Source organism: Mesorhizobium sp. WSM3626 (assembly GCF_000513935.1).
Taxonomy (GTDB): domain Bacteria; phylum Pseudomonadota; class Alphaproteobacteria; order Rhizobiales; family Rhizobiaceae; genus Mesorhizobium; species Mesorhizobium salmacidum.
In genome coordinates, this window is record NZ_AZUY01000023.1 from 1 (window position 1) to 84,385 (window position 84,385).

Sequence of the window (84,385 nt, forward strand, 5' to 3'; positions counted from 1 at the left end):
GACCGCGTCGATGACGCCCTCAACGCGACCCGCGCGGCCGTGGAAGAAGGCATCGTTGCCGGCGGTGGCGTTGCCCTGCTGCGCGCTTCGGCCAACATCAAGGTGACCGGCGTCAACGCCGACCAGGCCGCCGGCATCAACATCGTTCGTCGTGCACTGCAGGCTCCGGCCCGCCAGATCGCGGCCAACGCCGGTGCGGAAGCATCGATCGTCGCCGGCAAGATCCTCGAGAACAAAGGCGCGACCTTCGGCTACAACGCCCAGACCGGCGAATATGGCGACATGATCGTCATGGGTATCGTCGATCCGGTCAAGGTCGTGCGCNCGGCCCTCCAGGACGCGGCCTCGGTCGCCGGCCTGCTCGTCACCACCGAAGCCATGATCGCCGAAGCTCCGAAGAAGGACTCGGCTGGCGGCGGCATGCCTGGCGGCATGGGCGGCGGCGGCATGGGCGGCATGGGCGGCATGGATTTCTAATCCAGCCATCCTCGCAAAATTATCGAAGGGCGGCCGAGAGGTCGCCCTTTTCTTTGCTGTTGAGGCTGGTGCTCCACCGCAGTTGGTTGGAACCAGCGTCAGACAGCAACAGTCTCCGCCTGCCGTGCCACCCTGCCGGCGAGCACCGCTTGCTCGATCAGGGCCCCGACCTCGTCAGCCACTGCCAGCAGCGGGGCGCGGTCGCGGGTGGCGCGGGCAATCACCATCAGGCCTTCCAGCGAAGATTCGACCAGCAGCGCCAGCGCCTGCGCGCGACGCTCCGGGATCCCTGCCCTGATGAAGGCATCCCGCAGCAAGCCTATCCACTGCTCGAAAGCTGAACGGCAGATCTCTTCGAGGTCGGGCACGTCGTTCGGCGCATCGAGCACGACGGGCGCGATCGGGCAGCCGAGCGAAAACTCGTTGTCCTCCAGCATGCGAGCGACGGACTGGTAAATGTGGTGGACGGCGACCGCCGGATCGCTTTCCGCCGCCAGTTGGGCACCCAGCCGCTCGGTCACGTCGGCCACGCTGGCGCGCGTCACCTCGATGACCAGTTGGTCCTTGCCACCTGGGAAATGGAAATAGAGCGAGCCACGCGGCGCCGCGCTGGCACTCAAAATGTCGCTCAGCGAAGTGCCGTGATAGCCGCGCCGCCGCAAAAGCAGTGCCGTCGTCTCGATCATCCGCGTGCGTGTGTCTGTAGCCATGTCAACCTCTGTCAGGAGTGCGCATTATAGGGCTTGCGCGGAATATGACAATCGGTCTACATAATATGTAAATCGGTCTACATATTTCGGAGACAGTAATGCAAAAGTATCGGCTGGAAGGACAGGACGGCGGCCTCGACAGGCTGGTGATGCGCGAGGAAGCGGTCCTCCAGCCGGGTCCGCATCACATCCTGATGCGGGTGCGCGCCACCTCCCTCAATCGCCGTGACACGATGATCCTCAGCGGCGCCTATCCGCTGGCGCCGCGGGCCGGCGTCGTGCCGCTGAGCGACGGCGCCGGCGAAGTGGTGGCCATCGGCGATGGTGTCACCCGCCTTGCCGTCGGCGACCGCGTCACCGGCAGCTATTTCGCGCGCTGGATCGACGGTCGTATCAACGCCGGGCTCATCGACCAGCTCGGCTGCACGCTGGACGGCATGCTCGGTGAATATGCCTTGCTCGACGAGCAATGGGCGGTGCAGCTGCCTGAGCATCTCGACTGGCATGAAGCCGCGACATTCAGCTGCGCGGGGCTGACGGCCTGGAGCGCGCTGACGGGCGCCGACGTCCCAAAACCGGGGCAATGGGTCCTGGTTATCGGCTCGGGCGGCGTCGCGCTGTTTGCGCTGCAGTTTGCCAAGCTGATGGGCTGCCGCGTGGCGGCTGTCACCTCACGCGTCGAAAAATCCGACCGGTTGCGCGCGCTCGGCGCCGACCTCGTCATCGCAACGGCCGAGACTCCGGATTGGGGCACCAAGCTGCGCGAGGCGACGGGTGGCATCGATCTGACCGTCGAGACCGGCGGGCCGGCGACCTTTACGCAATCGCTGATCGCAAGCTCCCTCTACGGACGCATCGTACTGCTGACGGTCCAGGACCAGGAGGGCAGATCGGTCGAGATCCCAGCCGCCGTCTACCAGCGCAGTCTTGTCACCATCGGCCGCGTCTTCGTCGGCAGCCGCAACGGCCTGGAGGCAATGCTCGCCGCCGTCGCGGCGCATCGCTTGAAGCCCGCCATCGACAAGGTCTTCCCGTTTACCGAAGCGCGCGAGGCATATCGGCATTTCATGCAGGGCGACGTGTTCGGCAAGGTCGTTATCGACGGCGCGTGAGCCCCCATTCATCAACCAAAGGAGAGAGCAATGACAATTCGCGACGCATCGGCCGAATGGCACGGCACGCTCAAGGAAGGATCCGGCCGGCTCAGGCTGGGCAGCGGCGTTTTCGAAGGCGCCTACTCGTTTCCGTCCCGCTTCGAGAACGGCCCCGGAACCAATCCGGAGGAACTGATCGCGGCCGCCCACGCCGGCTGCTTCTCGATGGCGCTCACCGCCATTCTCGGCAGCGAAGGTCATATCGCAAGCGATATCCACACGATCGCAAAGGTGCATCTGGGCGCCACCGCGGCCGGGCCGACGATTACCCGCATCGAGCTTGAGACGGAGGCGAACGTCGCCGGTCTCGCCGCCGCCGACTTCGAGCGGCTGGCGCAGTCGGCCAAGGCGGGATGCCTCGTCTCGCGGGCGCTGGCCGGCGTCGCCGCGATCGCGCTGAAAGCGAACCTCATAACTCACTAAGAACCGAAGGAGAAAATCCGATGACCCAGGAATCGATCATCGACATCACCGCGGCCAACCGATCCGGCCAAACGGCTGAAATCATGCGGCGCTATAACGACGTGTTCCAGCGTCACGACCCCTCGGCTCTCGACGAGCTGGTGGCGCAGGACTGCGTGATCGAGAACACCACGCCGGCGCCGGATGGCGCGCGCCGCGCCGGCAAGGCAGCCTGTGTCGAGCTGTGGTCGGCGATCGCCACCGCACCGGGTACGCGCTTCGACCTCGAAGAGACTTTCGTGGCCGGCGACCGCGCCACGATCCGCTGGCGATACTGGATGGCCGACGGCAATTCGCTACGCGGCGTCAACCTGATGCGCGTCGCGGACGGACGGATCGTCGAGGCCATGGGTTACGTCAAGGGCTAACGCATGTCGCCCGGAAGCGTCCTCGGTTCCGGGACAACGACATGCATAAAATGAGAAGCTTGCAGCAGGTCGGGCGAACCCTATTCGCCGCGACAGGCTGTAAGCCGCGCGATCACCTGTCCGCCAGTGCCAGCTTGGCGCCGAGCATGACGAAGGCGCCGGCAAACGTCCGGCGCATCCAGATCAGCACCATCGGCCGCGACACGACATGGCTGCGGATCGACGCCGCGAAGATGCCGTAGCCGACGAAGACCACGAAGGTCAAAAGCATGAAGACCGAGCTGAGCTCCAGCATCTTCGACAGCGCGTTGGGCTCGGTGGTGCTGACGAATTGCGGCAGGAAGGCGAAGAAGAAGATCGACAGTTTCGGATTGAGCACATTGACGAGGATGCCGGTGGCGATCACCTTGCCGGCCGAGCGTGGCGCGACATTGTCCTCGACGCTCAGGCCGCCCTTCTCCTTCAGCGTGTTCCAGGCCATGTAGAGCAGATAGGCGACACCGAGATATTTCAGCGTCTCGAAAGCAACTGCACTGGTGTGCAGCAGCGCCGCCAGACCGGTGATGGCAGCGGCCATATGTGGGATGATGCCGAGCGTGCAGCCGAAGGCGGCAATGATCGAGGCCCGCGCACCGCGCGAAAGTCCGGCGCTCAGCGTGTAGAGAACGCCGGTGCCGGGCGAAGCCACGACGATCAGCGACGTCAATAGAAATTCGATGCTCACGATGATCTCCTCCAGCGCCCTGCCCTGACGCAGCCTAGCCAGCAAGTGGGGTGCGCACAAGCCACGGGCGCCGCCGCCAGGAGGGCGCGCTAAACGGTGGAAAATCCGAGCGCCTGGCGCGCCATCAGGCACTCGTCATCGCCAGGCATGCAGGCGCGGCAGACATCCGGTCGCATTTCGTAGATGGTGCAAGCGGTCGACTTGCCGACTTCGCCGGACAGGGCCGAACAGCGCACGCCGTCACAGCGCATACCCGACAGGTCGGCCGCCACGTACTGTTCCGGGATGCGGTCGAGCTGGGCATCATCCTCTGTGGAGAAGCGCGGCCATTCGGCCGAATAGGAACAGCACGCGCCGCAGCTCTGGCAATCGAACACGGGAGCGATGCCCGGTTGAGACGAAGGCAGGGTGGTCGCGGCTGCCACGGCAAACGGTTTCGAAGCGGCAAGATTGCGATCGGCGTCCCCAGGCAAGGCGCTACTTCTTCTTGCCGGTCTTGCCCTTCGGTGCGTCCGCCGGCGACTTGAACAGATCGGTCGCTGCCTCGGCCGCCTTTGGCGCGGCAACCGGCTTGGCCGGCTTTGCGGCGGGAGCCGGCGCTGCCGGCAGGTCCTTGGCGGAGAATTTTATGGCCATGTCAGTCCTCGTCGGCGAAGCGCGATGATGGTGCGCGCGGATTGCGCAGGCGGCCGATCAGCGCCGACACCGCCGTGATGTTCATTTCCTCGGGCGACCAGTTCCTGGCTTCCGCGATGTGATGCACCGCCAGCTCACGATGCGTGCTGCCGCTATAGGCGGCATCCTGATAGGTCACCCGCTCATGGGTCTTGGCGTCTTCGCGGACATATTCGATGAGGTAGTTCGGGCACTCGGCACGGCCGCGCACGCCAATGCGCACCTGGGCATCGCCATGGGCGCGCTTGCAGCGTTCGAGTTTCTCCAGCACGCGACGGACATATTCGACCGGCTTGTCGAGGGTTTCGACCATGTCGGCGATGGTCGCATCGGCGGCGATCGGCGTTGACGGTACGCGCTTGGTGGCCATCAGCGTTTTCCGGTTCGTTTCGGCAGCAACGCGAGTGCTGCGGCGGCCGCCATCTCGTCGGCCTCTTTCTCCAGCCGCAACTCGCGCAAGCGCGCGGTCTTGGCTTCCCGCGCCTGGCTGACGGCATCGCGCTCGGAATTGATGCGATTGAGCGACATCGACTGGGTTTGCGTCTTGCTGAACAGCGACACGGCCGTATCGACGGCTGTCTTCGAATGAGCGGTCAAAGTCTTTCTCCTGTCAGGAGCCTGGTGCCGATAGGGCGAGACCGGGTCTTCGGTCGGGACCATGCACAAAGCAATGCGGCAGCGGATTCAAATTGCTGGAGCGTCCCTTAGCACGTTCAGCCCAATGCGCAGCGCATTTTCAGCGGCAACAAGCGTAAAATGAAAAAGGCCAGGCACCGCCTGACCTTCCCTGGGAGCGCCGCGCATCCAACTGGATGCACAAGGCTAGCTCCTGACGGGCAGCACAAACCTTGGAAACTCAGGTCCCCATGGCCATGCGCCCGAATTCGCCATTCACCGTGCCAGTACATCCGTGGTCACAGGGACAGCTGAATTCTTTCTTCAGGCCGCCTTCAACTGGTCGGCGGACATCTTGCCCGACTTGTTGTCGCGGACCATCTCGTAGCCGAGCTTCTGGCCCTCGACGATGTCGCGCATGCCGGCGCGTTCCACGGCCGAGATGTGGACAAAAACGTCGGCGGAGCCGTCGTCAGGTTGAATAAAACCAAAACCCTTGGTGGCGTTGAACCACTTAACTGTGCCGGTGCTCATGACGAACCCTTTCCATGGCAAATATTCGTTCGCCGTCATGCGGATGCACAACGTCGTTTGTCTCGATTTTTGATGTGGGAAGTTCGTCAAAGGCGCGCTCGAAAGCGCGGATAACAAAAGTCAGTCAAACAAATATCGACAGATTTCTTCTACCCGTGTTTCAGCCGCCTGTCAAATATTGCGCTATCGGCCCGAAATCCGTCAGTTGAAAGCACCTCACGCGCCCGTCCCGATCCCTGGGTAAGACCGCTTCACGGACAGCCCTATTCGTCGGGACCCGGCTCCGGCCATGTCTCCTCGGCGGCTTCGGCATACCATTGGCGCATGGCCGGTGTTGCCAGAACCGCGTCCACATAGGCCCTGGTGTCGGGCGCCAGCTCCCCGCCATAGGTGTCGAAACGGGTGACGACAGGCGCATACATGGCATCGGCCGCGGTGAAATGACCGAACAGAAACGGGCCGCCCTTGCCGTGTTTCTCACGGCACTCGCGCCACAGCGCCTCGATGCGGGCACGTTGGGCCTCGCCCTCGGCATCGAGCGGCTTGTGCCCCTTTGGCCGGCGCAAATTCATCGGCCAGCCATAGCGGACTTCGCGAAAACCGGAATGCATCTCGGTCGCCGCCGAACGCGCCAGCGCCCGGGCGCCGATATCGGCCGGCCAGAGCTTTTTCCCAGGAAAAAGGTCGGCGAGATATTCGAGGATGGCAAGGGTTTCCCAGACGATCCTGCCATCGTGATTCAAGGGCTTGTGAACCAGGACGGGCACCTGACCGGTCGGCGAAACTTTCGCCAGATTGGCAAAGGTCTCGGGCGTGCGCAGCCGCACGAATCCTTCTTCGAACGGTATCTCCAGGTACCGCATCGCCACCCAGGGCCTGAGCGACCAGGACGAAAAGCATTTGTTGCCGATATAGAGCGTGAATTCCGACATCTGTCCCCCCTTGGCGGTGTTGCTCCTTGCGGACTGCGCCGGCCGGCACCCTAGCCTGCCGGCCCAGCCGCCGAAAGGCACTGTTTGCCGACACAGGGAGCGGCTGCTGGAACCGAATCCGTGCCGGCTCGTTTGCTCAAGCGAACAAGATCCGGGAGATGCGGAAATGGTGAACAAGGATCAGGTCGCCGGCGTGGCCAAGCAGGTGAAAGGCTCGGCCAAGCAAGCCGCCGGCAAGGCGACCAGCGACAGGCGGACGCAGGCCGAAGGCGTGGCCGACAAGGCCACAGGCAAGGTGCAGAAGGCCTATGGCGACGTGAAGGACAAGGTCAAGAAATCTGTTTGATCGCTGTGGAAGGGCCGTATCGAGCGGCCCTTTTCACGTCTTCAGCGATTTGCTGAAGGCGTTGGTGAAAATCACGTCGCCATGATCGTCGCTGGCTTGCCCCAACACGACGTCCAGGCTGTCGTCGGTGACACGTGCCAGAGCGAAGCCGCCCATGTAGGCCGCTTTCGGCTTGAAGAGATCGAGGCCGTCGCGTTGATAGATCATCGGCACCTCGTGCTGATGACCATGGAAGACGGCAACGACGTTGTAGCCCTTCAGGGCCGCCAGCAATGCCTGGCGGTCCGCATCGCTCCACCAATGCGGCGCTCCCTTGCCGCCGTCGTCGAACACTCTCTTGACGGTATCCCACCGCTCCATCGAAAAACTGTCCCAGCCATAATGCTGGAACAGGATGACCGGGCGGCCGTCCGCCGCATAGGTCGCCAGATCCTGCTTGAGCCAAGGCAGGCTGTTGTCGGCGCCGTGGCCGGTGTCGCCGGCGAAACGATGGGTCTGCACCAGATGCAGGCCACCCCAGTCCCATGAATAGCAGTCGGTGTCGACGTCGTAGCTGGTGGCCGGCACCGGCGGCTTGAAGAACACGCCGGCGCGGTGATTGACCTCGACATAATCGCGCATTTCGCGCCGGTACCAGTCGACATGATGTGGCGGACCGTTCTGATCGAGGTCATGATTGCCGAGGCCGACATAAACTGGAACATGCACGCGGTCGGGCCCCATGCCTTGCTGATAGCGCTGGCTGAACTGCAGGAGTTGGGTGCCTTCGCTGGGCTCGGTGATCTGGCCGCCGCCATCGTCGGTGATGTCACCGCCGACGGCAAGTCCGAGCGGCGTGCCGATGCGGCTGCCGGCCGACCGCAAGCCCGTGGCGACGCCGTTGATCTCGACCGGCCACTTCTTGTCACCGATGGCGTTCAACGCCGCGACGTTGCGCAACAGCGCCGCGTCCGTCTTGCCTTCCTGCTGACAATTGGGGCTCAAACCGCTCGCCATGCGGCAGGCATGGACATCGGCGACGAACAGGAAGGTGGCGTCGACGGGCTGGATGCGCTGCCCGGTCTGACCGAGCGCCGGGCGCGGAAGCGCACTGGCAGCGGCAAGACCGGCGGCCTGCACCAGAAAACCACGCCGCGACAGCAAAAGGGACGAAGGGCGATTCATCATCGGGGAATTTCAGCATGGAGAGCGGGCGGCAGTAAAGTTCAGCGGTTACGAGACGATCAAGCCATTGGCCGAGTAGCAACCGGCTTTCCACGCTCGTCGCGGCATCGGCGGCAAAGCTCGGCTGTAGCTTGCCCTCAAGTGCCGCCGAACCGCCGCAGCACTCTGCGACGTCGCCTCGCCCCCGGATCGCCCTGCGATGATTGCGCTTGCGCGGCGCTCCGCTCGAACGCCGCAAGGCAATCGCGCAAAGGGCCGGCGTGCTGCTCCGTCTTGGCCATCGACATGGCGCCGGAATAGGCAGCGACGGCAACCAGCGCAAAATGCTCGGGATCCGTGCCTTGCTCCCTGCCCTCCTGCTGGTCGGCCCTGATCTTGTCGGCGATCGCCTGGCGCCATGCCGCAAAAATACCGGCAAGGGCAATCCGGAATTCGGGATCGGCAAGCGAGAGTTCATGCGCCAGGTTATTCAGCGGGCAGCCGCGTACGAAACCTTGCCGTTCCAGTTCGGCCGCCACGGCTTCGAACACCTGACGCACGCCTTCGCGCGCCGAAGCCGCCTGCCGCACCGGCGCTATCCACGTCTCCTTGATCGCTGCCGCCACGCGCTCGTCGATGACCGCCAGCGCCAATGCCTTCTTGGTCGGGAAATGATGATGCAGCGCGCCACCGCTGACGCCTGCCGCCGTCATCAGGTCGCCGAGGCTGGAAGCATGGTAGCCGCGTGCCTGAAACGCGACTTCCGCGACATCGAGCACTTTCCGGCGCATGCCTTCGGGATCGTTGATGCGTTTGCCTCGGGCTCGCCTTGGCCGGACGTTTATCTCTGCTGACATTGCCGAAGGATAGCATGTTGACAAAACAGGGCAACCGGTCTGTTTATAAACAGGATGATCAACCTGTTTTGGAGAACACCGGATGAAGCCGACCCCGAATGCCATGCCGAAGCCCGCTGCACTCGCCTCGCCGATCATCGAATTGCGCCAGTACACATTGAAACCCGGCCGGCGCGAAACGTTGATCGAGATCTTCGACACGGAGTTCATCGAAAGCCAGGAAGATGCGGGGATGACGATCATCGGCCAATTCCGCGACCTCGATCGCCCCGACATGTTCGTTTGGATGCGCGGCTTCGAGAGCATGGATGCCCGAAAGGATGCTCTCGGCGCATTCTATGACGGCCCTGTATGGGCGGCGCACCGTGATGCCGCCAATGCGACGATGATCGATTCCGACGATGTGTTGCTGCTGCGACCGGCCTGGCCGGACGCCGGCTTCGATCTGTCAGGACCGCGCCGGCCAATTGCGGCCAAAAGCACAGGCGATCGGAATCGGTTGTCTGGTCTGGTTGAGATTTCGATTCATCATTTGCCGCCGGGCACCGGCGCCGACTTCGCCGGGCGTTTCCGGGCGGAGATGGTTGCGCGGCTTGCCCAGAACGGCGCGCGTCTGCTCGGCGCCTTCCTGACGGAGCCGGCCGCAAACACGTTCCCTCGACTTCCCGTGCGCGCCGGAGAAAACGTCTTCATCGCCGTTACCGGCTTCCACAACGCCGATGCCAGCCATCGCCTCGCCGTTTCGCCGGCGTGGCGGGCGCTCGGCCAGAGCATGCAAGCCGTCAGCGCGAAGCCGGCCGAGACGTTGCGGCTGGTGCCCACGGCCCGATCGCTGTTGAGGTGATCAGCGGCCGGACAACATCCCCGAGATCGCGAAGGCGACAAAGGCCGGATCCTCCCAATGCGGATTGTGACCGCAATTTGGCGCCCAGACGAGACGGGATCCGGTCAGCGCCTCGGCCAAAGCCTGCTGGTGCGCTTCGCCGAAAAGCGGGTCGCAGGCGCCGGCGATGATCAGCGCCCTGGCCCGCACGGTCCGCGCCTCGGCTACCAGGTCCGTGATGCGGACTTCCTCCAGAATGGCGCGCCAGCGGGCCACCGGCATGGCGGAAGCTTCCTTCGCCAGGCCAGCGAGAAACGGCCGCGGCACCGAGGACCGGCAGGCATGCCACCAGTCGTAGAACGGGTCGGCCGGCGATAGCGGGTCGCGCAAATCCTGAATGCCGACCGGCAGCGGATGGTCCGGCGTGAAACCGGGCTTCAGCGTGCTGGCCAGCACGACCAGGCCACCGATGAGGTCCGGCTGCCGCGCGGCCAATGCAATCGCCACCATGCCGCCCAGGGAATGACCGACGACGACAGGCTGGTCCAACCGCAAGTGCCGGATCAACCCTGCAATATCCTCGGCGAAATCCGCGACGCGGCAGCCGTCGCCCGCCTGCGAGGCACCATGGCCGCGCAGATCGGGCATGATCAGCCGGCGTCCGGCCAGATGCGGCGCCAGCAGCGAAAAGCTGCGGCTGGTGTCCGTGAAACCATGAACCAGCAACAGCGGCGGCCCGGCGCCGGCGATCTCGACATAGGCTATGTCGAGATCGCCGGCATTGATCCATTGCTTGCGGCCAGCCCAGGCGTCCTGTTCCACTCCGGCAATGGGCAAGGCGTCCGGTGGTCTCACAGGCCGAGCTTTTCCTTGACGGCGGCGAGACCAGGTTTGCCATCGAAAGTCGTGACACCGGCGAGCCAGGCATCAAGGCGGTTCTTGTTCAGCGTGATCGCCTTCAGCGCCCCATCCTCCGGCTTCATGCCGTCATTGATGAGGTAGCCCATGCCGACATTCTCGAAGTCGATATCGAAGGCTAGGTTCCTGAGGAACTGCGCCACGTTCGGACATTCCTGCAGGTAGCCCTTGCGCACCTGCGTCGTCACCGTCGCGGCGCCGAAATTCGGGCCGAAGAACTTGTCGCCGCCGGTCAGGTACTTGAAGTCGTACATGGTGTTCATCGGATGTGGCGCCCAGCCCTGGAAGACGATGAACTGCTTCTCCTTGATCTCGTAACCGACCTCCGACAGCATGCCGGCTTCGCTGGACTCGACCACGTGCCAGCCATCGAGGCCGAAGGCCGGATCGGCGATGGCATCCATCATCAGTTGGTTGGAGCCGGGCTCGATGCCATACATCTTCTTGCCGAACTTGTCGGCGAACTTGTGCAGGTCGGAGACGTCCTTGACCCCCGCCTCCCAGACATAGGTCGGCACGGCGAAGGTGTATTTGGCGCCGACGAGATTGACACGCACATTCTCGATCGAGCCGTCCTTCTTGTAGGGCTCGTAATAAGTGACCATCGCCGGGTCCCAGTAACCCAGGAACAGGTCGAGATCCCGGTTCTTCATGCCTTCGTAGATGACGTTGATGCCGAGCACCTCGCTCTGTGGCTGATAGCCGAGCGCTTGCAGGAGCACGTTGCCCACCCCCGTGGTGAAAGCGAGATCGTTCCAGCCGGGCTCGGCCATGCGGACCGCCCGGCATTGCTCGGGGTCCGCCGCCTGGGCCGCCTGCGAGGCCGAGACCAGCGCGGCAAGACAGGCACCACTTGCAAGGATGCGCAACATTCCGTTCTCCTCATTGCTCAAATTGACCAATCGGTCTTTTTATTGTCCCATCGGTCAATGATTGATCTCGCGGGACGAAAATGTCAACGTGGATTCGTGATGCATGGAACAATCTCGTGAAACTGAAGCGGCTTGGCGACATACGCCGCAAGGAATTGCGGCAAGCGGCCTTCGCGGTTCTGGAGCGCGAAGGCATAACGGGGGCCACGCTGGAAAAGGTCGCTGCCCATGCCGGCGCCTCCAAAGGCATCGTGCTGCACTATTTCCGCAACAAGCAGGAATTGTTCGAGCACGCGATGCGCGAGGCCAACGCGGTCCTGCGCAATGCGGTGGTCGCAAGGCTTCGCCAGGCACGGACGTCGATGGAACGCCTGGATGCGGTGATCGAGGGCAATTTCGAGGAGCATCTCTTCCTGCCGCCTCTTTGCCATGCCTGGCTTTCGCTCTGTGCCGAGGTGCCGCGCGATGAAAAGCTGGCGCGCATCCAGAAGGTGATCCACGGGCGCATGCGCTCGAACCTCTTATCCGGCCTGCGCGGCCTCGCCTCACCCGGCGAGGCCGACGACATCGCGCTTGGCGTCACGGCCTTGATCGACGGACTTTGGCTTCGCCTTGGCCTGCAGCCGGGCAGCGTCTCGCGCGAACAGGCGATCCGGCAGGTCAAGGGCTATGTCGCCGCGCGGCTCGCAACCCAAAAGCGCTCGACCACCCACGGGTGATTTTTGCGGTGGATGGCGGATACACGGCTGGATGAAGCCTAGGTCCGGGAACCGGTCGTTTCATCGCCGTCGAGATCCCTGAAGCCGAGCGCCTCGACAGCTTCGAGGATCTGATTGCGAATCCAGCGGTGCGGCGGGTCATCGTCATGGCGGGCGTGCCAGTACATCCTGACTTCCGGCACCGCAATCGCGAACGGCGGTTGGTAGATCACGACCGGCAAGCTCTTGACCGCTGCTACCGCGAACTGCCTGGGAACGGCGGCAAGGTGGTTTCCGCTGGCTACCGCCAATGCAACGGCCTGAAAATGCGGCAAGGCGAGGCTCACCCGGCGCTTCAGCCCGATCTTGTCCAGCGCCGCGTCGGTAGAGCCCGACATCGAACCGTCGATGGAGCGAAGAACATGCGGCAATTCGCAGAAAAGCTCTATCGGCAAAGGCTCGCCGTCCGCGATCCCGGCTTGCTTGATCGCGGTATTGTCCCTCGCGGCAATGATTGCGAATGGCGAATGGAACAGTGGCGTGCTGGAGACCCAGTCGGGAACCTCCAGCGGGCGTTCGAGGGCAGCGTCGATTTCATCGTCCTGGAGCAACCTCGAAACGTCGCCGCGCGCGCTGTCCAGAAAGCGAAACGACACGCCGGGCGCCATCGCCGCGATGCGCGCCGCCAGCGGCGGCATCAGCAGCATGGAGAAGAAATCCGCGCCCATGAAGGTGAAGGTTCGCTCCAACCCGGCAGGATCGAAGTCCTTGCCAGTCTGGAAAACGCGTTCGATCTCGCGCAGTGCCGCGCGCACCGGCTCCGTCAGGCTTTCGGCGCGCGGGGTCGGCACCATGTCGTTGCCGCGCCGCACAAACAGCTGGTCGTTGAGGAGATGACGCAGGCGATTGAGCGCCGCGCTCACGGCGGGCTGGCTCAGCCCGATCTGCTCGCCGGCGCGCGTCACGCTTCGTTCACGCAAAAGCGCATCGAGCACCCTGACGAGATTGAGGTCGAGCGCATTTAAATCCATGGCATCAATCCGCCCCATACGATCATTCGATTTCCATCGCCCGCCAATCCTTGGTCATGTAGCCGCAGACGCCGCTCAGTCGGCACCGCAAGCACAAGGGAGAGCCGTCATGACAATGATCAACAGCACGATCGCAGGCAAGGAACTCCTCTGGTTCAACAACACACTGGTTGCCATTCGGCTCTCCTCGGCGGAGGGCGAGGACGGCATCTGTGTCGTCGAGCACCGCATGCCCCATGGCGATTCTCCGCCGCTGCATGTGCATCGGCACGAGGACGAGGTGTTTCATGTCCTGGAGGGACAGCTGCGCTTTCGGATCGACGGCCACGACCAGATCGCCGGTCCTGGCGAAATCATCATCGCGCCGAAAGGCCTGCCGCACACATACAGGGTCGAATCCCAGGACGGCGCGCGCACCTTGACCATCACGCGCGGCTCCGATTTCGAGACGATGCTGCGTCAGACCAGCCGTCCCGCCCAACAGCCGCAATTGCCGCCGCTGTCGGAGCCGACGCCGCAGATGATCGAGGCTCTGGTGCGGATCTGCGCGGAAAATGGCATCGACATTGTCGGTCCGCCCTTGAGTTGAGAACGCGAAGGCTGCCGATCTCCCCTGCAAGGGCTTCCAGTGGGGAGATCGGAAGCATCTTCAACCGATTTGCATCTCAGTCGCACACATTCTCCGCTTGAAGCCCGTTGTGCAACGCGATACGCCGTTGCCGGCTTCGACAGGAGAGACCCAGTGAGCGCTGAAAAAACCAGAACCGAAACCGATACGTTCGGCCCCATCGAGGTTGCCGCCGACCGGTATTGGGGCGCTCAGGCGCAGCGTTCCCTGGGCAATTTCAAGATCGGCTGGGAAAAGCAGCCGGCTTCGATCGTGCGCGCGCTGGGTATCGTCAAGCGGGCGGCGGCGGAAGCCAATATGGAGCTCAAGCGGCTCGATCCGGCCATCGGCAAGGCAATCATCGAGGCCGCGCAAGAGGTCATCGACGGCAAGCTCAACGACCACTTCCCGCTGGTGGTCTGGCAGACCGGTTCGGGCACGCAGTCCAACATGAACGCCAACGAAGTGATCTCGAATCGCGCGATCGAAATGCTGGGCGGCGTCATGGGCTCGAAAAAGCCGGTGCACCCCAACGACCACGTCAATATGAGCCAGTCGTCGAACGATACCTATCCGACGGCCATGCACATCGCCTGCGCCGAGCGGATCGTGCACGACCTCTTGCCGGCGCTGAAGCACCTGCATAAGGCGCTCGCCGCCAAGAGCCGGGACTTCAATCACATCATCAAGATCGGCCGCACCCATACGCAGGATGCCACGCCACTGACGCTGGGCCAGGAATTCTCCGGCTACGCGGCGCAGGTCGCATCGTCGATCAAACGCATCGAATTGACGCTGCCCGGCCTGCAGGAATTGGCGCAAGGCGGCACTGCCGTCGGCACCGGCCTCAATGCGCCGGTCGGTTTCGCCGAGCGGGTGGCCGATCGTATCGCCGCCATATCAGGCATCGCCTTCGTCACCGCGCCGAACAAGTTCGAAGCGCTGGCGGCGCACGATTCCATGGTGTTCTCGCACGGCGCCATCAACGCGGCAGCGGCGGCACTGTTCAAGATCGCCAACGACATCCGCTTTCTCGGCTCCGGCCCGCGCTCTGGCCTCGGCGAATTGTCACTGCCGGAAAACGAACCCGGCTCCTCGATCATGCCGGGCAAGGTCAACCCGACGCAGTGCGAGGCGATGACGCAAGTTTGCGTGCAGGTCTTCGGCAACAATGCGGCGCTGACCTTCGCCGGCAGCCAGGGCCATTTCGAGCTCAACGTCTACAATCCGCTGATGGCCTACAACTTCCTCCAGTCGGTGCAGTTGCTGGCCGACGCATCGGTCTCCTTCACCGACAATTGCGTAGTCGGCATCGAGGCGCGAGAGGACAACATCAAGGCGGCCCTCGACCGTTCGCTGATGCTGGTGACGGCGCTTGCGCCCACCATTGGCTATGACAACGCCGCCAAGATCGCCAAGACCGCGCACAAGAAGGGCACGACGTTGCGGGAGGAAGCACTGGCAACCGGACTGGTCAGCGAGGTCGACTATGACCGCCTGGTGCGGCCGCAGGATATGACCCATCCGGGATGAAGCGATTCCAGGAAAAGTGCAAAGCGGTTTTCCGTCCGGAATTGCGTCGGACCACGGCTGACATTTTTCGGCGGGAGAATTTACTCCCGCCACCGCATCGTCCGACACGAATTTCGCGCCTCCTGCCCGATCACGGAAATGTATGTTCCGTGAACAATGTGTCACCGCATAGCTGACTTTGGTGAACAGTCGGCATCGTCTATCTGAGTGGCGATCCAAACCAATCGGAGAGCCACCATGTCCATCAACACTTCCGCCGCCGGCACCGCGTCCAACAGTTCTGTCACCATCCTGCTCGGCCGTATCCTGCTCGCAGTCATTTTCCTGCTTTCCGGATTCGGCAAACTATCCGCCATTTCCGGCACGGCCGCCTATTTCGGTGGCCTCGGCCTGCCGGCACCGACGGCGACAGCCGTCATCGTCGGCCTGATCGAGCTGCTTGGCGGCCTTGCCGTCCTCGTCGGTTTCCAGACCAGGATCGCCGCCTGGGTGCTCGCGATCTTCACGATCGCAACCGGTCTGGTCGCCCACACCGGCTGGGCCGACCAGATGCAGATGATCCAGTTTCTCAAGAACGTCGCCATCACCGGCGGCTTCCTGCTGCTGGCCTCCTCGGGTGCCGGCGCGTATTCGATCGATGCCAAGCGCGGCTAAGCCTTTTCCTCCCAAGGACCCGAGACAGCGGCGCGGAATTTTCCGCGCCGCTTTTTCGTTGTGTGATCATAGGCGTAGACTGCGATGGTCGCCGGTGACCGTGCCGGCAAGGAGGGTGCCATGGGTCGCAATGCATTGCTTATGGTTTCGCGGCTGCTGTTTGCCGTGCTGTTCGTGCCATCTGGCTTCCAGGCGCTCGCCAACATTGCCGGGACCACCAGCTATTTCTCCGGCCTTGGCCTGCCGCTGCCCGCGCTCGCCGCCTGGGGTACCGGCTTGTTCGAACTGATCGCGGGGCTGCTGATCCTCGTTGGCTTCCAGACACGGATCGTGGCGCTGCTGCTGGCCGCCTTCTGCATCGTGGCGGGCTTCATCGGCCATTACGGCCAAGGCGCCGGCGATGCGACGCTCGCCTTCATGCATCAGCAGATGCTGATGAAGGACATCGCCATCGCGGGCGGCTTCCTGGCGCTTGCCATGGCCGGCGCTGGCGCATGGTCGGCCGACGGGCGGGGCTTCGGCATCGGCGCCGACGTGACTTGACTATTTCACCGACACGCTCTGCCCGCCCTCGACCGCCAGTTCCAGGCGGCGGTTGGTGATGCGCGCCAGCTGCGCCAGCCGGCCGGCCGGGCGCTCGCCGTAGAGGTCGGAAAGCGAAGCCGGCAGAACCAGCGCCAGCGCGCCGTTGGGGCGGCTTTCCCATTTCAGCCTCGGCATGATGCCAGGCATCGCGGCCGTCAGCAGGTAGACGACGCGCATCATCGCCGCCAGCACGCGGGCGCGCTCCAACAGGCGCGGCGGCGCCAGCGCCCTGATTTCGGGCGCCACCAATTCATTGAAGACGCCGTCATGACGGTAGGCGTTGGTCAGCGCCAGATAGGCGCGGCCGGGATGATCGACACCGATGAACGACGCATGCGCGATGATGTTGAGCGACTGCTTGCCGCGATATTCCGGATGAGCGCGCCAACCGATATCGGCGAGCAGGCAGGCGGCGTGGCGATAGCGCGCTTCGTCTTCCGTCTCGTCGATGCCGAACGCCTTGAAGGCCTTGCCTGTCCATTCGACCAGATCATGCGCGTGATGGACCGAACGCGAGCGCAAAAGCGCAAGCTCCTCGGCGGCCGAGATCAGCGGATCGGCCTTCTGCTCGGCCGCGTCGAGCAGCGAATAGAGAAAACCTTCGCGCACGCCTTGCGCCGAAACGACGATCCTGGACGGCTGCATCGCCGTCATGATTTCCTGCAGCACGAGAGCGCCGTAGGGCAGCAGCGAGCGGCGGTTCTTGGAGACGCCCTCGATACCCCTCACCTTTTCGACCTCGCCCCTGGCTACCTGCTTGAGGAAGGTTTGAGCACTTTCGGCCGATATTTCGTAGTGGTGCATGACGCCGAGCGGATAGTTGTTCATCTCCATGTGCAGCCTGGCAAGATTTCGCCAGGTGCCGCCGACAGCGTAAAAAGTCCTGCCCTGCCCACCCTTCAAGAGCTTGGCCCGGGCCAATTCCTGGCGCGCGATCTTCTGCGCCTGGACGAGCGAGTTCTTCGCCATGTCCTGCAGGCGCAGGCCGCCAAGCGGCAGCGTGATGCCGTCGCCGATCGCCTCGCCGTCGATGTCGATGAGCTCCAGGCTGCCGCCGCCAAGGTCGCCGGCAATGCCGTTGGCCGGATGGAAACCGGAGATGACGCCAAGCGCGGAGTAATGTGCTTCCTGGCGGCCGGAGAGCACGCGGATTTCGGTCTTGAGCACATCCTCGGCCCGATGGATGAAATCGGGACCGTTGATCGCCTCGCGGGCGGCGGCGGTCGCCAGCACGTACATGTGTTCGGCACCGGCCTGGTCGGAGAGCGCGCGGAAACGGCGAAACTCCTCCATCGAGCGCGCCACCCCCTCGGGGTCGAGCTTCCCCGTCGACACGATGCCGCGGCCGAGGCCCGCCAGCATCTTTTCGTTGAACAGCGTGGTCGGCGAACGCGCCAGCCCCTCATAGACGACAAGACGGACCGAATTGGACCCGATGTCGATGATGGACAGCGGTCGGCGGTCCTGCAGCCGGCCCTGGGAATTGGACAGCATCAGCCGGCGGCGTTCTTCTTGCGGCGCTTGAACTGCGCGATACGCTTGGGCGCATGCGATTTCAGCGCGTCACCCCGTCCCGACAGGCTCGGATTGGTCATGAAATATTCCTGCGCGTTGAACGGCTCCTCGCCCTCCTCCAGCACCACGCGCCGGGAGGTTCCATCAGCCAATACGTCGAAACTTTGCTGATTGTCCATGATGTTGCCGAGCATGATCTGGCCCAGAATCTGTTCATGCACAGTTGGATTGGTGATCGGCACCATGGTCTCGACGCGGCGGTCGAGATTGCGCGGCATCAGGTCCGCCGAGGAGATGTAGACAATCGCCTCGTCCGAGGGAAGGCCATGGCCGTTGCCGAAGCAATAGATGCGGCTGTGCTCGAGGAACCGGCCGACGATCGACTTGACCCTGATGTTCTCCGACAGGCCCGGCACCTGCGGCCGCAGACAGCATATGCCGCGCACGACAAGGTCGATTTCCACACCGACGCGGCTGGCGTCGTAGAGCGCATCGATGATGATGGGATCGACGAGCGCGTTCATCTTCATCCAGATGCGCGCCGGCCGTCCCTCCAACGCATGGGTGACCTCGTCTGAAATGTGCTTGAGGATGCGGCTCCTCAGCGTGAACGGCGAGATCGCCAGCCGCATTTCGGCGGTCGGCTCGGCATAGCCGGTGATGAAATTGAACAATTGGGCGACGTCGCGGGCGATCGTCGGATCGGTGGTGAAGAAGGAAAGGTCGGTGTAGATGCGCGCGGTCACCGGATGGTAGTTGCCGGTGCCGAGATGGACGTAGTTGCGCAGCTTGCCGTCCTCGCGCCGCACCACCAGCGACATCTTGGCGTGGGTCTTGAGTTCGAGGAAACCGAACACGACCTGCACGCCGGCGCGTTCGAGATCGCGCGCCCAGCGGATGTTGGCCTCCTCGTCGAAACGGGCCTTGAGCTCGACCAGCGCCGTCACCGACTTGCCGGCCTCGGCCGCGTCGACAAGCGCACGCACGATCGGGCTGTCATTGGAGGTGCGATAGAGCGTCTGCTTGATTGCCACCACTTCGGGGTCAGCCATTGCCTGGCGCAGGAACTGCACCACCACGTCGAACGACTCGTAGGGGTGATGGACAACGATGTCCTTCTCGCGGATGGCGGCAAAACAGTCGCCGCCATGCTCGCGGATGCGCTCGGGAAAGCGCGGATTGTAGGGCGTGAATTTCAGGTCGTCGCGGGGAACGGAGACGATCTCGGATATCTGGCTGAGCGCCAGCGGGCCCGTGAGTACGCTGATGCGGCTCGATGAGACGCCAAGCTCGCCGGCGACGAAATCGCGCAATTCTCCCGGCATCAACATGTCGAATTCGATGCGAATGACCGAGCCGCGGCGGCGACGCTTCAGCGCCGTTTCGAACAACCGCACCAGGTCTTCCGATTCTTCCTCGACCTCGATGTCGCTGTCGCGGATGATGCGGAACGTGCCGGAGCCCTTGACCTCGTAGCCTGGGAACAGCTTTCCGATGTAAAGGCCGACCGCCTCTTCCAGCGGAATGAAGCGGACATGGTTCTTGCGGTCCGGCAGGCGGATAAAGCGCTTCAGCGCCACCGGCAGGCGCAGCAGCGCGCTCATCTCCTCGCCATTCTTGCGGTGGCGAAGCTGCAGCGCCATCGAGAAGCCCAGATTGGGAATGAACGGGAACGGATGCGCCGGGTCGATCGACAGCGGCGTAAGCACCGGAAACACCTGGTCCTGGAAATGCTCTTCCAGCCAGACCCTTTCGTCCTTGGTCAGCGCATCACGGGTGATGCTCTCGATGCCTTCCTTATTAAGCAGCACCGTGAGTGCCGAAAGGCTCTTCTGCTGGTCCTCCTGCAGCCGCTCGACCTCACGCAGCAACTGTTCGAGCTGCTGTTCTGGGGTGCGTCCGTCCGGGCTCTTCAGCACGATGCCCTCGCGCACCTGGCCGGCAAGGCCGGCGACACGCACCATGAAGAACTCGTCGAGATTGGCGGCCGAGATCGACAGGAAGCGGACGCGCTCCAGCAGCGGGTGATGGGTGTTCAGCGATTCTTCGAGAACGCGGCGATTGAACTGCAACCAGGAGAACTCGCGGTTGACGAAACGGTCCGGATTGCCTTCCGGGCTGGCTGCCGTGATGTTGTTGAATTCGCTCTGTACCGGCTTCAGTTCGTTCATGATTCCTGCTCTTCCGCCCGCCTCGGCCGGTTAACCGGCTTAACTTATCCTGTGGCAGGCTTTTGCGACAGTTCTCTGACAGGCTTTTGCGACAGTTTGATTTCATCGAACTTGCAAAGAGGTTTGATATGATCCAGATGCAGAAGAGACTGCGTTAAGGAGGAGACGACGATGGCAGGCGGTTCCATTCCCCATTTCCAGAACGATGCGGGCCATCCGGCAATCGACATCGGGGTCAAGGAATTCATGTGCACGGGCGCCAACCCGCCTTTCGATCATCCGCACGTGTTTCTGGACATGGGCGACGACAATGAGAAAGTCTGCCCCTACTGCTCGACCCTCTACCGCTATTCGCCGAAGCTGAAGGCGACGGAAACGCTGCCGGCGGGCTGCCTCTACATCGACCAGGCCGCCTGACCTCCCGATCATGAGCGAGACGCGGTCCCGGCAGGTCGTGATTGCCGGGGCTGGCATCGCCGGGCTGACGGCGGCGATTGCCTTCGCCGAACGCGGCTACCCCGTGAGGGTGTTCGAACAGGCCAAGCGCCTCGAAGCGGTGGGCGCCGGCATCCAGCTCTCTCCAAACGCGACGCGCATTCTGCGCCGGCTTGGCGTCCTCGACACGCTTCTTGTCAATGCCGTCAAGCCGGAAGCCGTGGTGCTGAAGGACGCCGCGAGCCTGCGCCAACTGGCACGCGTGCCGCTTGGCGGCGCCGGCGAGGAACGCTGGGGGGCGCCCTATCTCGTGGCGCACCGGGCGGATCTGCAAGACGCCCTGATGGCGCGCGTCGCGCAAATGCCCGGCATCCAGCTCACCACCGGCGCGCGCGTCGGCAACATCGCCGCCGGCACGCACGGCGTCACCGTGACCGCCGAGATGGACGGCAAGCCCGTCCAGGCGGCGGGTTTCCTTTTGGTTGGCGCCGACGGCGTCTGGTCGTCGGTGCGGAGGCTTGCCGGCCCAGGCGGCGGAGCCGGCCTCGCGAACAGCCAATTCTCCGGCGAACTGGCCTGGCGCGCGGCGGTGAGCGCGGACAGTGAAGCCGGGCGAGCCTTTGCCGCGATCGGCGCCCCCGACTGCGTCACCACCTTCCTGCACCCCGGCTTTCATTTGGTGGCCTATCCCGTGAGCAAGGGTGACGCGTTCAACCTTGTCGCTTTCACCAAAGGCGAGCGCATTGCCGAGGGCTGGTCCGGACACACCGATCCCGGCATCCTCGCCAGCGCCATGCGTGGCACGGCCGCGGGCCTTGCAAGACTGGTGGAATTGGCTGGCCCATGGCTGACCTGGCCACTCCATACAGTCGAACGGAAACAGCCCTGGACGATGCCAGCCGGCATCGCGCTGATCGGCGACGCCGCACATGCGATGACCCCGTTCGCGGCGCAAGGTGCTGCCATGGCGATCGAGGACGCCGCAATGCTTGCTGATTTCATTGCCGACTTCCCCGGCGACCTGTCGCAAAGCCTCACCATGTGGGAGAAGCTGAGACGACCGCGCATCGAAAAGGTGCTGAAACGCGGCGCGCTCAACCGCCTCGCCTGGCACGCCAGGGGACCGGTGGCACTGGCGCGCAATCTGCTCCTGGCGACGCGGCCGGGAGAGAAGCTCGCGGCGGATTTGGACTGGCTATACGGGTGGGAACAGCAGCAGATCATCCGTCGCTGAAAGGAGCCTGCGGCAAAAGCTAATTATACAGCCGCATCGACAACCCAAGCGATGCCGGCAGCGGGTTCCACCAGCCGGTGCGCAGGCCGGCGGTGCGCAGTGCCGCCGCCGTCCAGGTGTTGCAGCCGATCAGCGCGTTGAAACGGCCATTGGCCTCATAAAAACGGTCGAAATTGGAGTAGGCGGCATTGTCGATGACCATCGGGCCGCTCGGTCCCTGCTGAAAACTCGCTTCGATGAAGTCGAGCAATGCGGCGAAACGGTCCTTGTCCACGTCGAAGCCGGCGACATCGGGGTGCGCCTCGGTGATATCGCCAGCGACGTCGACATGCATCACCGAAGCGTCGAGCGTCAGCGCTTTGAATACGGGCAGCGCCTTCACTTGCGACCATGTCGGCGTTTCCAGGTAAAAGGCCCGCCCACCCCAGCCGAAGACGATGTAGCGCACTTCAGGTGCGTCCGAAGGCAGGCCGGCATCGGTCAGGAAACGGAAGCGCCGGCGCATCTCGTCATCCACCGGAATGGCGATGTCGGTGTGGATCGCGTTCTTCAGCACCAATATGCGCCGCGTGCCCTCACCCGCAGCGGCCGCCGGCCAGAGCGGCCGCGGCACCAGCGTGCCGAGCGCCACGGCGAGCACCGCTGCTGCAACCAGCATGGCCAGGAAACGCAGGAGCTTTCTCATCGGTGCGACTTCGCGATTCCGTTCGCGGCTCAATGGAGAAGATCGTTACCTGACGAGCCAGACGCGAAAAAGCCCGGCAATGGCGCGACCGGGCTTTTTCGAATCGGCGTCAGTCCGCTCAGTGCAGGATCTGCGACAGGAACAGTTTCGTGCGTTCGTGGCGCGGATGGTCGAAGAACTCGGCCGGCGTGTTCTGCTCGACGATCTGGCCCTGATCCATGAAGATCACCCGGTTGGCGACCTTCCGCGCAAAGCCCATCTCGTGGGTGACGCAGAGCATGGTCATGCCTTCCTCGGCGAGGCCAACCATGGTCTCCAGCACTTCCTTGATCATTTCGGGGTCGAGTGCCGAGGTCGGCTCGTCAAACAGCATGATGCGCGGGTTCATGCACAGCGAGCGGGCGATCGCCACGCGCTGCTGCTGGCCGCCGGAAAGCTGGCCCGGATATTTGTTGGCCTGCTCGGGAATTTTGACCCGCTTGAGGAAATGCATGGCGATTTCCTCGGCCTGCTTCTTCGGTGTCTTGCGCACCCAGATCGGCGCCAGCGTGCAGTTCTCCAGGATGGTCAGATGCGGGAACAGGTTGAAGTGCTGGAACACCATGCCGACCTCGCGGCGCACCTCGTCGATCTTCTTCAGATCGTTGGTCAGTTCCTTGCCGTCGACGATGATCTTGCCCTTCTGGTGCTCTTCCAGACGGTTGATGCAGCGGATCATGGTCGATTTGCCAGACCCGGACGGTCCGCAGATGACGATGCGCTCGCCGCGCATCACCTTCAGATTGATGTCCTTCAGCACATGGAACTCGCCATACCATTTGTGCATGGCGATGATGTCGATGGCGACATCGGTGGTGGAAATCTGCATCTTGGCGGCGTTGACCTTGATCTCTTCCGCGCTGACGGCGTTTTCGGTGGCCATGGCTGGGGTCCCCTTGTTCTTTTGTTTAGCGTTTGTAGCCGGTGTCGAGCCGGCGTTCCGTGTACATTGAATAGCGCGACATGCCGAAGCAGAACAGCCAGAAGACGAAGGCCGCGAAGACCAGGCCGGATTTCGCGGTCTGCGCCGTTGCCCAATTGGCATCCGAGAAGTTCTGCTTGACGATGCCGAGCAGGTCGAACATCGAGATGATGAGGACCAGGCTGGTGTCCTTGAACATGCCGATGAAGGTATTGACGATGCCGGGGATGACCAGCTTCAGCGCCTGCGGCAACACGATCAACCCCATCTTCTGCCAGTAGCCGAGGCCGAGCGAATCGGCGCCTTCATACTGGCCCTTGGGGATCGCCTGCAGGCCGCCGCGCACCACTTCGGCCATATAGGCCGCCGCAAACAGCGACACACCGATCAGCGCCCTCAGATACTTGTCGAAAGTGACGCCGGCCGGCAGGAACAGCGGCAGCATGACGCTGACGAAAAACAGAACGGTGATCAACGGTATGCCGCGCACGGCTTCGATGAAGATAACGCACAGCATCTTGACGATCGGCATCTTCGAGCGCCGCCCGAGCGCCAGCACGGTCCCCAGCGGCAACGACACGGCGATGCCAACGAAGGACAGGCTCAGCGTGATGAGCAGCCCGCCCCAGCGCGAGGTTTCGACATGCGGCAGGCCGAATATGCCGCCGACCAGAAGGAAGAAGGAAACGATCGGCAGCACCAGGAAGAGCAGGATGGCGTTCAGCCCCTTGCGCGGCACACGCGGCATCAGCATCGGCACCAGCAGGGCCACGAACAGGATGGCGACCAGGATCGGCCGCCAGCGCTCCTCGACCGGATAGGTGCCGAACATGAACTGGCCGAACTTGGCGTTAACGAAAGCCCAGCAGGCTCCGCTCCAGCCGTCGGGCTGAATGCCGCCTTGCGCAACGGTCGCGCAGACCGTGCGGTCCGGCCCGGTCCACTGTGCGTTGATGAACGCCCAATTGATGACCTGCGGCAGAATCCAGGCGACGATGACGATGCCGAGGATGGTGAGGATGGTGTCGCCGGCCGAACCGATCAGGTTCCTGCGCACCCAGGCGATGGGGCCGCTGACGCTCGCCGGCGCGGGCTGCGCGAGCGCCATCTCGGTACGCACCCAGGACATGTCATGTTCCTGCATGGCTCTACCTCTCCACCAGCGCCATTCTGGCGTTGACCACGTTCATGACAGCCGAGGTCACAAGGCTGAGTATGAGATAGGCGATCATCATGATCAGCACGCCTTCGACCGCCTGCCCGGTTTGGTTCAGAACCGTGCCGGCTGTCGCCGTCAGGTCGGGATAACCGATGGCGATCGCCAGCGAGGAGTTCTTGGTCAGGTTGAGATACTGGCTGGTCAGCGGTGGGATCACGATGCGCATGGCCTGCGGCACCACGACCAGCCGCAAGATCGACCCGGATCGCAGGCCAAGTGCCGCCGCCGCCTCGGTCTGGCCCTTGCTGACGCCCCTGATGCCGGCGCGCACGATTTCGGCGATGAAGGCCGCCGTGTAGCAGGACAGCGCCAGATAGAGCGACAGGAATTCCGGCTTGACCTGGAAGCCGCCGGTCAGGTTGAAGGTTGACTGTTTCGGCAAATCAAAGCTCAGCGGAAAGCCGCTCAGCACATAAGCGAGCAGCGGCAGGCCGACGATCAGCGCGGCGGACGTCCAGAACACCGGAAATTGCTGGCCTGTCGCCATCTGCCGCTGACGCGCCTTCCGGGCGACGAACCAGGACATGGCGATGCCCACCACAAGGGCGACCAGGATCAGCCAGGAGCCGTCGCCCCAGACTGGGCGGGGAAAATAGAAGCCGCGCTGGTTGAGGAAGGAGCCGAAAGGCAGATGATAGGAGTCGCGCGGCGGCGGCAGTACGGCGAGCACGCCGGAATACCAGAAGAAGATGACCAGCAGCGGCGGGATGTTGCGGAAAATCTCGACATAGACCGTGCAGATCTTCTGGATCAGCCAATTCTGCGACAGGCGGCCGATGCCGATGACGAAGCCGATGATGGTGGCGGTGATGATGCCGGCGGCGGCAACGATGATGGTGTTGATCAGGCCGACGATGATGGCGCGGCCATAGGTCGAGTCCGACGTATAGGCGATCGGCGTGTCCGATATGTCGAATCCGGCGCGCCCCTTGAGGAAGCCGAAGCCGGAGGCGATGTGCAGGCGATGCAGATTGTCGATGACGTTCTGCACGATCCACCAGATGGAGCCGAACAACAAGACGACGACCAGCGTCTGGAAGAAGAGACTGCGTATTCTCGGATCATTGACGAAGGAGCCGCGGCTCGGCTCCTCGCGTAGGATTTCCTGCGATGCCATGTCACGTCCCCTGTGAAAGAGAAACCGGAAGGCAGGTGCCTGCCTTCCGGATCACATTTCGATCAGCGGATCGGCGGCGCGTATTGCAGGCCACCCTTGGTCCACAGCGCATTGATGCCGCGGGCGATCTTGAGCGGGCTGCCCGAGCCGACATTGCGGTCGAACATTTCGCCGTAATTGCCGACAGCCTTGACGATGTTGACGACCCAGTCGTTGGAGACGCCGAGATCGGTGCCGATCTTGGTATCGGCTTCCTGGCCGAGCACACGCTTGATCTCCGGGCTGGCGGAGTTCTTCATCTCGTCGACATTGGCCTTGGTGATGCCGAGTTCCTCGGCATCGAGCAGAGCGAAATAGGTCCACTTGACGATGTGATACCACTGGTCGTCGCCCTGGCGAACGGCAGGTCCGAGCGGCTCTTTCGAGATGATCTCGGGCAGCACGACGTGATCGGCAGGCGAGCCGAGCGTCAAGCGAATGCCGTAAAGGCCCGACTGGTCGGTGGTGTAGACGTCGCAGCGGCCGGCATCATAGGCGGCGTTGACCTCTTCCAGCTTCTCGAAGACGACCGGATTGTACTCCATCTTGTTCGCCTTGAAATAGTCGGCGAGGTTGAGCTCGGTGGTCGTGCCGCTCTGCACACAGACGGCGGCGCCCGAAAGCTGCAGCGCCGAATTGACGCCCGGCAGCTTCTTGGCGTTGATCATGAAGCCCTGGCCGTCATAGTAGGTCGTGCCGATGAAATTCAGGCCGAGCGCGGTGTCGCGGTTGATCGTCCAGGTGGTGTTGCGCGACAGGATGTCGACCTCGCCGGACTGCAGCGCGGTAAAGCGCTCCTTGGCGCTGAGCGGCGTGAACTTGACCTTGGTGCCGTCACCGAAGACGGCGGCGGCAACCGCGCGGCAGAAATCGGCGTCGATGCCTTGCCAGTCGCCCTTGTCGTCCGGCGCGGAGAAGCCGGCCAGACCGGTCGAGACGCCGCACTGGATGAAGCCCTTCGCCTTGACGGTGTCGAGCGTGCCTGCCGACGCGGCCGACGCCATCAGTCCGAGCGTGGCGACGCCAAGAATGCCGATAGCAATGTGTTTCATAACCCACAGACCCTTTTCTGTTTTTTCAGGCAAAACCCTGATCTTTTTTCCCTTGTGAACGCAGCTCCCATCCCGGCCCATTCCCGAAACCCCGCATCGCAAACCGACGCACCGCCTCCCATTCACGAACAGCATCGAAGGCGATAATTCCCGTGAGGTCAAGGAAAATGACCGAATTGCAACGGGTTTGAAAATCGATTGCCTGAAATGCCTGAATTGCAGACAGATGCGCCCGCGATTTAGTCAGAAGCGCAAATTTACTCGGCAAAGCTCATTTGACGCGGATGTGACCCGGTGCTGTAAAATCCGTTCCGGGCTATACCTTAGCGTTACTGCCCTCAGCACGAAATGCATTGACGTTGCGTAATAGCCTTCGGCCGACGATACCCCATGATTGCCGGTCAATATTGCTTGTGGACAAAGTTGGCGCGCACTCTCAAAGCGCCGGAAAGATGAGAAAGGCGCCGACCGCAACCATCAATGCACCGGGGACCCGCGGGATCAATTGCCCAGTCGGAACCACCTTCTCCGGACCCGGGAATTGGCATATTCGAAGTCCATTCCTGGCGGACAGTGGGCTGTTGCACGGCCTACGACGCCGCACTATGGCTAGCGCCTTGTCAAACAAGGCGACCAAGAATGGCGAAAGACGGCAGCGAGCAGGGTTCCGGCAAGGTGGGCATCAACACACGGCTTGCCCATTCGGGCAACAACCCGCACGACTATTTCGGCTTCGTCAATCCGCCGGTGGTGCATGCCTCGACCGTGCTGTACCCCAATGCCGCCGCGATGGCCGCTCGCAACCAGAAATACACCTACGGCACGCGCGGCACACCGACGACCGATGCCCTTGCACTGGCGATCGATGCGCTGGAGGGATCCGCCGGCACCATCGTGGTGCCATCGGGCCTCGCAGCGGTAACCATTCCGCTGCTCGCCTTCGTATCGGCGGGCGACCATCTGCTGATCGTCGATTCCGTCTATCACCCCACGAGAAACTTCGCCGACACGATGCTGAAGCGGTTGGGCGTCGAGGTCGAGTATTATGCTCCCAATGTCGGCGCCGGCATCGCGGCTTTGATCAAGCCGAACACCAAAGTGGTGTTCACCGAATCGCCGGCCTCCAATACGTTCGAGGTGCAGGATATCCCGGCAATCGCCAAGGCGGCGCATGCGGCTGGCGCCATCGTGATGATGGACAACACCTGGGCGACGCCGCTCTATTTCCGGCCGCTCGACCATGGCGTCGACATCTCGATCCACGCGGCGACGAAATATCCGGCCGGACATTCGGACGTGCTGCTCGGCACGGTCTCGGCCACTGAGGCCTGTTGGAAGCAGCTCTACGAGAGCTTTTGCACGCTTGGCTGCTGTGCGGGCCCCGACGATGTCTATCAGGTGCTGCGCGGCCTGCGCACAATGGGCGTGCGGCTCGAGCATCATCAGCGCAGCGCACTCGCCATCGCGTCGTGGCTCGAAGGCCAGAAGGGCGTGGCGCGCGTGCTCCACCCTGCCCTTCCCAGCCATCCGGATCACGCCCTATGGAAACGCGACTTCTGCGGTTCGAGCGGCATCTTTTCCATCGTGCTTGCCGGCGGCGGCCAGAAGGAGCAGCACGCTTTCCTGGACGCGCTGCAGATCTTCGGCCTCGGCTACTCCTGGGGCGGCTATGAGAGCCTCGCTGTGCCTGTCTGGCTTGGCGACCGCGTCGTTGCGAAAGGCCCATACGAAGGTCCGTTGATCCGCCTGCAGATCGGCCTCGAGGATGTCGACGACTTGAAAGCCGACATCCTGCGCGGACTTACGGCGGCGGCACGCACGGGCTGACGTCAAACAGACTCGGCAAAGGGCCGCAAGCCCTTGACGCTGATGACAAAGCGGGAGCCGCAGCCAGCACTCCGGCGAAAGCCGGCGCGCAATATTATTCTCCTGCGCCGTGACTTTACGGATTTGTTTGACTTTCAAATCGGCGAATTCGGCCGCATTGCGCGCCGCACGCATCCTCGACAGATCCATTCCTCGCAAAGTTTCTCAATGGCCTTTCGTCTTTTTGTCCCCATCCTCGCCGGCGCGACGCTGCGTGAACGCATCCTGGCGTGCATCGGCGCCACGATCGGCATCGCTCTGACCGGCGTGATCAGCGGGCTGGCGATGGGCGGCGGCCCGCATGTGGCCCTGCTGGTGGCGCCGATGGGCGCATCCGCCGTGCTTCTGTTCGCTGTGCCCGCGAGCCCGTTGGCGCAGCCCTGGTCGATCATCGGCGGCAACTCCATATCGGCGCTGGTCGGCGTGACCGTCGCGCATTTCATCCATGATCCGGTGATGGCCTCGGGCCTCGCGGTGGCATTGGCCATCGCCGCGATGTCGTTCACGCGCTGCCTGCATCCGCCAGGCGGCGCCGCCGCGCTGACGGCGGTGCTCGGTGGGCCGGCCGTCATCAGCGCGGGCTTCCTGTTCCCGTTCGTGCCGGTGGCCCTGAATTCGACCATCCTGGTGGCGCTGGGTTACCTTTTCCACAAGCTGGCGCGGCGCAACTACCCGCATGTCGTGGCACCGGCCGCCAACAGCCACGGTACCGCCGATCCCCCGGCTCAGCAGCGCGCCGGTTTCCGGTCCGAGGACATCGACGCGGCGCTGACGGCGCTCGACGAGACCTTCGATATCGACCGCGACGACCTCGAACGGCTGCTGCGACAGGTCGAATTGCAGGCCATGGTGCGGTCGCACCGGACGCTGCTGTGCAAGGACATCATGTCGCGCGACGTGGTTTCGGTGCCCGAACAGGCCACCGCCGACGAGGCACGCCGGCAACTGCTCGATCACAATATCCGCACCTTGCCGGTGGTCGATGCCGAAGCAAGGCTGGTTGGCGCCGTCGGCCTACGCGAGCTGACGAAAGCCGTCGACACGGTGAAGAGCGTGATGGCAAAAGCCGGCACCGCCTCGCCCGAGACGCCGGCGATGAGCCTGCTTCCGGCGCTGACCGACGGCCGCAGCCATGCCGTGGTGATCGTCGACGGCGAGCGGCGCATTCTCGGCCTGATCACGCAGACCGACCTGCTGGCGGCCGCCGCACGCGTGCAGACAGCAGACAAAGGATTGGCGGCGGCCTAGAATAGTGGGCCCCGGATCCCGCTGATCCGGGAACCTTTTGCCGGCAGGCGCATCCAACGTGCAGTCAAGCGCATGTTCGAAGAAGGCGCCTGTTCGAAGGGGCGCCTGTTCGGGGAGATCCGGTCGCGATGAGCAAGCTCGCAACGCCCGCCACGGCACCCATGGTTGCCGAAAGCCTTTCCGGCGACATGCTGCTCGTCCACAAGGCGCAGGCGCGCGAGCCGAATGCTTTTCGCGCCATCATGAAAATACACAACCAGAGGCTCTACCGCATCGCGCGCGGCATTCTGCGCAACGACGCCGAAGCCGAGGATGTTGTCCAGGAGGCCTATGTCAGCGCCTTCGCCAGCCTGGCGGCATTTCGCGGCGAATCCACGCTCGCCACCTGGCTGTCGCGCATCGTCATCAACGAAGCGCTTGGCCGCCTGCGCAAGAAGCGTCGCACAGTGGATATGCCTGACAATCCGGAAGCGCAAATCATCCGGTTTCCCCTCAATTCCAACGACGATCCGGAGCGCGCGATGGCGCAGCGGCAGATTCTCGCACTTGTCGAACGAGCGACCGACAACTTGCCCGACATTTACCGCATGGTCTTCGTCGCCCGCGTCATCGAGGGCCTGAGCATGGAAGAAACCGCCGATTTGCTTGGCGTGCGGCCGGAGACCGTCAAGACGAGACTGCACCGGGCCCGTGTCCTGCTACGCAAGGCGCTGGACGATGAAATCGGCCCTGTGCTGCTCGATGCCTTCCCGTTCGCCGGGCGGCGCTGCGAGCGACTGACCCGGGCGGTGATGGAACGGCTGGGTTTCGAATGATGCGGTCCTGATTTCCGGGAACGTTTCTCTCCGCCCCGCATCCAATGAGCGTCAACTGAAAGATTTGAGCCCGGCACCTCTTCGCGGCCGGGCCAAGGAGGATACCATGTTCACCCGATATACCGTTGCCCTTGCCGCCCTGCTTCTCGTCGGCGCCGCCCCGGTCTCGCAAGCCGCCGACAAGCCGACCGACCCGCAGATCGCCCATATCGCCTATACGGCAGGCGTCCTCGACATCGAGGCTGCCAAGCAGGCGATCAAGACATCGAAGAACAAGGAGGTCGTCGATTTCGCCAAGGACATGGAGCGCGACCACGAAGCGGTGAACAAGCAGGCGCTTGACCTCGTCAAGAAGCTCAAGGTGAAGCCCGAGGACAACGCCACCAGCCAGGCGCTGACGAAGGCAGCGAAAGAGGAACGCGCCAAGCTCGCCAAGCTGAAAGGCGCGGCCTTCGACAAGGCCTATATCGAAAACGAGGTCGCTTATCACAAGCAGGTCGATGGCGCGCTCGAAACCCTGCTCATTCCCTCGGCCAGCAATGCCGAGCTGAAGAGCCTGCTCGAGACCGGCCTCAAGATCTTCCAGGGCCACGAGCAGCATGCCGAACACGTCGCCGGCATGCTGAAATGAAAGCGGGCGCCTTGGATCAACTGGCGTGGCTGGCAATGCTGGCGCTGACCTTTGCGGCGGCGCCGGCGACGGCCGCAACCATCCAGGTGACGATCGACAGGCTCGTCTATTCGCCGGCAAGCCTCCAGGCCAAAGTCGGCGACACGATCGAATGGGTGAACAAGGACGTGGTCGCCCACACGGCTACCGTGAAGGGTGGCTGGGACGTGATGATCCCGCCGAAATCCAAGGGACAAGTGACCCTCAAGACAGCGGGCGCGGTGGATTATTTCTGCCGCTTCCATCCGAACATGAAGGGCCATCTCGATGTGGCGCCCTGAACCGGTCCAGCCGCAGGACCGGTCAGGACATCATAGCCAGCCATGCAGTGCCGAACGCGAGCGTGATCAGCGTCAGCGGCAGCCCGACCTTGAAGAAGGCACCGAAAGACAACGGTGTGCCTGCCGATTTGGATTGTTCGGCGACGATCAGGTTGGCGACCGAGCCGAGCAAGGTGAAGTTGCCGGCCAGCGTCGAACTCATGGCCACCACCAGCCAGGCGCGCTCGGGGTTCTCCAGGCCGGGGATAAATGGCCTGAGCGCCAGCACGGCCGGAACATTGCTCATGATGTTGGACAACACCGCGGTGAAACCCGACAGCCTCCAGACATCGTCGAGCCCGATGTTCTTGGCCGAGGCGATCATGTCTGATGTCAGCAGCGTCTTTTCCGCGCCCGCAACCACCACGAACAGACCCGCGAACATGAACAGCAGCGGTCCGTCGATCTCGCGGTAGATGCGCGATGGCTTGATGGCGCGGGTGAGCAGCAGAATGGCCCCGCCAATGAGCGCCGCCTTGGCTACGGGAACACCGGCGAAGAAGGCGATCGCCAATCCGATGCAGACGACCACCGCCTTGAGCACCTGACCGCGATGCATGCGGCCGCGCGAGATGTGTGGGGTCAGTTCGCCGTTGCGGGTGAATTCGGCGCGATAGACGATGCGCACAATGACGATAACGGCGACAAGGCCAAACAAGGCCACCGGCGCGAGCGCCGCCGAAAAGGCCGGATAGGAAATGCCAGATAGCGCGCCGATGACCATGTTCTGCGGATTGCCGGTGATGGTGGCGACGCTGCCGCAGTTCGAAGCGGTGGCGGTGGCGATCAGATAGGGGATGGGGTTGCGGTTGATGACGCGGGTGACGTGGACGACGATCGGCGCCATGACCAGGCAGATGGCGTCGTTGACCAGGAAGGCCGACAGCACGCCGGTCAGGAGCGTCACCATCACCAGGAGCATGAACGGCGCATGCGCGTGCTCGATGGCGATTGCGCCGAGACCGCGAAAGGCGCCCGATACCTTCAGATGCGCCACCACGATCATCATGCCGAGCAGAAGCGTGATGGTGTCGAAATTGATGGCGCGATAGGCGTCTTCCATGCTGAGCGCGCCGATGGCGATCATCGCCGCGCCGCCAAGCAGCGCAATGCCTGCCCGGTCAAGCCGCAGGCCAGGTATTCGGCCGATGGCCACTCCGGCATAGGTGAGGACCAGGATCAGCAGTGCCGCGGCGCCTGTCAATGTCATCGGTAGAAGCCCTGCTCGATCTGTCCGCGCACCGATGCCGGCCGCCCGCGATTCACGTGATCCCAGCTTTAGCGCGATGTCGGGATTGATGCCAAACGGCTACGTGGACTATTGGCGGAGAATATCTGAAGGCCGATGGCGCGGGTGCCGCTAGCGTCGGTAGAAATCCAGCCGCTGTTGCAACGCCTGCGGTGAAAACAGCTGCTCGACTGTCTGCCGCGCCTTGCGGCCGACCGTCGCCCGCAGGCCCGGGTCGGCTTTGAGATCCGCCAAGATCCGCGCCGCCTGTTGCGTCGTTTCAAACAGGAAGCCGTTTTCGCCATGCCTGATGTGGTCGGCGTAGCCGCCATTCGCATGGCAGACCACGGGCAAACCGCAGGCCATCGCCTCGAACACCACGCGGCCGAACGTCTCCACATGGGAGCCGGTGCGATAATAAAAGACGTCGAGCGTCGGCAGAAACTGTTCGGCGGCAACTTCACCCTGCGGCAGGAGTTCGAGTTGCGGATGCGGCGCAAGCCTGCCCTTGAGTGGCATGCCGCCCTGAATCCGCACCGCAATGCCATCGCCAAGCAATGCCTCATAGAGCGCAACATCGTCGGCGTGGTGCTTGTCCGCCGTGTCGCGGCTCAGCCGCCCTACCCTGAACGGACCGCTTGGCCTTGCCGGCAGTGGCGAGAAGCGCTCGATATCGATCGGCGAGGCATGGACGACGCCTTCGACCTCCAGCATGCGCCTCTGAAAGTCGGAGATCAACACCAGTTCGGCAGCGGGCCAACCCAGCAGGCGCGGCCTGCGTGTCGTCAGAGCGATGATCTTGGGATGAAAGGTGTTGAAGACATAGATCAGCCGGTGCGGCCGCGGGACCAGATAAGGCCACATCTTGTTGCGCCAATGCGCGCCAAGAAAGACATAGGTGCCACCATCCGGCACATTGCGTGTTGCCGGTGAGACGCGGCGTATCGGAAATTCCCGCATCAGGTCTTCGGATACGCGCGACGAGGTTGCCCAGAGGCGCACCTGCGAGCCGGCGCTCAACAGCCGATACAACTCCAGGGTTTCGCGCTCACTGCCGCCAAACGGGTTCTGAAAGCCGTTGAATAAATGGATCATGATCGCGGTGCTTACTGGGTTCTATCCCGGCGCGTTTCGCCATTCATTGCCTGCCCCCAAGGGGCGTGCCGTACCCGTGAACCGCACGATCGAGGGACTTAAGAGGCAGGACTATTTCCGGCGATACTTCCTACATTGCTTGCCCGGAGGAAGCACACAGACAAGCAAGCGTCAAGGAAGCGGCCGGTGCGAGCTCGCTGCGAGGTCGCCGTCAGTGGACGGTAGCGATGCTGGGCAGAGACACCAGGGAGGCTTCCGCCGGATCGAAGCTGACCTGATCGCGCCCGTTCGACTTGGCGGCATAAAGCCGTCTGTCGGCGGCGGAGAATATTGCCTCGTAGGTGGTCGGCCCGCTGAAGCTGGTGCCGCCGATGCTGACGGAAAGCGGGCAGGAGCGGCCGCCTGGGGAAAAGTCCATTTCGCGTATCCGTCGGCGGATGCCTTCGGCAACCAGCCAGGATTGCGAGGGGTCGACACCGGGAAGGAATACGCCGAACTCCTCGCCGCCGATCCGGCCGACGATATCGCCGCCGCGCAGCTGGCCCTTGATCGCCTGCGCGATCAGTTTGAGCGCCTGGTCGCCGCAATCATGGCCGAGACGGTCGTTGATCGACTTGAAATGGTCGGCATCGATGATCAGCAGCGCGCCGGAACGGGTCTCTTCCTGCTTGCGGGTCTGCTCGAGATAGGCCTCGACCAGCATCGAGAAGGCGCCGCGGTTCAGCACCGCCGTCAGGCTGTCCGTCGCGGCGATGACGCTGAGGTCGCGCTGGGCTATCGCCAGCTGGCGGATCTTCCACATCAGGAAAAACAGAAACGAGCCACCCAGCACCAAGGGCAGCAGTAGGTCGGTCAGCTTCGCGCGCCAGACAGATTCGGGCGAAAGATAGGGGAAATTGAACGAATCGACGAAAAACGCCACGGCGATAAAGAATGCCGTGCCGGCGCCGGTGACGGCGATCACCCTGCCCCAGCTGGTCGGCGACAGGTCCAGCTTCATCCCTTCCACTCCGTTAGCCGTCCCTACTATGACGTGCCAACGCAAACAAAATGATAAGACTTTCCTTTCAATTCGACATCGGATGACGGGGAGACGAGATCAGATGGCCGGGAGCGGGGCACGATCGCCCAATAGCGGCCGTGTCCCGGTTGTGGAAGCAAATTTACTCTCCGCATTTCGGAGCGGGAGCAATTCCGAAGTCAGCGGGTGGACGCCGGCCCAACCGCCTCGGCGACGAAGGATGCCGCGATCAGGTCGTCGGCATCCAGCTGCAAGGAATCGCCGCCAGCTCCCATGATGGCCGCGACCTTGTGAAAGATTTTCATCTCATGGCCGGAAATTTCGGCATTCTGCATTCGGGCCCTGAGGTCGGCGATACGCCGCCCCAAGGCAGGGGACGTTCCAATCTCACGTTTCGACATAACCTGGTTTCTCCTCCCCCAACCCATGCTTGTTTTGCCCCACCCATTCGCTTGCCCGCACATTGCCCTTTATGAGGCTCCACGAATACAAGCCCCCGAACGCGCAGTTTTGGCCAAGGTTCCAACACGGCCAGATCACGAAATAATTCCAGAGCCCGGCTGGCCCGGAACTTCTGTTCCAGCTTCCATCACACGGCGTGGCAGCACCGACAGGCAAGGGTGAAGGTCAAGCGGCCGCGTGAAGTTATGCGGCGTAAGCCATTGAAAAAATGGCGATCCCGACAGGATTCGAACCTGTGACCATCGGCTTAGAAGGCCGGTGCTCTATCCAGCTGAGCTACGGGACCGTTGGCCGGCCAATGGGCCGGCTGAAATACTTGGCGCTGGCCGCCGGTTAATGCGTCCAGGGCGTCCTGCGGTCATAGCGGAAATTCTCCGCATAGGAAATCTGGCGGCGCTTGGTCTCTTTCGGCTCCTCGACGCGGAAGGCAAGCCCTTCCTTTTCGGCGTAGGCAACCGCTTCTTCGCGCGTGTCGAAGGTGAGCCTGATCTGGCTTCTCATGTCTCCCGAGGTGGTGTAGCCCATCAGCGGGTCGATCTTCTTGCGCATCTCGGGATCGAATTCCAGCACCCAATGGCCGGTCTTGGCCTTGCCGGACTGCATCGCGGTTTTGGCTGGGCTGAAAATGCGCGCGGACATGGCCACCTCTTTGTTGTGCGAGGCAGCATCGCCGCCCGTAGGCCGTCATTACTGCGCATTGGCACCGGCGGCAAGGTTTTTGCACTTGCCATGTAACACCGAAATGAATAGGCAACAGACCGTTCGGAGTGTAGCGCAGCCTGGTAGCGCATCTGGTTTGGGACCAGAGGGTCGGGAGTTCGAATCTCTCCACTCCGACCATTTCTCTCTAAAATGCGATACCGATGGCACCGAAGGGGTTTTGCCCTTATTCGCGTTTCACCCTTTCAGGCTCGCTTCCCTCGCCATTGCCGGCTTAAGCTGCGGCAAACGGGGGATTTGCGGTGCTTGGGATCGATGCTTGGGTCTCGCTGTTCGGGCCGGCCTATTTTGCCTATGCGGGCGTGACGGTTCCGTTCATGGTGACGTGGGCGATCGCCTGCGCGGCCCTGGCGATGTGGAACAATCGCGAGAGCCGCAGACAGGCCAGGCTGGCCCCGGGCACAGCTGCCTCCCATTCCTGGCCCGCCAGCATCGGGATCTTCGTGCTGGTCGCGGCCTGTTACATCGCCGCGCATTCCGCCGTTTATGTGGTGGTCCGGCATTTCGTCAGACTATGGCTGTGATTGGCTGCAAGCTCACCGGCTGACGGTGCCACGTTCAGAGCACACCCTCGATATCGGTTTTCGAAAAATCGGCTCCGACATGTTTCGACGATGCGACTGGTCAGTGTTGTTGGGTGAATGTCCGCTGCGGCAGCACCCGCTCGATACATTCTTAAAGGCAAGCTCGCCGGGCGAGAACCCCAACCGCCTCATCCCGGCGAGCCTACAACCTGATTTGGAACGCAATCAGGACCGGGGTTAGCCGGCAACCTCATGCTGCAAGACCGGTGCCAATCTTGTGTGCCAAAATGGGACCGAGGTGGAGACGGAGAATCGCTGGAGCCCTGAAGCCATCAAATCTCGAACTCACCCTGCCCCTCGTCCATGGCGCTCACGGTCTCGGCGGCCAGTGCCCTTGTGATCGGCATCTTGCGCTCCAGCGCGGTGCGATCCAGGCGCTCCACCACACGCATCGCGGTTGCCAGCGAACGCTCGATGCGCCGCACCAGATACTGCACGACATGCGGCTCGACCTCGACCTGCCGGTCGGCGAACAGCTTGGTAATGACGCCGGCGAGCAAGAGATCGTCAGGCTCGTGGATCTCGACGGTCGCCGCCGCCTTCAGCCGCGAGGCAAGATCGGGCAGCTTGACGCCCCAGGCCGACGGAAAGCGCCGCGCCGTCAGAAGCAGTGTCGAGCCAGCACCGCGCACGGCGTTGATCAAATGGAACAGGCCTTGCTCATCGACCGCGCCGATATCGACATCGTCGATCAGCGCCGGCCGCGCACCGAGATTGGCGATGCTGTCACCCATGCGCCTTGCGTCGACGGCCACCGCGTTGGCGCGAGCACGCCAGATCGAGGCCAGATGCGTTTTGCCCGAACCAGCGGGGCCTGCCAGCACCACCACTGGTGCTGGCCAATCCGGCCAGCGGTCGACCAATGCGGCCGCCTGGTTGTTGGTGCCGGAGACGACCAGCTCGTCGCGCGAGTAACCGGTGCCGTGGCCGAGATCGAGCGGCAGTTGGCGCGGCGGATCGGTTCGCTGGGCAGTCACGTCAACGACGCGGTTGCGTGCGATGGCCGCCACCGCGATCGGCCGGCAACGGCGGCGCGGGTGCTGTCGCGTGGCCTTTGTAGAGCGGCGATTCCAGATAGCGGGCGATGGCAAACCGCACCAGAACGGCAACCGCCGCGGACGCAGGAACAGCAATCAACAGGCCGACAAAACCGAACAGCGCGCCGAAGGCGAACAACGCGAACATGAGCCACACCGGATGCAAGCCGACACTTTTGCCAACCAGCCTGGGCTGCAGGATGTTGCCTTCGACGAACTGGCCGATGAAGAAGACCACGGCAACGGCGACGATCATCGTCCAGTCCGGCCAGAACTGGACGAAGGCAACGCCGACGGCCAGCACCAGCCCGGTCAATGAGCCGACATAGGGGATGAAGGAGATCAGCCCGGCGAACAGGCCGATGAGGATGGCGAAGTTCAGCCCCGTCAGCGTCAGGCCGGTGGCATACATGGCGGCCAGCACCAGGCAGAGCGTGCCCTGGCCACGCACGAAGCCGGCGGTGGCGGTGTTGATGTCGCGCGCGATGGCGCGGACCGTCGCCACGTTGTCGCGCGGCACCCAGCTGTCGATAACCGCCACCATGCGATCCCAGTCGAGCAGCATGTAGAAGGCAACCACGGGCGTCACCACGAACAGACTGACCACCGAGACCAGCGCCACGCCCGAACTCCAGATCGAAGTGAAGACCGTGGTGAGCAGGCCGAAACCGGAGGTCAGCAGCGAGTTCAACCCGTCGCGCAGGCCATTGGCGTTGACGCCGAATTTCTGTTCCAGCCACTTCGGATCAAAGGAGGTGATCAGGCTCTGCAGCCGCGTCAGGTACTCCGGCAGCTTGCCGGCGAAATCGGCCATCTGCGTCGCCAGCACCGGAATGAGGATGACGAAGGCCAGCACCAGCACGATGAGGAAGGTGATGAGGATGACCACCGTCGCCATGAAGCGGCTGAGGCCGAGCCGTTGCAACCGGTCGGCGACCGGATCAAGGAAATAGGCAAGCACCATGCCGGCGACGAAGGGCAGCAGGATGGCGCTGAAGACATAAAGAAAAAGCGCCAGGATCGTGGCACCCGCCAGCCAGAAGAAGATCTGGCGGCGGAACGTGGCCGACGCTTCGGCCTCCGCCGCCGTCTCGCCGGCCGGCACGACGACGACCGTCTGGTCGTCCACGGTCTTGCCCAGCGCCACCGCTTTGCGGGCGGCCGGCTTGCGGGCAGCCTTGCCGTCGATGGGCTTGTCAGCCTGATTTACCGCCTTCGCCATAGCCGCTCATATGCCTCAGCCAAGCCACGAGATAGGCCGCGGCCGAAGCCACGGTCAAGACCCCGGACAGCAATATGAGGGTGGGCCGCAGAGGGTCGAGGTGCCCGGCAAAGGCGAGTTCGCCCAGCACAACCGCCGCCAGCGCGATCTGTATGGCGGTATTGGCCTTCGACACCAGAAACGGCTTTATCTCGACGGGATGGCCGATCACCGTGGACAACAGGACCGCGCACACGATCAGCGCGTCGCGCGACACCATGGTGACGACCAGCCACAGCGGCAATTGCCCGATGAAGCCCATGACGACGAACACCGAAACCAAAAGCATCTTGTCGGCGATCGGATCGAGATAGGCGCCGAACCTGGACTGCTGGTTGAAGCGGCGCGCGATGAAACCGTCGACACCGTCGGAAACGCCGGCAACGACGAAGCCGGCAAAAGCCCATTCCCAACGTGCCTGCAACATGGCCAGCACCACGGCAGGCACCAGCACAAAGCGCAGGATGGTGATCAGGTTGGGGATGGTCAACGCATTGTCCCGCCGTATTATGCCTCGAGATAGATGAGGGAGATGGAGGGCCGAGGCAAGGGAGAAGCAGGACGGGCCAGCGGCAGACGCAGTGCGCGATGCCCCGGCTATCCACGCTTTTGTCAACCAAACGGCGCCCGGTTCGGCCGTTATCCTTGCGGACCGAAACCGTTCATGCGAAGAGCCCGCAAACGAGCAGGAACATTGCGATGAGCAAGCGCGAAACCGGCCAGCATAAAACGGGCCAGAACAAAACGGCCAAGCGCAGAAACGGGCTCACCTATGCCGAGGCCGGCGTCGACATCGATGCCGGCAATCTCATGGTGGAGAAGATCAAGCCGCTGGTGCGCGCGACGCGCAGGCCAGGCGCGGATGGCGAGATCGGCGGCTTCGGCGGGCTGTTCGATCTCAAGGCCGCCGGTTTCACCGATCCGGTGCTGGTCGCCGCCAATGACGGCGTCGGCACCAAGCTCAAGATCGCCATCGATGCCGGCAAGCACGACACGATCGGCATCGACCTCGTCGCCATGTGCGTCAACGACATCGTCGTGCAGGGCGCGGAGCCGCTGTTCTTCCTCGACTATTTCGCCACCGGCAAACTCGATCCCGAACAGGGTGCCGCGATCGTCGGCGGCATCGCGCAGGGTTGCCGCCAGGCCGGCTGCGCGCTGATCGGGGGCGAGACCGCCGAAATGCCCGGCATGTATCACGGCAAGGACTATGACCTTGCCGGCTTTGCGGTGGGCGCGGCCGAGCGCGGGCAGCTTCTGCCCACCGACGACATCGTCGAAGGCGACGTGCTGCTCGGCCTTGCTTCCTCCGGCCTCCATTCCAACGGGTTTTCCCTGGTGCGCCGCATCGTTGCCGCGAGCGGCCTGGCGTGGAGCGATCCGGCGCCGTTCAACGACGAAGCGACGTTGGCCGAGGCGCTGCTCGAGCCGACCCGCATCTACGTGAAATCGCTCCTCAAGGCGATCCGCAACACGCACGGCATCAAGGCGCTGGCGCACATCACCGGCGGCGGCTTCCCGGAAAACATCCCGCGCGTGCTGCCCAAGGATTTCTCGGCCGAGCTCGACCTCGAAGCCATCGACGTGCCGCCGGTGTTCTCCTGGCTGGCCAAGACCGGCGGAGTGGCGCCGGAAGAGATGATGCGCACCTTCAACTGCGGCATCGGCATGATTTTGGCTGTCGCTTCGGGTCAGGCGGCGCAGGTTGCGGCCGTCCTGCAGGAAGCCGGCGAGACGGTGACGCCGATCGGCCGCATCGTGCCGCGCCGCGACGCCGGCGTCATCTATCGGGGCTCGATCGGCCTATGAGCTCGCGGAGGAAACGCACAGTCGTCCTGATTTCGGGGCGCGGCTCCAACATGACCGCGCTGATCGCGGCGGCCAGCGACCCGTCCTTCCCGGCCGAGATCGCAGGCGTCATCTCCGATAAGGCGGACGCCGCCGGCCTCGTCATCGCCAGGGCACGCGGCATCGCCACACAGGTCATTTCCCGCGCCGACCACGGCAGCAAGCAGGCGCATGACGCGGCGATCGACGCGGCACTCGCGGCCTTCAATGCCGACATCGTGGCGCTGGCGGGCTATATGCGCATCCTGACCCCCGGCTTTGTCCAGAAATGGCAGGGCCGCATGATCAACATCCACCCTGCCCTGCTGCCGGCCTTCAAAGGGCTCGATACCCATGCCCGCGCGCTGGCCGCCGGCATTCGCATTCATGGCTGCACGGTGCATTTCGTGACGCCCGAGATGGATGACGGCCCCATCATCGCCCAGGCTGCGGTGCCGGTGATGGTCGGCGATAATACCGATACGCTGGCTGCCCGGGTGCTGAAGGCCGAGCATCGGCTCTATCCGCTGGCGCTTGGACTGGTGGCCGAAGGCAAGGCGCGCATGGAGGCGGGCCGCGCCGTGCTCGCCCACTTCGCCGACGATGCCGACAACGGCACCTCGGTGGTAATGGCACCCGACCCGCTGCGCGAGGAAGCCGATCTCGAGCATCTGGCGCGGATCACGCCTTAAGCCGAGGACACGGCGATGAAACAGCTGCTCCTCCTACGCCATGCCAAATCGAGCTGGGATGATCCTGATCTCGATGATTTCGACCGGCCGCTCACGGAACGTGGGTTGAAGGCAGCCCGATTGATCGGTCGCGAGCTTGCCGCGCGCGACTGGCTGCCGGACCTTGCATTGGTGTCACCGGCGCTGCGCACCCGCGATACGTGGCGGCTGGTGGCGGCGGAACTGCCCGCGCAGCCTCGGATCGCGTTTGCCGAGGCGCTTTACGATGCTTCAGCGGCGGATATTCTGAGCCAGGTACGCAAAGCAGACCCGTCGAGCGGCTGCCTGCTGGTTCTCGGCCACAATCCAGGCCTGGAGGATCTGGCAAAACAGCTTGCCGGACCGGGATCGGAGGCGAAGGCGCGCAAGAGGCTCGAGCAAAAGTTTCCGACAGCAGCCCTCGCGCGCGTCGTCTTTGAACACGATTGGTCTGGCCTGTCGGCCGCCCGGCTGACGCACTGTCTGCGGCCGAAGGATCTGAGCTAGACGGGTGCGGCAGATCAGACCTGCCGCACCCCTGACATCAGTTGCCCCATATACCCTGGCCGGGCTCCGGCCAGTCGATGCCGGGCTTGACCTTGGTGTCGGCAGCCTTGTGCTTGGTCATATTCGAGTTGTTGTCGACGGCGCCGGTGGCGGCGTGGTCCACGCCGGCGACCGGGGCAACCGGCTGGTTGGCATTGTCCGAGCCATAATGGTCGCTGCCGGCGAGTGCACCTCCGGTTGCGACGAGCATAGCGGCGGCAGCGAGAGCAAGTCTGTTCATTTCAATCTCCAGGTTCATCCGTTGGGCGGCGTCTTGGGAGGACGGTTCCGCTGAGGACAAGACCAGAAGCAGCCTGGTTTTATTCCTGACCGTGAAATGTTTTTTGCCGACTGCGAAGATCGGCTGATACGGCCAATGCCCAGGGCTCATCCAAAAACAAGAGCGGCGGGCCAGGCCCACCGCTCTTTGTCGTCACGCGCTGCTTGAAGGGATCAGCGGCCCCAGATGCCTTGGCCCGACTGAGCAGGCACCTTGGCATTGACGTCAGCCTGCGCCTTGTCCGCCTTCAGGATCGAACCGGTGCGGAAGGTGTCGACATTGGAGGTCGACTGGCTGGCAACCGGCTGGTTGGCGTTGTTGGAGCCGTAGTTGTCGCTGCCGGCAAAAGCGGCGCCCGCGGCAACGAGGATGGCGGCGGCGGTGAGTGCGATCTTGGTCATTTCAAGTACTCCTGAATTCAAAGGTGGATGGATTGGCAGTCGCGATTAGCGGCCGAAGAGGTTGCGGTCAGCGCCCTGGGGAGCCTGGACCGACGCTGCCGTCGACTTCGAGGTCGAAGCGGTGACCGAATGGTCGACAGTGGCGGCAGGCTGGTTGGCGTTGGCCGAGCCATAATTGTCGCTGCCGGCAAAAGCAGTGCCCGTGGCAACGAGGATGGCGGCGGCGGTAAGAGCGATCTTGGTCATTTTATTTACTCCAGAATTTCTTTGTTCTGTCCGTCTAGTGGCGTGCCCTTGGGAGGATTTCGCGTCGCTCGGACCACCTCCAGATGGGAAAGGCCCTTTGGGATTTCTAGTCGCATCGGTTTTGCAGTATTTCATTACGTTATGGACAATGCATATTGCACCGCAGCATTCTTAGTCTGATTTATCACATGTTTTCAGATGGTTAGCGTTTCCATCTCGGGCGCATTCCAGAGCAGATCGGAGGACATTGTTCACCGTTCGCGATACAATCCGTCAACCAGAACCGAACCGTTCGGTTCGATTTAATCTTCAAAACGGGGTGTCTGAGCCTGCAAAAATCGGATCCCGACCGCAGCCAAGCCGCATTTGCCTTGCGTTGCGATCGAGACTATCGATCATTTCGGGTCCGATTGCCGAATGGGCCCGCCAATCGAGCCCGAGGCGGCCGTTGAGACCGAAAGTGGGCGGATGCTGGAACGGCAATAGACATGCGATTGCTGCTTGTGGAGGACAATCGCGAACTGGCGGACTGGCTAGGCAAGACCTTGCGCCAGGCGAATTATGTCGTCGACATCGTCCATGACGGCGAGGATGTCGAGCATGCGCTCGCCGCCGGCAACCACGCGCTTGTCATTCTCGATCTTGCGCTGCCTCGCATGGGTGGACTGGAAGTGCTGCGTATGCTGCGAACACGCGGCAACCGGGTGCCGGTGATCGTACTGACTGCCAATGCCAGCCTCGATGGCCGGGTCAAAGGCCTCAACGAAGGCGCCGACGACTATCTGCCGAAGCCCTTCCAGATCGAGGAGCTCGAAGCACGCATCCGCGTCCAACTGCGCCGCGCCAATGACCGGACGGCACCGGTCGTTGCCTGCGGCGACCTCGTCTTCGACACCAACACCAGGCTGTTTTCGCTCGGCGGCGAGACGCTGGCATTGACGCCGCGCGAACATGCCGTGCTCGAGCAGTTGATGATCAAGGCGGGACGCACCGTGAGCAAGGCCGCCTTGTCCGCGGCGATCTATGACTTCGAGACCGACGCCGATCCGAGCGCCATCGAGATCTATGTGCACCGTGTGCGCAAGAAGCTTGAAGGCTCGCGGGTCCAGATCACCACTTTGCGTGGCCTGGGCTATCTCTTGCGCCACGATGATCTGGCGCTATGATGATTTGGCGCTATGAAGACTAACAGCCTGCGCCTGCAATTGCTGGCCTGGGTCGTGCTCCCCCTGGCCGGGCTTGCGACCATCAATCTGTGGACCAGCCAGCGCAACGCTCTGGCGACCGCCGATCTGGTCACCGACCGCATGCTGGTCGGCTCGGCCCGCGCTATCGCCGAGCAGGTCGCCATGGCCGATGGCGTACTCGATGCCACCATCCCGCCGGCGGCGATCGAGATGTTCGATACCGGCGATCGCGACAGCGTCTACTATCGCGTCGAGACCGCCGGAGGACGGTTGCTGACCGGTTACCCCGATTTGCCGCAAGCGCCGCGGCATGCGAGCGTCGAGGCGAGCTATCGCGACCATATGTTGCGGCTCTTGACGCTCAGCCACGCGGTGATCGGCGCCGGCGGCGATTCCCCCATAACGGTCACCGTGGGCATAACGCTCTCCGGGCATGATGCGATGGTGAAGCGGCTGTGGTTCAGCGCCTTCGTCCAGCAGCTGGCGCTGGTGGCAATCGCCGGCGTGTTCGTGCTGCTTGGCCTGCGCCGCGGCCTGGCGCCATTGATAAGCCTGCGCGACGCGGTGCGTTTGCCAAGCCGAAGCGACCTCGATCCGGTTGACGTGCCGGGCGCGCAGAGCGAAATCCGGCCTCTGATAGAGGCGCTCAACGCCTACATGGAACGGGTGCGCGCGCAGATGGGAGCGCAGCGCCGTTTCATCGCCAATGCCGCACATCAATTGCGCACGCCGCTGGCGCTGCTATCGACGCAGGCAAGCTATGCGCTACGCGAAACCGCCACCGATGCGCGCCAGGAAGCGCTGGTGGCGCTGCAGGCCAGCTCCGGCAAGCTGGCACGGCTGGCCGAACAATTGCTCACCCTGTCGCGTGCCGAGCCTGGCAGCCGGCGGCCACGCGCCGATCGCATCGACCTGACAGAAGCCGCCCGCCATGTACTGGAAACGCAGGCGCCCGCGGCGATCGCCCGCAAGATCGATCTCGGGCTGGAGGAAACAGGGCCGGTTGCAGTCATTGGCGACGGCACCATGCTGCGCGAGATGATCGTCAATCTTGTCGACAACGCGCTGCGTTACTCGACGGCAGGCGGCAGCGTGACGGTGAAGCTGGCCGCCATCGATAGCGAAGCCGTGTTGACGGTAGCCGATGACGGGCCCGGCATCCCGGCCGAAGAGCGGGATCACGTGTTCGAGCGCTTTTATCGCATCGCCGGTTCGACCGAGGAAGGCAGCGGCCTGGGCCTCGCCATCGTGCGCGAGGTTGTCGAGAATGCCGGCGGCCGCGTCACCCTCGGGGATGGCGCGGCCGGCGGTCTGTTGGTCGAGGTCAGGTTGCCCCTGGCATGACCCGACCCGCGCCCAGCGCGGGCTCGGACTGTCCTCGGAACAAAATCAGGTGCCCTGCTCGTTGAACGGCGCAGGCCGCCACTTGACGACATAGTTCTCGAAGCGGGTGATGATGAATTCCACCACCAGCGCCATAACCGCCAGGATGATCATGGCGGCGAAGACGCCATTGGCGTTGAAGGCGCCCTGCGCGGTCGAGATCAGCAGGCCCATGCCTTGCTTGGCGCCGAGGAATTCGCCGACCACGGCGCCGACCAGGGCAAAGCCGAAACTGACATGCAGGCTGGCCAGGATCCAGCTCATCGCCGACGGGATAATGACGGTGCGGGTGATCTGGAACGGCGAGGCGCCGAGGATCTGGGCGTTGGCGATCATCGCCCTGTCGGCCTCGCGAACCCCCTGGAAGGCGTTGGCGAAAACGACGAAGAACACCATCACCACGGCGAGCGCCACTTTCGAGGCCATGCCGAGGCCGAGCGCGATGATGAAGACAGAGCCGAGCACGACGCGCGGCACGGAATTGGCGATCTTGATGTAGATCGAAAAGACATCGGCCAGCAGCCGGTTGCGGCCGAGAATGATGCCGGCGGCGATGCCGCCCAGTGCGCCGATGGCGAAGCCGAGGAAGGTTTCCTCCAGCGTCACATAGATCTGCAGCCAGAGCGGTCCCTGCGAGGTGCCCTCGGTGATCCAGGACCAGATCTGTTCCCAGATGCCGGAGGGGCTGGCGAAGAAGAACGGGTCGATGATGTTATAGTCGGCGCCGAGTTCCCACAGGCCAAGGAACGCAACGAGGATAGCCAGGCGCAGGCCGATGACCAAAGCATGGCGGCGGCGCAGCCGGGCCCTCGCCCGAGCCTCGGCAACGGCAATGGAGGCATCGCGGACGGCGGCATGGGAAGCGGTGGGAGAGATAGCGGTCATGTTGGTGTCTCCTCTCAATGCCCGCTCTGCAAGGTGCGGCTCTGGCCGAGCTGCACTTCTTCGCGCAGGTCGTTCCAGATCACCTTGGCGATCTCGACGAATTTCGGGTCGTAACGGATGTCGGCCATGACACGCGGACGCGGCAGGTCGATGCGGTAGACGCTCTTGACCGTTCCCGGCCCGGCGGTGAGCACATAGACCTTGTCGGCCAGCGCCACCGCCTCCTCCAGATCGTGGGTGACGAAGACGACGGAGGATTTCTGTTCCGACCACAGGCCGAGCAATTCGTCCTGCATGGCCGTGCGCGTCTGCATGTCGAGTGCACTGAACGGCTCGTCCATAAGCAGAATCTTCGGCTGGTTGATGAAGGTCTGGGCAAGGGCGACGCGCTTGCGCATGCCGCCCGAAAGCTGGTGCGGATAATGTTTTTCGAAGCGGCCGAGGCCGACGCGGGCGATCCAGTCGCGGGCCCGATCATAGGCCTGCGCCTTGGGGATCCCGCGATAAAGCGGACCGGCGGCGACATTGTCGATGACGCTTCGCCAGGGAAAAAGCGCATCTGCCTGGAAGACGAAACCGATGTCGCGGCTGATATCGGTGACCGGTTTGCCCATGACGCGGACATGACCTGTGGTCGGCCGCAGCAGGCCGGTGACGAGGTTGAGCGTCGTCGACTTGCCGCAGCCGGTCGGCCCGACGACGCAGGCGAATTCGCCACGCGCCACCGTCATGGTGAAGTCGCGGATCGCCGTCATCATATGGCCGTCGGGCGTGACGAAGCGTAGCGTCACATCATCGATGGCGATCGCGGCATCGGCCGGCGGCGCGGCCTGAGACAACTTCTCGGCCGCCATCGTTTGCACTTGCATGGCATACTCCTGTGGCAATGATGCGAGAATGCCTGCGGCCAAAACTTGTGGGCCCGCCATCTCTCGACATCGGTAGGCGCGCCGCTGCCAAATCGATTCAGGCCAGCGGCGCAACTTGTTGTTCCTCAAGAGCGAACCGGGTAACCCGCCTCGCCTGCCTGCCTACTTGGCGGCGTCGACGAATTCCGTCGTGAAGGTTTTCGACAGGTCGATCTGCTTGCCCTGCAGGCTCTTGGAGAAGGTCGACAGAACTTTCAGCACCGTCTCCGGGCCATCGGCCGGCATGCGTCCGTCGGGCGTGAACATCGCCTTGCCGCCGGCGAGCCCCTGGATATAGAGGTCCTTGTTGCCGGCGTAATAGTCCTTCGGCATCTTGTCGGCGATCTCCTCGGCCGAATGGCCGGCGATGAACTTCATCGTCTTGACGAAGGCATTGGCGAGCTTCTGTGCTTCGTCCTTGTGGCCTTCGACCCAGGAAGACTGGACGTAGAAGGATGCCGCAGGATAGTCGCCGCCCAGCGCTTCCTTGGTCTTTTCGGGCGTGCGCATGTCGACCAGGACACTGGCCTCGCCGGTCTTGAGCAATTTCGCGATGGTCGGCTCCGTGGTCATGCCGGCCTGAATTTGGTCCTGCTTGACGGCGGCGATGAAGGTATTGCCGGCGCCGACCGGCAGCAGCGTGTAATCACCCGGCTTCAGGCCGCTGCGGACGGCAAGATACTGGGTCAGGAAATCGGTCGACGACCCCAGCCCGGTGACGCCCAGCGTGGCACCCTTGAAGTCGGCCGGCGACTTGATCTCCGGGTGCTTGGCGGAGACCAGTTCGACCTCGCCAGGGGCCTGGCTGAACTGGACGATCGACTGGATGTATTTGCCCTTTGACTGCAGGTCGACAGTGTGGTCGTAAAAGCCGACAACGCCCTGCACGGCGCCGGCCAGCAATTCATTCTCGGCCTCGACGCCGGCCCGCGAGTTGATCAGTTCGACGTCGAGCCCCTCATCCTTGAAGTAGCCGAGCTGCTGGGTGAGCACGGCCGGCAGGTAAATCTGCTTTTCCATGCCGCCGACGATGATGGTGATCTTGTCCGCGGCGGACGCCGCGGTCGCGCCCATGCCGACAATGGCAAGCGTCAGCGCCGCCGAACGCAAGATGCACTTCGAGATCAAACCGGTCATGTAACTTCCTCCATCTGGGCGGCGCGCCATCCAGGCTGCGCCGCATTCCTCCTGCCGGCCACTCCCGCTCCGGTCACGCGGCGAACGCCGCAATGAATCAATTGCATGCCCAAGCTTTCAGCTGGCTTTCAGCCATTTTAGCAACCGGGGAATGAAAACAGCCAGGATTTGCCGGTTACGATGCGCCAAAACCCAACACGTCGCGCATGTCGTACTCGCCGGGAGCGCGGCCCGCCACCCAGAGTGCCGCGGCGATGGCGCCACGCGCGAACATGATGCGGTCGCTAGCCGCATGCGACACGGTGACGGTTTCGCCCTCGGCGCAGAAGCTGACGCTGTGCTCACCGATGATGCTGCCGCCGCGCGCCACCGCGAAGCCGATCTCGCCCGCGGGCCTCGCGCCGGTGACGCCATCGCGGACGCGCCTGGCAACCGCCTCCAGTTCGACGCCGCGTCCGCCGGCAACGGCTTGCCCCAGCATCAGCGCCGTGCCCGATGGCGCGTCGACCTTTTGGCGATGATGCGCCTCGAAAATCTCGGCATCCCAGTCTTGCGGGCCAAGTGCCAGCGCTGCCCGTCCGACTAATCCGACCAACATGTTGAGCCCGAGCGAGAAGCTTCCGGACCGCACAATTGCGACGGTTTTCGCGGCGGCGGCGATGGTGGCCAGTTCGGCGGCATCGAAACCCGTCGAGCCAATTACCAGCGCTGGTCCACCGCGCTCCGCACAGAAGCTGGCCAGATCGGCGGAGGCGGCCGGCGTGGTGAAGTCGATGACCACATCGGCCACGGCAAGCGCCTCGTCGCGGCTCACCAGCCCATCACCGACACTGCCCGGGCGGTGAAAGCGGGCGGCAAGCGCCAGGCGCGCATCGGCCCGCACCGCATTCGCCATCTGGCGTCCCATGCGGCCGAGCGCGCCTGATATGGCGATCCTGATCGGCGGCTGCGCCATCGGCTCCTGCTATTTCCACATCCCGCGCATGCGGGCGCCGATGTCGACGCGTACCTCCGGCCGGGGTGCCCTGCCCTGCGCCGCTTGCGCGGCCGGCCACGAAAGCTGCTGGAAGGCGGCAAGAATGGAGGCCGGGATGAAACGGGTGCGCGATGCATAGAGATGGCGGTCGCCGCGCGCCGCCTGGCCGTGCGGAAAGAAACGCTGCGGCATGACCAGGTTAAGGCTGTCCTTGGCTCGTGTCATCGCCACGTAGAGCAGCCGGCGCTCTTCCTCGATGTCCTCCTTGGTGCCGACGCCGAGATCGGCCGGAATGCAGCCATCGACCGTGTTGAGCACGAAGACGTTCTTCCACTCCTGGCCCTTGGCCGAGTGGATGGTGGACAGGATCAGATAGTCCTCGTCGCGATGCGGCGGCCCGGCCTGATCGCTGGTCGCGTCCGGCGGATCGAGCGTCAGCTCGGTCAGGAAGCGTTCGCGCGAGGCATAGCCCGAGCCGATCTGCTCGAGCTGCAGCAGGTCGGCGCGGCGCGTGATCGCATCCTCGTGGATGCGTTCCAGATGCGGTTCGTACCACAGCCTGATCTGTTCGAGGTCGGCTGGCCATTTGGCGCCAGCTCGCAAGCCGGAATAAAGCGAGACAAAACCCGGCCAATCGTCGGCGGCGCGCTGCGGCGGACGCCAGCCGGCCAGGCCCATCGCCTCGTCCAACGCCGACGTCATCGCTTCGACGATTTGCGCGGCGGCGGAAGGGCCTATGCCCGGCAAAAGCTGCAGCACGCGAAAACCGGCGACACGGTCGCGCGGGTTTTCGGCGAAGCGCAGCACCGCCAGCACGTCCTTGACGTGGGCTGCATCGAGGAATTTCAGGCCACCGAACTTGACGAAGGGAATGTTGCGCCGCGTAAGTTCGATCTCCAGCGGTCCGCTGTGGTGCGAGGCACGAAACAGCACCGCCTGCGACTTTAGCGCGGTGCCAGCCTCGCGCTCCGCCAGGATGGTGTCGCAGACGAAATTGGCCTGCTCGACCTCGTCACGCACGGTCACAAGTCTTGGCTTGTCGGCGGATTTGCGTTCCGACCACAGGTTCTTGGTGAAGCGCTCCGAAGCTTCGCCGATGACCGCATTGGCGGCCGCCAGTATGGTCTCGGTCGAGCGGTAATTGCGCTCCAGCATCACCACATCGGCGGTCTGGGCGAACTGCCTGGGGAAGTCGAGGATGTTGCGCACTTCGGCAGCGCGGAACGAATAGATCGACTGCGCGTCGTCACCGACCACCGTCAGCCCGGCGCCGTCGGGTTTCAGCGCAAGCAGAATCGACGCCTGCAGCCGATTGGTATCCTGGTATTCGTCGACCAACACATGGTCGAAGCGCCCGCCGAGATGCGTGGCGATCTCAGGCTCGGCGGTCATCTGCGCCCAGTAGAGCAGCAGATCGTCGTAATCGAGCACGTTCTGCGCCTGTTTTGCCTCGACATAGCCGGCAAACAGCTGCTTGAGCTGCTCGGCCCAGCCGGCGCACCAGGGGAAAGCAGATCCCAGCACCTCACCGACCGGCACCTGCGCGTTGACGGCGCGCGAATAGATGGCAAGGCAGGTGCCTTTGGTCGGAAAGCGCGCTTCCGTCCTGGAGAAGCCGAGTTCGTGGCGTACGAGATTCATCAGATCGGCGGAATCCTCGCGATCATGGATGGTGAAGGCCGGATCGAGGCCGATCTCCAGTGCATAGTCGCGCAGCAGCCGCGCACCGATGCCATGAAAAGTGCCGGCCCAGGTCAGCGCATCCGTGATCACGGCAGCATCGCGGCCTAGCACCTCGCCGGCGATGCGCTCGACGCGCCTGGCCATTTCGGATGCGGCGCGCCGCGAAAACGTCATCAGCAGGATGCGGCGCGGGTCGGCTCCCTTGACGATCAGATGGGCGACGCGGTGCGCCAAGGTGTTGGTCTTGCCGGAGCCGGCGCCGGCGATGACCAGCAGCGGGCCTGCAATCTTGCCGTCGCCGTGTTCGACGGCCTGGCGTTGGGCGTCGTTTAGCCGGGCGAGGTAAGCCGGCTGGACAGTCGAGTCCAAAAAGGTCGAATCATGGGCGGCGAGGTTCATCGCCCATCAAGCATCGTTTCCGCTTTGTTCGCAACAGAGAAGCAGCGCCGCCAATTCGGCGGAAAAAGAAGGTCAGCGTTTCGGGTCAACGCCCATCGACGCCGATTGCCGGCGCAGCGCCTCGCGGTCGTTTGCGGGCGCCGGCAGCAAGAGAGGATCGACACTGTCGGGTACCTCATCGATCATCTTGCGGGCGAGACGGTAAGTGACAAAGGCCAGCGTGCCAACCAGGAGCAAACGGATCATGCGGCGGTCCTCCTTCGCTGGGTCAACCTGAGGCAGGGGATTTTGTTCCCTCGGCGCAATCGAGCAACCAAACCGACACCGCGTCGTTTTGGGGGTGGAGGAAGTAGCGATGAAAAAGCTGGTACTGATCCTCGCGCTGGTGGGATCGGCTCTCTCGGCTTGCGACAACAAACTGCCGCCGACAAAGGCGCCTGGAGCGGACCAAGACCTCGCAATTCCTGTCGTGAACAATGGCATTGCTGGCCAGTGAATGGTGCCCTGCGCCAGGCGATTACGGCATCGCCCTCAACGCATTGCCGCGATGCATTCCTCGAGGCGATCAAGGCGGAACTTGGCAGTTCGTGGCCCGCCAAGCGCGAGCATTCTAAATTAACGAAAGCTAATTTAGCGCAGGGAAGAAGGCCGGCGCCGCTTGGGAGGTAATCTGATAGCGCCGGCCAGGCGGATATCAGGTCCGCCGCGCCAGGGAGGCTAGCTGAGTCTTGCCGTTGCGTCATGCGAGATCAGGGATTTCAACCGTTCCCGGGCGTTTTCCCCCCGTAAAATGCCGCGAAAAGCCCATGAGGGTTCAAGTCCCAAGCCGCTGCCTGGCGATGGCGACATGGAAATTGACACCGAACAACAGCCCGTCATCGTTGAAGTCGTAGCTGGAGTTGTGAAGCGGTGCCGAGACCTCGCCATTGCCGACGAAGACGAAGCAGCCCGGCACGTGGTCGAGGAAGCGGGCGAAATCCTCCGACGCCGTCATCGGCTCGCGGGCGACCGCGATATTGCCGGGCTCGAACACGTGTCCGGCGGCGGCGAAGGCCGCGTCGACCAGTTCGGCATCGTTGTGCAAAGGCACGAATTCCCTGGTATAGTTGACCTCGGCGGTGACATTGTAGGCGGCAGCGATACCTTCGGCGACAATGCGCATCTGGCGTTCGATCGCGGCGCTGACCTCGGGGCGGAAACTGCGCGCGTCGCCAAGGATGCGGGCAAGGCCCGGCAGCGCGTTGCGGGTGCCGTCGGTGATCAATTCGGTCACCGAAACCACGGAAATGTCGGCTGGGCTCAGCCGTCGCGAGACGATGGTCTGCAGGTTGGTGACCAGCGCACAGGCGGCAACCAGCGTTTCCTGACCGGAATGCGGCCGAGCAGCGTGGCCGCCTAACCCCCTGAGGACGATCTCGAAAATATCTTCGGCCGACATGACCGGGCCGGCGCGGGTTTCGAAATGCCCGACGGGCAGGCCCGGCATGTTGTGCAGGCCGAATATCTCGTCGAAGGGAAAGCGCTGCATCAGGCCATCATCGAGCATCGCCAACGCGCCTTTTCCCCATTCCTCCGCCGGCTGGAAGATGAAGCGCACCGTGCCGTCGAAACCACCCTCGCCAGCCAGAAGCTTGGCCGCACCCAGCAGCATCGCCGTGTGGCCGTCATGGCCGCAGGCATGCATGAGACCGGGATTGCCGGAGCGGTGGGGCGCGGTCGATTGCTCCGATATGCGCAGCGCATCCATGTCGGCCCGCAGCGCGATGGCACGGTTGCCGCTGCCACGCTTCAAAGTGCCGACGACGCCGGTGCCGCCGACACCCTCGGCGACATCGTCCAGGCCGAATTCGCGCAGCTTGGCCGCGACGAAGGCTGCCGTGCGCTTCTCCTCGAAGCCGAATTCGGGATGCGCGTGCAGATCGCGCCGCCATCCGGTCATCTCCAGCTTCAGCGCATCGCGATCGATTTCAGCCATTGTCTGATATCTCCTGATCCGCAAGGCGGGTGACGACATCAAGCAGGATGTTGGCGCCGGCGACAAGCTCGGCATGGGCGGTATGTTCGCGCGGATTGTGGCTGATGCCGCCGGCGCTCGGCACGAAAATCATCGCCGCGGGCGCAAGGCGCGCCATCATCTGCGCGTCGCGGATGCGGCCAAGCAGTCTTTGTGCGTCAATCGAGGTCATGGCTTTGCTTGAGAAAGCACCTTGCCGGCAAGCACATCCTCCGGATTCATGCCGACGAGTTCGGCATAGCGGCGGGGATCGGTTGCGCCTTCGGTGTTGACGACCAGCACGCGCGAAGTGGCGTCGAGGCCAAGCTCGGTCCTGTGACCGGCCATCGCCCGGATCAGCCCGGCAAGACCGACCCCGCCGCTTTCACCGGCGACGATGGCCGGATCGTTGCCGGCCGGCCGTGCCAGCCGACGCATGACCGCGATGGCGTCATCCTCGTCGACGGTCATGAAGGCATCGGCGGCGCGTGCCAGCACCCGCCAGGCGACCGGCGACGCCTCGTAGCATTCGAGCATCGCCATGACCGTCGCCTCGCCGTGCGCGATCTTGACCGGATGTCCGCCCTTGGCGGCGCCGAAGACGCAGGCGGCACGGGCGGGTTCGACCACCGTGAAAACCGGTCTGGTTTCGCCGAGCACGATGGCGAGATGGCCGGCGATCGCGGCCGCGATGCCCCCGACGCCGGCCTGCACGAAGACATGGGTCGGCGGTTCGGAGAGCTGGTGCAGCGCCTCGCGCACGATCGCCGTGTAACCCTGCATGACAAGGCCTGGAATGCGTTCGTAGCCCGGCTATGAGGTATCGGAAACCACCGTCCAGCCTTTCTCCGCGGCGATGCGCGCCGCCTGCCTGATCGAATCGTCGTAGTTGCCGTCGACGCGGATCATCTCGGCCCCATAGCGGGCGATGGCCGCGACGCGCTCGTCGCTGACGCCGGCATGGACAAAGATCACCGCCTTGGCACCGACGAGCTCGGCGCCTTGCGCGACGGAGCGGCCATGATTGCCGTCGGTGGCGCATGCAACCGTCATGGTCGCTGCAACCGACCGGACTTCGGGCCGATCGAGATCGCCGACATCGACGGAGCGGCCGAGCCGCTTGCTGGCCTCTTCCAGGACCAGGCGGAAGACCGCATAGGCGCCGCCCAACGCCTTGAAGCTGCCGAGGCCGAGACGAAAGCCCTCATCCTTGACATGCAAGGCAGCGAGACCGAGTTCGCCAGCCAGCGCCGGCAGCGCGTGCAGCGGCGTCGTCAGATGATTGTCGCGGCGGACAAGGAAACGCTCGACCGTGTCCGCCCCGGCAATGCCGAGGATTTCGGCATCGGCCGCGTCCAGCGATCGGCCATGCAAGGCGTTTCGATTGGGCAGGAACATTGACGGTCTCTCCTCGGCGTCGTCTGAGAGAAGATATTGCAGGAGATGCGCAAAAGGCGCTGTAATTCGGCACCTAGAATGCAAGTTTCTTTCGTCAGGATACGCCAGTGCCTCAGCCGCCAGGTTCACTCGACAGCTTCGATCTTGCTATCCTTACCATTTTGCAGCGGGACAACACGACGCCCCAGCGGCTGATCGGCGAGGCGGTGAACCTGTCGGCACCGGCGGTGCAGCGCCGCATCAAGCGCATGGAGCAGACCGGTGTCATCGCCGGCAATGTCGCCATTGTGGAGCCGGCGGCCCTCGGTCAGCCCATCACCATCTTCGTCGAGGTCGAGCTGGAAAGCGAACGCACCGAACTGATCGATGCGGCCAAGCGGCAATTCTCGGCGGAGCCGCAAGTGCAGCAATGCTATTATGTCACCGGCGAAAGCGACTTCATCCTCATCATCACCGTGGCCGACATGGGCGCCTACGAGGCGCTGACGCGAAAACTGTTCTTCGGCAGCAACAATGTGCGGAAGTTCCGCACCTTCGTCGCCATGGACCGAGTCAAGGTCGGGTTGACGGTGCCCTTGCCTGGATGAGCCGGTGGCACCCCTGCCACGTTTCTGACATTCTGGATCGCGAATTGGCGGTGGAGGCGCGCATGGACGAAACCACGAAAGTCGCGATCATCGGTGCCGGACCGGCGGGCCTGGCGGTTGCTGCGTGTCTGCGGCAAGCCGGGCTGCATTTCGTCATGCTCGAAAAGGAGCAGCAGACAGCGCCAGCCTGGCGGCGTCACTACGACCGCGTGCATCTGCATACGACCAAGCGTTACTCCTCGCTGTCTTTCGTCCCCTTCCCCAAGGACTATCCGCGCTATGTGCCGCGCCATCTCGTGGTCGAGTATCTCGAAGCCTATGCAAAGCGTTTCGACCTCGAGCCCCGCTTCGGAGAGACGGTGCGGGCGATCGCCCGGGAGGGCCGCGGTTGGCGGGTGGAATCGACGTCCGGCGCCTTACGCGCTTCGCATGTGGTGATCGCGTCCGGCTACAATGCCGAGCCCTTGCTGCCCAAATTTGCCGGCATCGACACCTTCAAGGGCAAGACGCTGCACAGCGCCGACTACCGCAACGCCACGCCTTTTGCCGGCCAATCGGTGCTGGTCGTCGGCATGGGCAACACCGGTGCGGAGATTGCGCTCGATCTGGCGGAAGCCGGCGCCCGACCGACGATCTCGGTGCGTGGCGGCGTTCACATCGTGCCGCGTGAACTGTTCGGCGTGCCGATCCAGATGGTCGGCATGGCGACGCGGCTCGGGCCGCAGCGCATCAACGACGCCCTGTTCCCCGTCATCCTCGATCTGGTACTGGGCAGGCTTGAGAAGTTTGGGCTCAGACGGCCGAAGCAGGGACTGCTGCAGCAGATCGCGCTTGCATCGCGCATTCCAGTGATCGATGTCGGCACCATCGGCAAGATCCGCGAGGGCGCGATCAAGGTGGCGCCCGACATCGCTGAAATCTCGGAACGCGGTGCCTGTTTTGCGGACGGCAGGAACAGCGAATTCGACGCCATCCTCTTCGCCACCGGCTATCGGCCGGGCTATGCCAGGTTCCTCGAACCCGGCATCGAGCCGGGGCCTAGCGGCGTCAATGCCCGCGCTTCGGATCTCGGCCTCTATCTGGTCGGCTTTCACAACGCGGTCACCGGGCTGCTGCGCGAAATCGGTATCGAAGCCCAGGCGGTCGCCGACGACATCCGCCAGCGGCAAAACAGGAAAAAGGCGACTGAGACCCTGCCGGTGTGAAATTCGGCCGCGCTGTCAATCCGCCGCTGATGATGTCCTGAGCATCATGCCGGCGATCTCCTTCGTCAGTTTGGCGGCGACAAGCGCCGTCACATTGGAGAGGTCCTGGCTCGGATTGTATTCAACGATATCAGCAGCAACGATCGACTGGTTGATGCCTTGAATTAGGTTGATGACTTGCCGTGTCGACAGCCCGCCAGGCTCACGATGAGAGACGCCGGGCGCAAAAGCAGGATCGAGCCCGTCGAGATCCATCGAGATATAGACGGGCGTCTTGAGATCAAGCGACAGGCCTTCGCTGAAATGCGCGGCCTCCACGACCTCTACGCCAAAGCGCTTGAACTGATCGCGGTGATGGTCGTTCACGGTGCGCAAGCCGATCTGGATCAGGCGGTCGGCAAGCCGCTCCTCCATGATCCGTGCGAAAGGCGATGTGTGCGAACGCGGATTGTCACCGTAGGCATGATAGATGTCGGGGTGGGCATCGATGTGAACGATCGTCAGGCTTGGATGGCGACGGCGCACCGCACGCAGCACCGGCCAGGAGATGGCGTGATCGCCGCCCAGGCTGATCAGGGGATGGCCTGCGTCCAGCGCGCGGTCGACTTCGCTTTCGATCCGCTGCCAGGGGTCGCCCGGTTGGGCGAAGTCGATGTCGCCATGATCGACGAAACGGCCGGTCAGGTCGAGGCCGGTCTCGCTCCATGAGGAGTAGGCATCGCTGATGAGTTCGCGCCTGATGAGCGGTGGCGCCTTAGCAGCCCCCTGAAGATAGGACGAATTCTCGTCATGCGGTATTCCCAGAAGCGAAATCGCGCCGGCCATCGACAATCTCCCATTTGCGACGGACGACTGCCTCTATAGAGACGGGAGTTGGCGTTCGCGACCGCTGGTGCTTGGGCCAGAGGTGGAATCGGGACGGGAAATCAGCAGCGCTAGGCGCCCAGGTCTTCCGCCCTGCGCAGCCACACCTTGTTGTCGTGGAAGGCAGCGCCCCCGTAGGGGGCGGGCGCATCGGCTCCCGTCAGCACGTTGATGCCCTCGCCGCGCTCATGCGCGCTGTTCGGCCAGATGCCTTCGGCGATCACGACACCGCGCTTGATACCGTCGAACAATTTGGCGTGCAGCACCACCTCGCCGCGCATGTTGCCGATCTCGACACGGTCGCCGTCGGCAAGATCGAGAGCCGCCGCATCGTCGGGATGCAGCAGGAGCTCCGGGCGGCCCTCCTTGGCCTTCGACACCGGTGTTTCGGAAAAGGTCGAGTTGAGGAAGTTGCGCGCCGGCGAGGTCGCCAGCCGGAACGGATGCGCTTCGTCGGTCACCTCGATCAGGTCGACATGATCGGAAAATTCGGGCAATCGCGCCACCGGGCCGAACAAGCCCATGCTCTTCGGCGGCCGGTTGGGAGCCGCCTGCCCGGTCCAGTCGGCGCGGAAGCGGAATTTTCCGTCTGCGTGACCAAAACCCCGGATGAAATGCGCCGTGTCGAAATCCGGCTGCAGGTCGATCCACTTCTCGTCCTTCAAGGAGTCGAAACTGCCCAGCCCGCGCTTGCCAAGAATGATGTCGATATGCTGCTGTTCGGTGAGGCCGAAGCCCGGCCTGTCGGCGACACCGAGGCGCTCGGCCAGTTGCTCGATGACGAAATGGTTGGTGCGCGGCCCTTCCGGTGGCTCGATCAGCTTGGGGCCGAGCGTGATGTGCTGGTTGCCGCCGCCCTTGTAGATGTCGTCGTGCTCGACGAACATCGTCGCCGGCAGCACGACGTCGGCCAGCTTGGCAGTGTCGGTCATGAACTGCTCATGCACGCAGGTGAACAAATCGTCGCGCAGGAAACCCTGTTTCACCAGCCGCTGCTCGGGCGCGACATTCACCGGATTGGTGTTCTGGATCAGCATCGCCGTCACCGGCGGTCCGCCATAAAGCGCGTCGCTGGCGCCGGTCAGCACCGGGCCGATACGCGAATGGTCGAGATAGCGGATCGAGGGATCGCGCATCCTCGTGCCTTCGAGCACATCCTGGTTGAGTTTGAAGATGCCGGAATTGGAATGGAAGGCGCCGCCGCCCTCATACTGCCAGGCGCCGGTGACGGCGGCGATGCAGGACGCCGCATGCATGTTGACGGCGCCGTTGCGCTGGCGCGCAAAGCCGTAGCCGAGACGGAAATATGTTTTCCTGGTCGTGCCGACCAATCGCGCGAAGGCCTCGATCTCGGCAACGCCAAGGCCAGTTATGGCAGAGGCCCATTCCGGCGAGCGCGTCTTCAGGTGCGCTTCCAGTCCTTTCGGATCGTCGGTGTATTTTTCGAGATAGGCGCGGTCGGCCAAGCCTTCCCTGAACAGGACATGCATGACAGCGCAAGCCAGCGCGCCATCGGTGCCGGGCTTCAGGACCAAGCCCATATCGGCCTGTTTCATGGTCGCGTTTTCATAGACGTCGACGACGACGATTTTCGCGCCACGTTCCTTGCGCGCCTTGATGGCGTGGGTCATGACATTGACTTGCGTCACCACCGCATTGGTGCCCCAGATCACGACGCAATCGGATTTGGCCATCTCGCGCGGGTCCGGTCCGCGCAAGGCGCCTGCCCCCATCATCCAGCCGGTCCATGCGAGATTGGTGCAGATCGAGCCGAAGAAGCCCGAGTACTTTTTCGCATGCCGCAGCCGGTCGATGCCGTCGCGCTGCACCAGCCCCATCGTGCCTGCGTAATAGTAAGGCCAGACCGTCTCCGAGCCATACTTCTCCTCGGCCGAGATGAACTTTTCGGCGACGAGGTCGAGTGCGGCCTCCCAGCTTGATTCCTGCCAGACCCCCTCTCCCTTGGCACCCTTGCGCACCAGTGGCTTCAGCAGACGGTCGGGATGATGGATGCGGTCGGCATAGCGCGCGACCTTGGCGCAGACGACGCCCGACGTATAGCTGTTGGCCTTGGCGCCATGGACACGCCCGATGCGGTTGCCATCGAGCAGTTCGACCTCGAGCGCGCAGGTCGACGGACAATCATGCGGACAGGCCGAATGGCCGATGCGGAGGTTCGCGTGCTGGTTCATGGTCCCTGTTTAGCGGCTTTGGAGGGTGAGGTGTAGGGCCAGATGAATGCTAGCAAAGAGCCTTGACGGATCGTAGTTCAAAAACTACAATACAGCGATGTTCGAGCTGAAACAGACGGAGACTTTTCGCAAAGGGCGAAGTGAAACTCAAAGATGAACGTGCACGCGCATTGATCGCATCGCGCCTGGATCGCCTTACTTTCGGTCATGCGGGAGATGCCGAATCCGTCGGGGACGGAATCAGTGAATTGCGCATCCACTATGGTCCAGGCTACCGCATCTACTACCGCAAACACGGCAATACGGTGCTGATGTTGCTGTGCGGTGGAGATAAAGGCTGTCAAACGAAGGACATAAAAACGGCAAAACGCCTTGCGGGCGATTGGAGTGAATGACATGCCTGAAAAATTGAGTACGTACGACCCCGCCGAGGACCTCAATTCCGATGAGGCCATTGCCATCTTCATGACAGAAGCGTTCGAGACCGAAGACAGCGGGTATATCGCGCATGCGCTCGGCGTGGTGGCTCGCGCCAAAGGCATGACACAGATCGCCAAGCAGACAGGGCTGTCGCGCGAACAGCTCTATCGATCCTTCAGCGGCGATGGCAACCCGACATTGAAAACCACGATTGCCGTGATGAATGCCCTGGGAATGCAGTTGACCACAAGGCCACATCCCTGACGCCAAAGTGCGGCGCAATCTCCCCGCAGGAGGAGTGGCGAGCGCCCTACTCCGCCGTGCCTTCCTCATATTCGGCCGACATGGTCAGCCATTTTTCTTCGTGGCCGGCAAGCGTCTGCGCAAGCTGCGAGCGTTCCTTGGCGAGCCTTGTCGCCGTCGACGGATCCTTTTCGTAGACCGCCGGGTTGGCGAGTTCGTCCTCGATGCCGTCGATGCGCCTGCGGATGCGGTCCATCAGCGCCTCGGTGGCGCGGATTTCCTTGGCCAACGGTTCGAAGGCGGCGCGGCGCGCGGCCGCATCGCGGCGGCGGTCGGCTTTTGACGCCTTGTCGGCCTCGCGCTTGCCGCGACGGTCGCCGGAGATGCCGGTGACCAGCGTCTTGTAGTCCTCCAGGTCGCCGTCATACGGATTGACCGCGCCGTCCTTCACCAGCCACAGCCGGTCGGCGGTCGCCTCGAGCAAATGGCGGTCGTGCGAGATCAGGATGACGGCGCCGGGAAATTCGTTGAGCGCATGGATCAGCGATTCGCGGCTGTCGATGTCGAGATGGTTGGTCGGCTCGTCGAGGATGAACAGGTTTGGCCCCTCGAAGGCGGACAGCCCCATCAACAGCCGCGCCTTCTCGCCACCGGACAGGTCCTTGGCGGGCGTGTTCATCTTCTCGGTCGTGAGGCCGAATTGGGCCACACGGCCGCGCACTTTCGATTCCGGCGCCTCCGGCATCATCCGGCGGACATGCTCATAGGCGTTTTGCTCAGGGCGCAGATCGTCAAGCTGATGCTGGGCAAAGATCGCCACCTTCAGCCCGGGCGCCACCGTCATGGTGCCGGTCTCCTGCTTCAGACGGCCCGACAGCAGCTTGGCGAACGTCGACTTGCCATTGCCATTGGCGCCAAGCAGCGCGATGCGGTCGTCGGCGTCGATGCGCAGCGTCATCTTCTTCAGGATCGGCTGGCCCTCGGTATAGCCGACATTGACGTTGTTCAGCGCAACGATCGGCGAGGCCACCGTCTTCACAGGTTCGGGGAAAGAGAACGGCCGCACCGTGTCGTTGACGATGGCCGAGATCGGCTTCATTTTTTCCAGCGCCTTGATGCGCGACTGCGCCTGTCTTGCCTTGGAGGCCTTTGCGCGAAAACGCTCGACGAAGGATTCCATGTGCTTGCGGGCGGCTTCCTGCTTGACCCGGCCCTTTTCCTGCAATTCCTTCTGCTCGGTGTACTGGCGCTCGAACTGGTCGTAGCCGCCGCGCCAGAACGTCAGCTTCTTCTGGTCGAGGTGAACGATCGAATTGACGGCACGGTTGAGTAGATCGCGGTCGTGCGAAATCAGAAGCACGGTGTGCGGATACTTTGAAACGTAGTTCTCAAGCCAAAGCGTGCCTTCGAGGTCGAGATAGTTGGTCGGCTCGTCGAGCAGCAGGAGATCCGGCTCGGAAAACAGCACGGCGGCCAACGCCACGCGCATACGCCAGCCTCCGGAGAAGGAAGAGGCCGGACGGCGCTGCGCGGCGTCGTCGAAGCCGAGGCCGGCGAGGATGGTGGCCGCGCGCGACTCGGCCGAATGGGCGTCGATATCGGCAAGCCGCATATGGATGTCGGCAATACGGTGTGGATCGGTGGCGGTCTTTTCTTCTTCGAGCAACGCCGTGCGCTCAAGGTCGGCCTTGAGCACGATCTCTATCAGCGGGTCCTCGGTGCCAGGTGCTTCCTGCGCCACCTGGCCGATGCGCGTATTCTTCGGCAGGCTGATCGAGCCGGTCTCGGAGGGAAAATCGCCTGTTATAGCCTTGAACAGCGTCGTCTTGCCGGTGCCGTTGCGGCCGACAAGACCGGCCTTGGTGCCGGCCGGCAAGGTGAGCGAGGCGTGGTCGAGAAGCAAGCGCCCCGCCATGCGGAGCGAGAGGTCATTGATGATAAGCATGGCCGCGCTTTTGCACTGGACATCAACGCTTCGCAAGACCTTGCGGGCCAGTTGGCCGCACAAGGCCTGGAAACGGCGCACATAATGCGCCGCCAGAGCAGCCGATCAGTGACCTGCCATCCCGGCCAGCAAGGCCTCAGGCAGTGGCCTTGCCACGCTTTGTCGCCTTGGCCACGACTGCCGGCGCAGCGGCCGGCTTGCGGCCAAGTCCCGTCGATTTCGCCAGCGCCGACCGGGTCGCCGAGTAATTCGGGGCGACCATCGGATAATCCGGCGGCAAACCCCATTTGGCCCGATAGTCGTCCGGGCTCAAACCGTAGTCTGTCCTGAGGTGTCGCTTGAGCGACTTGAACTTCTTGCCGTCCTCCAGGCAGATGATGTAGTCGGGAAACACCGACTTTTTCGGATTTACAGCCGGAACCAGGCTCGGGCTTTCCACGACGGCCGCGCCAGCCAGCTTTCGGACCGAGGCGCTGACGCTGGCAATCAGGTCAGGCAGGCCAGAAGCCGGAAGCGGATTGTTGCCTACATAGGCCGAGACAATATCGGCGGTTAGCTCGATAACGGTCTTATCCTCGATATTTGACAATTCTTTCACCTTATTTGTGACAAAGTCATCTACCCCACTGAAGACTTTTGTCGATGTATCTCTTTAACCGTGTCCCCCGACGGACCGCCAAGTCCCAAAACGAATCAAGACTTGGCATCAACTACCTTTATGGGAAATCGACGTCGCGCAAATTAGAAAATCTAATACTTCGAAGCGACAGACTTGGTTGTCCGGCCATCCGCCAATATCTCAAGAATACGCTTCCAGCGGGCACAACGCCCGAAATCCTTCTGCTCAATCGCCTTTTCAGCCTTCATCGCGGCATAAAGTGGTGCCTCCGCGCCGAATTCCTTGATGAGCCAGTGCGCTTCCTGCCTGGCGAGACGTTCATTGTCGTCAAACATAGTCTTGCGCCTCCGTACGCTCCAGGCCGACCGCGACACAACTGCCGATCACGAGGACGGCTCCGGCAATGGCGGTCGTCGTCAGCCGTTCACCGGACAAGGTCAGCAGCAGCGTCGAGGCAATCGGCGTGAGATAGGCGACGACAGCGACCTTGCCGCTGCCTCCGAGCTTCAAGGCGTGCGACCAGAAGTAATAACCCAGCCCCATTGGCCCGGCGCCGAGATAGAGCCCGAGGGCCAGATCCATCCCGGTGGGCCAGGCGATGCCTTCGCGAGCGGACCAGATGAGTGTCAACGCGACGCCAACCAGCGACGAGGGCAACAACAAGCGGTCCGGCGAATTGGCGAGCCGTCCCACCATCACCGAATAGAAAGCCATGCACAGCGCAGATCCGAATGCGGCCAGATAGCCGGCGAGATCACCCTGGAACCAGGTGCGGTCACGTCCTCCCGAAATCACCAGCGCGACGCCGATGAACCCAAGGGCCGCGGCAAGGCCCAGCAAAACCGGACGCCGGGGATTGTCGAAGGCGATCACTGCCGCGGCAACCATCAAGGGCCAAGTGTAGGCCATGAGATTGGCTTCTATCACCGGCATCAAGGCAAAGGAGATATATTGCAGCACCATGGTGCCGACCAGACCGATAAAGCCAACCGCGAGCGGCGCCAGCGCAGTGCTCGCCGTGACTGCCGCGGCTTTCTCGCGGCTCATCAACCGGATGACCGCGAACACCAGGGCGGCCCCTACAAATTGCAGGAATTGCACTTGCGACACCGGGTGACTGGCCAGCAGAGATTTGCCGACCAGGGCATTTGTCGACCACAACGCCACCGCGCCGGTGGCGAAGACCAGCACGGATACCGAGCCCGGTCGATGCCGAAAGAACCGGCAAGGGCTATCCCTGTGGTCGACCATGATCCTGTCCGAAAACCGGTTTCCACTTTTCGGGGTCATGGGTCGTTACCATGATTCCCTGGCTCCGCCCGGAACCGGCGCTTCGGCGGGGGCCGGCGTCGGATGTTCCGCTTCGAACCGGCGATAGGCCGGCAGCTGGTTGGTCCACACGTCTTCGGCCAGTTCGTTGACCCACTCGCGGTCGTGATCGTTGTCGGCGGCAAGATAGAACATCCTGTTATCGTCGACATAGGGCTTGGCCACAGAGCGCTGGTTGAGCACCAAGGTGACGCGCTCGCCGAACTGGATCGGCGCAGTGCGATGCAGGACGCCGAGGAACTGCCCGAGCGTGGCGTAGTTCATCTTGTGATCGATGCGCATGATGCGGTTGCGCGGAATCTCGCGGCCGGATTCGAGAATGGCGCGGCCGGTCTCGGAATCGTCGCAATAGATTTCGAGCTGGCCGCCGACCAGCGGATCGCTGATCGACAGCGGAATGAGCTCGGTGACCGGAACGCCGTCGCAATGCCATTCGACGGCGCCATCCCTGGGGTTCATGAAGGTGACGGTCGAACCGACGATCGACAGCGGATAGGGCTCCAGCTTCGTGCCCATCATGTCGGAGAGCCGCTCCAGGCGCAACTTGTCGTTCAGCAACTCCTTGATTTCGGGGATGAAACGGTCGGCGCCGGTGATGAAGGTCAGGTCGAGGTGCTTGTGCACGGCATGACTGGCCTTGAGCTTCAGGGCGGCTTCCTCGATCGCGGCAAGCAGTGCCGGATCATAGCCATGCAGATACTGCGCAACGCCGAAGCGCGACACTTTCCAGGCGGTTTCGTGACCGATAATGGCCTCGCGGCTCATCGCATAGCGCAATTCGGGTATCGTATGTGCGTTCATTGTACTTCTCCAAGTGAGGGCAAACACTTGGTTAACAGTCGATTAAATTAGCTCCCCCTGTAAAATTAGGAATGCTAGTGCTACCATAAGCCCAGCTTAAGGTCGAAGCCGTGCGTCTGCTCAGTCAGGTCAACCTCAATTCGCTGAAAATCGTGGAGAGTGCTGCGAGGCATGGCAATTTCACGCGTGCCGGCGAAGAACAGTTCATCACCGCTTCGGCGGTCAGCCAGCGCGTCAAAAGCCTGGAGGACCAGCTGCGCTTCAAGATTTTCCAGCGCGGCGGCAATGCGGTGTCGCTGACACCCGAGGGCGAGACCTATGTCTCGCGCGTTCGCGAGGCGCTGGAGCGGATCGTCGCCGCCAGCATGGAAGCGACCGGGCAATCACAGGAACATGTGCTGAAGATATCCGTGCTGCCGACATTTGCCGCACGCTGGCTGTTTCCGCGCCTGCCACTTTTTCAGCAGCAATATCCCGATATCGTGATGCGAGTTTCGACCTCGTACGCGACGCATGAGTTCACGACTTCCGAATTCGATCTCGAAATCCGCTATGGCGACGGCCACTTCAACGGACTGCCATCGGACCTGTTGTTTCGGGAAGACCTGACGCCGGTGTGCAGCCGCAAGCTGTTCCATGAAGTTCTCGGCCAGAAGCCGCTGTCAAAGGTCACACCGGACGACCTCAAGCACTTCACGTTGCTGCATTCCGACACCTGCACCCAGAACTGGCAATCCTGGCTTGGTTTTGCTAGTGCCAGTTTTGTGCTCAGCGAGACCAAAAGCATCTATTTCGATTCGTGCATGATGTCCTACGAGGCGGCCAACTCAGGAATGGGTTTTGCCGTTGCCAACCGTGCCTATATGGCCGGCGATATCCGCGCCGAAAAGCTGATCGCTCCGTTTGCCGTTCATCATCCGAACACAGCCGGTTGGTACTTTGTCTCGCCCCACAAGAGCCCTGCCGCACGCAAGGTGCTGCTGTTCAAACAATGGGTGATGGCGGAAGCGGCCATGACGCAACGCCAGTTGGACAGCGAAGTCACCGACTTGGCTTCAGAGGCTGTCTGAATTCGAATAGGCCTCACTTGCCGCTCGGTGACCGCAGACATGAGAATAGGGATCACCGATTGATGGGCGTCCAATCCAGGCAACCCGCCTTGGTCGGGGATCTCGTTGAGCTCAGCCCCCTTCAGCCAGAGCATTCCGCAGCGCTTTTGAGTGCCGCCGCGGATGGCGAGCTATGGAACCTGAAGGCCACCGTGGTTCCTGGGCCAGGCGCGATCGATGATTATATTGCCAATGCCCTGGCTGGACGACAGGCCGGGACCGTCATGCCATACGCAATCATCCTGCGCGCCACGGGCTTGATTTGCGGTAGTACGCGGTTCTGGAAAATCGATCGCGCGAACAGAAAATTGGAGATTGGGCACACGTGGCTCGGCAGTTCGGTCCAGCGATCGGGCGTCAATACCGAGGCTAAATATCTTCTCCTGGTTCAGGCATTTGAAGTCATGCGCTGTGTTCGCGTGCAATTCACGACCGACGAACTCAATGACGCGTCGAGAGCGGCCATTTTGAGAATAGGAGCAAAACAGGAAGGAATCGTTCGCAATGAACGGATCATGCCGGACGGCCGGAAACGCAATTCCGTCCGGTTCAGCATTATCGATTCCGAGTGGCCTGATGTAAAAGTGGGGCTACGGCAAAAAATGCGACGGTAGCCCGCGCGAACCGGTCGCCCCGAATTTAAAACAAAACCATGTGGATCAGGCGAAGGCCCTTCCTTCCTCGGTGCGCTGGAAATGCGCCAGATCGAGCGGTACGGAAGGGCGGCCCAGAACCGTCAGGATCATATGCGCCTGGCCGCGGTGATGGGTCTGGTGGTTGAAGACATGAGCCAGCGCGGGCGCCAGGCGCTGCGAGACGGTGCGCATGTCCGATACGGTCATATAGGTGAAACGACCCGACAGCGCCTTGTCGTTCAAGCCGCCGAGCCAGTCGATGATCCGCCGGTCCTCGGCCTCGCGCGCTGTCCTCAGGACAGGCAAGGCCCGGTACAATATGGCGTCCAATGTCGTCGGCGCGGCGCCTTCGCCGGTGAAGCGTTTCATCCAGATGCGATCGGCGGCGAGCAGGTGGTTGAGCGTGCCCATCAGCGAGCCGAAGAAGGCGCCGACGTCGCGATTGAATTCCTCATCGTTGAGATCGTCGGCGGCATCGTAGATGCGGCCATTGGCCCATTGATTGTATGCCGCAAACATCATGAAGTGCTGTTTCATCTTTTTCCCGCCGCGCCTGTTTCGGGTGTCGGGAGCGATACCTAGACCGCAAAGGAACCGGCGCCAATGACCATTCTGCTTTATGATCTCGTCGGGCGTGACGAGGGCCGTCCGTTCAGCCCGCATTGCTGGAAGGCAATGATGGCGCTGGCCCATAAGGGACTTGATGCCTCGACCGCGCCGACGCGTTTTCTCGAAGTGCCGGCCATTGAAGGCGGTGTCTCGAAAACCGTTCCGGTTATCCGCGATGGCGACAAGGTCGTTGCCGATTCCTTCACCATCGCGCTCTATCTCGATGAGGCCTATCCGGATCGCCCGACGCTGTTTGGCGGCGAAGGCGGCAAGGCGATGGCGCGCTTCATCGAGCGCTGGTCGCAATTGACCATTCACCCTTATGTCACCACCGCGGCGGTCGTTGACCTTCATGCCATGCAAGACGAGGAGAACGCCTCGTATTTCCGACAGAGCCGGGAGCAGCGCCTCGGCAAGCGGCTGGAGGACGTCGTCGCCGCACGCGACGCCGGCCTGGCAAGCTTCCGGGCAGCGCTGGAGCCGCTGCGCTCCATGTTGAGCTACCAGCCGTTCATCGGCGGCGCCTCGCCGCTGTTTGCCGACTATATCGTCTTCGGCGCGCTGCAATGGGCGCGTATCGCATCACCTTACAAGTTGCTCGAAGACAGCGACGCGGTGGCGCAGTGGTTCACCCGCTGCCTCGACCTGCATGGCGGGCTGGGACGAAAGGTTTCCGCCGCAGCGTGACGGACGCAAAGGCCTGCCTGCCTGCAAGGCAGCTCGAGCGCCGTCTACCTGTTGCGAAAATCAGCGGCGGAACAGCTGGCCTTATTTGGCCGCCTTCTTTGGCTTGCTGGTCTTCGGCTTGCTGGCTTTCGCGGCGGCCTTTTCTTCCTTGGGGGCTGCCTTTGCCTTGCCGGCGCCGGATGCCTTCTTGGCTGGCTTCTTGTCCGCCGACGGCTTCCCCGCGTCCTCCCGATCGACGTCGGCCGCCGCCTGGTGCCAATGGCGTTCGTGATGACCGGCCGGTTGCCCTTCTTCCTGCCAGATCTGATGTGCACGGTTGCGAATGCGCTCCTGACGATCGTCTGTCATGGTCATGTTGTCTCCCTTCGGGCCGACTTCAGCGCGGCGCCGACCGAGCGACTATAGCAAGCAAACCGTTGCTTTGCAGCCATCTGATCCCGCCTGCCTGCGGCGACCAGCCATGGAAGCGCAGACCGGTCCGGCGCTCGCTGTCGCTCCGGGCGTTCGTCGCTCGGAAAGCAAAAGCAATTGGCTTTCCGCCCGCTGCGCGGACCGCTCCTCACCCCGCTCCTCACCCCCTTGGCAATAGGCCGGGCGGCTTGTATAGAGCCCGCCACTCTCAATTCAAATTCAGACAAGGACGACCCATGGCGCTCGAACGCACTTTTTCCATGATCAAGCCGGACGCAACGCGGCGCAATCTCACCGGCGCCATCACCAGGATGCTGGAGGAAGCCGGCCTGCGCGTCATCGCCTCGCGCCGGGTGTGGATGAGCCGCCGCGAGGCGGAAGGCTTCTACGCCGTCCACAAGGAGCGGCCGTTTTTCGGCGAGCTGGTGGAATCCATGTCCTCGGGCCCGACCATCGTGCAGGTCCTGGAAGGCGAGAGCGCCATTACCAAGAACCGCGATGTGATGGGCGCCACCAATCCGGCCAATGCCGCCGAAGGCACCATCCGCAAGGTGCATGCGCTGTCGATCGGCGAGAACTCGGTGCACGGCTCGGACGCGCCGGAAACGGCCGCGCAGGAGATCAAGTACTGGTTCTCGGATACCGAGATCGTCGGCTGAGCTGAACACCGTAATTTTCCATGCGAAAAGGCCGGCGAAATGTCGGCCTTTTTTCGTATAAGGACATGGTCTCAAGCTCTGCGCCATCTCACATGAAGCGAGCCGCCGGAAAGTCCGGCAAAGTACGAGATGCGTGAATGGACCGGGCGCGAAGCACCGTCGCGATGGAGTCGATCCGACCATGACAAGTGCAATTCCAGGGTTCTTCCAGGGCACCGATATGCCGACCAGCGGATGGTGGGAGGCGCTGTGGCCCGATCCGGCGGCAGTGCTTGCGACCACCGGGATCAAGCCGGGTATGGACGTGATCGATCTCTGCTCCGGCGATGGCTGGTTCACGTTGCAGATTGCCAGGGTCGCGCGTCATGTCACCGCCATCGATATCGATGGCGACTTGCTCGAAGTCGCGCGTCGGCGCCTGACTGAAAATGGCCTGTCGAATTGCGACTTCGCGGCGGGCGACGCCTATGAGGTTGCTAGCCTGGCAGCTCGACCCGCCGATTTCATCTTCATGGCAAACGCCTTTCATGGAGTTCCGGATCAGCTCCGCCTGGCCCGCGCGGTCCATGCGACGCTTGGCCCGTCAGGCCGTTTTGCCATTGTGAACTGGCATCGGACGCCGCGCGAGCGAACGGTGATGCTGGGCGAGCCTCGCGGACCGAAGACTGAGTTGAGACTGTCGCCGGAACAGACCATCGCCGCCGTGGAGCCGGCCGGTTTCAAGCTGGCTGAAATGGTTGACGTGCCGCCATACCACTACGGCGCCGTGTTCGAACAGGCAGGGTGAGCAATCAGCTTGCGGCGCTGAAGCGCAGGATTTCGCGGCCGTCCTTGTCCGATATGGCGAGCTTGCCGGCATCGACAGTATATGACGCCGCGTTGGCCAACGCATCGAACAGGGCTTTTTCCTCGGCCATCACATTGGGCGCGCAGGCTTTGTAGGTCGAACCGATATCGCCGATCGCGATCGCCTGACCCTCGACCTTCGCCGTGGCAAAATAGGTGTTGCAGGGACCGTTGCCACCGGCCTTGCCGGCCTTGCTGATCTTGAAGGTTGCCTGCGGCGCGGTGATGGCGCCAATGCCGTCGACATAGTCGACCACCCAGAGCTGATCAAAGACGGAAGTCACTGGCTCCTTGCTGGGTGCGACCATCTTCAGCATGATGGTCTGTGGCGCGTCGGTCAGCGGATCGAGCTGATGGCGCACATCGGAGATGAACATCAGCCTTCCGTCCACGGTGATCCGGGCCTGCAGCGCATAGGTCATACTCGGTCGGATGACAGAGGGGTCGAATTTGATCTCGAAGCTGATCGGCACCTGGCCGGCGGGCCTGATCTTCTGTTGCCCGATGATTTTGGCGGGCGCGTCCGCCAACGAAACGTCGGCAAGCTCGACGGAAAGCACGGCGCTGGGTGGCAATGCGATGCGCTCGCGATAGATCACCTCGCCCCTCACCGCCTTTTCCGCGGCAAGGGAAAGCTCCGGCACCGCCAGGATGCCGACGACCAGCGGCACTAAGCCGAAGACGAAGAACTCGGCGATCCTGTCCAGCATGACCGTCTCCCTTGCCCAAATCAGTCACGTGACCAGTTGGCAGAAGGATTGCGGTCGTTCCGTGACGCCTGCACGGTATTATTCGGACGACGGCTGCTTCCAGCGCCGAGCTGCCTCGGCGTCGGTTTCCTTGGCATCGACCCAGCCGCCCTCGGAGCCGTCGGTGCGATGCTCCTTCTTCCAGAACGGCGCACGCGATTTGAGATAGTCCATGAGGAAGTTCGCCGCCTCGAATGCCGCATGGCGGTGCGCCGAAGCGGCCACCACCAGCACGATATTCGCCCCCGGCGCGATCTTGCCATGGCGATGTATGACGGTGAGGCCTTGCAGCGGCCAGCGCTCGGTGGCTTCGATTGCGATGCGGCCGATCTCGGCTTCAGCCATGCCTGGATAGTGCTCGAGCTCGAGTGCCGAGAGAGCGCCCTGCTCGTCGCGGCACAGGCCGGAGAAGGTGACCACCGCGCCAATGTCGGCATGGCCCTGCGTCAGCGCGGCGATCTCGGCGGCGACGTCGAAATCCTGGCGCTGAATGCGCACGGTCGGCACCAGGACGGCCGGCATGAGTGTCAGCCCCCGGTCATCGGCGGGAACAGTGCGATCTCGCGTGCGCCCGATATCTTCTCGCGGTGATCGACATGTTCCTGGTTGATGGCGACGCGGATGACATCGGGATATTGCAGCGCGTGTTGGTACCCTTCGCCGCGCGATTGCAGCCAGCGCAAGAGGTCGGCGACCGTCTCGATGCCGGCGGGCAATTCGACATCTTCCTGCGATGTGCCGATCCGTTCGCGAACCCAGGCGAAATAGATGAGACGGGTCGTCATCTCACTCGTCCATGATGTGCTTGAGACCGGCGCGGAAATAGTCGTAGCCGGTGTAGAGCGTCACGAGGGCCGCGATCCACAACAGCACGAGGCCGGTCTGCGTGGTCAGCGGAAAGATCTTGTCACCGGCCGGTCCCGCCAGCAGGAAGGCGATGGCGACCATCTGGATGGTGGTCTTCCACTTGGCAAGTTGCGTCACCGGCACCGAAACCTTGAGCGCCGCCAGATATTCGCGCAGGCCCGAAACCAGGATTTCGCGGCACAGGATGATGATCGCCGCCCACAGCGACCAGCCGGCGATACCGGCATGACGGTCGGTGTCGGCCGCCAGCAGCAAGAGGCAGGTGGCGACCAGCAGCTTGTCGGCGATCGGATCGAGCATCTTGCCGATGTTGGAGGTCTGCTGCCAGGCGCGCGCAAAATAGCCGTCGAAATAATCGGTGACGGACGCCAGCAGGAAAATGACCAGCGCCGACCAGCGGGCGAAGTCGCTCGATTTCAGATGGCCCTCGAGAAAAAAGCACAGCACGACCAGCGGCACCGCGATGATGCGGGCGTAGGTCAGCATGTTGGGCAGGTTAAATGCGCGCTGGGCCATGTCTTCAGAGACTCTTTCTGCCTGCGTACTCAAATCAGAAGCGGATGTAGGGGGTCAACAGGCCAGATTCGACTGGCCAGCTGAAAGTGACGATTTTCTTCAGCTCTCGTGGAAGTGATTGTAGACCAGTTTCGCCACCTGTTCGGAAATGCCGTCGACCTTCCTCAGATCCTCGACTGCGGCACGGCTGACCGCCTTGGCGGTGCCGAAATGCAAGAGAAGCGCGCGCTTGCGGCCGGGGCCGATGCCGGCGATTTCGTCGAGCGGGCTCTTGACCATTTCCTTCTTGCGGCGGGCCCGGTGCGAACCGATGGCGAAGCGGTGGACCTCGTCGCGCAGCCGCTGGACGAAATAGAGAACGGGATCGCGCACCGGCAGCGAAAACGAGTCCCTGCCCTTGACGAAGAAGCGCTCGCGGCCTGCATCGCGGTCCTGTCCCTTGGCGATGCCGATGGCCACGACCCGGTCCTCGATGCCGAGATCCGACAGGATCTTGCGCACCGCCGTCATCTGGCCCTGGCCACCATCGATCAGGATGACATCGGGCCAGGCAGGGAAGCTTCCGGAAATATCGTCTTCGATATCGTCGCCTGAATCCGCCGAGGCAGTCTCGTCGGGAGCAACGTCGCCATGCTCCTTGAGCAGCCGTGAAAAGCGCCGCTCCATCACCTCGCGCATCATGCCGAAATCGTCGCCCGGTGTGATCTCGGTCGAGCGGATGTTGAATTTTCTGTACTGGTTCTTCACAAAGCCTTCCGGCCCCGCGACGACCATGGCACCGACGGCGTTGGTGCCCATGATGTGCGAGTTGTCGTAGACCTCGATGCGCACTGGCGGCTTGGTCAGGCCGAAGGTCTCGGCGAAACCGGCAAGCAGCCGCGCTTGCGTCGAGGTTTCGGCCAGCCGGCGGCCAAGCGCCTCACGCGCATTCTGCAAGGCGTTGTCGGTCAGATCCTTTTTCTCGCCGCGCTGCGGCACCGAGATCGCCACCTTGCGGCCGGCGCGCGTCGAGAGCGCCTCGGCCAGCAGTTCCTGGTCCTCGACGGTCTGCGACAGGAGAATGGCACGCGGTGTCGGCTTGTCATCGTAGAATTGCGCCAGGAACGAGCCCAGCACTTCCGATCCCTCCAGCGCCGGATCGGCCTTGGGGAAATAGGCACGGTTTCCCCAGTTCTGGCCGGTGCGGAAGAAAAACACCTGGATGCAGACCTGGCCGCCCTCCTGGTGGATAGCGAAGACATCGGCTTCGTCGACGGTCGCCGGGTTGATGCCCTGATGGCTCTGCACGTGCGACAGGGCAGCCAGCCGGTCGCGATAGATCGCGGCGCGCTCGAAATCGAGGTCTTGCGAAGCCTGCTGCATGGCAGCCGAAATCTCGGTCTTCACCTTCTGGCTGCGGCCAGACAAAAAATCCTTCGCTTCGGCGACCAGCTCGGCATAGCCGTCATGCGATATCTCGCCGGTGCACGGACCGGCGCAGCGCTTTATCTGGTAGAGCAGGCATGGCCGCGTGCGGTTCTCGTAGAAGGAATTGGTGCAGCTTCTGAGCAGGAAAGCGCGCTGCAGCGAATTGATGGTACGGCCAACAGCGCCGGCCGAAGCAAAGGGGCCGAAATAGTCCCCCTTGCGCGAGCGTGCGCCGCGATGCTTGTAAATGCCGGGCGAGACATGGTCGCCGGTCAAAAGGATATACGGAAACGACTTGTCGTCCCGCATCAGCACATTGAACCGCGGCCGCAAACGCTTGATAAGATTTGCTTCAAGCAGCAGCGCCTCGATCTCGGTGCGGGTGACGACGAACTCCATCGTCGACGTCTCGCGTACCATGCGGCCGATGCGGTTGGTATGGAATCTGCCTTGCGCGTAATTGGTGACACGCTTCTTCAGGCTGCGCGCCTTGCCGACATAGAGCACGTCGCCGGCGGCGTTCATCATCCGGTAGACGCCGGGCGCATTGGGCAGCCGCTTGACCAGCGTCTGGATCACCTCGGCGCCGATCATGCCTTCGGCGTCGCCGGCGTGCGGCGTCCAGTCGATGGCCGTGAAGGCGACATCCGGGCCAACCGGTTCGACGATCTCCTCCAGCGCCTCGTCCTCGAGGTCGATTTCGGGAGGAAGATCATCAGCGCCGCCGCGCGCCTTGTTCTTGTGATCCAAAGGACTCATTCCGCCATGCCTGTCACATCGGGCGTCTGCCATGCAAGATGCTGGCCGCCATCGAGCGCGATCATCTGGCCGGTGACCGAGCGCGTCTCCCAGAGATAGCGGATGGTGGCGCCGAATTCCGGCAATTCCGGGCCGCGCCTCAGAATGAGGCCAGCGACCTGCGCGTCAAAATCCGAATCGTCCTGGCGCACGTTCTTCAGCGTCGGGCCCGGCCCTATCGCATTGACGCGGATGCCGGGTCCGAGTGCCTGCGCCAGCATCTGCGTCTGGGTCCACAATGCCGATTTCGACAGCGCATAGGAAAAATAGCGCGGTGTCGGCCTCCAGACGCGCTGGTCGATGACGTTGACGATCAGCCCCTCCTGCCCTTCCGGCAGGGAACGGGCGAAGTTCCGCGCCAACAGCGCCGGGGTTTTTACGTGAATGGCAAAATGGCGGTCCCAGGCGTGCCAGTCGAAATCTTCCACGGAATCATCGACGAAGAGCGAAGCATTGTTGACCAGCAGCGAAATTGGGCCCAGCGCTGCTTCCGCTTGGCCGACGAGGTCGCTGACGGCGTCCATGTCGGTCAGATCAGCCGCCATCACGGCGGCGCGGCCGCCCGACCGGTTAATCCCCGCGGCCAACGCATCCGCCTCATCGTGCGAGCGATTGGAATGGATGGCGACCGCAAAACCATGGCTGGCGAGGTCCTCGACGATCGCCTTGCCGATCCGTTTCGCCCCACCGGTCACCAGCGCCACGGCAGTGGCTTTGCTCATCTGCTGTCAATCCTCAATTTCGGCCCGAAACGCGATGCCGACGAAATGTGGCCCGGCATGCGTTAAACGGCGTTCGCACCTGGGGCAACATTGTGGCGAAGTGCCCGGTTCGGCATGCCGAGCCCTCTTGGACTCGGAACCATTGGATCGCAATATAGGTCGCTCGACTCCTTGCACCAAGCGGTGTGCAGCACAGCATGAACTTGCTGCTGACATTTCGCTGTTGCGAAGATGCAACGTCAAGGTTCTGCCTCATTCGTGCCGGGGAATGACCCAAGTTCAGGTTCGGTTCAGCCGCATTTTGACACGACATTTGGAACCGACGAACGCCAGATCCGTTTCACCCCCCGGACGGGTCGATGGCGATCGTGAGAAACAAGCCTGTGTCCTGTGGCTTAAGGAGTAAAGAACAATGCAAGCCAATTTTAAATTCGCACGGCCGCTGGCTGTTGCGCTCGGGCTCTTCGCCCTCAGCGGTACCGCTTATGCCGCGGACGTCGTTTCGGAAGAGCCGCCGGCACCCGCTCCGGTTGCCGAACTTCCGGTCGCCTCGTGGGCCGGCCCTTATGCCGGTATCAACCTGGGCTACGGCTTCAGCGGCAAGACCAAGGAAAAGGATTTCGGCGTTTCGACCGATACCAAGGGTTTTGTCGGCAGTGTCTTCGGCGGCTATCAGTGGCAGCAGGAGAACTTCGTGTACGGCGGTGAAGCCGAACTCGGCTACGACGGCGTGAAGGGTGACGACAACGGCATCCACTCCAAGGGCGGCTTCGAAGGCTCGCTGCGTGCCCGTCTCGGCTACGCCGTGACCCCGGAAATCCTGCTTTATGGCACCGGCGGCCTCGCCGGCAGAAGCCTGAAGGTGGAAGACACCGTTCTCGGCGCCAGCGACACCGCCACCATGCTCGGCTGGACCGCCGGCGTCGGCACCGACATCAAGCTGACCGACAACGTGTTCGGCCGTGTCGAATATCGCTACACCGACTTCGGCAGCAAGAGCTTCGAAGGTGGTATTGGCAAGGTCAAGGCGACGGACAACCGCGTCACCTTTGGCCTCGGCATGAAGTTCTAAGTCGTTCAAGCCACGACACGAAAAGCCGGGCCTCGCGCCCGGCTTTTTTTATGTCCGGTCGCTTACAGCATGTCGCGGCGAATAGGATTCGCCCGACCTGCTGTAAGCTTTTGATTTTATGCATGTCGTTGTCCCGGAACCGAGGACACTTCCGGGCGACATGCATTAGGCCGGAACCACGGACTTCAGCTCCGGGAATCTTCCGTCGAAACGCGCCGCCCAGCGGGTCAACCGGCCACGGCCCTTTTCCCATTTGCCGGCGAAACGCAGCGAGAGGTAGCCGAGGCAGGCACGCAACGCCAACTGACCGGCCGTGATCTTCTTCGGCAGTTTTGGCGGATTGGCATTGAGCAGGTCGAGTGCTGCCGTGATCTTCGCCCACTGGCGGTCGAGCCAGGGCTGATAGACCATCTCTTCGGGGCGGGTGCGGCGCTCATAGACCATCGACAGCGCGCAATCGCAGATACCGTCGGCCAGCGCCTCCAGTACTTCCGCTTCCAGACGCCTGTCGGGATTGCGTGGAAACAACGCGTTCTTCGAAATCCGGTTGAGGTGCTGCGTGATGGCGCGGCTGTCGTGAATCGGACGGCCATCGTCGAGCACCAGCACCGGGATCTTGCCGAGCGGATTGGCGCCGATCAGTTCGGCGGGCCTGTCCTCGGTTCTGACCGGCACCTCCTCGAGAGCGATCCCGGCATAGGCCGCGGCCATCCTTACCTTGGAACTGTAGGGAGAGGCGGACGCGTAGAGCAGCTTCGGCATGATCGGTTTCCTGTTTGCGACCGTCCAGTGTTGACCGGACAAACTCTTGCGATCAATCGCCAGAGTGCAAAAAACCAGCGACCAGAAACCCGCCGCGGTTTCCGTCCTGGCATCACGACAAACTGAACCGGCACAATAGGAAGTCAGCAGGCCACGACAGCAAGCCCCCGGGTTTAAACCCCGCGTTCACACGTCACAGGAGCCCATACTTCACAGGCGCCAAAGCGTCGCGCCGAGAACCTTCGCCAACCACCGCGAGGGCGAAAGAGAGTCGGGCGAGCGAGGCAGCCAACCGGCGCCTCGCTTTGCTTGCCCCTCGGCCCCTTCCCGATGCTCAGTCCCGAGGGCTGAACCCGTTGCCGAATATGCTCCGATCCAGAGCGTCAGAGCGTCCTTGCCGCATCCCGAAGGACACGCGACGCCCCAACGATCCGTCTACTTCTTGCCCGGAGCCTTCGCCTTCGCGGGCGCTGCCTTTGCCTTCGGCGCCGCGGCTTTCTTCACCGCCGGCTTGGTCGCGGCGGCGGCTGCCTTCGCAGCTGGCTTGGCCGCCGGCTTCTTGGCCGGTGCCGCTTTCGCTACCGGCTTTGCCGCGGCCTTGGCGGGAGCCGCCTTCTTCGCTGCGGGTTTGGCTGCGGGTTTGGCCGCCGCCTTGGCCGCAGGCTTCTTGGCCGGTGCCGCTTTCGCTGCCGGCTTCGCCGCGGCTTTCGCGGGCGCCGCCTTCTTCATTGCCGGCTTCGCGACGGCCTTTGCCGCTGCCGCAGGCTTCTTCGCCGGTGCCTTGGCCGCGGCGGCCTTCGGCTTGGCGGCAGGCGCTGCTTTCTTCACTGCCGTTGCGGCCTTCGCCGCGACTGCTTTTGCGGGTGCTTTCTTTGCCGGTGCCTTGGATGCCGGCGCTTTAGATGACTGCTTAGCCATGTCATGCCCCTTCACGTTATGCCGATGGCCGTGAATGACCCCGGCGCGCAATGCATATCTGACTCGCGTCTCGCTAGCCAGCGAAGCAATGGTATGATTTTCTCAACTTAAATTTTGGTTGCGATCGACACACAATCACACTCATCACCGGAAAAATCCGCCGTTGATCTTCCGGCGGCGCCAGCAATTTGACACCGGCATTCCCGATGCGAGTTCGCCATGAAGCTCCAAAGATCAGCGAGCAACTTCACGCATGATCTTCGGTCATGAATATCATCACTTGCCGTCTCATCGAGGCGATCATCTTTTGCAAGCGAGCGGTCCATGCGGATCACGAGCGCGATGCGACACCCGATCTGAAGATCACCTTGTCAAGCATGTTGCGAGCATCTGTTTTCTGATTGACAGAATACTCTGTATGGCAGAGTATTCTGTCAGGGGATGTTATCGCGCCTTTGATTTCGGCCGTGCAAAGGCAAGGGACACACCGCTGGCAGGGATTGCCGGGTTACGCGGCGACAGCCCGAGGCTTTGCCGCATTGGAGCTTATTGATGAGCGCCGATGACATTATCCACCAGAGTACGCGGCTCAGGATCATGGCCGTCCTGAACACGCTGGAAAGGCGCGAGGCGCTTGAGTTCACCCAGTTGAAGGCCATGATCGAGACCACCGACGGCAATCTCGGGGCACATCTCGATACGCTGGCCAGAGCTGGCTATGCCGACATTGAAAAGCTCTTTGTCGGACGTCGGCCGCAGACACGGATCAGAGCCACGACGGCCGGGCGGCGGGCCTTTCGCGGTCACATTGCCTTTCTTCGCAAGATCATCGATCAGGCCGAGGCAACGCAGCGCAGAAAATAGCCCTACGGCGAGCGAACGCCTTTGAGCGGTTCACCGTCTCATGATACGGCGAGCCGCCCGTCCGACAATTTTTCCATGGCGGCGGAATCGCCGCGTGCCGGCAGGCGTGTGGGTCTTCATCACGGCTGATAGCCGAGAAAAATGGCGCCGAGCGCGACGACGGCGCAGGCGCTGACTCGCCGGGGCGTCAGCGTCTCGCCGAGAAACAACCGACCGATGAAGGCCGCGAAGACGACGCTGGTCTCACGTATCGCGGTGATCGGACCGGCAGGCCCGAGCGCGAAGGCCGCCACCACCACGCCATAGGCCAAAAGCGCGAACAGGCCGCCGCCCAGCGCCTTCCAGGTTTCCGGTGCCCGTGCATCGACAGCGAGCCTGCCGCGACAGGCGACGAAGGTCGCCGGCAGCAGTGCGCCATAGGCCAGCAGGACCCAGGCGGTGTAGGCGCCGACATTGCCCGCCGCACGAACGCCGATCGCATCGACCATCGCATAGGCGGCGATGATTGCCCCCGTTGCCAGCGCATAGAGGATAGATGTCGTGGTGGCTCTTCCTCGCCCAAGCGAAAGAGCCATGATGCCGCAGCCGACCAGGGCAACGCCCACGGTCTCCAGAGCGGTGAGATGCTGGCCGGCCAGCAGGAACCCGCCGAGCGTGACGAGCAGAGGCACGCTGCCGCGAACAATCGGGTAGACCTGTCCCAGTTCGCCATATCTGTAGGCGGCCACCAGAAACACGCTGTAGCCGACCTGCAGGCAGGCCGAGAGCCCGACATAGGGCCAGGCGGGCGTCGCCGGAAAGCCATTGAAGATTGCAAGGGGAATGGCAAGCGCCGTGCTGGAGAAGCTCATGACGGTGACGGTCCACAATCTGTCGGCACCCGTTCGCAGGAAGGCGTTCCAGCTTGCGTGCAGAATCGCCGCGAACAGCGCGAGCCCGATGACCAGCGGGCTCATTGCGGCCCGCGCGAGGCGGCGATGATGTCCAGGGCAGCCTTGCGGGCGTCGCGGATAGCGGTGTCTCCCTGCCCCATGTGCGCCATCAGGGTCGCACCTTCGATCAGCATCAACAGGGTCGTCGCCGCACTCTCGGCCCGCCCGCGCGGCATCATCTGCTCGAGGATCGACTGCAGGCGCTGCCTGAGGCTATTCTTCTGCCTGGCGACAGCCTTGAACACCGGATGCTGGGGATCGCCGAACTCGGCCAAGGCATGGGCAAACAGGCAACCATGAAAATCCGGTCTGCGGAACCAGCGGCCATGCCAGTCGAAGATCTTCGCGATTTTCTGCTCCGGCGTGGTCCCCTCCCTGGCGAGCCGGTCGAGCTGATCGTCAAAACGCCTGGCGCGATAGTCGAGCACCTCGACGATCAGCTCGTCCTTGCTGGGGAAATGGCGATACATCGTCATCTTGGCCACGTCCGCCTCGGCGATGATACGGTCGATGCCGGTGGAATGGAAACCGGCGCGCTTGAACAGCGCATAGGCCGTTTCGACGACATGCTGGCGTTTGTCGGAAGCAGGTGACGGTGTCATGCGCTAACCAGGTGATGAGACAGGTCTGTCTCACAGTGCAACGGAATGCATCACCTGTCAACGCAGGACATCAAAGCGCCCGCGACCCCTTCAGGCCGCAGGCGCGAAAAAAGATCGGGAAAGAAGAGACGCGTTCAGCGCAGGACGCGGCAGCGGCCGTTATAGACCATCCAGCGATCGAAGCCCGAGACGCAGAACTCGACATTGTCGCCGATCGAGGCAAAGCCCTGGCCTTCCTCGATCAGATAGAAGATCGACCGGTCCCGGCCATCCGACAGGCTGACGGTTGCCCGGCAATAGTGACGGCCAATCGGCCATTCCTCGCTCGCCTGCTCATAGCGGTGCTGGCGAATGTCGCGAAAATCGGTGATGGCGACCTCGGGCAGATGCGGCACGTGATGCACCTGGTAGGAGAACCGATGCGTGATCTTGCTCAGCACCCATGTCTCCCCACAGACGCTGCCATCGTCCTCGGAATAGACGGCAAGGTCAGCCGCATGGACCGCCTGGGTGATACCGAGAGGCGCGGCAAGGGGCGTGCAGAGCGAAATCAGGGCAGCAAGTGCGGATTTGGCGAAGCGAGTCATGGCAGCCTCTCAAGGTCGGTTGCGCGCACTGTGCGGATTCGCTCGACGGCGGTCAAGCGGTTGCCGAAACAATGGTTTCCAGAAACCGGCGCGGGCAGTTGCTGTAAGCAGCAACCCGCGGGTAACGGCGAAGTTCCCTGCGGGCGGATCATGCGGTCGCACGGGGCGCGGCAATCAAATCCAGCTATACCGGCGGCGGGGCCTGCTCGCCGGCCAGCCATTCCATCGACCAATGCGCCGGCTTTTCCACGGCGAGCAATTTGTGCAGTGCCGGCAATATGGTTCGCAGTTCGCCTTCCAGCATGAAGGGCGGATTGACCACCACCATGCCGGTGCCATCGAGGCTGGGTTCCGAAGAGGCCGGCCTGATCTCGAATTCTATGTCGAGGATTTTCGGGATGCCGGATTGCTTCAGCGCTTTCCTGAAGGCGATGATCGGCTTGCGGTTCTTGATCGGATACCACAGCGCGTAGATGCCGTTGGGCCAGCGCCTGTGCGCCTTCACCAGCCCCTCGACGAGGCGGCCGAACTCGCCCTCTTCCTCGAAAGGCGGATCGATGAGCACCAAGCCGCGCTTTTCCTTCGGCGGCAGGTGCGCCCCAAGCGCAAGCCAGCCATCAAGTTCCATCACCTTTGTCTGGAAATCGCCGGCGAATTCCGCCTTCAGCTTCGCGGCGTCTTTCGGATGCAGTTCGATCGCCGACAACCGGTCCTGCTTGCGCAGGAGATTGCGCGCGAGCAGCGGCGAGCCCGGATATTTCTTCACGCCGCCCTCGGGATTGAGCGAGCGCACCGCCGCCAGATAGGGCGCCAGCAGCGCCGCCGCCTTCGCGTCGAACGAGGCATCGATCAGCCTGCCGATGCCGCCCTGCCACTCACCGGTCTTTTGCGCTTCGAGTGACGACAGGTCGTAGCGGCCAATGCCGGCATGGGTGTCCACGACACGAAACGCCTTGTCCTTCTGCTTCAGATAATCGAGCAGGCGCGTCAGCACGACATGCTTGACGACATCGGCAAAATTGCCGGCATGGTAGGCGTGGCGGTAGTTCATGTGGGACCCCTGCCCCAGCGTGGCGGCGGCGGTTGCGAGTTCGGATTTTCTGGCCGGCCGCCACCGGAACGCAGGGATAGCAGGAAGCCGATCAAGCCGACCGCCATTAGCGAAAAGCCTATCGGCCGCGCGCGGGCGTCGATCTCGCCGACGCCGGAACGCAAGACAAGGTCGACCGCTCGCATCGGTATGTCCTCGGCATCGCCCGGGCCGACTGTGAAGAGGTAAGCGCCAGGGCTGACAGTGGCGATCAGGCCGGCCTCGTCGCGAAAGATCTTGTCGGGCAGTTGCGGGCTGGCCTGCCGCGGATTGTCCACATGGTTGAACTGCAGCGTCGAGGCAAGCACAGTGCGGCCATTGGTGGCCGCGGTCAGCGTCAATACCGTGCGCTGCTGCGAAACGATGCGCTCGGCCCTGGCGGTCAGGTCGACCAGCACCCGCACCGGCGCATCGCGATCTTTGAGCGATACGGTCAACGGCGTGAACCGGCCCTGCTCATAGACTCGCCAGGTGCCGATTTCGCGACCGGAAAAATTGGTCATCGCCCAGGGGTAGATGAGACCGATGCCGGTGCCGGAGAGCAGGATCAGGACAAACAGAAAGCGCATCGAAAACCTTGGCTATTTCTACTTCTGCTCGCTATGGCTGCCGCCTTGCGCGGACCTGTCCAGGGTAGCAGTGCGGATCCGCTCCATCTCGTCCAGAAGCATCTCCAGGCCAAGATCGAAGGTTTTGTCGAATTCAGCGGTGCCGAAGTAGCGTCCCGCGGTGGTGATGTTGGGGAAATCGCGCTCAAGCTGCTCGCGGCCGACCGTTGTGACCGCCGACGGGCCCTTTGAGTAACCGGCGGTCTCGTCGAGCACCGCCCCCGACAGATAGTACCCCACCGCACGGAACAGCCTTGCGGCCATTTCTTGATCGAAGCCGCCGTCATTGAACAAACCTACGATGTTGTCGATATAGGCAAGGCAAATGGGCGAATTCATCCGGTAGCTGAGAAAATAGCTCGCGAAGGCCGGATGCTCGCGACCGATACTCCGATAATCCAATACCACCATGCGCATCCTCTGGCGCCATGGCAGATCCGGATCCGGCATCTTCAACGGACCAATCAGCCTGTCGACCAGCGCCTCAAAGAGATGCGCCTGCGAGGGGAAGTGATGATAAATGCTCATTGCCTCGCAACCAAGTGCGGCCGCCAGCTTGCGCATCGAAAAGCCGGCAAGCCCTTCCCTCTCGATCACCTCGAAAGCCGCGTCCTCGATCATCTCGCGCGACAGACGTCCGCGCGCTCTCTTTTTCTTGATTGATTGATCCATTGCGCCGCTTGACAACTTACAGTGTAAGGTTCATTTTCACCGTTACCTTACATCGTAAGGCTAACAAAGACCAGAGGAGAAAACCATGTCGTACCATCGCGTCGTCAAATCCGTGCAGTCTTCATCCAAGCATGTGTTCCTGTTCGCCGCCGCAGCCTGCGTGCTGTCGCTCGGCACCGCGCCGGGCCACGCCGACGACTATGACGCAACCCTCAAGGACATACAGTCGACCATGGGCGGTGTACCGAGCTTTGTGAAGCAGTTTCCCAAAACCGGTCTGCCTGGTGCCTGGGCCGAGGTCAAGGCCATCGAACTCAGCGACAAGACGGTGCTGCCGCCCAAGGTCAAATCACTGATCTCCCTGGCCGTGGCGGCACAGATTCCTTGCACCTACTGCATCTGGTCGGACACGCAGGACGCCAAGCGCGCCGGCGCAACCGACGAGGAGATCCAGGAAGCCGTGGCGATGGCGGCGCTGACGCGCCACTGGAGCACCATCTTCAACGGCATGCAGGTCGATTTCGATACATTCAAGAAGGAAATGGGCGGGCAGTAAGCCCGCCGGCAAGAAGGAAATGGGCGGGCAGTAAGCCCGCCGGCAAGAAGGAAATGGGCGGGCAGTAAGC

At 62.8% G+C, this 84,385-nt stretch carries 98 protein-coding genes, 2 tRNA genes and 2 pseudogenes; 38 read left to right on the forward strand and 64 right to left on the reverse strand.

Going from position 1 to position 84,385, the window contains the following annotated elements; genetic code table 11:
• Window positions 1–477, forward strand: a 477-nt coding sequence (locus M653_RS01000000132820) for a TCP-1/cpn60 chaperonin family protein (protein ID WP_032935434.1), incomplete at its 5' end; no start/stop codon positions are given.
• Between the two features lie 98 nt (window positions 478–575).
• On the opposite strand, the gene M653_RS0117120 is transcribed toward M653_RS01000000132820, so the two are convergent.
• Window positions 576–1,187 carry a TetR/AcrR family transcriptional regulator gene (locus M653_RS0117120; RefSeq protein WP_027144446.1) on the reverse strand — a complete coding sequence of 204 codons (612 nt, stop codon included), beginning with the start codon at window positions 1,185–1,187 and terminating at the stop codon, window positions 576–578.
• Window positions 1,188–1,285: 98 nt separating this feature from the next.
• Between M653_RS0117120 and M653_RS0117125 the strand changes: the two genes are divergently transcribed.
• Genes M653_RS0117125 through M653_RS0117135 form a run of 3 tightly spaced genes read left to right on the forward strand, consistent with a single transcriptional unit; the run spans window position 1,286 to window position 3,171 of the window.
• Complete coding sequence (locus M653_RS0117125; protein WP_027144447.1) at window positions 1,286–2,299, forward strand: NAD(P)-dependent alcohol dehydrogenase; 1,014 nt, start codon at window positions 1,286–1,288, stop codon at window positions 2,297–2,299.
• 30 nt (window positions 2,300–2,329) lie between these two features.
• Window positions 2,330–2,764, forward strand: coding sequence for an OsmC family protein (locus tag M653_RS0117130; RefSeq protein WP_027144448.1), 435 nt, complete (start codon window positions 2,330–2,332; stop codon window positions 2,762–2,764).
• Between the two features lie 20 nt (window positions 2,765–2,784).
• Window positions 2,785–3,171 carry a nuclear transport factor 2 family protein gene (locus tag M653_RS0117135; RefSeq protein WP_027144449.1) on the forward strand — a complete coding sequence of 129 codons (387 nt, stop codon included), beginning with the start codon at window positions 2,785–2,787 and terminating at the stop codon, window positions 3,169–3,171.
• Between the two features lie 112 nt (window positions 3,172–3,283).
• Here the strand turns inward: M653_RS0117135 and M653_RS0117140 are convergent, their stop codons facing one another.
• The 7 genes from M653_RS0117140 to M653_RS0117170 all read right to left on the reverse strand — a co-directional run bounded on the left by M653_RS0117140 (window position 3,284) and on the right by M653_RS0117170 (window position 6,651).
• Entirely contained in the window at window positions 3,284–3,895 is a 612-nt protein-coding gene (locus M653_RS0117140; RefSeq protein ID WP_027144450.1) for a LysE family translocator, read from the reverse strand.
• A gap of 89 nt (window positions 3,896–3,984) precedes the next feature.
• Window positions 3,985–4,320 (reverse strand): YkgJ family cysteine cluster protein, encoded by a 336-nt coding sequence (locus M653_RS0117145; RefSeq protein WP_051442709.1) that lies wholly within the window; start codon window positions 4,318–4,320, stop codon window positions 3,985–3,987.
• Between the two features lie 52 nt (window positions 4,321–4,372).
• Window positions 4,373–4,531 (reverse strand): hypothetical protein, encoded by a 159-nt coding sequence (locus tag M653_RS1000000135710; protein WP_084636736.1) that lies wholly within the window; start codon window positions 4,529–4,531, stop codon window positions 4,373–4,375.
• A gap of 1 nt (window position 4,532) precedes the next feature.
• Complete coding sequence (locus M653_RS0117155; RefSeq protein ID WP_027144452.1) at window positions 4,533–4,940, reverse strand: hypothetical protein; 408 nt, start codon at window positions 4,938–4,940, stop codon at window positions 4,533–4,535.
• On the reverse strand, window positions 4,940–5,167 hold the full coding sequence (locus M653_RS0117160; RefSeq protein ID WP_027144453.1) for a hypothetical protein: 228 nt from the start codon (window positions 5,165–5,167) through the stop codon (window positions 4,940–4,942). Before M653_RS0117160 ends, M653_RS0117155 begins: the two co-directional genes overlap by 1 nt.
• A gap of 342 nt (window positions 5,168–5,509) precedes the next feature.
• Complete coding sequence (locus M653_RS0117165) at window positions 5,510–5,719, reverse strand: cold-shock protein (RefSeq protein ID WP_010915421.1); 210 nt, start codon at window positions 5,717–5,719, stop codon at window positions 5,510–5,512.
• Between the two features lie 263 nt (window positions 5,720–5,982).
• Window positions 5,983–6,651, reverse strand: a complete 669-nt coding sequence (locus tag M653_RS0117170; protein WP_027144454.1) for a glutathione S-transferase family protein — start codon at window positions 6,649–6,651, stop codon at window positions 5,983–5,985.
• Between the two features lie 166 nt (window positions 6,652–6,817).
• Here M653_RS0117170 and M653_RS0117175 point away from each other — a divergent pair, with 166 nt between their 5' ends.
• A complete protein-coding gene (locus M653_RS0117175) occupies window positions 6,818–6,997 on the forward strand; it encodes a CsbD family protein (RefSeq protein ID WP_027144455.1) in 180 nt (59 codons plus the stop codon).
• Between the two features lie 33 nt (window positions 6,998–7,030).
• On the opposite strand, the gene M653_RS0117180 is transcribed toward M653_RS0117175, so the two are convergent.
• Window positions 7,031–8,164 (reverse strand): metallophosphoesterase, encoded by a 1,134-nt coding sequence (locus M653_RS0117180; protein ID WP_032935435.1) that lies wholly within the window; start codon window positions 8,162–8,164, stop codon window positions 7,031–7,033.
• Window positions 8,165–8,298: 134 nt separating this feature from the next.
• Window positions 8,299–8,931: a TetR/AcrR family transcriptional regulator gene (locus M653_RS0117185; RefSeq protein WP_051442710.1), complete on the reverse strand. Its 633-nt coding sequence runs from the start codon at window positions 8,929–8,931 to the stop codon at window positions 8,299–8,301.
• Between the two features lie 148 nt (window positions 8,932–9,079).
• Between M653_RS0117185 and M653_RS0117190 the strand changes: the two genes are divergently transcribed.
• Complete coding sequence (locus tag M653_RS0117190; protein ID WP_027144458.1) at window positions 9,080–9,841, forward strand: NIPSNAP family protein; 762 nt, start codon at window positions 9,080–9,082, stop codon at window positions 9,839–9,841.
• Here M653_RS0117190 and M653_RS0117195 read toward each other — a convergent pair whose 3' ends face one another.
• Both M653_RS0117195 and choX read right to left on the reverse strand, forming a co-directional pair.
• Window positions 9,842–10,675, reverse strand: coding sequence for an alpha/beta hydrolase (locus M653_RS0117195; protein ID WP_051442711.1), 834 nt, complete (start codon window positions 10,673–10,675; stop codon window positions 9,842–9,844).
• Window positions 10,672–11,610 carry a choline ABC transporter substrate-binding protein gene (choX, locus tag M653_RS0117200; protein WP_027144460.1) on the reverse strand — a complete coding sequence of 313 codons (939 nt, stop codon included), beginning with the start codon at window positions 11,608–11,610 and terminating at the stop codon, window positions 10,672–10,674. The genes M653_RS0117195 and choX overlap by 4 nt, the downstream gene beginning before the upstream one ends.
• An 80-nt stretch (window positions 11,611–11,690) precedes the next feature.
• On the opposite strand from choX, the gene betI reads away from it, so the two are divergent.
• Window positions 11,691–12,329: a transcriptional regulator BetI gene (gene betI / locus M653_RS0117205; protein ID WP_027144461.1), complete on the forward strand. Its 639-nt coding sequence runs from the start codon at window positions 11,691–11,693 to the stop codon at window positions 12,327–12,329.
• 38 nt (window positions 12,330–12,367) lie between these two features.
• On the opposite strand, the gene M653_RS0117210 is transcribed toward betI, so the two are convergent.
• A complete protein-coding gene (locus M653_RS0117210) occupies window positions 12,368–13,339 on the reverse strand; it encodes a LysR family transcriptional regulator (protein WP_027144462.1) in 972 nt (323 codons plus the stop codon).
• A gap of 109 nt (window positions 13,340–13,448) precedes the next feature.
• Between M653_RS0117210 and M653_RS0117215 the strand changes: the two genes are divergently transcribed.
• The 4 genes from M653_RS0117215 (at window position 13,449) to M653_RS0117230 (ending at window position 16,676) form a co-directional block, all read left to right on the forward strand.
• Entirely contained in the window at window positions 13,449–13,928 is a 480-nt protein-coding gene (locus M653_RS0117215) for a cupin domain-containing protein (protein WP_027144463.1), read from the forward strand.
• A gap of 153 nt (window positions 13,929–14,081) precedes the next feature.
• Window positions 14,082–15,479, forward strand: a complete 1,398-nt coding sequence (gene fumC / locus M653_RS0117220; RefSeq protein ID WP_027144464.1) for a class II fumarate hydratase — start codon at window positions 14,082–14,084, stop codon at window positions 15,477–15,479.
• Between the two features lie 237 nt (window positions 15,480–15,716).
• On the forward strand, window positions 15,717–16,133 hold the full coding sequence (locus tag M653_RS0117225; protein WP_027144465.1) for a DoxX family protein: 417 nt from the start codon (window positions 15,717–15,719) through the stop codon (window positions 16,131–16,133).
• Window positions 16,134–16,253: 120 nt separating this feature from the next.
• The gene (locus M653_RS0117230; protein ID WP_027144466.1) at window positions 16,254–16,676 is read left to right on the forward strand and encodes a DoxX family protein; all 423 of its coding nucleotides are present in this window, start codon (window positions 16,254–16,256) and stop codon (window positions 16,674–16,676) included.
• Here the strand turns inward: M653_RS0117230 and ppx are convergent, their stop codons facing one another.
• Together ppx and M653_RS0117240 are read right to left on the reverse strand one after the other, a co-directional pair.
• Window positions 16,677–18,212: an exopolyphosphatase gene (gene ppx, locus M653_RS0117235; protein ID WP_027144467.1), complete on the reverse strand. Its 1,536-nt coding sequence runs from the start codon at window positions 18,210–18,212 to the stop codon at window positions 16,677–16,679. It abuts the gene before it with no gap.
• Window positions 18,212–20,404 carry an RNA degradosome polyphosphate kinase gene (locus tag M653_RS0117240; RefSeq protein ID WP_027144468.1) on the reverse strand — a complete coding sequence of 731 codons (2,193 nt, stop codon included), beginning with the start codon at window positions 20,402–20,404 and terminating at the stop codon, window positions 18,212–18,214. Before M653_RS0117240 ends, ppx begins: the two co-directional genes overlap by 1 nt.
• 171 nt (window positions 20,405–20,575) lie before the next feature.
• Between M653_RS0117240 and M653_RS0117245 the strand changes: the two genes are divergently transcribed.
• Window positions 20,576–20,821, forward strand: coding sequence for a zinc-finger domain-containing protein (locus M653_RS0117245; RefSeq protein ID WP_015318409.1), 246 nt, complete (start codon window positions 20,576–20,578; stop codon window positions 20,819–20,821).
• 10 nt (window positions 20,822–20,831) lie between these two features.
• Window positions 20,832–22,073 carry an FAD-dependent monooxygenase gene (locus tag M653_RS0117250; protein WP_027144469.1) on the forward strand — a complete coding sequence of 414 codons (1,242 nt, stop codon included), beginning with the start codon at window positions 20,832–20,834 and terminating at the stop codon, window positions 22,071–22,073.
• A gap of 19 nt (window positions 22,074–22,092) precedes the next feature.
• Here M653_RS0117250 and M653_RS0117255 read toward each other — a convergent pair whose 3' ends face one another.
• From M653_RS0117255 to M653_RS0117275, 5 genes are all read right to left on the reverse strand, one after another.
• A complete protein-coding gene (locus tag M653_RS0117255) occupies window positions 22,093–22,758 on the reverse strand; it encodes a TIGR02117 family protein (RefSeq protein ID WP_027144470.1) in 666 nt (221 codons plus the stop codon).
• A gap of 118 nt (window positions 22,759–22,876) precedes the next feature.
• Window positions 22,877–23,680, reverse strand: coding sequence for an amino acid ABC transporter ATP-binding protein (locus M653_RS0117260; RefSeq protein WP_013532420.1), 804 nt, complete (start codon window positions 23,678–23,680; stop codon window positions 22,877–22,879).
• Between the two features lie 25 nt (window positions 23,681–23,705).
• Window positions 23,706–24,863 carry an amino acid ABC transporter permease gene (locus M653_RS0117265; protein WP_027144472.1) on the reverse strand — a complete coding sequence of 386 codons (1,158 nt, stop codon included), beginning with the start codon at window positions 24,861–24,863 and terminating at the stop codon, window positions 23,706–23,708.
• Between the two features lie 4 nt (window positions 24,864–24,867).
• The gene (locus M653_RS0117270) at window positions 24,868–26,055 is read right to left on the reverse strand and encodes an amino acid ABC transporter permease (protein WP_027144473.1); all 1,188 of its coding nucleotides are present in this window, start codon (window positions 26,053–26,055) and stop codon (window positions 24,868–24,870) included.
• Between the two features lie 62 nt (window positions 26,056–26,117).
• Window positions 26,118–27,146 carry an amino acid ABC transporter substrate-binding protein gene (locus M653_RS0117275; RefSeq protein ID WP_027144474.1) on the reverse strand — a complete coding sequence of 343 codons (1,029 nt, stop codon included), beginning with the start codon at window positions 27,144–27,146 and terminating at the stop codon, window positions 26,118–26,120.
• A gap of 639 nt (window positions 27,147–27,785) precedes the next feature.
• Here M653_RS0117275 and M653_RS0117280 point away from each other — a divergent pair.
• The 5 genes from M653_RS0117280 to M653_RS0117300 all read left to right on the forward strand — a co-directional run bounded on the left by M653_RS0117280 (window position 27,786) and on the right by M653_RS0117300 (window position 32,026).
• The gene (locus M653_RS0117280; RefSeq protein WP_027144475.1) at window positions 27,786–28,973 is read left to right on the forward strand and encodes a cystathionine beta-lyase; all 1,188 of its coding nucleotides are present in this window, start codon (window positions 27,786–27,788) and stop codon (window positions 28,971–28,973) included.
• Between the two features lie 207 nt (window positions 28,974–29,180).
• Window positions 29,181–30,260, forward strand: coding sequence for an HPP family protein (locus M653_RS0117285; protein WP_027144476.1), 1,080 nt, complete (start codon window positions 29,181–29,183; stop codon window positions 30,258–30,260).
• A 128-nt stretch (window positions 30,261–30,388) separates the two neighbouring features.
• Window positions 30,389–31,075, forward strand: coding sequence for an RNA polymerase sigma factor (locus M653_RS0117290; RefSeq protein WP_027144477.1), 687 nt, complete (start codon window positions 30,389–30,391; stop codon window positions 31,073–31,075).
• A gap of 106 nt (window positions 31,076–31,181) precedes the next feature.
• Window positions 31,182–31,706, forward strand: coding sequence for a DUF4142 domain-containing protein (locus M653_RS0117295; protein WP_027144478.1), 525 nt, complete (start codon window positions 31,182–31,184; stop codon window positions 31,704–31,706).
• Window positions 31,703–32,026 carry a cupredoxin family copper-binding protein gene (locus M653_RS0117300; protein ID WP_027144479.1) on the forward strand — a complete coding sequence of 108 codons (324 nt, stop codon included), beginning with the start codon at window positions 31,703–31,705 and terminating at the stop codon, window positions 32,024–32,026. Before M653_RS0117295 ends, M653_RS0117300 begins: the two co-directional genes overlap by 4 nt.
• A 22-nt stretch (window positions 32,027–32,048) precedes the next feature.
• Here M653_RS0117300 and M653_RS0117305 read toward each other — a convergent pair whose 3' ends face one another.
• The 6 genes from M653_RS0117305 to M653_RS0117330 all read right to left on the reverse strand — a co-directional run bounded on the left by M653_RS0117305 (window position 32,049) and on the right by M653_RS0117330 (window position 36,510).
• The gene (locus tag M653_RS0117305; RefSeq protein WP_027144480.1) at window positions 32,049–33,275 is read right to left on the reverse strand and encodes an anion transporter; all 1,227 of its coding nucleotides are present in this window, start codon (window positions 33,273–33,275) and stop codon (window positions 32,049–32,051) included.
• A gap of 150 nt (window positions 33,276–33,425) precedes the next feature.
• A complete protein-coding gene (locus M653_RS0117310) occupies window positions 33,426–34,388 on the reverse strand; it encodes a glycosyltransferase family 4 protein (protein ID WP_027144481.1) in 963 nt (320 codons plus the stop codon).
• A 211-nt stretch (window positions 34,389–34,599) separates the two neighbouring features.
• Window positions 34,600–35,388, reverse strand: a complete 789-nt coding sequence (locus tag M653_RS0117315; RefSeq protein WP_027144482.1) for a GGDEF domain-containing protein — start codon at window positions 35,386–35,388, stop codon at window positions 34,600–34,602.
• A 200-nt stretch (window positions 35,389–35,588) separates the two neighbouring features.
• Window positions 35,589–35,810 (reverse strand): hypothetical protein, encoded by a 222-nt coding sequence (locus M653_RS0117320; RefSeq protein WP_027144483.1) that lies wholly within the window; start codon window positions 35,808–35,810, stop codon window positions 35,589–35,591.
• A gap of 270 nt (window positions 35,811–36,080) precedes the next feature.
• Window positions 36,081–36,157: transfer RNA gene (locus tag M653_RS0117325), tRNA-Arg, on the reverse strand.
• A 47-nt stretch (window positions 36,158–36,204) separates the two neighbouring features.
• A complete protein-coding gene (locus M653_RS0117330; protein WP_015318428.1) occupies window positions 36,205–36,510 on the reverse strand; it encodes an ETC complex I subunit in 306 nt (101 codons plus the stop codon).
• A 124-nt stretch (window positions 36,511–36,634) separates the two neighbouring features.
• On the opposite strand from M653_RS0117330, the gene M653_RS0117335 reads away from it, so the two are divergent.
• Both M653_RS0117335 and M653_RS0117340 read left to right on the forward strand, forming a co-directional pair.
• Window positions 36,635–36,711 (forward strand) — tRNA-Pro (locus tag M653_RS0117335).
• Between the two features lie 122 nt (window positions 36,712–36,833).
• Window positions 36,834–37,115: a hypothetical protein gene (locus tag M653_RS0117340; RefSeq protein WP_027144484.1), complete on the forward strand. Its 282-nt coding sequence runs from the start codon at window positions 36,834–36,836 to the stop codon at window positions 37,113–37,115.
• Between the two features lie 332 nt (window positions 37,116–37,447).
• Here M653_RS0117340 and hdaA read toward each other — a convergent pair whose 3' ends face one another.
• From hdaA to M653_RS0117355, 3 genes are read right to left on the reverse strand one after another with little or no spacing between them, the layout of a single operon-like run.
• On the reverse strand, window positions 37,448–38,152 hold the full coding sequence (hdaA, locus tag M653_RS0117345) for a DnaA regulatory inactivator HdaA (protein ID WP_027144485.1): 705 nt from the start codon (window positions 38,150–38,152) through the stop codon (window positions 37,448–37,450).
• A 1-nt stretch (window position 38,153) separates the two neighbouring features.
• On the reverse strand, window positions 38,154–39,434 hold the full coding sequence (locus M653_RS0117350) for an AI-2E family transporter (protein WP_245262189.1): 1,281 nt from the start codon (window positions 39,432–39,434) through the stop codon (window positions 38,154–38,156).
• Window positions 39,409–39,963, reverse strand: a complete 555-nt coding sequence (locus tag M653_RS0117355; protein WP_027144487.1) for a CDP-alcohol phosphatidyltransferase family protein — start codon at window positions 39,961–39,963, stop codon at window positions 39,409–39,411. The genes M653_RS0117350 and M653_RS0117355 overlap by 26 nt, the downstream gene beginning before the upstream one ends.
• A 209-nt stretch (window positions 39,964–40,172) precedes the next feature.
• Between M653_RS0117355 and purM the strand changes: the two genes are divergently transcribed.
• Genes purM through M653_RS0117370 form a run of 3 tightly spaced genes read left to right on the forward strand, consistent with a single transcriptional unit; the run spans window position 40,173 to window position 42,517 of the window.
• On the forward strand, window positions 40,173–41,282 hold the full coding sequence (gene purM / locus M653_RS0117360; protein ID WP_027144488.1) for a phosphoribosylformylglycinamidine cyclo-ligase: 1,110 nt from the start codon (window positions 40,173–40,175) through the stop codon (window positions 41,280–41,282).
• Window positions 41,279–41,992, forward strand: a complete 714-nt coding sequence (gene purN, locus M653_RS0117365; protein ID WP_027144489.1) for a phosphoribosylglycinamide formyltransferase — start codon at window positions 41,279–41,281, stop codon at window positions 41,990–41,992. The genes purM and purN overlap by 4 nt, the downstream gene beginning before the upstream one ends.
• 15 nt (window positions 41,993–42,007) lie before the next feature.
• Window positions 42,008–42,517 (forward strand): histidine phosphatase family protein, encoded by a 510-nt coding sequence (locus M653_RS0117370; RefSeq protein ID WP_027144490.1) that lies wholly within the window; start codon window positions 42,008–42,010, stop codon window positions 42,515–42,517.
• 37 nt (window positions 42,518–42,554) lie between these two features.
• On the opposite strand, the gene M653_RS0117375 is transcribed toward M653_RS0117370, so the two are convergent.
• The 3 genes from M653_RS0117375 to M653_RS0117385 all read right to left on the reverse strand — a co-directional run bounded on the left by M653_RS0117375 (window position 42,555) and on the right by M653_RS0117385 (window position 43,483).
• Window positions 42,555–42,797, reverse strand: coding sequence for a DUF680 domain-containing protein (locus M653_RS0117375; RefSeq protein ID WP_027144491.1), 243 nt, complete (start codon window positions 42,795–42,797; stop codon window positions 42,555–42,557).
• A 212-nt stretch (window positions 42,798–43,009) separates the two neighbouring features.
• A complete protein-coding gene (locus tag M653_RS0117380; RefSeq protein ID WP_027144492.1) occupies window positions 43,010–43,237 on the reverse strand; it encodes a DUF680 domain-containing protein in 228 nt (75 codons plus the stop codon).
• A gap of 45 nt (window positions 43,238–43,282) precedes the next feature.
• Window positions 43,283–43,483, reverse strand: a complete 201-nt coding sequence (locus M653_RS0117385) for a DUF680 domain-containing protein (RefSeq protein ID WP_015318441.1) — start codon at window positions 43,481–43,483, stop codon at window positions 43,283–43,285.
• A 488-nt stretch (window positions 43,484–43,971) separates the two neighbouring features.
• On the opposite strand from M653_RS0117385, the gene M653_RS0117390 reads away from it, so the two are divergent.
• Both M653_RS0117390 and M653_RS0117395 read left to right on the forward strand, forming a co-directional pair.
• Window positions 43,972–44,649 carry a response regulator gene (locus tag M653_RS0117390; RefSeq protein ID WP_027144493.1) on the forward strand — a complete coding sequence of 226 codons (678 nt, stop codon included), beginning with the start codon at window positions 43,972–43,974 and terminating at the stop codon, window positions 44,647–44,649.
• Window positions 44,650–44,661: 12 nt separating this feature from the next.
• Window positions 44,662–46,014 (forward strand): sensor histidine kinase, encoded by a 1,353-nt coding sequence (locus tag M653_RS0117395; RefSeq protein WP_027144494.1) that lies wholly within the window; start codon window positions 44,662–44,664, stop codon window positions 46,012–46,014.
• A gap of 45 nt (window positions 46,015–46,059) precedes the next feature.
• On the opposite strand, the gene M653_RS0117400 is transcribed toward M653_RS0117395, so the two are convergent.
• The 6 genes from M653_RS0117400 to M653_RS1000000137335 form a co-directional block, all read right to left on the reverse strand.
• Complete coding sequence (locus M653_RS0117400) at window positions 46,060–46,938, reverse strand: ABC transporter permease (RefSeq protein WP_015318444.1); 879 nt, start codon at window positions 46,936–46,938, stop codon at window positions 46,060–46,062.
• A 14-nt stretch (window positions 46,939–46,952) separates the two neighbouring features.
• Complete coding sequence (locus M653_RS0117405; RefSeq protein ID WP_015318445.1) at window positions 46,953–47,807, reverse strand: ABC transporter ATP-binding protein; 855 nt, start codon at window positions 47,805–47,807, stop codon at window positions 46,953–46,955.
• 162 nt (window positions 47,808–47,969) lie between these two features.
• Complete coding sequence (locus tag M653_RS0117410; protein WP_245262196.1) at window positions 47,970–48,920, reverse strand: ABC transporter substrate-binding protein; 951 nt, start codon at window positions 48,918–48,920, stop codon at window positions 47,970–47,972.
• A gap of 238 nt (window positions 48,921–49,158) precedes the next feature.
• Window positions 49,159–49,938 carry a 4-hydroxy-tetrahydrodipicolinate reductase gene (dapB, locus tag M653_RS0117415; RefSeq protein ID WP_027144497.1) on the reverse strand — a complete coding sequence of 260 codons (780 nt, stop codon included), beginning with the start codon at window positions 49,936–49,938 and terminating at the stop codon, window positions 49,159–49,161.
• A gap of 9 nt (window positions 49,939–49,947) precedes the next feature.
• Entirely contained in the window at window positions 49,948–52,041 is a 2,094-nt protein-coding gene (locus M653_RS0117420; RefSeq protein WP_032935443.1) for an ATP-dependent helicase, read from the reverse strand.
• Window positions 52,042–52,113: 72 nt separating this feature from the next.
• A complete protein-coding gene (locus tag M653_RS1000000137335) occupies window positions 52,114–52,287 on the reverse strand; it encodes a hypothetical protein (RefSeq protein WP_015318449.1) in 174 nt (57 codons plus the stop codon).
• A 109-nt stretch (window positions 52,288–52,396) separates the two neighbouring features.
• Here M653_RS1000000137335 and M653_RS1000000137340 point away from each other — a divergent pair, with 109 nt between their 5' ends.
• On the forward strand, window positions 52,397–52,537 hold the full coding sequence (locus M653_RS1000000137340) for a hypothetical protein (RefSeq protein ID WP_198028797.1): 141 nt from the start codon (window positions 52,397–52,399) through the stop codon (window positions 52,535–52,537).
• Window positions 52,538–52,855: 318 nt separating this feature from the next.
• On the opposite strand, the gene M653_RS0117435 is transcribed toward M653_RS1000000137340, so the two are convergent.
• The 3 genes and pseudogenes from M653_RS0117435 to M653_RS1000000134505 all read right to left on the reverse strand — a co-directional run bounded on the left by M653_RS0117435 (window position 52,856) and on the right by M653_RS1000000134505 (window position 55,432).
• Window positions 52,856–54,016 (reverse strand): M20 aminoacylase family protein, encoded by a 1,161-nt coding sequence (locus tag M653_RS0117435; protein WP_027144499.1) that lies wholly within the window; start codon window positions 54,014–54,016, stop codon window positions 52,856–52,858.
• Window positions 54,009–54,185, reverse strand: a pseudogene (locus M653_RS0117440) (Zn-dependent hydrolase); the annotation flags it as partial. The pseudogene M653_RS0117440 and the gene M653_RS0117435, both read right to left, overlap by 8 nt.
• 38 nt (window positions 54,186–54,223) lie before the next feature.
• A pseudogene (locus M653_RS1000000134505) lies at window positions 54,224–55,432 on the reverse strand (diaminopropionate ammonia-lyase).
• 107 nt (window positions 55,433–55,539) lie between these two features.
• On the opposite strand from M653_RS1000000134505, the gene M653_RS0117450 reads away from it, so the two are divergent.
• Window positions 55,540–56,019: an Lrp/AsnC family transcriptional regulator gene (locus M653_RS0117450; RefSeq protein ID WP_027144501.1), complete on the forward strand. Its 480-nt coding sequence runs from the start codon at window positions 55,540–55,542 to the stop codon at window positions 56,017–56,019.
• Between the two features lie 62 nt (window positions 56,020–56,081).
• A complete protein-coding gene (locus M653_RS0117455; protein WP_032935445.1) occupies window positions 56,082–57,224 on the forward strand; it encodes an NAD(P)/FAD-dependent oxidoreductase in 1,143 nt (380 codons plus the stop codon).
• Window positions 57,225–57,239: 15 nt separating this feature from the next.
• Here the strand turns inward: M653_RS0117455 and speB are convergent, their stop codons facing one another.
• Together speB and M653_RS0117465 are read right to left on the reverse strand one after the other, a co-directional pair.
• The gene (speB, locus tag M653_RS0117460; protein ID WP_027144503.1) at window positions 57,240–58,049 is read right to left on the reverse strand and encodes an agmatinase; all 810 of its coding nucleotides are present in this window, start codon (window positions 58,047–58,049) and stop codon (window positions 57,240–57,242) included.
• Window positions 58,050–58,159: 110 nt separating this feature from the next.
• Window positions 58,160–60,280 carry a molybdopterin oxidoreductase family protein gene (locus tag M653_RS0117465; protein WP_027144504.1) on the reverse strand — a complete coding sequence of 707 codons (2,121 nt, stop codon included), beginning with the start codon at window positions 60,278–60,280 and terminating at the stop codon, window positions 58,160–58,162.
• Window positions 60,281–60,420: 140 nt separating this feature from the next.
• On the opposite strand from M653_RS0117465, the gene M653_RS1000000135720 reads away from it, so the two are divergent.
• Window positions 60,421–60,675: a type II toxin-antitoxin system RelE/ParE family toxin gene (locus tag M653_RS1000000135720; protein ID WP_198028798.1), complete on the forward strand. Its 255-nt coding sequence runs from the start codon at window positions 60,421–60,423 to the stop codon at window positions 60,673–60,675.
• 1 nt (window position 60,676) lies between these two features.
• Window positions 60,677–60,964: an addiction module antidote protein gene (locus tag M653_RS0117470; RefSeq protein WP_027144505.1), complete on the forward strand. Its 288-nt coding sequence runs from the start codon at window positions 60,677–60,679 to the stop codon at window positions 60,962–60,964.
• A 46-nt stretch (window positions 60,965–61,010) separates the two neighbouring features.
• Here the strand turns inward: M653_RS0117470 and M653_RS0117475 are convergent, their stop codons facing one another.
• From M653_RS0117475 to M653_RS1000000137345, 5 genes are all read right to left on the reverse strand, one after another.
• Entirely contained in the window at window positions 61,011–62,888 is a 1,878-nt protein-coding gene (locus M653_RS0117475; RefSeq protein WP_027144506.1) for an ABC-F family ATP-binding cassette domain-containing protein, read from the reverse strand.
• 136 nt (window positions 62,889–63,024) lie between these two features.
• A complete protein-coding gene (locus tag M653_RS0117480) occupies window positions 63,025–63,477 on the reverse strand; it encodes a MucR family transcriptional regulator (RefSeq protein ID WP_084636740.1) in 453 nt (150 codons plus the stop codon).
• A 161-nt stretch (window positions 63,478–63,638) separates the two neighbouring features.
• On the reverse strand, window positions 63,639–63,842 hold the full coding sequence (locus M653_RS0117485) for a hypothetical protein (RefSeq protein ID WP_027144508.1): 204 nt from the start codon (window positions 63,840–63,842) through the stop codon (window positions 63,639–63,641).
• Entirely contained in the window at window positions 63,835–64,758 is a 924-nt protein-coding gene (locus M653_RS0117490) for a DMT family transporter (protein ID WP_027144509.1), read from the reverse strand. Before M653_RS0117490 ends, M653_RS0117485 begins: the two co-directional genes overlap by 8 nt.
• Window positions 64,759–64,803: 45 nt before the next feature.
• A complete protein-coding gene (locus M653_RS1000000137345) occupies window positions 64,804–65,637 on the reverse strand; it encodes a hypothetical protein (protein ID WP_027144510.1) in 834 nt (277 codons plus the stop codon).
• A gap of 110 nt (window positions 65,638–65,747) precedes the next feature.
• Between M653_RS1000000137345 and M653_RS0117500 the strand changes: the two genes are divergently transcribed.
• Window positions 65,748–66,707, forward strand: coding sequence for a LysR substrate-binding domain-containing protein (locus M653_RS0117500; RefSeq protein ID WP_027144511.1), 960 nt, complete (start codon window positions 65,748–65,750; stop codon window positions 66,705–66,707).
• An 89-nt stretch (window positions 66,708–66,796) separates the two neighbouring features.
• Entirely contained in the window at window positions 66,797–67,360 is a 564-nt protein-coding gene (locus M653_RS0117505) for a GNAT family protein (protein WP_245262194.1), read from the forward strand.
• A 45-nt stretch (window positions 67,361–67,405) separates the two neighbouring features.
• Here the strand turns inward: M653_RS0117505 and M653_RS0117510 are convergent, their stop codons facing one another.
• Window positions 67,406–67,918 carry a DinB family protein gene (locus M653_RS0117510; protein WP_027144513.1) on the reverse strand — a complete coding sequence of 171 codons (513 nt, stop codon included), beginning with the start codon at window positions 67,916–67,918 and terminating at the stop codon, window positions 67,406–67,408.
• A gap of 66 nt (window positions 67,919–67,984) precedes the next feature.
• Between M653_RS0117510 and M653_RS0117515 the strand changes: the two genes are divergently transcribed.
• Window positions 67,985–68,677, forward strand: coding sequence for a glutathione S-transferase family protein (locus M653_RS0117515; RefSeq protein WP_027144514.1), 693 nt, complete (start codon window positions 67,985–67,987; stop codon window positions 68,675–68,677).
• A gap of 81 nt (window positions 68,678–68,758) precedes the next feature.
• On the opposite strand, the gene M653_RS0117520 is transcribed toward M653_RS0117515, so the two are convergent.
• Window positions 68,759–69,031 (reverse strand): DUF2934 domain-containing protein, encoded by a 273-nt coding sequence (locus M653_RS0117520; protein WP_027144515.1) that lies wholly within the window; start codon window positions 69,029–69,031, stop codon window positions 68,759–68,761.
• A gap of 293 nt (window positions 69,032–69,324) precedes the next feature.
• Here M653_RS0117520 and ndk point away from each other — a divergent pair, with 293 nt between their 5' ends.
• Window positions 69,325–69,747, forward strand: a complete 423-nt coding sequence (ndk, locus tag M653_RS0117525; RefSeq protein WP_027144516.1) for a nucleoside-diphosphate kinase — start codon at window positions 69,325–69,327, stop codon at window positions 69,745–69,747.
• Window positions 69,748–69,928: 181 nt separating this feature from the next.
• Window positions 69,929–70,534 carry a class I SAM-dependent methyltransferase gene (locus tag M653_RS0117530; RefSeq protein WP_027144517.1) on the forward strand — a complete coding sequence of 202 codons (606 nt, stop codon included), beginning with the start codon at window positions 69,929–69,931 and terminating at the stop codon, window positions 70,532–70,534.
• Between the two features lie 4 nt (window positions 70,535–70,538).
• Here the strand turns inward: M653_RS0117530 and M653_RS0117535 are convergent, their stop codons facing one another.
• The 6 genes from M653_RS0117535 to M653_RS0117560 all read right to left on the reverse strand — a co-directional run bounded on the left by M653_RS0117535 (window position 70,539) and on the right by M653_RS0117560 (window position 75,652).
• Entirely contained in the window at window positions 70,539–71,303 is a 765-nt protein-coding gene (locus M653_RS0117535; RefSeq protein ID WP_027144518.1) for a YbaY family lipoprotein, read from the reverse strand.
• A gap of 78 nt (window positions 71,304–71,381) precedes the next feature.
• Window positions 71,382–71,864, reverse strand: coding sequence for a molybdenum cofactor biosynthesis protein MoaE (locus M653_RS0117540; protein ID WP_027144519.1), 483 nt, complete (start codon window positions 71,862–71,864; stop codon window positions 71,382–71,384).
• Window positions 71,865–71,869: 5 nt separating this feature from the next.
• Window positions 71,870–72,127, reverse strand: a complete 258-nt coding sequence (gene moaD, locus M653_RS0117545; RefSeq protein ID WP_027144520.1) for a molybdopterin converting factor subunit 1 — start codon at window positions 72,125–72,127, stop codon at window positions 71,870–71,872.
• A 1-nt stretch (window position 72,128) separates the two neighbouring features.
• Window positions 72,129–72,725 (reverse strand): CDP-diacylglycerol--glycerol-3-phosphate 3-phosphatidyltransferase, encoded by a 597-nt coding sequence (gene pgsA / locus M653_RS0117550; RefSeq protein WP_010915213.1) that lies wholly within the window; start codon window positions 72,723–72,725, stop codon window positions 72,129–72,131.
• Between the two features lie 99 nt (window positions 72,726–72,824).
• Window positions 72,825–74,891, reverse strand: coding sequence for an excinuclease ABC subunit UvrC (gene uvrC / locus M653_RS0117555; protein WP_027144521.1), 2,067 nt, complete (start codon window positions 74,889–74,891; stop codon window positions 72,825–72,827).
• Window positions 74,888–75,652, reverse strand: a complete 765-nt coding sequence (locus M653_RS0117560) for an SDR family oxidoreductase (protein WP_027144522.1) — start codon at window positions 75,650–75,652, stop codon at window positions 74,888–74,890. Before M653_RS0117560 ends, uvrC begins: the two co-directional genes overlap by 4 nt.
• A 412-nt stretch (window positions 75,653–76,064) precedes the next feature.
• Between M653_RS0117560 and M653_RS0117565 the strand changes: the two genes are divergently transcribed.
• Window positions 76,065–76,724 carry an outer membrane protein gene (locus M653_RS0117565; protein ID WP_027144523.1) on the forward strand — a complete coding sequence of 220 codons (660 nt, stop codon included), beginning with the start codon at window positions 76,065–76,067 and terminating at the stop codon, window positions 76,722–76,724.
• A gap of 165 nt (window positions 76,725–76,889) precedes the next feature.
• Here M653_RS0117565 and M653_RS0117570 read toward each other — a convergent pair whose 3' ends face one another.
• Both M653_RS0117570 and M653_RS1000000135735 read right to left on the reverse strand, forming a co-directional pair.
• Window positions 76,890–77,486: a glutathione S-transferase family protein gene (locus M653_RS0117570; RefSeq protein ID WP_027144524.1), complete on the reverse strand. Its 597-nt coding sequence runs from the start codon at window positions 77,484–77,486 to the stop codon at window positions 76,890–76,892.
• Window positions 77,487–77,921: 435 nt separating this feature from the next.
• Entirely contained in the window at window positions 77,922–78,314 is a 393-nt protein-coding gene (locus M653_RS1000000135735) for a hypothetical protein (RefSeq protein WP_198028799.1), read from the reverse strand.
• A 642-nt stretch (window positions 78,315–78,956) separates the two neighbouring features.
• On the opposite strand from M653_RS1000000135735, the gene M653_RS0117585 reads away from it, so the two are divergent.
• A complete protein-coding gene (locus M653_RS0117585; RefSeq protein WP_027144526.1) occupies window positions 78,957–79,268 on the forward strand; it encodes a transcriptional regulator in 312 nt (103 codons plus the stop codon).
• Between the two features lie 119 nt (window positions 79,269–79,387).
• On the opposite strand, the gene M653_RS0117590 is transcribed toward M653_RS0117585, so the two are convergent.
• From M653_RS0117590 to M653_RS0117615, 6 genes are all read right to left on the reverse strand, one after another.
• On the reverse strand, window positions 79,388–80,224 hold the full coding sequence (locus M653_RS0117590; RefSeq protein WP_027144527.1) for a DMT family transporter: 837 nt from the start codon (window positions 80,222–80,224) through the stop codon (window positions 79,388–79,390).
• A complete protein-coding gene (locus M653_RS0117595; protein ID WP_027144528.1) occupies window positions 80,221–80,802 on the reverse strand; it encodes a TetR/AcrR family transcriptional regulator in 582 nt (193 codons plus the stop codon). The genes M653_RS0117590 and M653_RS0117595 overlap by 4 nt, the downstream gene beginning before the upstream one ends.
• Before the next feature lie 134 nt (window positions 80,803–80,936).
• Complete coding sequence (locus M653_RS0117600; protein ID WP_027144529.1) at window positions 80,937–81,389, reverse strand: hypothetical protein; 453 nt, start codon at window positions 81,387–81,389, stop codon at window positions 80,937–80,939.
• Between the two features lie 184 nt (window positions 81,390–81,573).
• On the reverse strand, window positions 81,574–82,440 hold the full coding sequence (locus tag M653_RS0117605; protein WP_027144530.1) for a 23S rRNA (adenine(2030)-N(6))-methyltransferase RlmJ: 867 nt from the start codon (window positions 82,438–82,440) through the stop codon (window positions 81,574–81,576).
• Window positions 82,437–83,048: a hypothetical protein gene (locus M653_RS0117610; protein WP_027144531.1), complete on the reverse strand. Its 612-nt coding sequence runs from the start codon at window positions 83,046–83,048 to the stop codon at window positions 82,437–82,439. The genes M653_RS0117605 and M653_RS0117610 overlap by 4 nt, the downstream gene beginning before the upstream one ends.
• Window positions 83,049–83,066: 18 nt before the next feature.
• Entirely contained in the window at window positions 83,067–83,708 is a 642-nt protein-coding gene (locus M653_RS0117615; RefSeq protein WP_245262195.1) for a TetR/AcrR family transcriptional regulator, read from the reverse strand.
• A gap of 136 nt (window positions 83,709–83,844) precedes the next feature.
• On the opposite strand from M653_RS0117615, the gene M653_RS0117620 reads away from it, so the two are divergent.
• A complete protein-coding gene (locus M653_RS0117620; protein ID WP_027144533.1) occupies window positions 83,845–84,315 on the forward strand; it encodes a carboxymuconolactone decarboxylase family protein in 471 nt (156 codons plus the stop codon).
• The last annotated feature ends 70 nt before the right edge of the window (window positions 84,316–84,385 follow it).

Excerpts from the sequence above, each read along its gene's own strand:
- M653_RS0117120 (WP_027144446.1), bottom strand. The coding sequence starts at position 1,187 with ATGGCTACAGACACACGCACGCGGATGATCGAGACGACGGCACTGCTT.
- M653_RS0117125 (WP_027144447.1), top strand. The coding sequence starts at position 1,286 with ATGCAAAAGTATCGGCTGGAAGGACAGGACGGCGGCCTCGACAGGCTG.
- M653_RS0117130 (WP_027144448.1), top strand. The coding sequence starts at position 2,330 with ATGACAATTCGCGACGCATCGGCCGAATGGCACGGCACGCTCAAGGAA.
- M653_RS0117135 (WP_027144449.1), top strand. The coding sequence starts at position 2,785 with ATGACCCAGGAATCGATCATCGACATCACCGCGGCCAACCGATCCGGC.
- M653_RS1000000135710 (WP_084636736.1), bottom strand. The coding sequence starts at position 4,531 with ATGGCCATAAAATTCTCCGCCAAGGACCTGCCGGCAGCGCCGGCTCCC.
- M653_RS0117155 (WP_027144452.1), bottom strand. The coding sequence starts at position 4,940 with ATGGCCACCAAGCGCGTACCGTCAACGCCGATCGCCGCCGATGCGACC.
- M653_RS0117165 (WP_010915421.1), bottom strand. The coding sequence starts at position 5,719 with ATGAGCACCGGCACAGTTAAGTGGTTCAACGCCACCAAGGGTTTTGGT.
- M653_RS0117170 (WP_027144454.1), bottom strand. The coding sequence starts at position 6,651 with ATGTCGGAATTCACGCTCTATATCGGCAACAAATGCTTTTCGTCCTGG.
- M653_RS0117175 (WP_027144455.1), top strand. The coding sequence starts at position 6,818 with ATGGTGAACAAGGATCAGGTCGCCGGCGTGGCCAAGCAGGTGAAAGGC.
- M653_RS0117180 (WP_032935435.1), bottom strand. The coding sequence starts at position 8,164 with ATGATGAATCGCCCTTCGTCCCTTTTGCTGTCGCGGCGTGGTTTTCTG.
- M653_RS0117185 (WP_051442710.1), bottom strand. The coding sequence starts at position 8,931 with ATGCGCCGGAAAGTGCTCGATGTCGCGGAAGTCGCGTTTCAGGCACGC.
- M653_RS0117190 (WP_027144458.1), top strand. The coding sequence starts at position 9,080 with ATGAAGCCGACCCCGAATGCCATGCCGAAGCCCGCTGCACTCGCCTCG.
- choX (WP_027144460.1), bottom strand. The coding sequence starts at position 11,610 with ATGTTGCGCATCCTTGCAAGTGGTGCCTGTCTTGCCGCGCTGGTCTCG.
- betI (WP_027144461.1), top strand. The coding sequence starts at position 11,691 with ATGTCAACGTGGATTCGTGATGCATGGAACAATCTCGTGAAACTGAAG.
- M653_RS0117210 (WP_027144462.1), bottom strand. The coding sequence starts at position 13,339 with ATGGATTTAAATGCGCTCGACCTCAATCTCGTCAGGGTGCTCGATGCG.
- M653_RS0117215 (WP_027144463.1), top strand. The coding sequence starts at position 13,449 with ATGACAATGATCAACAGCACGATCGCAGGCAAGGAACTCCTCTGGTTC.
- M653_RS0117225 (WP_027144465.1), top strand. The coding sequence starts at position 15,717 with ATGTCCATCAACACTTCCGCCGCCGGCACCGCGTCCAACAGTTCTGTC.
- M653_RS0117230 (WP_027144466.1), top strand. The coding sequence starts at position 16,254 with ATGGGTCGCAATGCATTGCTTATGGTTTCGCGGCTGCTGTTTGCCGTG.
- ppx (WP_027144467.1), bottom strand. The coding sequence starts at position 18,212 with ATGCTGTCCAATTCCCAGGGCCGGCTGCAGGACCGCCGACCGCTGTCC.
- M653_RS0117240 (WP_027144468.1), bottom strand. The coding sequence starts at position 20,404 with ATGAACGAACTGAAGCCGGTACAGAGCGAATTCAACAACATCACGGCA.
- M653_RS0117245 (WP_015318409.1), top strand. The coding sequence starts at position 20,576 with ATGGCAGGCGGTTCCATTCCCCATTTCCAGAACGATGCGGGCCATCCG.
- M653_RS0117250 (WP_027144469.1), top strand. The coding sequence starts at position 20,832 with ATGAGCGAGACGCGGTCCCGGCAGGTCGTGATTGCCGGGGCTGGCATC.
- M653_RS0117255 (WP_027144470.1), bottom strand. The coding sequence starts at position 22,758 with ATGAGAAAGCTCCTGCGTTTCCTGGCCATGCTGGTTGCAGCAGCGGTG.
- M653_RS0117260 (WP_013532420.1), bottom strand. The coding sequence starts at position 23,680 with ATGGCCACCGAAAACGCCGTCAGCGCGGAAGAGATCAAGGTCAACGCC.
- M653_RS0117265 (WP_027144472.1), bottom strand. The coding sequence starts at position 24,863 with ATGCAGGAACATGACATGTCCTGGGTGCGTACCGAGATGGCGCTCGCG.
- M653_RS0117270 (WP_027144473.1), bottom strand. The coding sequence starts at position 26,055 with ATGGCATCGCAGGAAATCCTACGCGAGGAGCCGAGCCGCGGCTCCTTC.
- M653_RS0117275 (WP_027144474.1), bottom strand. The coding sequence starts at position 27,146 with ATGAAACACATTGCTATCGGCATTCTTGGCGTCGCCACGCTCGGACTG.
- M653_RS0117280 (WP_027144475.1), top strand. The coding sequence starts at position 27,786 with ATGGCGAAAGACGGCAGCGAGCAGGGTTCCGGCAAGGTGGGCATCAAC.
- M653_RS0117285 (WP_027144476.1), top strand. The coding sequence starts at position 29,181 with ATGGCCTTTCGTCTTTTTGTCCCCATCCTCGCCGGCGCGACGCTGCGT.
- M653_RS0117290 (WP_027144477.1), top strand. The coding sequence starts at position 30,389 with ATGAGCAAGCTCGCAACGCCCGCCACGGCACCCATGGTTGCCGAAAGC.
- M653_RS0117295 (WP_027144478.1), top strand. The coding sequence starts at position 31,182 with ATGTTCACCCGATATACCGTTGCCCTTGCCGCCCTGCTTCTCGTCGGC.
- M653_RS0117300 (WP_027144479.1), top strand. The coding sequence starts at position 31,703 with ATGAAAGCGGGCGCCTTGGATCAACTGGCGTGGCTGGCAATGCTGGCG.
- M653_RS0117305 (WP_027144480.1), bottom strand. The coding sequence starts at position 33,275 with ATGACATTGACAGGCGCCGCGGCACTGCTGATCCTGGTCCTCACCTAT.
- M653_RS0117310 (WP_027144481.1), bottom strand. The coding sequence starts at position 34,388 with ATGATCCATTTATTCAACGGCTTTCAGAACCCGTTTGGCGGCAGTGAG.
- M653_RS0117315 (WP_027144482.1), bottom strand. The coding sequence starts at position 35,388 with ATGAAGCTGGACCTGTCGCCGACCAGCTGGGGCAGGGTGATCGCCGTC.
- M653_RS0117320 (WP_027144483.1), bottom strand. The coding sequence starts at position 35,810 with ATGTCGAAACGTGAGATTGGAACGTCCCCTGCCTTGGGGCGGCGTATC.
- M653_RS0117330 (WP_015318428.1), bottom strand. The coding sequence starts at position 36,510 with ATGTCCGCGCGCATTTTCAGCCCAGCCAAAACCGCGATGCAGTCCGGC.
- M653_RS0117350 (WP_245262189.1), bottom strand. The coding sequence starts at position 39,434 with ATGGCGAAGGCGGTAAATCAGGCTGACAAGCCCATCGACGGCAAGGCT.
- purM (WP_027144488.1), top strand. The coding sequence starts at position 40,173 with ATGAGCAAGCGCGAAACCGGCCAGCATAAAACGGGCCAGAACAAAACG.
- purN (WP_027144489.1), top strand. The coding sequence starts at position 41,279 with ATGAGCTCGCGGAGGAAACGCACAGTCGTCCTGATTTCGGGGCGCGGC.
- M653_RS0117370 (WP_027144490.1), top strand. The coding sequence starts at position 42,008 with ATGAAACAGCTGCTCCTCCTACGCCATGCCAAATCGAGCTGGGATGAT.
- M653_RS0117375 (WP_027144491.1), bottom strand. The coding sequence starts at position 42,797 with ATGAACAGACTTGCTCTCGCTGCCGCCGCTATGCTCGTCGCAACCGGA.
- M653_RS0117380 (WP_027144492.1), bottom strand. The coding sequence starts at position 43,237 with ATGACCAAGATCGCACTCACCGCCGCCGCCATCCTCGTTGCCGCGGGC.
- M653_RS0117385 (WP_015318441.1), bottom strand. The coding sequence starts at position 43,483 with ATGACCAAGATCGCTCTTACCGCCGCCGCCATCCTCGTTGCCACGGGC.
- M653_RS0117390 (WP_027144493.1), top strand. The coding sequence starts at position 43,972 with ATGCGATTGCTGCTTGTGGAGGACAATCGCGAACTGGCGGACTGGCTA.
- M653_RS0117395 (WP_027144494.1), top strand. The coding sequence starts at position 44,662 with ATGAAGACTAACAGCCTGCGCCTGCAATTGCTGGCCTGGGTCGTGCTC.
- M653_RS0117400 (WP_015318444.1), bottom strand. The coding sequence starts at position 46,938 with ATGACCGCTATCTCTCCCACCGCTTCCCATGCCGCCGTCCGCGATGCC.
- M653_RS0117405 (WP_015318445.1), bottom strand. The coding sequence starts at position 47,807 with ATGCAAGTGCAAACGATGGCGGCCGAGAAGTTGTCTCAGGCCGCGCCG.
- M653_RS0117410 (WP_245262196.1), bottom strand. The coding sequence starts at position 48,920 with ATGGGCGCGACCGCGGCGTCCGCCGCGGACAAGATCACCATCATCGTC.
- dapB (WP_027144497.1), bottom strand. The coding sequence starts at position 49,938 with ATGGCGCAGCCGCCGATCAGGATCGCCATATCAGGCGCGCTCGGCCGC.
- M653_RS0117420 (WP_032935443.1), bottom strand. The coding sequence starts at position 52,041 with ATGAACCTCGCCGCCCATGATTCGACCTTTTTGGACTCGACTGTCCAG.
- M653_RS1000000137335 (WP_015318449.1), bottom strand. The coding sequence starts at position 52,287 with ATGATCCGTTTGCTCCTGGTTGGCACGCTGGCCTTTGTCACTTACCGT.
- M653_RS1000000137340 (WP_198028797.1), top strand. The coding sequence starts at position 52,397 with ATGAAAAAGCTGGTACTGATCCTCGCGCTGGTGGGATCGGCTCTCTCG.
- M653_RS0117435 (WP_027144499.1), bottom strand. The coding sequence starts at position 54,016 with ATGGCTGAAATCGATCGCGATGCGCTGAAGCTGGAGATGACCGGATGG.
- M653_RS0117455 (WP_032935445.1), top strand. The coding sequence starts at position 56,082 with ATGGACGAAACCACGAAAGTCGCGATCATCGGTGCCGGACCGGCGGGC.
- speB (WP_027144503.1), bottom strand. The coding sequence starts at position 58,049 with ATGGCCGGCGCGATTTCGCTTCTGGGAATACCGCATGACGAGAATTCG.
- M653_RS0117465 (WP_027144504.1), bottom strand. The coding sequence starts at position 60,280 with ATGAACCAGCACGCGAACCTCCGCATCGGCCATTCGGCCTGTCCGCAT.
- M653_RS0117470 (WP_027144505.1), top strand. The coding sequence starts at position 60,677 with ATGCCTGAAAAATTGAGTACGTACGACCCCGCCGAGGACCTCAATTCC.
- M653_RS0117475 (WP_027144506.1), bottom strand. The coding sequence starts at position 62,888 with ATGCTTATCATCAATGACCTCTCGCTCCGCATGGCGGGGCGCTTGCTT.
- M653_RS0117485 (WP_027144508.1), bottom strand. The coding sequence starts at position 63,842 with ATGTTTGACGACAATGAACGTCTCGCCAGGCAGGAAGCGCACTGGCTC.
- M653_RS0117490 (WP_027144509.1), bottom strand. The coding sequence starts at position 64,758 with ATGGTCGACCACAGGGATAGCCCTTGCCGGTTCTTTCGGCATCGACCG.
- M653_RS1000000137345 (WP_027144510.1), bottom strand. The coding sequence starts at position 65,637 with ATGAACGCACATACGATACCCGAATTGCGCTATGCGATGAGCCGCGAG.
- M653_RS0117510 (WP_027144513.1), bottom strand. The coding sequence starts at position 67,918 with ATGAAACAGCACTTCATGATGTTTGCGGCATACAATCAATGGGCCAAT.
- M653_RS0117515 (WP_027144514.1), top strand. The coding sequence starts at position 67,985 with ATGACCATTCTGCTTTATGATCTCGTCGGGCGTGACGAGGGCCGTCCG.
- M653_RS0117520 (WP_027144515.1), bottom strand. The coding sequence starts at position 69,031 with ATGACCATGACAGACGATCGTCAGGAGCGCATTCGCAACCGTGCACAT.
- ndk (WP_027144516.1), top strand. The coding sequence starts at position 69,325 with ATGGCGCTCGAACGCACTTTTTCCATGATCAAGCCGGACGCAACGCGG.
- M653_RS0117530 (WP_027144517.1), top strand. The coding sequence starts at position 69,929 with ATGACAAGTGCAATTCCAGGGTTCTTCCAGGGCACCGATATGCCGACC.
- M653_RS0117535 (WP_027144518.1), bottom strand. The coding sequence starts at position 71,303 with ATGCTGGACAGGATCGCCGAGTTCTTCGTCTTCGGCTTAGTGCCGCTG.
- M653_RS0117540 (WP_027144519.1), bottom strand. The coding sequence starts at position 71,864 with ATGCCGGCCGTCCTGGTGCCGACCGTGCGCATTCAGCGCCAGGATTTC.
- moaD (WP_027144520.1), bottom strand. The coding sequence starts at position 72,127 with ATGACGACCCGTCTCATCTATTTCGCCTGGGTTCGCGAACGGATCGGC.
- pgsA (WP_010915213.1), bottom strand. The coding sequence starts at position 72,725 with ATGGCCCAGCGCGCATTTAACCTGCCCAACATGCTGACCTACGCCCGC.
- uvrC (WP_027144521.1), bottom strand. The coding sequence starts at position 74,891 with ATGAGTCCTTTGGATCACAAGAACAAGGCGCGCGGCGGCGCTGATGAT.
- M653_RS0117560 (WP_027144522.1), bottom strand. The coding sequence starts at position 75,652 with ATGAGCAAAGCCACTGCCGTGGCGCTGGTGACCGGTGGGGCGAAACGG.
- M653_RS0117565 (WP_027144523.1), top strand. The coding sequence starts at position 76,065 with ATGCAAGCCAATTTTAAATTCGCACGGCCGCTGGCTGTTGCGCTCGGG.
- M653_RS0117570 (WP_027144524.1), bottom strand. The coding sequence starts at position 77,486 with ATGCCGAAGCTGCTCTACGCGTCCGCCTCTCCCTACAGTTCCAAGGTA.
- M653_RS0117585 (WP_027144526.1), top strand. The coding sequence starts at position 78,957 with ATGAGCGCCGATGACATTATCCACCAGAGTACGCGGCTCAGGATCATG.
- M653_RS0117590 (WP_027144527.1), bottom strand. The coding sequence starts at position 80,224 with ATGAGCCCGCTGGTCATCGGGCTCGCGCTGTTCGCGGCGATTCTGCAC.
- M653_RS0117595 (WP_027144528.1), bottom strand. The coding sequence starts at position 80,802 with ATGACACCGTCACCTGCTTCCGACAAACGCCAGCATGTCGTCGAAACG.
- M653_RS0117600 (WP_027144529.1), bottom strand. The coding sequence starts at position 81,389 with ATGACTCGCTTCGCCAAATCCGCACTTGCTGCCCTGATTTCGCTCTGC.
- M653_RS0117605 (WP_027144530.1), bottom strand. The coding sequence starts at position 82,440 with ATGAACTACCGCCACGCCTACCATGCCGGCAATTTTGCCGATGTCGTC.
- M653_RS0117610 (WP_027144531.1), bottom strand. The coding sequence starts at position 83,048 with ATGCGCTTTCTGTTTGTCCTGATCCTGCTCTCCGGCACCGGCATCGGT.
- M653_RS0117615 (WP_245262195.1), bottom strand. The coding sequence starts at position 83,708 with ATGATCGAGGACGCGGCTTTCGAGGTGATCGAGAGGGAAGGGCTTGCC.
- M653_RS0117620 (WP_027144533.1), top strand. The coding sequence starts at position 83,845 with ATGTCGTACCATCGCGTCGTCAAATCCGTGCAGTCTTCATCCAAGCAT.